The organism is Limosilactobacillus fastidiosus, from assembly GCF_014145505.1.
Classification (GTDB): Bacteria; Bacillota; Bacilli; order Lactobacillales; family Lactobacillaceae; genus Limosilactobacillus; species Limosilactobacillus fastidiosus.
In genome coordinates this window covers 57,672-173,014 of sequence record NZ_JACIUZ010000019.1, presented here as the reverse complement: position 1 = coordinate 173,014, position 115,343 = coordinate 57,672, and the positions used below count along the sequence as shown (strand labels likewise).

Below are 115,343 nucleotides of genomic sequence, written 5' to 3'. Positions count from 1 at the left end.
CTTGGTGACAACATTACTATATCCCCAGACGAAATTTTCGACCTAGTTAAAACTACGGTTCGTAATTCACCAAGTGCCTTTAATAGTCAAACTGTTCGTGCAGTCGTCCTCTTCGGTAAGAATTCCGATAAGGTCTGGGACATCGTTGAAGAGACTCTCCAGAATATTGTTAAGGATCCCACTGCTTTTCAGAAGACCAAGGACAAGATCGCAACGTTCCGCGCTGGTTACGGGACAATTCTTTTTCTTACTGACACCAAAATTGTTCACCAATTAGAGGAACAATTCCCAAGTTATGCTGATAACTTTAAGGATTGGTCAGAACAGGCCCTTGGGGGTGCTCAACAAGCCGTTTGGACCGCCCTTGCAGAATATAATATTGGTGCTAGTCTGCAACACTATAATCCACTGATTGACGAAGCTATTCACCAAGCATTCGATCTTCCCGAAACATGGAAACTTCGTGCTGAAATGCCATTTGGTTCAATCGAGGCCCCTGCCGGTGAAAAAGACTACCTTGATGACGAAGCCGTTTTCAAACTAATTAAATAGTTCACCAACCCCTCTTCTCTCTTTCATAATATAATGAAAGTACTGAAGAGAGGTCTTTTTTTGACCAAAATGTTTAATACTGGCGCCGATTACGCGTTTTCCATCATTGGCGGTAAATGGAAGCCGGTGATCCTTTGCCTACTAGCTAACCTCCCCCGACGGACCGAAGAACTAGTCAGGCAGCTTGGAACATCTCACAAGGTTCTTAGCGATCAACTTTGCGAACCTAGTGATGCGGAAATTGTGGCCCGAAAAAGCTTTAACACCATTCCACCACACGTTGAGTACCGATTAACCCCCGAAGGAGAGGACCTCTACGCTGCCATCCGTTACCTTAACAATTGGGGTGATCAACAGGTTGCGCCCAATCCGAATATTAAAATTATGTGTATCAATAAGATGAAAAAAGTTCGGTAAAAAATGTTTCTGTGTTGTTGGCAAAAAGTACCTCCATCATTTAAAACAAGAAAGCAGCAGAAATAGTCTCCGTATTCATAATGCCTGAATAAATTTATCAACGATTGGCTTTACTGGCTGGTCCTTTCGCCACACCACCATTGTTTGAGTATTCCATTGCGAATAATTGACCAACCGTAACTGCTGATCCGAAAAAACTTGGCCGATCGATTGTGGAACAAGAGCAACCCCCATCCCTTGATCAGCCCAGTGAATTGCTGTCCGAGCATCATCACACTTGACCGCATAAAATGGTCGTAACCCATTTTGGGCAAAGCTTTCGTTAAACATCGATTCAAACCGCCGATAAAGGATCAACGGTTGCTGGCTAATTTCCTTTAAATTTAATTCGCCTTTTGGTAAGGCAAAGTACTGCGGGTTAGCGACCGCAACCATCCTGTCTTTGCCAATCTGTTTAGTGGCTAATCCCTGCATATTAAACGGTGCCCGAACAATTGCTAGATCAAGCAGGTTGTTATTAAGCTTATTGATTAAGGAGAACGTATTTGCATCCGTAATTTGAATATTGACCTCTGGATAGTACTGGGTAAACTGTCGAACCTTAGGATTAGGAATAATATTTCCTGCTGATGAAATAATTCCTAGACGAATACTCCCCATCGTCCCTTTATCTTCACGTTTTAGTTCCTCTTCTGCGTTCGTTGCTAAGCTAACAATCTGTTGGGCATAGCGGTAAAAACTTTTGCCTGCATTGGTTAACTCCAAGCCATACGGTTTACGTGTAAACAGATTAGTACCGACTTCCTTTTCTAGTTGTTTAATTTGATATGATAATGGTGGTTGGGTGGTATACAATAACTTAGCTGCAGCTGTTATCTGATGTTCTTGGGCGACTACGAGGAAACTACGAAGCTGCTTAATATTCATAATTATTCTTCTCCCATATACAATTTTTATATATTCAATATTTTAAATTAGTATTTTATTTGTCACAAGATCACCGTTAGAATTTTAAACTAGATATTTTAAAAACTACAGAGAGGGATGAGAACTAATTATGAAAGAGTATAAGCCGAAGCATGGGGTACCGAAGCCTAAAAGCCATTTACTTCGGTGGCTCGCAGTTATTATTTGCTTAGGAATTATCGTGACAGCTTTTCACGAGTTTCGAATCTGGAAAACATCAACGGATCAAGCTGTTGTCGGTAATAAAAAGGCCCTTCCTCAAAAACTAAAAGATAAACACCCATTCAGTATCCTAGTAATGGGGACCGACGTTGGTTCGCTTGGCCGGGGAACTTCCTATGCCGGGAATACTGATACGATGGAGTTAATCACCGTTAACCCCCAACAGAAGAAAATTTTAATGGTCGCCATTCCACGGGATATCCTGGTTAAGATTAATGCTAAGCAGGGTACCAAATATGCTAAGATCAATGCCGCTTATGCAATTGGTGGGGCAAAACTAGCCAAAAAGCAAGTATCAGAATTACTCGACGTCCCGGTTGACTACTATGCTTTGTTAAATATGGGAACCTTAAAGAAGGTTGTTAATGCCGTTGGTGGGGTTGATGTTAATAACCCATTTGCCTTTACTTATGAAGGTCACCACTTCAAGAAGGGAAAGCAACACCTTAACGGAAATGAAGCATTAAAGTATTCCCGGATGCGCTATGATGATCCAAATAATGATTACGGTCGGCAAAAGCGAGGTCAACAAATCCTTAGTTCAGCAATTGACTCGTTTAAGCAACACGGCTCAATTTCCGCTGCTAACAAAATTATCCTTGCGACTAAGGATGGGATCCGGACTGACATGCCAATTAATAACATTGTTTCTTTATACCTTAACTACCACAAGGCAATGGATAATACTGAACGGACCCATCTACAAGGAAAGGATGCAATCATCGAAGGGACCAGTTTCCAGATTGCAACCCCAAAGGAAATGAACAAAACTTCTAAAGTTATTCGCTCGTCCCTTGACCTCGATTCCACCACGGTTGATAATAACGAAACCGCAATGTACCACCAGCAAACACACTGGAATGGTTATAATAAACTTGGATTTAGACTTCCAAATAATGCTCGGTATAACGTTTTTGAATAAAAGTAAAAGACTATAAATAGAAAGAAGCTGAAAAAAGTGATTTTCCAGCCTCTTTCTGTTTTTTTATTTTGGATACTCTTTAATCCCGATCGAACATCAGGTGCATTCCCCCGTCACCTAATTTCTTCATTTGAATAATGTGAAATCGTTGATCAACGAAGGAACCAAGTGTATCAAACGTCCCCTTCTTTTCTCGATCGCCAGAAATATATGGAGCCACAACTAGTGAAATTTGGTCTACCAGGCCTGCTTTAAGGAAGGCTCCATTAATCAGTGCCCCACCACCGAGGACCATTGTTTTAATGCCAAAGTACTTTCGTAATTTGACGAGTGATTCTGCAAAATCAATTTCTTGCTCACCACACACTAAGTACGGGATTTCCATTGATTGGAGAAAAGCAAGGTAACTCTTTGGTGCCTGCTTTGTAACAACTTCAATCGCCCGATTCTTTCTTCCGGCATACGGGAAATAATTTCTTTCCCAGCCAGCTCGTCCACGCTGGTCGTAACTAACATCCCAGGTTTCTGACTGAATCCCATCTGGCACCCAATCTTGATATTCAATTTGCTGCCCATCGTATTTACTCAAATCTGGGTGGCCCTTGGCTGCATACATCACAATGGTATTACTGCCGTTTGCGTTCGCACTCCCTAACTTAAATAATTGATCATCATAGTAATCACCCGAAATTTTATCTCCCGGACGACCATCCCACTCACCATCAATTTTGCCGTCAATTGACGTATACATATGAATAATTACTTTTGCCCGTTCCACTTCAATCACTCCTTTACCACCAGTCTACCCCTTTTGGTGGAAAAATGATTTTAACGCCACTTTTTGGTGTGCAAGTGTTTAATAAATAATACCTGGCGAGCAATTGGTTGAGCAAGTAAACCTTCAATTGCTAAAGCAATACCAAAATTACGAGGCCAATTGTTAAAATAGGTATAAAAAGGTGCTAGCGATACTTGACGTTGACCGATCCAAGTCCCAACAATCGTCATTAATGCTGAAACGATAACCACATGGCATAAAATATCAACAGTAATTTGGGCTCTAAAACTGTCATTTTGATTAACTAAATGATCTTTTAAAACTGTAGCAGGCTTTTGTGCAAGAAAAACGATAATGACTACGGCTACCCACATTAAAGGAATAATAGTAAGAGTCATTAAATAGTTATGAACGCTGAAACCAGTTTCTAACATTGAAATTAGAGGCGCAATAATATTAACAGAAATAATAGAAACGATCCCCATAAAAAGAATAGTCTCATAACCATCACGTGGTAATCGCATATAGAATTCTTTCATAAATTTCTCTCCTTAAATAAAAAAAGTTCAGCAAGACTCTTGAATGAGTTTTGCTGAACCGTTATACGCTAAAACTTTACGTTGGTATAATAACAAATACATTTTTTTAGTGTCAAGAAAATTTCTACTTTATCTCCACAACCCAAGGTTGAAAATAACAAAGACTTTTATACGAACTCTTCGTTTTGCTTTCAGATCACTTGGTCAAACTTCCTTTACTAACACTCGTTAACGAATTGCCACAAGTTAAAAGTACCAACTAACGGTGACAAATGATGCAAATAGTGAATTTAAATCGAGTTTTAATACTACTAAAGAACTAACGACGGATTTTATCCTCACTCAAACTAATTATTTACCGTGCAACATCAATCTCCTGTACCAATTATAGATAGTATATTTAAGAAAAAAATTACTGGGTCTTTACAGAGGCCAAGTAATTTTTAATGATTACCAACCGCACTATTTAATTTTTGCCGATTAAAGAGGTAAATTATGATAATTAGCGGGATGATTATCAGCATTACGGGATAGAACCACTTTACGGGCATTGTACTATCAATGATTCCACCAAGGATTGGTCCTAAAGTCATCCCAATATCAAGTCCCAAGAAGAAAGTTGAACTAGCTAACCCTCGTTCACTTTCCGGCGCCAACATCATTGCGGTAGATTGACAAACCGAGTAAATCAGGCCATAACCAAATGCCATCCCCGCAGCAGCGAGCGCCATTTCAATATTCGTCCTCATAACGGCAAGCATAATCAGGTAAAAGACGGTCGCAACTGTACTCGTGATTAACCATGGCCCAAAGCGAACAGTATCAAACTGGTTCCGTAAAAATAGCCGAATAGCTAAAAGGACAATCGCATAAATCAGAAAATATGAACCCACAGCAATTGGTAAATGCCGCTGTTCCGTATAAGCAACAATATCCGCCTGCGTGACAAAATACGGGATGGCGAATAATGCAGTTAATGCAGCAACCGGTAATGAATCACGTTGGATAATTTTCAAGTGAAATTTCTTTTTCTTTTCACTTTGCGGTTGAACTTTTGGCTGTGCACGATTACCCACAAATTGAACCGTCACGACAACCATTAACGCTGCTAATGCGGAAATAATGATCGCTGCCCGATAACCAATTATCCGGTACAAGTTAATGGAGACAGCCGGGGCAAACGCCATCGCTAACGCATTCATTAGACCGTAAAAACTCATCGCTTCACCAACGTGGTTCAACGGAACTAAGTAAGAAAGCCAGGTTGTCATACAAACGGTACACAGCACATAACCAAGACCGTTAATTAACCGAAAAAAAAGGAGAAGGCCACTATTGGGTGTGATCACATAGCCCATGACTCCCACAAAACATAGCAAACCACCAATGAATGCCAAACGGTACTTTGAATAGTGGTCCGTCATATTTCCGGCAATTGGACGAAGGAACATTGCGACAATGCTCATCATCCCCACAATAATCCCAGCAAACGCACTTGAAGCCCCTAATTCTTGGGCGTAACCATTAATTAACGGGTTACAGTACATATTGCTAAAAATAAAGAAGAACGACGCTGCCATTACAAGGACAACATCTTTAGTGAAAATTGATTCTTTTTTCGCCATTCAGCTTCGGCCTCTTTCTGATGATTTAGTATTCATTATAGACTAATCATAAAGATTTGAAACCAAGGTATGTTCATTATAGGGTAATAATTCCCGGTTTCACTTCCGGGTCGTGGTTGGCAAGCGTTGCAATATTATTGCTTTCTTGAGATTTTCTCTTAACCCAGTTAAGTGAGTTAGCTGCTTCCTGGCGATTAATTACTACTCCTGGCGTTAAGCCTTCCTTCCACGACTTAGCAGCATAACCAACATCTGCAGCTAATAGCATGTATTGACTGGTATTATAACTTTGAATAATGGTTGCCGATAAACCTACACTATGTCCTGGTACCCATACCTCTCTGATCGAACCGTCACCGAAGAGGTCAAATGATCGTTGATGGGGACCTTCACCCGTTTCCTGATAAGCAAATGTTCCCATTTTCACTCCCTTCCATTCATGCGGAAGATAATGAAAATGATCAGTCCTGCCGGCGTGCCATTCCTCCTCACTTACTAATATTTGTTTAGCATCTTTTACTAATCGCAACCCATCAGCATGGTCGCAATGAAGGTGACTCATCAAGACATAATCAATATCTGAAGTCTGATATCCTAACTTAGCTAATTGACAATCAATCGTTTCACTAGCTCGAAGATCGGCCTTATTAACTGGATATTGAAATGAAAGATTTCTAATCTGACCCCACTTTGTTTGGTTTACTTTATTCCACCCCGTATCAATAAGAATTAGTCCCTTGGGATGCTCTATTAAGTAAGCAGATACAGGGACACTGATCAAGTCGCTTTTGGGCCGAAGAAATCCCGTCCACGCTAATGGGCGATCCGTTGAATGATGAAAAGGGAGGGCCTTATCCACAATTACTTTTCCGGTATGAATGACATGAACCTTAATTTGATTACTCATTATTATCTCTCCCCTGTTAATCTTTATTGTCATTCTATCCACTGATATAATAGTATCAAATTATCATTTTTACTCATTATGTGTAATAAGATCGATTAATCAGGGAGGTACTAATGAAACAAGATTTTCGAGTAGTAAAGACTACAAGACGAATTCAAATGGCTTTAATCAAAATGCTTCTTCATAAACCATTTGAAAAAGTTACAGTCACTGATTTAATTAAAATTGCTAAAATTAGTCGTCGGAGCTTCTATGTTCACTACACTGATAAATATGATTTACTAACAAAAATGGAACAACAGATTATTCAAGAGATCCATTCGTCATTGGCAGAAGATCATCAACAACTCAAACCCGTAACTAGCTTTAAGGATCCCCAATTATTTAAGAATACGGAAGCAACTTTTCAGCGAATCCTTAGCGTGATTAATCAGCACCGTCAAAGTCTTGCCGTTCTTTTATCTAAAAATGGCGACTACCAATTTAAAAGCAAGATCTACAAATTAATCACAAACGAAATTAGCCACCGTTTATCCGACTATGGCGCCGAAATTAATACAGGAATCCCATCTGACTATGCTCAAGCAATTTTCGTTGGAAGTCTTATGGACCTAATGACTATCTGGATTCAAAAGAAAAACCCTGAACCTATTTCTCAATTTTCAGCACTTCTCACTAAGAGTCGGATGATTGCACCCTTAGAATTACTCAAATTCAATTAGTCTTTTTACTAAAAACAGCCGAGCAAAACTAAAATTTGCTCAGCTGTTTTTTCAATTTAATACTTTTCTTCTGGTTTTCCCTTATTACTGCAATGAATCCCATGCTGGTAACGTTACTGGTTCACTATCAGCAAGCTTCTTTAAGTCGTCACTTAAATACTTCTTATTGATCACTGCTTCATAGGTGTATTGTTCGAACCAGTCTTGGGTCATAACAAAGTACCCATTATCACCATTATCCTTGCCCCAACTGTTTTCAATCTTCCACCGAGTAGGTTCACCATTTTGAAGATCAAAACCAGTGAGCGTCATTGCGTGAGAAACCATGGCTTGCTTTGATTCAAGCCGATCCTTCTTGTCCATGACAAAATCAACGTCTAACAATTGGGCCCGTTGGAACAACTTGGCGTCCATTAAGCCACGCTTCCGGTCCATTTGTTGGAGAACATCGTTTCCAACCCAAACAGTTTCCCCGGCCTTCAATTGCTTCATTGCGGTTTCTTGGAGGTACTTGAATGGAACGTTAACGAACTTAATTGGAATTCCACCAGCAACGCTATCTTGAGTTGGCATTGCGTAAACCCTATTATATTCATGATCTGGCGCATTCGTAATGACAACATAATCATTCAGGTTTGTGTCAAAGTATTCCCGATAGAACTTCAATGGTGTTAGGCCGAGAACCTGGTGAAATTTCTTATCGTCGTCACGGAATTCAAGGTCAAATTTTGTTGGTGGTTCACCAAATGAGTAGGCCGCAACCTTGTAAACATCAGCCATCATCCGTTGTTGGGCTTCGGCTAATTCTTTTTCGTCCGCGCCATCATTAACCATGTGCCGTAATTCCAATGCGTCCTTGCGCATAAGGTAGTTCATGACTTCAGCTACGTCACTGGTATCACGAGTGTTATGAGTGTCTGGCATTACATATTCCGGAACAACACCATACTTTTCAATGATTGAAGCTGCGTTTGCCCATTGACCACCGTCATTCAAAGCAAAGCTCAAATAAAAGTCAACCGTCCGGTCATGGAGCGGCTTCTTAGCGGTTGCAATGATTTTTTGGAAGTACATGTTTGCCCGTTCGATCCGGTCCCAGAAGAATAAGTAGTTTTGGGAAAGTTCGAAGTCCTTAAAATTATACTTTTTTGCAAACTTATGCCGCATCGTATTCAAGGTTGCAAATGACCAGCAACGACCACTGTGCCGTTGGTTACTTGGTTTTCCAGTTTTAATTTCATAGGAAAATGCCCGATGAAGACGTTGACTAGCTGTTGGATCTTCACTGGCATTCTTAATCCCGTTTTTTTGAACCGCCCGCGCAATTACTTCCGCATCTTTCCGGTCATGAAAGATCTTTTGATACTTTTTAACCATTTTTGTGGTTAAATATTTTTCTTCTGTCACAATAATCCCTTCTTCTATTAATTCTACGGTAACTATCACCTCTTAATCATAACTCACTTCTTCGTTGGTCGTCTATTAATTACCTTAGGAAGTGTTATCGCTTTCTTGAATTTAATTTAACGGTTAAAATTATACTAATGATAAAAAAGGAGGAATTATAATGAGTAAAGTATTTGTTGTCGGTGGCTCTGGCCGAGTCGCAACAGACCTAATTAAGGACCTCATTGAAAATGGTAACGAAGTAGTTGCGGGCTCACGCAACCCAGAAAAAATTATCAAACTAGATGGTGTTTCAGCAGTCAAGCTTGATCTTCACGCTGAAATGGAAGAAATTGCTAGGATCATGGATGGTTGCGATGTGGTTTATTTCGTTGCTGGTTCTCGAGGCAAAGATCTCCTCCAAACAGATGCATTTGGTGCCGTTAAAACAATGATGGCTGCCGAACGTGATGGCATTAAACGTTACATTATGTTGAGCTCAATGTACGCTCTTCAGCCACAAATGTGGTCAAAGTATAAGGCCCTCGCCGATATCACCGACTACAACATTGCTAAGTTCTTTGCAGATAACTACCTTATCCATAATACAAAGTTAGCCTACACCATTGTTCAACCAGCATCCCTTACGGAAGAACCAGGTACTGGAATGGTTACATTTGGTGACGGTAAGGATACCACTAACCCAATTTCTGACGTTGCAAAGGTTCTTGCTGATACCCTCAAGTACAAGGAGACTATTGGTCACATCATTATGATGCGTTCCGGTAAGACCCCAATCGACGACGCATTAAGTAACGTCGGCGATCCAGTTGCCTATAATAATGCTGGTTTAACGGACTAAAAATAATAAAGTCAAATTTAACTTCTCAAGAGACTGAGAATTTTATCAATTTCTCAGCCTCTTTGATTTTTAAATCATTTAGATAGATAATTCTTGAAAAACGTCAAGAAGAAGTATAAGGATAAAGTCAAAACTAAAAGCTTGCGAGTTTACCTTTTCCCCGCTAAACTAGTACAGTAATTTTATTTTGGGGAGAAATGATTGATGGAAAAAGTATTTATTGTTGCGGCCCAACGGACACCAATCGGTAAGTTCTTTGGGACCCTTTCATCAAAGTCTGCAATTGAACTTGGTGCGGCGGTAATCAAAGACGCGATTGAAAAAGCTACTATTCCAACAGATAAGGTTGATCAAGTATTAATGGGAAACGTCCTTCAGGCTGGTGCTGGGCAAAACCCTGCTCGCCAATCTGCAATGGCTGCCGGATTAGATCAATCAATCCCAGCCATTACAATCAATGACGTCTGCGGATCAGGTCTATCCAGTATTACCCTTGGAGTTTCATTAATCCAGTCCCAACAGGCACAAGTCATTGTTGCTGGGGGAATGGAAAGTATGTCCAGGGCTCCATACGTCCTCTTAAACGCTCGTCAAGGATACAAATTCGGTAACGGTGAATTAGTTGATACGATGCAAAACGATGCCCTCAAGGATGCTTGGGGTGGTTATGCAATGGGGATTACAGCCGAAAATGTTAATGAACGTTACCAAATCGCTCGTTACCAGCAGGATAAATTTGCCCTTCGGAGTCACCAAAAAGCAATTCAAGCTCAACAGGACCATGCTTTTGATGACGAAATAACTCCAGTTAACGTCACAGTCCACCACCAAGACACCGAAATTGATACCGACGAAGCCCCACGAGCAAATACGTCACTCACAGCCCTTCAAGGATTAAAACCAGCCTTTAAAAAGGATGGTTCCGTTACCGCCGGAAATGCTTCTGGACTCAACGATGGTGCAGCAGCTGTGGTTCTTGCTAGCGAATCGGCTGTTAAAAAATACCATCTTACCCCACTCGTCGAATGGCAGGCTTCCTCCACTGTAGGTCTTGATCCGGCAGTTATGGGATTAGGACCGTATTATGCAATTAGCAAATTATTTAACCAAACTGGCCTTGATAAGGATGCAATTGACGTTTACGAGCTAAACGAAGCATTTGCTGGTCAGTCAATTGCCTGTGAACAATTACTGAAGCTCGATGACAATAAGGTCAATCCTCGCGGTGGTGCAATCGCCCTTGGTCATCCAGTCGGCTGCTCAGGAGCACGGATCGTTGTGACCCTCGTTCATGAAATGCAAGATCTAGGAAAGCAACGGGGTGTTGCCTCCCTCTGCGTCGGTGGTGGAATGGGTGTTGCCGCATTGATGCACCTTCCTGAATAACAGATACTTTAGCTCAAAGATTCTATGAAATAAACTTTGAGGACTTTCACATATAACAAAATAGGCTTTCAAGATCGACATCAAGTCGATCCTGAAAGCCTATTTACGATCTTTATTATATTGCCGCACTAGTCGCCGGACACAGCGGCGCATTTCTTTAATATCAAGAACACCCTGAGCAAATCCCTTTCTGATCAATTCGTCCGGAATATACTGATCATACTTATCGAATACAGGAACCTCATTTTCAAATACAAGATCGACCGGATCGAAGTCCTTTGCCGCTTCTTCTTTTATGATTTGGTAGAACTCTTCCTCGCTGGCATCCATGGAAAATTCCATGTAATAAGGACGAACTGAATTAAAGCCACGAAGTCCCAATCGTTGGGCACACTTTAACCGAAGAAGTCGTTCAAGAGCAAGGAACGAATACGTTCCAGTCCAAGGGAAGAAGCACCACATTTTACCGCCAAGATTAATCAGTGACTTCTTTAGCATTCCAGCAGCACGAGCTGTTTCTCGTGCTTCTCGCAACCGAGCCGAAGCGTTCACCATTAGGTAAGGGTACTTTTTATCTTCAACAAGGACCTGCTGCATTCGTTCAAGGATCCGCGGGTGAATATCTCCTGCAACATCCCCAAAGTATGCGGGAATCCGGCCCTTCACCTCATGACAATATACCTGGTGGCGTTGACGATCAATATCTTCAACTACCCAGACACGACCCGCAATTGCAATTTTATCACCAACCGGTGGTGGCTTAACAATGGTACCTAACTCTTCGGATCCCGAATGCACACTAAACTCTTCGTTTTCTTGGAAAACCGCATAAAACTTAAAGTTATTAACAACCCGTTCTCCAGATAAGCCAATGATCAAACCGCCATTTTCAGTTTGTTGAATATGATCAATTTCGATAAGGTGGCGGAGTAGGATCCGGTAATCATCCTGGTTAATATTATGGAAATATGACAACGTGAGGATCCGGGAGGCCAATTCAGCTGGAGTCATTTCACCACTTGAGGCAAGGGTACTCATCGTCTGGTGATATAACAAGCTATAAGGCAGACGACCCGTCCGTGGCGGCTCCACAAACCGTTCTTCAAGGTACAATTGCACCAAGGCAATTCCTTGAATTAATGGCCACGGGATTAATTCCGGTAGCATTGCACGGGACTCGGGGTGTTCTTCACGCATGACAAACCACATCTCTGGCGGATCACCGCGCCGACCCGTTCGTCCCATCCGCTGCAAGAATCCAGAAACTGTAAATGGCGCATCAATTTGAAATGCTCGCTCTAAGCGCCCAATATCAATTCCTAATTCCAAAGTTGCGGTTGCGCAAGTCGTCATTAATGAATTATCGTCTCTCATCGCTTCTTCAGCAGTCTGCCGAAATGCCGTTGAAAGATTTCCGTGGTGGATCATGAAGCGATCTGGTTCGTGGTTGGCCTCGCAGTAGGCCCGTAAAGACTGACAAACTGCCTCACACTCTTCACGACTATTAGTAAAAACTAGGCACTTCTTCCCCCGGGTGTGTTCAAAAACATATGCTAATCCTGGATCAGCCATGGTTGGCGCTTTATCCGTTGCCTTATCCAGGACTGGCTGGGCATCTCGTTCTTGGGCATCATCTCCGGCCTGAATAGGATCCTTATAAAAGTGCTCCATCGAGAGCCGCCAAACTTCATGGGTATCAGCAATTTTCGGGATTACCGTTCCTTTACCTGTCCCAGCAGCGAGTAACTGACCCGCCGCTTTGGGATCACCAATTGTCGCTGAAAGACCGATTCGTCGCGGGTGGCACCCGGCTAATTTGGCTAACCGCTCAATCAAACAGAAAGTCTGGCCACCACGATCACCACGAAGCATTGAGTGAATTTCATCAATTACGATGAAGCGCAGATCACCAAAAAGACGGGGAATATCCATATGTTTATTGATCATCAAGGATTCTAGTGATTCTGGAGTAATCTGGAGGACTCCAGACGGATGGCGAAGTAATTTACGCTTTTGTGACTGGGCAACATCCCCATGCCAGCGCCAAACCGGTATTCCTGGTTCACGACAAAGTTCGTTTAACCGCTGGTATTGATCATTGATTAATGCCTTTAGCGGTGCAATATATAGGCAGCCAACAGAAGCTGGTGGTTCTTCGCTCATCATGGTTAGGATCGGAAAAAAGGCAGCCTCTGTTTTCCCAGAAGCAGTCGGTGCGGAGAGTAAGACATTTTGGTCACCATTAAAAATCACTTCACCAGCAGCCTGTTGAATTGCCCGTAAGCTCCGCCAACCTTGATTATAGATATAATCCTGGATAAACGGTGCGTAGCGTGAAAAGACATCCATTAAAGTTCACCTCCCCTTTATAAACTATCTAGTCCTATATTCTAAATTCCGCGAAATTTTCGTCAGTATCGTTAGAAACAGCTGTAGATTGGTTATAGTTAAATTTATCGGATTCGAGCAACGATTTGACGTTAGTTTGTGGGTTTTGCCAAAGGATATCAAGCAACTCAATAAAATCCCGAATTACTTCCCGGGGAGTAATATTGGTACTTGCTCCAATCCGGCCATACTCAATTTTGATGAAAGTTGCCAGATCATCTTCAGTAATCGTCCGCTCATACCCATATAAGTTAGCGTGCATGTCAGCCAATTTTTCGGTCAACACCAGCATTTCTTCAGCCGTTAATGCTTCAAGCCTAATCACTGGGGCATACATATCACGCGCACCATCCTGGGCAAACTTTCCTTCGGCTAATCGTGAGCGTAAAGCCTCATAGCTGTATACACCCCGACGACGATCTTCGATTGCTTGCGGTGTCCCACACATAATGATGCCAAGGTACTTGGCTTTCCCTTGAAGAGTATCGTTATACATTGTCAGGATTTTTTCATAGTTATATTGCCGACTAATACTGTTAGGAATTTTATAAATGTTAACCAGCTCGTCAATCATGATCATCATCCCCTGGTAACCAGCCTGACGGAAGAATGACGCAAACAGCTTCAAGTACTCGTACCAGTCATCATCGGTAATAATGATGTTAACCCCTAGTTCCTTTTTGGCATCAGTTTTCCGGTCATACTCACCCCGAAACCACTTCGTTACCTTTGCTTTAGTCTCTTGATCATCATTTACGTAGGCTTGGTAATACATGTTTAAAAGCTTGGCAAAGTCAAAGCCGTGAACTAACTCGTTTAGTGACGTTATTACCTTGTAAATCTCCCGATCAACAGCAGCGGAAAACTTAGGATCATCTGGAGAAATTTCTTGTTCACTGGCCACCTTAGCCTGAACTGAGCTGATCCACCGATCTAACACTAAATTCAACGCACCACCTTCAGGACGAGTTTTCGTTGAAAGGTTTTGGATTAATTCACGGTATGTTGCAAGTCCTTGACCGTTGTTACCGTGAAGGCGCCTTTCGGGAGAAAGATCACCATCGACCACGATAAATCTCTTGTCCATCACATAGTTACGCATGGTTTGAAGTAAAAAACTCTTTCCGGAACCGTACCGACCAACAATAAAGCGGAAAGAAGCACCCCCTTCTGAAATAATATCGACATCGTGAAGGAGGGCCATAATTTCTTCTTTTCGCCCTACCGTAATATAGGGAAGCCCGATTCTGGGAACAACCCCACCCTTAAGTGAATTTAAAATCGTTTGTGCAATTCGTTTAGGTACTCGTTTGCGTTTTTCTGGCATTCCTAATCCTCCTTGATTATTTCTTCAACCTCGTCACGGTAATCGTCAATGATTTGCGGCTGATCCTGATCATTAAATTCAATTGCTGTATCACCAAGCTCATCAAATAGTTTGTCGTTAATTTCATCAACAACAATGTTAACCATTAAGTGGTGTTCTTTAAAGTACGGTTGCCAGTCTTCATTCGCCAATAACTTTGTCAGAAGGTACATCGCATTTTTCGACAAACCAAGCTCATTCTTTAAGGCTTGTTGCTCCTCTTTTATTGGTACCGGTTGTAGTTTAATCTTACTAGCTTCCTCTTCTTGTTCAGCCTGTCGTTCTTCATTGGTTAAGAGACTTTCTCGAGTTACCGAAGCATCTTTTCGAATCTTTTCTAGATCTCCCAGGTTAATTTTTATTTTTGGTCGCCGCTCCTCGGCAATTTGCTGGCGAGCTTCAATAATCGCTGGTTTTATCTCTGCAAGAATCTTTTCACTAATTGGCCGTGGCTTTAGTTGGCGACCAATATGAAAGGTCTGGCGAATGAGGCGGTCAATTTCATGTAGCAGGCTACCGATTTTCTGCTTCCGCCGTTTTGCGGGAAGGTAATACTGATAACTCCATTTGCCGTTTCGGTAAGAGTAACTACATTGATCGTCTACCTGACACGTAAATGTCTGGCTAACTTTTTGATCATAAAAAACCGCGTTGGCAAATGGTCGCTGGGTCATTTCTCCCTGCCAACCAAGATAGTTTTTTACAATATCTTCATCGGTTAGTGAACAGAGTCGTTGCCAAACAATTTTAATGATTCGGGCAAGTAACTCAGGATCACGCTTAACCAGTGGACAATTAGCTAATTGATAAGATGAGATTGTGCTTAGGCAAGTCATTACCTTTTCTGCTGGTATTTCTTCAGGATCAATTAAGTTATTGTAAATAGAATCTTCCTTTAGCTGTTCCGTAAACTGCTCTGCAATCTTCCCCGATCCTAATTGGTAATAAACAACATAATCACGGAGCCACTGAGCTAAGTATTCGACCATCTTCTTGTCCATTAGCTTAGCGTAACCTTTTTTAAACGCTATTAATTTTTTGTAACCTTCTAGCGATGATGAAACCCCAATTTGATTAATTAATTCATAAAGGTAGACGTAAACAAAGGAGGTTGGGGCTTTCGGATAATTACCAGAACGAAGCTTGGTTCGCCAGGTGAAGTAACCACGAAGTTGAGCAGTTGTCATGTCATGATAAACGGGAAAATAATGTTGAAATTCACCCTGGTAGTCGTAGTCATCTTGGTAATCCGCAACGCTCATTCCCTGAACATAAAAGTTCTTTGCCCTCCCGATGAGTGGTGGCAGAGTATAGTCATAGAGGGAATTCATTTTCAAAATTTCTTTCGGGATCCGACGTGGCTTAGCGAACGGGATAGGCCGCCGAGAAAAGGAAAGTGGTTGATCATGGTAGGCAGCTTCTCGGTCAACCGGCGGAACGTAAATTAACTTTTCAGGACGTGTCGGTGCTTCCGCTTCCTTTAAGGATTTTTGGAAAGCCTGCTCAAGTGCCCGATTTACTTTTTCTTTAGGCGTGTTCTCATCAATCGTTACTCCGACCCAACCTGGTTTCTTCATCCGCTTTGCTGGTGAAAAAATTGGCATTAAATCGTGATCGTCCACGAAGTCTTCTCCATAATGAATCTCTAAATAAGCACAATCAGAATTACCTTGTGGTTGAATTAGGAGGGCAAACCACCTTCCAGAAACTGGCGACGAAAAAACACAGGCATTCCACCGACTTGCCAGTCGGTAGTTTGGCTGGATCCCGAATTGTTGTTGGATATAACGAATAATATCGTTCTGATTCATGGTTCTCCTCCTTTCATGAACGTTTGTTCGGCTAGTTTCTATTATATTACGATCCTGACAATAAGCTCAATTGCTTTTTTCCATGACTTAAACTATTACTTTGTGTTACAGTCAAACCCATGTTTTTTTATTTTAGAGATTATTGTTAATTTAATAAAATTCACAAAAAACTTTTTAAAAAGTGGTTGCAATTTTTAAAAATTCAATTAGAATACAGTTATAATTTCAAATGCGATGAAAAAGACGAGTAAATAATTTTCAGTCTAACAGTGAGTCGGTGATAGTGTGAGACCGATAGCACCTGGATTATTGAAAAACCCTTTTTCCATGCTGCTAACCCAAATAACCTCGTTTAAAGTAGGCTTAGTCGTCACCGGTACGTTATCTCGCCGGAAGAGTATTCTTGTACTCGATAAGATGGTCTAAAATTATTTTAGACAATTTGGGTGGTACCGCGGAACAAAAGCCTTTCGTCCCTTAGATGTTGGGGATGAAAGGCTTTTTTATTTATCTCCGATTCTAAACATATTAAGGAGTTGCTAATTATGAACTTAATTATTCCAAAGGACTACGATCCAAAATTGTCTATTCGCGAAACCGAAGCTGCCATCCGCTACATTCGGGAAACCTTCCAAGACGAATTTGGTAAGCAACTAAACCTGCAACGAATGTCAGCACCAATGTTCGTTGAAAAGAGTACCGGGTTAAACGATAACTTGAACGGGATTGAAAAGCCAGTTTCATTTGAATTGAAGGACATGCCTAATGAAACAACTGAAATTGTCCATTCCCTTGCTAAGTGGAAACGAATGGCATTAAAGAAGTACGGATTTGGTTTCCATGAAGGTCTTTATACCAATATGAACGCCATTCGAAAAGACGAAGATTTGGATAACTTCCACTCAATCTACGTTGACCAATGGGATTGGGAAAAAGTGATTAGCAAAGAAGAACGGACTGAAGAAACCCTTAGGGATACGGTTCGCCAAATCTTTAAGGTAATCAAACACATGGAAGATGAAGTTTGGTATAAGTACCCTCAAGCGGTTTACCACTTACCAGACGATATTCACTTCGTTACAACCCAAGAGCTTGAAGATCGTTGGCCAGACCTTACACCAATGGAACGTGAGGACAAGATCGCTAAGGAAATGGGCGCAGTCTTTGTAATGAAAATTGGTGATAAACTAAAGCGGTCCGGTAAACCGCACGACGGTCGGGCCCCTGACTATGATGACTGGAGTCTTAACGGTGACATTATTTTCTGGTACGAACCCCTTCAAAAGAAGCTCGAAATTTCTAGTATGGGGATCCGTGTTAGCCCAGAATCAATGAAGTATCAACTGGAACAAGCCGGTGCAACTGATCGGGAAAAATTACCATTCCATAAGATGTTGCTCAACGGTGAATTACCATATACAATTGGTGGAGGAATTGGTCAATCTCGGCTATGCATGCTTCTCCTTGGTAAGGCCCATGTTGGGGAAGTCCAAGCAAGTATCTGGCCAGACGAGATGTTGGAAAAGTGTCAAGCAGCACACATTCAAATTCTATAAAAATAACTGATTAAGGGAGAGTTAAACACAGTGGAAACAATTAAGATTAGTGAAGCTCCTCAACATGTTGGGGAAACCGTTAAGATTGGTGTTTGGTTAACTGACAAGCGGTCCAGCGGGAAGATCGCTTTCTTACAATTACGTGACGGAACTGGTTTTTTCCAAGGAATTATCCGCAAAAATGATGTTCCCGAAGAAAAGTTTGATATGGCAAAGCACGATTTGCACCAAGAAACTAGTTTTGTAGTAACTGGTGAAATCGCTGAAGATAAGCGGTCCAAGTTTGGCTACGAAATCCATATTAAAGACTTTGAAATCGTTGGCGAAAGTGAAGATTACCCAATCGGTAACAAGGAACACGGGATTGACTTCTTACTTGATCACCGCCACTTATGGTTGCGTTCCCGTAAGCCTTGGGCATTAATGCGGATCCGGAGTCGGGTAAAGTTAGCGACAATGGAATTCTTTGATAAGCATGGTTTTGTTCAATTTGATGCTCCAGAATTAACTGCCAGTGCTCCAGAAGGTACTACCGAATTATTCGATGTTAAGTACTTTGATGAAGATGCTTACCTATCTCAATCAGGTCAGCTTTATGGTGAAGCTGGTGCCATGGCATTAAATCGGATTTACACAATGGGGCCAACTTTCCGGGCTGAAAAGTCAAAGACCCGTCGTCACATGACTGAATTCTGGATGATCGAACCAGAAATGGCTTGGATGCACCAAGATGAAAGTTTGAAGATTCAAGAACAATACGTTGCTTACCTTGTGCAAGACTTAATTGACCACTGTGCAACCGAACTTGAAATGGTTGGTCGATCCGTTGAAAGCTTAAAGCCATTTACTGAATTACCATATCCACGAATTACCTACAAAAAGGCTATCGAAATGCTGCAAGAAGGCGGCTTCGATTCCAAGTACGGTGATGACTTTGGTTCACCAGAAGAAACTTACCTAGCTGATCAATTTAACAAGCCTGTCTTCATCATGAACTACCCACGGGCAATCAAGGCCTTCTACATGCCTACTGATCCTGAAGATGATCGTCAAGTTATCTGTGCTGACTTGTTAGCTCCAGAAGGTTATGGTGAAATCATTGGTGGTTCTGAACGTTCATACGACTACGAATACATCACTAACAAACTGGAAGAGAATGGTTTAAGCAAAAAGGACTACGGTTGGTACGATGATCTCCGAAAGTACGGTTCTGTTCCTCACTCTGGATTTGGGATGGGACTTGAACGATTCCTTTCATGGATTACTCTTCAAGATCACATTCGCCAAAACATTCCGTTCCCACGGATGCTTAATCGTTTGCGTCCATAAAATATCTAAAAAGAGAGTGAAGTACATAACAGAAGTTGTTAAAGACCTATGTTTGTACTCCACTCTTTTTTGAATTAATTGATTTAGGTAATCGTTACAGATATTACGTTACAGATATTAAAGGTATCTTTCTTGATAGGACATGGGACCAATAACTTTTCAAAAGATTTATATATTAGTGAAAGCCACGAGAGATCCGGTTCACCCATGGCGATGACTAATTAAAACTAATACGATTAATAAATTAACCTCTAATTTTCAAAAATGAAAATTAGAGGTTTTTACATTGAATATATGTAACTTTTAAAGTTACAATATTATTCAGATAAGGAAAGGATGATGGAAATGAAATACTTAATTACTGGTGCTACTGGTCATCTTGGTCGTTACGTCACCAAGGAGCTCAGCAAACTAACTTTAACTCATAACATCCGTTTAGGGGTGCACACTCCTGCTAAGGCAATAGATTTGAAAGTTGCTGGCTACGAGATAGCCTCAATTAACTACGCAAATATCACAATGATGACTCAGGCTTTTAAGGGTGTTGATGCTTTAATTTACATTCCAAGTCTCACTTACAAGGTCCAAGAACGAATCAACGAATTTGAAAACACCCTTACTGCAGTTAAAAAAGCCGGTGTCTCAACGATTATTGACGTCAGTTTCATCGCTGACCAAGCTAATAATCCCTTTCAGATGGCTAGTTACTATGCATATCTTCCTGCGCGACTTGCCAGCTCTGGTCTTCAATATGCAGTAATTAAAAATGCCCTCTATGCCGATCCGTTAGTTCCCTATCTTCCAGAACTAATTAAACGACAAAATATCATCTATCCAGTTGGTGATCAGGCAATGAGCTTTATTAGCCGTAAAGACAGTGCAGAAGCGATCGCTAATGTTGCTGTAAGACCATATTTTCATGATCATGGACAGAATTATCTCTTAACCATGAAGCAAAATTATAATATGGTTGAACTCAGCAGGATTATGTCCGCTATTACTGGTAATCACATTGGTTACAGCCCTGTAACGTTAAAGGAATTTGCAGACATATACCGGACAGAAGGTGATGGTGACGAATTAGCCTCAATGTACCATGCAGCTGCAATGGGATTAATGGATGAAGTCACTAATGATTTTCAACATCTTACTGGTCACGAACCACAGAATATGAAAGACTTTCTTATTGCTAATTACCAATGTTAAATCTGATCTATGATCCTAAAAACCGGTGTAAAAAAGTCACCACCGGTTCTGCTACTCTTTCAACGCTGTCCTAACTTCATCAGCAAGGGGAATTGATGGCATTGCACCCATTCCCTGAACTGTCAAGCTCGAAGCCCGTTGTGCATATGTTAATGCAACTTCGAGGTTCCTAAGATCTGTATCCAATTGTGAAACCAACGCACCTATAAAGGTATCACCAGCTGCTGTAGTATCAACCGCTTTAACTTTAAATGCAGGAATTAACCCCTGCTCATTTTCTGTAGTATAAAAAGCACCCCGTTCACCCAATGTAATAATTATGTTTTCTACACCGTTTCTCTTAAAAAATTCCGCATTTTGTAGCAGTGACTCTTCATCATTCACTGCGATCCCACTTAGCAGCTCACTTTCAGTTTCGTTTGGAACAATAACGTCAGTATAGTCTAACAGTTCTGGAATTAATTCGTTAGCTGGAGCTGGATTAAGGATTGTTATAACGCCCTGTTGCTTTGCTAATTTAAAAGCAGCTAACGTTACTTCTTGTGGCGTTTCTAATTGAGCAACAATAAACTTAGCTTTACTTAGTCGTTGTGGTAAATCATCTAAGTTATCTTTCGTCATGGCTTGGTTAGCCCCACCATATACCATGATATCGTTTTGACCATTTTCATCGACCGTAATCACTGCACTTCCCGTTCCATTATCCGGATCAACAGCAATTCCACTTGTATCAATATCATTTTCTGCCAACGTTTTAATCATTTCTTGACCGTCATTATCCGCACCAACTGCACCGATAAAAGATACCCTAGCACCGGAGCGGGCTGCCGCAACTGCTTGATTTGCTCCCTTACCCCCTGGAGCATAACTCTTCTGTTTTACAGAAATTGTTTCTCCCGGTTGCGGAAAACGAGCAACTTGATAAATCGAATCAACGTTGATACTTCCAAGGACTATTACCTGATTCACTATTCTTCCACTTCTTTCCCGATTAATGTTTTCTTTATTATATTAGTTAACCTTAATCAATTTCAAATCACTTTAAGTTCAGTGGATTTTCACCTACCTATTTTATTAGTAAGTGTAACTTTATTAGGAATGTTTCCCGTGAAACAAAACAAGAAGATTACTCAGTTCTCACATAAGATCAACCCTGTCATCACTATCAATAGCTCAAATTCTAGAAAAAATTCCATTTAATAAGTCACTAATCCATGATCAAAAAAGCGAAAAAGAAGTCATTACGACCTCTTTTTCGCTTTATTTTTATAGAAATGTATTCTTAGCGAGAAGAATTTTGTCCTTAATTATTAGCAATAAAATCTAGTAATTGAGCCATTACCCGCTTATTCTCACTCGGGACTCTATGGTGAATAATTTCTTCTCCTGTTTGATGAAGATCATTATTCTGTAATGGATATTGAGTATCGTTAGCTGCAATTTCACGAACATTATCAGCTGCTGGCTCAAAGTGGAATTGAAGTCCAATCACATTATCATTCATGATAAAGCCTTGGTTTTTAACCAAATCACTACTAAACAACAGTTCCGCTTGGTCGGGCACCTCAAACATTTCTTCGTGCCAGTGAAGTGCAGTTAACTTCTTCGGAATCCCCGAGATAATACTGCTTTTTAAATACACCGATGCCCAACCCACTTCCTTGTGTGGAGCCTTTTTAACGGCACACCCAAGGGTTTTGGCAATCTGCTGAGCACCATAGCAAACCCCAAAAATTGGTTTATGTTCATCAAGTAACTGATGGATTAGGACCCGTTCTTTCTTAATCCATCCCAAATTATCATTAGGACTCATTGGTCCACCAAGAACGATCAACATATCTGTCTTGTTTGCCGTGGGAAGGTTACCAAATTGATATGGATGATATATGTACATCTCATGACCGCGTTCCTGTGACCATTGCTGAATTATTCCTGGGCCTTCATTTGGCGTATGTTGCAAAACATTGATTCTCATCGAATATCCTTTCTATCGACGGCAATGTTGTACTAGGTATCGCCTGCAAGTACCTAAGATATAATTATTATGACATCAAATTATCAGTTTGACAACGTCAATTCCTTGAGCATCCAAAAACAACCAAGTACTTATTTACTAAGACTATAGAATATATAATTAAACTCTCGACCGCACATTTCAACTTAACACAAATAAAACTTCAACTATTTATGAATAATTAATTTGTGTTGATTAAGCAAAGTCTTCAAAATTAAGCATTGGTTGTTTCTTTCGGAAGGTAACAATAATTAGATTTACAATGATATACCCAACTATTAATAATAATGCTGACCAAATTAAATTATTAGAAGCTCCGTTAGCATAAAGTAAATCAAAGTTGGCCATAATACTGTAATACATTGGAGCCAGGCCATGAATTGCTTTAAAGAAACTACCCATAATTTGTACTGGAATCATTCCAGCACCAGCAATAACTTGAAACATAGTTAAGAAAATATTTAAAGTTGTCCCAGCTTGACCAAGTAGAAGAAGGAAAATTAGGTTTAGATTGTAAGTTCCCATAATCTCTAGTGCATGGGCAAGCCAAATGCTTAACCAATTGCTTGCGCCATTCTTGGTCATGCAGATTAAGATTGTAGCAACAATTGCCCCGCCAATAACTGCCAGGCCAACAAACACACCTTCTAACATCGCAAATGATTTAAAGCGTCCTACTTTCTTAGCAAATTTAGCATAAGTTCCGTAAAGTATTACGGTCCCAATCATTGCTCCTAGGTAAGCCGCTAAACTAATAAAGAAAGGGGCCATTGAGTTATTAAAGCCTGTTTCTACTTTATTAACACGATGAATATCAGTTGATACCGAATTACCTATTTTACCGTAAAGATCATTAACTTTCGTTTGAGCAACAGGTGCTTGTTGTGCTTGAACTATAGCAGGTGCTGACTTAATTTGTTGCATCATTGTTTGAGTTAATACAGCTTTGCCTTTTTCTAACTGGACCTTATTATTAACAGCATTCCCAATTTTAGTAGCAACATTTTTCATTCCACTAACAACTGAAGATTGATTAGCTTCATTAACATAAAAGTTTAACTTCGCATTTTCGTTGTTTTTAACATTCTTATTAAAGTTTTCTGGAATATCAATTACCAGATAAGTTTTGCGACTCTTTAGATCACTAACTGCTTCTCCTAGATTGTCAGTTTCGTGTACAGTCTTAAAAGAACTTAATGATTGCTTTAGTTGAGAATTTAACTGACTACTATTTTTATCTTGATTTACTAATGTAATTGGTAAATCTGTTACATGACTAGGTAGTGGCTTATATCCAGTAAAGTAAATTGTAAATACTAAAAAACTATATGTTAACAATATTAAGAATGCATAAAACACACCTTTACTTTTTATAAATTTACCAAACATACTTTTCTCACTCCTTACTTTCTAATTACTGTTTACTATAATTTATTGATATAATAGAAACAATCAGCATTTTTTAAAAAAGTGTTGCTTTAAATTTAAGGAGAAAGTATGAACACTAATCTTAAATATCTTAGGACAGAAAATTCCATTCGTGATGCAGTAGTTACATTAATTAATGACGAAGGACTAAATAAAATAACAGTAAGACAAATTAGTACTTTGGCTCATATTAATAGAACTACATTTTATAGGCACTATCTTGATAAGCCTGATCTAATTAGTAAATATCGGGATAACTTTCTAGAACAAGTTAGTAAGATAGTCAGAGAAGAACTTCCCAATGTTACTAATTACTATAATCTAGATTCTATAGGTACACCCTATTCTTTATTTAAAAGAATTATTGATTTCATTGTCGATAATTGGGCATTCTGTCAATCATGGTTAGGACCCAAAGGAGATTTAGAAACTCGTAATCAATTTATGGACTTAATAAGTGAAAAATTAAAAGAAAAGTTTAATCAGGTGCAAAAGTATCATAATTTGCACCCAAAAATTCCACTAGAATTTGCCCAAGAATTAATAGTAAGTCAGTTATGGTCCATTCTTAAAATCTGGTTTCAACAACCCAAACCATTATCAAAAGAAAAAATTATTGATATTGTATTGAAAACACGCTACTTAAGTCCTTTCGAGCTTACCGGATTATCTGAATTAACAATTAAATCAAAGTAATTAGGTCAAATGATAGACAGCATACTGATGAATAACCATAATTTTTTATCACGGTTACTTTAATGCGTTAATTTCCCATAATTATTCTAATCAAGTTATACGTTACTATACGAAGATATAGGTTATTTTTAACGATAAGTGTTTCACTAATAATTGTCTTAAAATTAATCATAAACGGTTGAATTGGTAACACAGACGGTAAATTTGAGAATATAAAAAAGGCCAGGATTTCTCCGGCCTCATAGTGTTACTTTTTCGAGTATAAAAAAAGAGCACCTTTTCAGGTACCCCGCCGACTCGGAATAAGTAACCAACTGATTCCAATTTGCACGCCAGCATCTTAATCATCGTGGCTATATTATAGCATGGATAGATTATTTTCAACTATTATCATCGAATCTTTGATTACTTATTCAAACTCTCACTATACTTTTGCTTAATAAAGTTAGCAGAGTTTTGAAGCTTTTCCAGTTCTTCATCAGTTAAGTTAAGCTGACTTTGCTTGATAACCCCTTGTCGTCCCACAATGGCAGGATAGGAAAGATAAACACCGTATTCTTCACGAAAATTAGATACTGGAAGCTCAGTTCGAGAATCACTTAAGATCACGTTAACTAAGCGCACAGCTGCAGTTGCCACGCCATAACTAGTATATTTCTTCCCTTTGAAGACATACCAACCACCAAGTTTAGCATCCTTATCTAATTTTTGGAGATCAATATTTTGTTCTGCAGCAAGCTTCGTAATTGGTTGATCAAGGACCTTAACCGTTGACCAGGCAGTAAATTGTGAATTACCGTGTTCACCAAGGTTATACCCACTAACGGAACGTGGATCAACATCAAACTTCTCCGCAACTACCCGCTTCATTCGAGCAGAATCAAGTAATGTTCCTGTCCCGATTACCTGGTTCTTTGGTAGACCCGTCAGTTTTTGGTATAAGGAAGTAATCACATCAACTGGGTTAGTAATAACCACAATTTTCCCGGAAAAGCCACTTTCCTTAATCTTTGGTGCAACATCATTAACTGCCTTCCAAGTATATGGAAGTTCAACAAATCGGTCTGCTTGTGGTTGATCTTCCAACTTAATATTACCGATAGCAGAGACAATTACTTCAGCATCCTTCAATGCCGAATAATCATTAACAATGATATTTGTATGGTATAGCAGGTTCGGCATTGCATCCCTAAAATCAAGGGCATCAGCATTAACCTTATCCGCATTTGAATCGATTAATACCAAGTCATCAGCAAAGCCATTCGCAACAATATAATGGGCAACCGTTGAACCAACGTGCCCCATTCCAATAACGGCAACTTTTCGTGACATTTGAATACCTCCTATTATTAAAATAAGATTAGAATTAAATTATAGTTAATAATACCACTTTTAATTCTACAAACAATCACTATTGTTCTTTTTGAATAATTTTTACCTTATTTTGATCAATCTTCGGATCATTCATGATAATCTCATCAACGTGATCAACCTTAATTTGACCACTGATCGGATTTTTTATGCTCATGATCGAGCCCTTAATTTCAGCATTAATATTTCGGCATAATTCAAATGCTAAATCAGTTCGTAGTGTCCGACAGTTCTTCATCGTTAAATGATCGATATAGCATAGTCCTTGATCGCTTTCGATAGTTCAGTTAACAAAGGTAATATTCTTCGTGTTCCATGCCAAATATTCACCACTAATCTTAGAATCGTAAATGGTGACATTTTCACAGTTCCAAAAGGCGTCTTTCGATACTAACCGTGAATTATGGACTTCTACGTTTTTGGCACCATCAAAGACATAGTTTCCAACTAAATCAAGGTGATCAACATAGATATTTTCACTATTCATCCCTAGATAATCACCATTGGCATAAACTTTGTGTATCTTGATATTCTTGCAGTTCCACATCGTTTCTTCAGCGTCAGAAAAATGAACATTATCCAGAGTGATTCCATCACACCGTCGAAATTCCTTGGGAGCCTGAATAGTGCTGTTAGTAATTTCAATATCATTGGTGTACCAAATTCCCGAACGTGACATCTCTTCAAAAATAGTATCCGTAACCTTGATATGATCGGAATACCATAATGGGTACTTCCACGTGAAAAGAACCCCGTTTAAGTCTAAATTAGCCGTTTCTTTTAACGGTGACTCACCCTTACCAAATGTTGTATTAATTAATTTTGTATCATGAATACCATAAAGTGGACGTTCACCATCGTAATAGTCATCCTTTATTTCCTGCATTTTTATTATTCCCCTTTACTGGATCTTTTGCTCTTCCAAATACCTATTAATTTAAGAATAATCCTAATCAATCACATTGTGCAATTAATATACTTACTACACTGAAATTAACATAACACCAAGAGATTAAAAGTGAAAATACCTATCATTAATCATCTAATATTCAATTCCTGTATACTTACCCTGCTTATCTTAAACAGCATCTTTTGATTGAAAATGATGTACAATCGAATATGAATAGAAAAAATTAAGCCACCCAAAGGATGATAAAAATGAAATACGATTTTGATACGATTCTTGATCGTCGCCATACTAATTCAGAAAAATGGGACGTTAAATCTAACGAATTACCAATGACAACTGCTGATATGGACTTCAAGACCGCACCGGAGATTATGCAAGCAATGAAAGATAAAATCAATTCTGGTGCTTTTGGTTATGAATATCCTAATCAAGAATACTTTAATGCTGTTGCACACTGGTATAAAACCGAACATAATGCGGAAGCACAAACTTCTTGGATGCGGTTTGCAACGGGGGTAATTCCTTCAATTACTGCTAGTGTTAACCACCTCAGTCATGCTGGAGACAATGTTCTCTTAATGGAACCAGTCTATAATACTTTCTACAATTCCATTTTGAATAGTGGTCGCCATGCTTTGGCAAGCCAAATGAGGTATGACCAAAATTCTTATACCTACTCTGTTGATTGGGAAGATCTTGAGGAAAAGATGCGTAATCCACTAACGACCTTGATGATCCTCTGTAATCCTCATAACCCAACCGGCTACGTTTGGACACGAGATGAATTGATCCGAATTATTAAGTTAGCCCAAAAATATGGAGTGATCGTTATTAGTGACGAAATCCACGGGGATCTAGTACTTAAAGGTCCTGATTACACTCCAACCTTCTCCTTGCCAGAAGATTGCCGCCAAAACTTGGTTACTTTAGTTTCAACTAGTAAAACCTTTAACGTCGCTGCACTTCATGCTGCCACTGGGATTGTTTCTAACTCAATCTTACGAGAACGCTTCACCAGAGCAATCAATAAGTATGAAGTTGCTGAACCTAACCTACTAGCAATTCCAGGTACAATTGCTGCTTATACTCATGGTGCTGACTGGCTTTACCAACTTAAGCAATACTTATTAAGCAATCGCGAATACTTAGAAGCCTTTATTAAGAAGAACTTACCCCAACTTCATGTCGTTCCAGGAACCGCTACCTACCTTGTATGGATTGATGTTAGTGAAGTTACGGATGATAGCATAGTCCTCGCACAAAAGATTCGTCAAAAAACTGGCTTAATTATTAACCCTGGAACTTATTACCACGGTAACGGAAACGACTTTATTCGGATCAATATTGCCTACCCCCTTGCTCAAGTTAAAGATGGTTTACATCGCTTGGCTAAAGCAATTAAAAACTAGTTAATAACGAGGAAATAGATCTTACCCTATATTCCTCGTTTTTGTTTAAATTTCTTTAGTAAATATGAATAAGCGTTATGATAGGAGTTAATTGCGTTTAGGGAGTATTTAAATTGAATAAACTAAAAAAGCATATTAATCATGAAATGAACCTGTGGGAACATAATCAGGCGAACGAGTTAGCTAAAATTCGGTCGTCGCAACGACACTTAATTTTTAATTTGGTTGCCTACATTTCCATTTCTATAATTGAATATTGGTTAGCCGAAATTAGTAAGTCGCAGACTTTACGGGCTGACGCATTTAATAATTTATCAGGGATTATTTCAACCTTTCTTCTGATGATGGGGCTCCACATTGCTCAAGATGTTGATGACGATGATATCGCTGGAGTAGAAATGCCAGATGAAAACGAAAATATTCTCGGTGGTGACCAACGAATGCAGTTTATCCGGTGGCGGTACGAGACAGTCTTTTCGTTGGTAACTGCAGTTATTATGGTAGTAATTGCCATTGACGTTATAATCGACGGTATTAAGGCTCTCATAAATCCTGCAAGTCGGGTTGTTCCTCAACCAGTAGCAATTATTGGGGCGGGAATTGCTTCTGTAATTATGTTAATTGTTTGGTCCATGAACAGAAAAGCTGGCCGGCGACTTCAAAATGCTGCCCTCCTCGCATCAGCACAGGATAGCTTAGCTGACGCATTTACTAGTATTGGAACAATGATTGCCATCGCAGGCGCACTTCTATTTAACCTTTCCTGGCTTGATGGCGTTACAAGTATCATCGTTGGTTTTTTTATCCTCTATTCCGGATTAAAAATCTTCTTCCAAACAAGTTTGAACCTTGTTGATTACTTTGATCCTAAGGCTGAAAAAGAATATCGAAGAACAATCCTTAAGGTTAAAAAAGTTAAACATGTTGCTGAACTAAAGGCCCATTATAACGGCAATGTTGTTTCCCTTGATGCAACCGTTTTGGTCGATGCCAAAATGACAATTCTTGAAAGTTACCAATTATCCGAAAAGATTGAACGAATACTCCGGAAAAAGTTTGGAATTGTTGATACTGATATTTCATTCATCCCGGATCCGAGTTCATTCTCTGATAAGGATGTTAAAGGACATTTCTAATCGATGTTTCATATGAAACAATTACGTAAAACAAAAGCCTGCTAAGTCTTGACGACTTAGCAGGCTCCTTTATTATATTGGGCTAGCTGGATTCGAACCAGCGCATGACGGTACCAAAAACCGTTGCCTTACCGCTTGGCTATAGCCCAATAAAGTGACCCGTGCGGGATTTGAACCCACGATACCAGCGTGAAAGGCTGGTGTCTTAACCACTTGACTAACGGGTCATAATGTAACACAGCACAAATAATAATATCAATTCTTTCTCAAAATTACAAGTATTTTCAAATTATTTTTCTTGATTAAAACTAAATTTTAACTTTCTTTCAACTAATTTAGTAGATAAATAACTATTATTATATGTTCATTACTATTACATTATAATATAATAACTATAGCACACAAATTAATATTAATTAGGAGGTTACTATGACAAAAAAATCATTCAAGAAACAGGCAATCCATTTATTTGCGGTTACGGTCTTAACCACTAGTTCTTTAGGTGGAGTAGTCCTTGCAACCACCCCTATTGCTTCTGCCGCTACCGTTTCACAAAGTAAGATTAAAATCGATGAAAAGACTGCCGTACAGAAATTTAATAAGCAGTTTAAGAACGTCAAGATTGATGAAATCCAATTAGAAACTAAAGGCAATAAATTTGTTTATGAAATTTCCGGAAGCGATAACCAGAAAGAATATAGTGCCGATGTAAATGCTAAGTCAGGTAAAGTAACGAATGCTCATTCTGAACCCGCTAATAATGGTGAGCAAAAAAACCACCTAAACTTAGATAAACTCATTAGTCGCAAAAAAGCCAACCAAATTGCTGAGAAAGCTGCCAAAAAAGGTCAGGGGCAATCCTGGACTCTTGAAAATGAAAATGGTACCCCAGTTTGGGAAGTTGAAGTTGTAAATGGTAAGAAGTCCACTGAGGTTAAAATTAATGCCCAAAGTAAAAAGGTTCTTAATGTAGAACAAGACAATTAATAAATTAAACTCTCCAAAGCTTACAAAAAGGTCAGAATTTTTCTGGCCTTATTTTATTACTACACTAAAAACTATCTACCTCTTATAGTATGATAGAGCAGGTTTAATCATTCATTGAAAGGACTTTTGTTTATGGATATTCCTAATCATCGGCAACAATTTGCTGCACTTGTTCAAGCTCAAACAACAGTTATTTCTGCTTTACCCTACTTGCTAGGTTGCGCATTTACCTACTTTTACTATCGCCACTTTAATTTAGGTGACACAATTCTTCTTTTTATTGCTGTTATTAGTTTTCACCTTGCCGTTAATGGTCATAACCAATACACCGACTACCAACGATTCACTTCCAGTGGTTCTGTTTCTGAAAATAATATAATCGCTAAGTTCAAAATTGCCTTACCTTGGGCCCGGCTGATTATCGGCAGTTTAGTTCTAATCTCAGCAATCATCGGAATTTATCTTACAATTAAGGCTGGTTGGCCCCTTCTTTTAATTGGAATTTTAAGTTTCATAATCGGCTATGCTTATTCTGGTGGCCATCATCCAATCCTTAAAACACCTTTAGGGGAACCCGCTTCTGGAATCACAATGGGATACAATATTACACTATTGGCTATTTATATTAATATTTACAATTCACCCCATTTTGATCCTTTCTTTTGGTTAACGGGCCTCCTTGTTTCTCTGCCAGCGATCCTGGTGATCAGTAACGTTATGCTTGGAAATAATATTTGTGATCGCAAAGAGGACGTTCAGATTGGCAAGCGAACTCTCGTCTATTATATTGGTCGTCCTGCTGCCATGAAGGTGCTGGTTAGTTGCTACGCTCTTAGCTACATTGCAATTATTGCAGCGGTAATTCTTCGGCTTTTGCCTGTATTTACTCTTCTTAGCTTACTTACCATTCCCCTTGTTTACCGCCGAATTAAAGTATTCGTTAATCGTCCAGATAAAATGACTACTTTTTTTAACATCCTGATCAGTTTACAGCTAATTTTAATTAGTGAAATCATCTTTACCGTTATCGGGATTTTCTTCAATATTTGATAAACTAATTTAATTACCGCTAACATTGATAAAGACCTCAAGTTCAATTCTATCGAACTTGAGGTCTTTATACTTTATTTAATAATCAGTATTAGATTAACTTCTTCAATTCTGCCAATGCCTGATCGTAATCAGGTTCATCTGTTAATTCTTCAACAATTTGGCGGTAAACAACTTTTCCTTCCTTATCAAGGATCCAAACTGACCGCGCAAGGATTCCTTCGTCTGGAATTAGTAACTTGGAGGCGTAACCAAAGGATTCTTCCTTGTCAGATACCAACTGCATGTTCTTAACACCTTCAGCTGCACACCATTTTTGTTGATCTTCAATCGTATTGGTTGAGATCGTTAAGAAGTTAACGTCCGGGAACTGATCCATCGTTGAGTTAAACTTCTTTGTTTGAATACTACATACTGGAGTATTAATATCTGGAACAACACTTAATAACGTTACCTTTCCAAGTAACTGACGAGTTTTTATTTTATCGTCATTCTTATCAAATACCTTAAAGTGCGGGAATTCGTCACCAACTACTGGCGGATTACCAACTAATTGCCGTTTTTCACCATTGATCGTGATCTCCATTATTAATCGCCCCTTTACTAATTTTAGTTGAACCAAGTATAACCAAAATCAGCATAAAAATCACTCATTTAATTTCTTAATTTTGTTTAACCCTCTTGTTTTTATTTCGTAACAATCGAACGCAATTACCAACGATAAATCCAACAGTAGCAAAGGGAATCCACGAAAATCCTAAGGAAAATAGCGGAAAATAGTGGTGGGCAATCCCAACCATCGCCTGAGCAACCACTGTCTTTTGCAATACTGCTGGCAAATGATTTACCAAGTCAAAAATTGCTGGGATAAGGGTTAAACCTGTCGTCACCTGATAAACAATCGGGTCGGTCTTAAAAAGCGGTGATGTAATTCCCAAAAGCGTTAAAGTAATTGCCAATGGGTAAAGAAACATTAAGACCGGAGTTGACCAAGTAATAATTTTATCTAGGCCTAGGTTAGCGACCAAGAGTGAAAAAAAGCAGTTGATCAATAAAAATACTTTATAAGAAATCCGGGGAAACAAGTGGTGTAGATCCTCCGAAAAGGCAGCCGCCAGCCCCATCGCAGTTGTTAAACACGTAACGGAGGTCAAGGTCGCTAATAATGCATTTCCCGCAACTCCCATGTAGTGGTCAGCAATCTGGGATAATGTTATTCCCCCATTATCCGCAATCTTAAACTGGTGAAGACTAGTTGCCCCCATCCAAATCAGAAACATATAAATAACGGCGATTCCCAAGATCCCCACTGTCCCACTTTTAGCAGTGGTCCATGAAATCTTTCTTGTGTCTTGAATACCTAAATCCTTAATCGCACTAATTACTGCGACACCAAAGGCTAAACATCCCAGAATATCCATGGTGTTATATCCTTGGAGAAAGCCACTCGTAAATGCGTGGTGAGTATATTCCACCGTAACTGGTGTTGTTTGTGTATTCCCCATTGGCTTAATAAACGCCAAGAAAAAAATAATGAACAGCATGACAAGGAAAATTGGATTAAGAATTTTTCCAATAAGATCCGTAATTTTTGCTTCAGTAACGGTTAAACCATACACAATTGCAAAGAAGATTCCGGTGTAAATTAATAAGCCAAATGAATTAGCACTTACTGAAACATGCGGGGCAAAACCAATAGTGTATGGAACTGTTGCTGTCCGCGGCATCGCAAATAGTGGACCTAGTGTTGCTTGAACAAGGACTAAAAAGATCAGTGCATAGTAGTGCCCTATCGGCCGTGCCAGATCATAAATACCGTCTGAACGCGTAATACTAATTGCTAGTAATGCCAGTAACGGTAAAAGGACCCCGGAAATCAAAAAGCCACTACTTGCGCTCAACCAGTGAGCTCCTGCCAATTGTCCTAAGTGGACCGGAAAAATAAGGTTTCCTGCACCAAATAACACACCAAAAATTAAGGATGCAATTACCAAAGTTTGCCGCCCCGTAACTTTTGTCACTTTCATTTTTTATTTCCCCCAAATAAATCTCTCTTAACCGTCAACAATTAAAAACGTCCTTTAAGCTAGTTGCTTAAAGGACGCCAGAACGTGTTACCACCTTTTTTACACCATTATCCCTAACAATGCCTTAGCTCGTACATTGGAATTAAATCAAAATACGATGATGCAATAACGGTCGCTCACGGTTAGGACTTCTCTCCGTCACCCTAACTACTCATAGGTTACTTTCTTTTCAAACCGATTTCCCTGACTTTCACCTACTCAGGGTCAATATTGACTCCTAATCACTGTATTTAATCGTTAACTGTTGTTTATTAATATATAAAAAGTTACTCTATTCGTCAAATTAACTTTAATTGAAGAATCTCTGAATCCAGTTCACAAAGCGATTCCACCAAGACTGAGCCTGTTGCTGGGCAGCTTTACCGTCCTCTGAATTTAAGAACTGCTTAGCCTTATTCATCATATCACCAGTCGAATTTTTAACATTATTAATTGTGTCGCTAACATGAGAACTATAGTCCTTACTTGAACTAATCGGGGCGTTATTGAACTGAACTAGTGCATTTACAATCGTGGTTGTGTGGTTCTTTGTTTCATTGTAAATATTCTGTCTCTTCAGGTTTTGGTTCAAGGTATTTTCGATTTGAACTTGCGTTGGCTGTTCTCCACTACGTTTTTGCTTGTTGATCTCTTTAGTCGTATCACCAACAGCTGCCATTAATTTACCAGGATAACTACTATCATCCTTATTGGCATCAATTGCATCATTTGTCGCACTCAACATTTGGTTAGCTGATTGAGTGTTCTGGCTATTTAAATCAATACCATCCGCATTTAACGCCTTATAAACCCCTGTAAGTGCTGATTCACCTGATACTGGGCGGTTAGCAGAAACCGTAATTGTCACGTCCGTCACCCCCGCCATTTGGGCCACCATTGCATATTGCTGAGCAGTTACCTTAGTAATATTACTCTGGCCATTAAACTTCTTCACGTTTACCTTAACCCCAGAACCTGGATCAGTAGGAACAATGGAAACTGAGCTGACCATAGCTGCATTGGTAGTTGAATCATTTGGATTAATGTACTTTTGATAATCACTAGCAGTTGCCGTAAGCGTCGTAAATTCGCCATTAACCCCCAAAATATTACTCAATTCATTTTTATCTGTTGCCCCAGCACCATAAACAACGTATGACTTATTCAATGTGTGTGTCTGAGTAGTTGAAGTTGAGTTCGAACTCGTCGTCACCTGATCATCCGCATGAACAATAACCTGTGAAACTGGGGGTGTAACTAACGTTATTGCTAAAGTGGCTGTTAATAAGATTACTGATAATTTTTTTGAACGCATTATTTATTCTCCTATCAAAAATGGATCTCTATCCATCGTATTATCTAATAATGATAAAAAAACTGCCCTAAGAATACTAGTTTTTTGCTAGAATCTTTAGAACAGTTTATAAAATTTAAAATACGGTATTTATTTGAGCTTACACTTTAGTTTGCCCAATAGTGCTTCCATTCTTGATTAACATTGTATCGTGTCGTGGCTGTCCCAGTCCAAGAAGGAACCTTAACAACGCCATCGATCTTGCTCTTTGGTACAAATCCCCAGTAACGGCCATCATTAGAAACGCTCCGGTGATCCCCAAGGACAAAGTATTCACCCTTCGGAACCCTTGTTGCGCCACTGTTTCGTAACCAGTTATTTTGAACTGAAACACTTCTTAATGTCCAATCACCGGTTCCAGAAGTTCGTTGGGTCTTGTTAATGTAGTTCTGATTAATTTTCCGCCCATTAACGTAGATATTACCATTATCTGAACGGACAGTATCACCCGGAACACCAATGACCCGCTTTACATAATCAGTCTTAGTAGCAACCTGAGGATCAACCCCATTGGCATCAAAGACAATTACACTCCCGCGGTGAATCTTTGCAGTCTTCAAACAAAATACCCGTTCATTATTTTGCAAGTTAGGTAACATTGACGGACCATCAACCCGCACAATTTGGAATAAGAACTGCTTGATTAACAGGGCAATCAATAATCCAATTACAATTGGGATTACCCAACTCATCGTTTGACGAAATGCTTTCATTACCTTTTATCCCTCGATTTCAAATCATTAAAACTAAGAAAAGTTTACCATAAAAACGGTAAATAGCGTAATCTGACCCCATCATTATTTATCATACTCTTCCATTAGCTTCTGTGACAATTGGTAATCACCAATATACGGGATATCTTGGCCCTTTTCGTGCATGAATTGTTCACGGCCCTTTGCAGCCATAAACATTGCATCGCCAGGTTTAGCCATTTCAAATGCCTGCTTAATTGCGGCTACCCGATCAACGTTAATAATTACTTTAACATTTGGGTTAGTAATGTGTTTCTTAATAGCTTCGTCAATGTGGTGAGGGTCTTCAAAGAAGTTATCTTCACTCGTTAAGATTGCAACATCGGCATATTCAGAAAGCGCCCGACCAACATCTTTCCGCCGGGATTCAGCCTTCCCACCAGCAGCTCCGATGACCACAATTAACCGACCATCAGGATATTCGTGCTTCATAAATTTAAAGCTTTCAGATAAGCTCAAGTAGTTATGAGCATAGTCAACACAGGCAACTAGGCCAGCATTATTTTTAAGAAATTCCATCCGGCCAGGAACCCGTGTTTCCTTCAATCCTTGAGCAAAATCGGCTGAATCATCCTTGAGTTGGGCACTAACCGTGATTGCGGCTAAGGCATTACTATAGTTAAAGTGTCCTGGAATCATTACTCGGAATTCACCATTAACTGCTGGCAAGGTGTCGTTATGTGACGAAACATCAAAGTAACCGTGATCCTTACCATGATAACGGTAATCAGCATCGCTTTCGTCACTACCAAATGTAATTAACTTCTTGCCTAATTCATGAGCCTTTTGTGCAAGTAACTCATAATACTTCATATCCCGATTAAGAATAACAGTATCACTATTTACGATAATCTGACTCTTACACCAAAGATAATCATCAAAGGTAGGGTGTTCAACTGGACTAATATGATCCGGTGAAATGTTCAAGAAAACGCCAATGTTAAAGTGAAGACCATAAACTCGTGACTTCTTATAAGCTTGGCTAGAAACTTCCATTGCCAAGTACTTCATTCCGTTATCGACAGCCTCTCTCATCATCCGGAAAAGATCTAAGGATTCTGGAGTTGTCAGGTGAGCTTCAATAAAGTTCTTCCCATCAACACATTCATCAATTGATGAAAATTGACCAACTACTGGACCAAATTCATGTGCCAAGATATGGCGCGTAAAGTAAACAGAAGTGGTCTTTCCCTTCGTTCCCGTAAAGCCAATTAATTCAAGCTTTTCATCGGGACAGTCATAAAAGTGACGAGCAATTACTGCCATTGCCTTTTGCACATCAGTAACAATGATTTGTGGCGTTGATTGAGCTTGCTGATCCAACTCGTCAGTATAGACAAGTTCAGAGATCGCAGCCGTTGCTCCTTTTTCAATGGCACTTGCCAAATATTCAGGATTGAATTTCAAACCCTTACAGAAAAACAGGGTGCCATCACTGATCTTACGGGAGTCATAGGATAGATCGGTAATCTCGGTATTTTTCACATTTTCTGGAACGGTATAGTACCAGTTACCGTTAACAATAATTTCCTTATAAAGATTATTTTCTTTTAGTAAATCAGTGATTTCTTTTAGTGTGAGCATTTATTCAGCCACCTCATCAAGTTTCTTAACTTCTTCAGGAATGAAGTCATCAATAAAGTATTGCTTATACCATACCAAGAAGGTGTAAATTGTCCAGATCTTCCGTCGACCGTCAATCTTATCGTTGAAGTTGTCATCAAGTAACTTCAAAATCTTATCTTGGTCAAAGAATTCCTTAACAAAATCTTGTTCAAAGAGGTCTCGAACTTCTTCATAGTACTTCTTTTCGCGCAGCCATGCCCGAACTGGAACTGGGAAGCCCATCTTTGGCCGTGTTGCCCATTCTTCAGGAAGGTGACGGTTAGCTGCCATCCGAAAAGCCCACTTAGTCCCGTGACGGTTAAAGAGGTACTTTGTTGGTGTATGACCAGCAACCCGCATCACTTCACGATCCAATAACGGTACCCGCAATTCTAGTGAGTTAGCCATACTCATCTTATCGGCCTTCAAACAGATATCACCAGGCATGAACTTGTGAATGTCAAGGTATTGCTTCTTGGCAACTTCATCAATGTCCTTATCTTCAACATTCTTCAAAATTGGGTCAATAATATCATCAATTGTTGGGCCACAATTGTACTTCTCTTGAAGAATATCAGCGGCTTCATCTGGGGAGAAGATGTACGCTTGTCCAATAAATTTCGATTCGCGAACTGGTGCCAATGCACGGAACATGTGTAATTGACCATGGAAGTGCTTGCCCTCTAACCACTTAGCAATCTTGTACCGCTTTTCTTGTGGTAATTCACGTAACCTATCAGTAAACCAACGGATTATCATTGAGTTGGAGTTAAAACCGTAGTCAATGTAACCAGCAAATAATTCGTCCGCTCCTTCACCAGAAAGCATAGCCTTATAGCCATTTTCCTTAGCAAGACGGGTCAAGAAGTATAGTGGAATAACTGATGGGTTTGAGTCAGGTTCATCCAAGTAGTATTGAATCAATGGGAAAGTATGGAATGCTTCCTCATTTGTTAATTTTGCATCAGTATTCTTCAGATTGAGCTTAGCAGCAAGTTCACGTGCCTGCTTAGTTTCATCATAAGTACTATCAAAACCAATTGAAAAAGTATTATCTGGTCGCATCATTGCTGTAACGTAACTTGAGTCAACCCCAGCTGAAAGAAAGGACCCAACCTTAATCCCTTTATCAGCAAAAGAGTGTGCTTTAACGGAATTAGTCACGATATCTTCAATGTTATCAACGGCCTTATCAAACCCTTCGTCTTGAGGATCAAAGTCTGCATCCCAGTATTCCTTCATGTCAAATTGACCATCTTTATAGTGGAAGTAGTGGCCTTCTGGCAACTTGTAAATATCCTTAAAGAATGTTTCTTGAGTTGCTGAATATTGAAAAGTCATGTAAGGCTTTAACGCATTCTTATTTAATTTCTTATTAAAGTTTGGGTGATCAAGAAAGGCCTTAATTTCAGAACCAACAAAGAAAGTGCCGTTCATTTTCCCGTAGTAAAGTGGCTTAATCCCAAAGTGATCCCGAGCACCAAACATATCCTTATTTTTGAAGTCCCAGATAATAAAGGCAAACATTCCCCGGAGACGTTTTAAGACATCGTCACCCCATTGCTCATACCCGTGAAGAATTACCTCAGTATCAGCATGAGTCTTAAAGGTGTGTCCTAGATCAATTAATTCTTCCCGTAATTCTTTAAAGTTGTAAATCTCACCGTTAAATTCAATAGCCATGCTGTTATCTTCGTTAAAGATTGGTTGGTTACCACTCTTAACGTCGATGAAACTTAACCGTCGGAAACCAAGCGCAACATTTTCGTCTACGTATTGACCTTCTGAGTCTGGTCCACGGTGGATGATCCGGTTCTTCATTTTCCGAATCAAGCTATCTTTAAGTTTTGGATCTTCGTTATCAACGAAGGCTACAATTCCACACATCTTTAGTTCTCCTTTTCTTAACGTTGTACAAAGTACTTTTGGTAGTTTTTATTAATCAACCAGAATGAATAATGCATTAATAGCCGTTGCTTAAAGCTATCGTTCTTATCAAAGGCAGTCGTGCCCCACTGCCCTGCTTCCAAAAGCTTCTTAGCCTTTTCCTTATATTCATTTTCTTTAGCATACTTATAGAAAACCTTCTTGGGAGCATTAAGCCAGAGCATATTTCCTTCAGCATAATCAGTTCCCTTAAATGGCTTATGATCAATTACGTCGTCAACCACATACTTAGCTAAGTTATAGCCGTTAAGGGTACAGTAAAAGCTACTCCGACCCTGACGAAGGTTAATTTCAAAAATCTTGAATTTCTTATCACGCCGATCATACTTCATGTCAAAATCCGCAAAGCCAACATACTTTACTTCTTCCAAGAACTTTTGAATTGTCTTATAAATCACCATGTCCTTTTCTGGCAAAATTACCATATAGTTACCAACCGCTACTGGTGACGGATCCTCTAGCAATGGGTGCGCTAGGCTAATCATCCGCACATTGTGTTCAGAATCTACATAAGCGTTAACAGTCCGCATATTGGAATCATCACCTGGAATAAAGTCCTGAGCGATCATTTTCCCGGTATAACCAGCCTCATAGATCTTTGGCATTAATTCATCAAATTGTTCACGCTTATCTAAAACATAGGCCTTCTTTCGACCTTCAAAGTGAATATCAAGCCATTCGACACTATCAGAAGGTTTTAACGCAATTGGAAAATTAAACGGTAATTCAATTGATTCACCAGATTCAACTTCTTCCTTAGTGATGATCTTTGTTTTTGGGTAAGGAAGCCCATATTTTTCTGCTGCGTCATAGAACGTTTCTTTCGTTCCCAATTTATTGAAGAGATCTGCATTTACGTATGGACAAATAAAGTGCTCTTTTAGTTCATCCAAGTGGTTAGCGATCAATTCTGTATAACCATCTCCACAAGAAAGTAGTAAATACTTCTTCTTTGGATCAAGATTTGCAGCAATCTTACGCATTGTTTCAATAAATACTGGATCCTCATTGAATCCTTCAACAACATGGACATCAACTAGCTTAGTATAACGAGTTGGTGCCATGTGCATTACTCCATAAGCAATACTCTTAATACCAAATTCTTGATAAAAAGACCGTGCCATTCCGTAACAATTAAAGTCTGTCCCTAACAGGATCGGTTGAAAATCCTTGCGGGGTTGACTAATCTTTTCACTCATCTCTACTTGCCTCGTTTGCTTTTTAAATCAATCTTCAGTATAGCGATTCTCAAAATATTTGTAAATAGAATAAAATGAGGCGTAAATCAAACTTAACCTCAAACTACACCTCATTTTAAATTACCGAAATTTACTTTCGAATATAGACACTCAAAATTGCTAAGTCAGCAGGATTTACCCCACTAATCCGAGAAGCTTGTGCAAGAGTTTCAGGACGGATTTTTTCAAGTTTTTGCCGACCCTCTGTTGCCAAACCATCAACTTTTTCGTAATCAATGTTAGCAGGAATACGCTTCGCTTCCATCCGCTTCAATCGAGCAACCTTTTCTTCTTCCTTCTTAATGTAACCAGCGTACTTTAATTGAATTTCTACTTGTTCAACTACGTGACGATCTAACTCTTCAGCTGGTGCTGGAATGAATTTCATTAGCGTCGCATAATTAATGTACGGACGCTTAATAAAGTCAGCTGCAGTAATCGCATCCTTCAAGCGATTATCCCCATGGGCCTCGATGAATTGGTTAACTTTCTCGTTGTTTGGCTTAAGCTTTTCACTCTTTAATCGGGCAATTTCGTTTTGAACTTGCTTTTCCTTCTTTTCCATCTTGGCATAACGTTCATCGCTGACAAGGCCAATCTCATGGCCCTTCTCCATTAAACGGAAGTCAGCATTATCGTGGCGAAGGATTAATCGATATTCGGCCCGACTAGTTAATAGACGATATGGTTCCTTAGTTCCCTTCGTTACTAAGTCATCAATCATTACCCCAATGTAAGCGTCTGACCGCTTAAGAACAAACGGCTTCTTTCCAAGAGCACGCAATCCTGCGTTAATCCCTGCGATCAATCCTTGACCGGCAGCTTCTTCATAACCTGAAGTTCCGTTAGTTTGACCAGCAGTATAAAGGTTTTTAACTAATTTAGTTTCAAGGGTCGGGTGAAGTTGGTAGGGTGCAACCACATCATATTCAATCGCATATCCTGGACGCATCAATTGAGCATCTTCTAGTCCCTTAACAGAATGCAAAATCTTTTGTTGGATTTCTTCTGGCATTGAAGTAGATAATCCATCGACATACCATTCGTCAGTGTCTCGCCCTTCAGGTTCCAAGAAGATTTGGTGACGACTTTTATCCGCAAACCGGACAATCTTATCTTCGATTGATGGGCAGTAACGTGGCCCAACTCCCTTAATTACCCCAGAGAACATTGGGGCCCGATCAAGGTTCTCACGGATTAATTCATGAGTTCCCGGATTAGTATAAGTTAACCAGCATGAAATTTGTTCACTTAATGGTAAGTAATGATCATCAGGAGTATCGAAACTAAAGTGGTGAACTTCCTTGTCACCAGGTTGCTCTTCAGTTTCGTTATAGTGAATTGTATTCCCATTAATTCGCGGTGGGGTCCCGGTCTTGAATCGTTCAAGATCAAAGCCAAGTTCTTCAAGGTTCTCCGAAAGTTTTACAGCAGATTTGGAGTTGTTTGGACCTGACTCATACTGTAATTCACCAATTATAATCTTTCCCCGAGCGGCAGTTCCAACAGTTAAAACAACTGTTTTAGCCCGGTAACGGGCACCAGTATTTGTAATAACCCCTTTACAAACGCCATCTTCAACAATTAATTGGTCGACGGTTGCCTGACGAAGGTCCAAGTTCGGTTGCTTTTCAATTGTTTCCTTCATCGAGCGGTGGTATGCATGCTTATCAGCTTGAGCACGCAATGCCCGGACAGCAGGTCCCTTACCGGTATTGAGCATTCGCATTTGAACATAAGTCTTGTCAATATTGTGGCCCATCTCCCCACCGAGGGCGTCAATTTCTCGAACTACAATCCCCTTAGCAGGACCACCAACAGACGGATTACATGGCATGAAAGCAACCATGTCGAGGTTAATGGTTACTAACAGAGTCTTGTTTCCCATACGGGCAGCAGCAAGAGCCGCCTCGCTTCCTGCATGGCCAGCCCCAACGACAATTACATCATAATTATCGCTATCGTATTGTACTGCTTCACTTATTTGCATTTTCTTCCTCCTATTTTCCTAGACAGAATTGACTAAAAAGTTGATCTAACAATTCGTCTTGGTAACTGTCACCCGTAATTTCACCCAGAAGTTCCCAGCTACGGGTCATATCAATTTGTACGAGGTCAACTGGCATCCCTGCAGCAATCCCTTTAAGGACATCACCTAAAGAATCGTCTGCTTGGTGTAACAGCCCAATATGTCGCGCATTCGTTACCATTACACTACTCTGATTATTTTCAATTCCCTCTTCAAAGAACATCTTACTAATAGTTTCACCAAGCTGGTTCATCCCCTCGTTCTTCACGATTGAAGTTTCGATCAGCTTATCGTCGCCCACTAGTTTCTTTAATTCATCTCGGTCAACCTTATTTGGTAAATCGGTCTTGTTTAAAATTACAATTCGTTGCTTGTCCTTAGTTACTTCAAGGAGTTCCCGATCTTCGGCAGTTAATTCTTCTGAATTATCAATTAACAATAAGATAAGGTCGGCAGCATCTAGGGCCTTCCGACTCCGCTCAACCCCAATTTTTTCAACCCGATCTTTTGTATCGTGAATTCCGGCAGTATCAATTAACTTCAATGGTACCCCATTAACGTTAACATACTCTTCAATCACGTCCCGAGTTGTACCAGCTACGTTAGTAACAATCGCTTTATCTTCATGCAATAAAGAGTTAAGCAAGCTGGACTTACCAACGTTAGGTCGCCCGATAATGGCAGTTGCTAATCCTTCCCGAAGGACCTTTCCCTGCTTTGCTGTCTTCAATAACGCTTCAATCCGTTGACGAATTTCAGTAGCTTTTTCCTTAAGCATCTTGGTCGTCATTTCTTCAACCGCATCATATTCTGGATAATCAATATTAACCTCTACTTGGGCCAAAACATCCAAAATATCCTTCCGGAGCTTACGGATTAAGTGGGATAAGTTCCCATCAAGCTGATTTAAGGCAACTTTCATTGACTTATCTGTCTTTGCCCAGATTAAGTCCATTACAGCTTCTGATTGAGATAGGTCAAGGCGCCCATTTAAGAAGGCCCGTTTGGTAAATTCACCTGGTTCTGCCATTCGAGCACCATAGCTTAGTACTAGTTGAAGGATCCGGTTAGTCGCGAGTAATCCACCATGACAATTAATTTCCACAACATCTTCACACGTATATGTATGGGGGGCACGCATTACCGAAGTCATCACTTCATCAACTTCTTCATTATTATCAGGGTCAATTATATGACCATAGTTGATCGTGTTTGTGGGAACTTTGGCGAGGTCTTTTCCCCGATAAATTTTTTGTGCCACCGGAATTGCGTTATCCCCGCTAATCCGGATAATCGAAATTCCCCCTTCCCCAACTGGGGTCGAAATCGCTGCAATTGTATCATTATCAGTATTGGCCACCGTCCAGACTCCTTTCTAATAAAAAAAGCGCCCTCCACGTCATTCGCCAATGGTTTGGCAATCACATGGTCAAAGCACTTTCACTACTTTAACAAGTATTTTAAATTTTATAACCGCAATTATTTTAGTTTCATCATCTTAAAATGTCAACTATTAAGCCCAGTTGTTTCATGAGACTTAGTTTTTAGGTGCAATTACAACACTGCGATATGGTTCGCGACCATGAGAATAGGTTTTCACGTGAGGGTTATCCTGGAGTTCCTGGTGGAGTTGTTTCCGTTCACGAGCTGGCATTGGGTCAAGGAACACAGCCTGTCCAGTAGAAACAACCTCCATTACAGAACGTTCTGCTAATTGCTGTAAGGATTCTTCGCGACGTTGACGGTAGTCTGCCGTATCTAAAATTACCGTCGTCTTTTCTGCACCGAGGTAATTCATAAAGGCATTACTAATTTGCTCTATTGCATTAATTCGCCGCCCATGGTGACCGATTATCCGACCGGATTGCTCACTTTGTAAGTCAATCTTTACCTCATGAGAACGAACATCTTTAATAATGGGATTAACTTCAATCCCCAAGTTTTTAAACACGTCTTTCAGGTATTTAGCGAGATCTTGGCTTACTTTCTTTACCCGTTTGACATTTTGTTCGTGACGTCGCTTCATTTCAGCTGGATCAACCTCATTTTCTTTCACCGGCTCATAACGAGGTTTGAGATCCCGTTGACGCTTACTTTGCCGTTTTGTGTTGTGGGATTTCTGAATTTGCTCATGCTTTTCAGCCTTTTTTTGGGTTTTGTTTACTGATACTTCAATAATTGCGTTTCGGCGGCCGATTCCCAAGAACCCGTGACGTGCCTGCTGAACAATTGTAATTTCTAATTGTTCTTTTGCTACCCCAATTCTCTTACTAGCAGAGGCAACTGCTTGTTCAACAGTTTCTCCTGTATAACGTCCCATTAGATTTCATCTCCATCCTAATTACTTAACCAGGCTATTTTACAACGGAACCCTTATTTACGCCAACCAAGACCTAGTTACAGTAAACTTTTGTAACCTCACCACTAGTGAGTGACAGTTTCTTACCATGTTTATCTTCAATTACCAGTCTTGCCTCCCTATCAATCCCACATACCCGACCAATGATTTCATTTTTTTCTTGTACTACTTTAACTATTTGTTGGTCAAGGTAATTATACTGCCGATACTGATCTAAGAACTCGCCGGATTGGTAATTTGCATTTATCTCAATTAGCTGCTTTACCATCTCTGCAATCAACCTATTCCTGTCCACGCCTCGATCTGTAATTGTCTCTGCAATATTTTTTAACGAAGGAGGGAATTGTCTCACGTTAATATTAAGGCCGATCCCTGTAACGTAACAATAAGAATGTTTCTCAATTTGATATACTGATTCACAAAGGATTCCACCAATTTTCCTTCCAAAAAGGTAGATATCATTTACCCACTTTAATTGAAACGGAAAGGCTGGATAAAATTCATGAAGTGCGTTCAAGACGGCCACACCGACACCAGTAGTAAACAAACCACTCTGTTGAATTTCTCGTGGTGTCTTATGAGGCAAAACAATTGTCATATAAATTCCTGCATTGGCTGGTGAATAAAATTTTCGACCAAGTTTCCCGTAGCCCGCGCTTTGTTGGTTAGCGACCACTAGCAATTCTCTTTCTAACGAATCTTTTTCTAAAACATGCTTAGCATACTCTTGAGTTGATGTGACTTGCGACTTTACAATTATTTTTCCAGAAAAATTAGAATAAAAATGACTTATCTTCTCTTCAGATAAGTCATTTTTCATTATTTGTTTCATTAAATTAAATGCACACCCTTATCAACATAAATCACATCACCAACGACACCAGTTGATAGGTCACTCATCAAGAATGCGCAAGTTCCTCCAATTTCTTTCAAACTTACACTTTGACCATCAACAGTCCGTTCTTGTGACATTTTTAATAGATCCGCGTGACCGTTAATTCCCGTAACCGCTAGCGTCTTCACAGCCCCAGCAGAAATGGCATTGACCCTAACATTAGCATCGCCCATATCACGTGCCAAGTAACGAACGCTTGCCTCTAAGGCTGCCTTAGCAATTCCCATCACGTTATAGTTTGGAATTGCCCGTTCAGAACCAAAGTAAGTCAGGGTGACAATGCTACTTGGATCGTTAAGGAGTTTTAGGGTTTGAGCATACTTTGCAACTGCAATTAATGAATATGCTGAAATGTTTTGGGCAAGAGCATAACCATCCCTGCTAACACCTAGGATTGAACCACCTAATTCTTCTTTTTTTGCATAGGCAATTGCGTGAACGATTCCGTCTACAGAGCCAACAACTTCTTTGATATCAGTAAAAGCTCTTTCGATACTCTCATCATTTGCAACGTCACATTCAAATAGTTGAGCATCATCGCTTACTAACCGTTGAAGACTACGCTTCATCCGATCGTTTTGATATGTATAGATAATGGTTGCTCCTTGACGCTCCATTTCTTGTGCACATCCCCAAGCAATTGAACGCCTATTAGCTACTCCCATTACAATAATCTTCTTATCTGCTAAAATTCCTGACACTCTCATCAAACCTCCACTAAAATTTACGATACCGTTCATACCGCTTTTTCACCAAATCTTCTACTGGCATTTTTTGCAGTTGACTAAGCTGCTGCTGGAGAACTCGATCAATATTCTGGACAACCTGCCGATGATCGTTTGGTTCTTCGAGAATCCCATCGATAATATGTTTTTGTTGCAAATCACGAGGGGTCAATTGCATAATCTGAGCCGCTTCATCCGCCCGACTACTGTCTTTCCACAATATTGAAGCAAACCCTTCCGGTGACAAAATAGAATAGGTACTATTTTCTAACATCCAAACTTGATCACCACTAGCGAGAGCTAGGGCACCTCCACTGCCTCCTTCACCAAAAATTACGGTAATGATTGGTGTTGGTAACTGACTCATTTCTATAATATTTTGGGCAATTGCTTTTCCCTGACCATTTTCTTCCGCCTCTTGTCCTGGGTATGCTCCGGGAGTATTAACAAAACAAAGAACTGGCCGGTGAAACTTTGCGGCTTGTTTCATCAAATGCAGTGATTTTCGGTAACCATCTGGTGTAGGGCAACCAAAGTGCTTGTTCACCTTATTGTCTATCGTGTCACCCTTATCAATTGCGATTACTGTTACTGGTTGTTCATGAAAAAGTCCAATTCCACCAATAACAGCTGGATCATCGCTACCAATTCCACCAGCATGTAACTCCATAAAATCACTTAACAGCGAATGAACAATCTGCTCACCAGTTATTTTTTGCTCAGCTCGTGATGCTGCAACGATTTGACCTGCTGACTTAGTCAAGTTATCACCCTCCATATTTTAATAGCCATTGTAGAGTTTGTTTCTCATCTTGACGACGAACAATTCGGTCAATGAATCCGTGACTAAGTAAGGTTTCTGCATCCTGCAAATCATGAGGGATCTTTTGATGCATCGTTTGTTCAATGACTCGTCGTCCTGCAAAGCCAATTAAAGCATGTGGCTCAGCAAGAGTAATATCGCCCTGCATCGCAAAACTTGCCGTTACGCCACCAGTGGTCGGATCAGTTAATACGACAACGTACAGAAGCCCTTCCTGTGAATGACGTTTAACCGCTGCACTAACCTTTGCCATCTGCATTAACGACATAATTCCTTCTTGCATCCGGGCACCCCCTGAAGCAGTGAATAATACTACAGGTAATTTTTGTTCAGTTGATCGTTCAAATAACCGCGTAATCTTTTCACCAGTTATAGTTCCAAGCGACCCCATAATAAACGTTGGGTCCATAATCCCTAACCCAAACCTTTCCTGATCAATTATGGCGGTTCCTGTTAACACGGAATCGTTTAATTTCGTTCGTTGTTGGGCCTTCGCAAGTTTTTGAGCATATCCTGGAAATTTAAGGGGATCAGTTGTCTGCAAGTCAGTATCAAATTCAGTAAATTGATCAACCAACCATTTTAGACGTTGCCTAGCACTTATTCGAAAACCGTAGAAGCAATTTGGACACGTCTGATACTGATCTAAATCATCAGTAAGAACCGTCGTTTCACATTTTGGACATTTTGTCCATAAATTATCCGGTACTTTAGCATCGGCTTCCTGATCGGCTTTAATATGATGGGCTGTAAGAGTGTTGTCATGATCGTATAAGTTCATTGCGACTATGGTTCTCCTTCCACCGATTTAAAAATACTTTTTCTAAGTAACTAGTTGTAAAATTGCCCTTAATAAAAGTAGGATCCTGAAGAATTGCCAATTGAATTTCTTGATTAGTCTTTATTCCTTCAATAACCATCTCGTTAAGTAACCGTTTAATTTTCTCGATTGCTTCTACTCGGTCATGACCAAGGGCAATTACTTTAGCAAGCATTGAATCGTAAAATGGTGTCACCCTTGAACCCTGGTAAAGATCTGTGTCGATTCTCATTCCCAAGTTACCAACCGGTAAATACAAGTACTTAATATTCCCGATAGATGGCATGAAGTTATTATTAGGATCCTCTGCATTTATTCGACATTCAATTGCCGCACCATTAATTTGGATATCTGACTGGGTAAATGGTAAATTTTCGCCAGCCGCCACTTTTAACTGTGCTTTTACAAGGTCGATCCCAGTTACCATTTCCGTTACAGTATGTTCAACTTGAATCCGCGTATTCATTTCCATGAAATAGAAATGATGATCCTGATCCATTAAGAATTCGATTGTTCCTGTATTTAAGTAATCAATCCCATTAATGGCCCTTAAAGCAATCTGGCCTAGTTGCTTTCGTTCCTCTTCAGTTACTAACTGACACGGACTTTCTTCTAAGACCTTCTGCTTATTAATTTGAAGTGAACAGTCTCTTTCTGGGAAGTAAACCGCATGGCCTGCTTGATCACGAAATACCTGAACTTCAATGTGCTTGACGTTCTCCATGATCTTTTCGATATACATGTGATCGTCACCAAAGGCTAATTTGGCTTCGCTTTGGGCTTCATTAAATGAATCAGTCATCGCTGCTTCATTATTAATCCGCCGAATTCCCTTACCGCCACCACCAGCAGCAGCCTTGATTAATACCGGGTAACCAATTTTTGCTGCTACCCGTTTTGCCTCATTTACATCCTGAATATAGTCATCACTACCTGGAATAACCGGAACACCAAGCAGCTTCATTTGCTGCCGAGCATGCTCTTTATTTCCCATCAAATCAATAATCTTTGCATCCGGGCCAATAAAGGTAATTCCACAAGCCTGACACATTTCAGCAAACTTACTATTTTCCGAAAGAAAACCAAATCCAGGGTGAATTGCCTGGGCGCCCGTACCGATAGCAGCAGATAAAATATTCTTCATATTTAGATATGATTCCTGAGGTCTTGCTCCACCGACACAAACTGCTTCATCAGCTAATTGAACGTGGAGACTTTCCCGGTCAGCCTCAGAATAAACGGCAACTGACTTGATTCCCAATTCATGAAGGGAACGAATAATCCGAACAGCAATTTCGCCCCGATTTGCTACTAATACTTTCGAAAACATCTCACCACTCACCTTATCCAATAAAAAATGTTAATTCTGCTGAACAAGTTCGTTGACCATTAACCGTTGCTTCTGCCTTCCCCTCACCGATATTGCGGTGGATCTTGGTTAGGCGAACCTCTAACCGCATCACATCTCCAGGACGAACGACTTTACGAAACTCAGCGGTCTTAATTCCGCCAAAGTAAGCTGTCTTTCCCTTAAATTCAGGAGACGATAACAATGCTACCGCTCCAGTCTGTGCTAGGGATTCAACAATTAGTGCTCCTGGTAATACAGGATTATTAGGAAAATGTCCGTTAAAGACCTCCTCATTAATTGTCACATTACGACGTGCAACCGCCATTTCACCAGGAACCAATTCATCAACGTGATCAATCAACAACATTGGGTATCGGTGAGGAAGGATCTTTTGGATCGCCGTGACGTCTAAATCAACTTTAGCCATTGCTATTCTCCTTCTCTAATTTCAAAAAGTGGTTGTTGATATTCCACCAGCTCGCCATTATCAACGTTAATAGCAGAAACTGTTCCAGCAACTTCACTTTTTACTTCCGTCATCATCTTCATTGCTTCAATCACACAAACAACGTCACCCTTATTAACGTGGCTTCCTATCTTAACGTATGGGGGTTGATCTGGTTTTGATTGAAGGTAAACCGTTCCTACGAGGGGAGCTTTAATTTGAACTCCACTTGGTTCTTTTTTTGAGTGCTTTACTGGCTGATCGGCAACCTCAGGAGTATTAGTTACCGGCTCTTGAGAAGTCGGTCGATCGTTTTTACTCAGATAGAGATGAAAGTTACCGTCCTCAATTTTCAATTCCCGGACAGATGACTTTTCAAACTCTGCCATAATTTTTTGAACATTTTCAACATCCACTTAATCATCCACCCACTTTCGGAAAGCTAATACTGCATTATGACCACCAAAGCCAAAGGAATTACTTAATGCATATTCTGCATCAGCATCGTCTTGGTTATCAGCATTTACTAGGTTAATGTTGCACTCTGGATCCTGATTAAAGCATCCAACATTTTGTGGTAACTTTCCCTTTTCTAGGGCAGCTATAGTAACGACTGCTTCAATCGCTCCGGCAGCTCCTAGGAGGTGCCCAGTCATCCCCTTAGTAGAACTAACACGAACCTGACTATTCTCACCAAAGACCTTATTAATCGCTAGAGATTCACCACTGTCATTGGCATGGGTTGCGGTTCCGTGGGCATTAATGTAATCAATGTCACTAGCTTGAATTCCAGCTTCATCGATTGCCTTTTGCATTGCCCGTGCTGCACCTTTACCTTCCGGATCAGGAGCGGTGATATGGTATGCATCAGAAGTGGCACCGTAACCGACAATTTCACCAAGGATCTTGGCATTTCGCTTCTTAGCATGTTCCAAACTTTCGAGGACAAGCGTTCCGCCACCCTCACCAAGGACAAAACCATTTCGGTCTTTATCAAATGGTAAAGAAGCCTTCTCTGGATCCTCGCTTGTTGAAAGGGCATTTAAGGACGCAAAGCCCGCAATTCCGATTTCGTTAACAGATGCTTCTGCACCACCGGCAATCATCACTTGGGCCCGGCCTTCCTTCACTTGACGGTAAGCTTCACCGATTGAATTCGTACCAGTAGCACAAGCAGTAGTAATTGATGTACAAATGTTTTGGGCGTTAAAACGAATTGCGATGTTTCCTGCAGCCATATTTGAGATTGCCATTGGAACAAACATTGGTGAAACCCGCCGCGGTCCCTTATCATGCATCTTAATTACTTGTTCTTGAATTGTGGTTAATCCACCAATTCCTGAACCATAAATAACTCCCAAATCCTCTGGATCTGTATTTTCTTCAGTGATCCCGGCTTGTTCAATTGCTTCAACCGCTGTTTGGATCGCATATTGAGAATATAAATCCATCCGGCGAGCAGCCTTTTTACCAACAACTTCCTTTGGATCAAAGTCATCAATTTCACCAGCAACTGTAATTCCAGTTTTGCTTGCATCAAACTTAGTAATTGGTTTAATCCCAACTTTTCCAGCTAAGCTATTGTTAACAAATTCATCTAATCCGTTACCATTTGGCGCAATTGCACCCATTCCAGTAACTACTACCCTTGTCATTTTATCCACTCCTAAATGGTCATTCCGCCGTCAATTACGATAGTTTGTCCCGTCATATAGTCATTTTGGGCCAAAAAAAGTACCGATTGGGCAACTTCTTCTGGTTTCCCTAATCGTTTTAGCGGAATTTGATCAACTATTCTTTTTTGATTACGTTCTGATAGAGCAGCCGTCATGTCACTAGCAATCATCCCCGGAGCAACTGCATTACTCCGGATACCACGTAACGCTCCTTCTTGGGCAACAGTCTTTGTCAAACCAATTATCCCCGCCTTACTAGCAGCGTAATTAGCCTGACCAACGTTCCCGTGAATTCCAACTACACTTGCAATGTTTACAAAGCAGCCACTCTTTTGCTTATACATCTTTTTTAAGATCGCCTTCGTTAATAGGAAAGTTCCCCTTAAATTGACGTTAATGACATCGTCAAAATCACTCTGCTTCATTGCAATCATTAGCTTATCTTTATTCATTCCAGCATTGTTCACAACAACGTCTATATGACCATATATTTGCCAAGCAGAATCAGCTAATTGCTGAACTTCATCAGGGTTAGACAGATCCGCAGAGATAGAAGTGTATTTACCCTGAAAATCTTTTAGCTTTTCCTCTTCTTCTGCACTCAATGAATGGCGGCCGTGGAGAATTACCTTACTTCCCGCTTGCAGAAAGGCTAATGCAGTCGCATTTCCAATCCCACGGGTACTTCCAGTAACCAGAACCACCTTATCTTTTAAATCCATTCCTGATGCTCCTTTATAAATGCCTGGTAGTCCTCAAGTGAGGCGATATGTTCACTACTTAAGTTTCTGTTTACTTGGCGAGCAAACCGACTAAGGGTCTTTCCTGGACCGATTTCAAGCACCCCATCAATTTGTTCATGTTCAACTAATTCTTGAAGATCCTCCCCAAAATGGGTTGGCTGTGCCAATTGGCGTTCAAGAATTTCTGCAATATTATCAGCAGTAAAAGGCTGAATAGTGGTATTACTCATTACCTGAACTTCTGGCTCATTGAATACCACACTCTTTAATCGCTGATGCATTTTTTGTCGTGCTGGATTAAACAATGGGGTATGAAAAGCCCCACTGACATTTAATACAACTACTCGCTTAGCTGCTTCATGTTGCTTTAATAATTCAGCAACTAATTGAACTTCCTTTTCTGGGCCACCAATTACTAACTGACGTGGCGAATTATAGTTAGCAATTGCCACCTTAGGATGCTCTGCTAAAACTTGGTTAACGATATCCAGATCAGGATTGATCAGTGCAGCCAAACTACTTGCCACAGCATCAGCATCAACTTGCATATACCGTCCTCGATCGGCTAATAAACTCAAACCAGGCTCAAGCGACAATGCTCCTGCACTAATCAATGCAGCATACTCCCCAAGCGATAAGCCAACCATCCCCGCAACCGGTAATTTGGGCAAATCACGTTGGAGCATTTTATAAATTCCGCAACTAACAGCAACTAATGCTGGTTGAACATTTTTGGTCTCATCCAATTCACCATGTTCACTCTTTAAGATCTGAATAATATCTAGTTCCGTTGCTTCGCTTGCTTCTTGAATTGTCTGCTTAAATAGGCTATCGGTTAATAAATCAAGTCCCATGCCAGGCTTCTGTGATCCCTGACCACTAAAAAGAATTCCGAGCTTCATTATTACTTATCAGCAGGTAATTTCTTTGCAACGTAGTCTACAACGTCACCAATAGTTTCAACTTTGGCATCATCGTCATCTAATTCAATGTCAAACTTATCTTCTAATTCGTTCATAATTTCAAAAACATCTAAACTATCAGCATTTAAATCATTTTGAATATGGGTTTCCAAAGTAATCTTTTCTGCAGAAACGTCCAATTCATCAGCAGTAATGTCCTTAACAGTGTTAAAAATTTCTTCTTTAGTCATTTTTCTTTTCCTCTTTCTGTTTATTAATATTTAATTACCATTGCTCCAGTAGTGAGACCACCACCAAAGCCAGCTAATACAACTAACGAGCCACGATGAATCTGTCCACTACGAACGCATTCATCCAGTAAAATTGGCTCGCTAGCTGCAGATGTATTTCCATACCGATCAATATTGATCGGAAACTTAGTCAGTGGTTGATTCAACCGCTTAGCCACTTGTGCGATTATTCTGGCATTTGCCTGATGGAGTAAAAATAAATCTACTTGTTCTGCTGTAACTTGAGCACTATCCAAGGCTTCCTGAATAGATCGCGGTACCTCATGAGTTGCAAACCGGTATACTTCTCGACCATTCATTCGAAATGGGGTTATTGAAGTAACCGACTTGGGAAAACTCGAGCCAACTGTCGTTTGACCCGCAACTAATTTGTTACCTAGATTACCAAATGTTGCCAATTCCATTCCCATCAAATGACGTTCAGAACTTTTTTCAATTGCTACTCCACCAGCACCATCACCAAACAGTACTGCTGTCGTTCGATCGTGCCAATCAATAATTTTCGAAAGCACTTCGCTTCCGATCACAATTGCCCGCAATTTATTAGTGCTAGCTAATAATCCATTAGCGACGCTTAACGCATAAATAAATCCCGAACAAGCAGCTGAAATGTCAAATGCCAGCGCTTTAGTCATCCCTAATTTTCCTTGGACAATTGCAGCAGTTGAAGGAGTATATGAATCAGGGGACATCGTTGCCACAATAACTAAGTCAACCGATTCTGGTTCCCAGTTAGTCTGTTTAAGCAACCTTTGTCCAACCTTAACGGCTAGGTCAGAAGTATTTTCCTTCAGACTTATGTGCCGGTTAGATATTCCAGTCCGTGTTTTGATCCATTCATCGCTTGTATCCATCAGTTCGCTTAACTGATCATTAGTTTTGACTAATGGCGGCACGTAACTTGCGGTTGATACAATTTTCCAATTATCCATTGCTTCTTTTTCCCCTGCTCACTAAGAATGATCATCCACAAAGTCTTCAAGATTCCGAAGGGCCTTATGAATTATCTTTTGTTCACTTTCACTCATATCTTTCAAGAAACTTTTTACCATCATGTTATGGTAAGCTCGATGTGCACGATAAAGGACCCGTCCCTTATGGGTCAAACCTAACCTAATTATCCGCCGATCCTCTTCATCATGGAACCGTTTAGCATATCCTTTTGCGATTAATCGGTTAGCCGTTGCAGTCATTGTTCCTGGTGAAAGATGAAGTTTCTTAGCTACTTGAGAACTAGTTTGATGATCATACATTGAAATCGCATCAATTGCATGCATTTCCTTAATTGTTAAATCATTAAAAGTACTTTCTCGTAACTTTTTTTCTTCAATCCATAAAATCCCGTTATAGATTCTGATTAAAGACTCATTAATTTTTTGGTATTCGTCAGCCATAATGTTTTGACTCCTTATTGTTTTAGTTGCTAAAAATAATTAATTTTACTCATCAAAATACATTATAGTCGAAAATTACCTTTAAATTTTTTCATTCCGATCAGCAACAATAAATACTAATTCTGCACTACATGCTTTTTTTCCATCTACTGTTGCGACCGCATCGACAATTCCCATTCGACTGCGCTTCTTAGTGATGGTAATGTGCAATTTAAGAACGTCACCAGGACGAACTACCTGCCGGAATTTTCCCTTATGAATTGCTCCTAGATAAGCTGTTTTTTTATAAAACTCAGGAGACTTAAGAATTAAGATTGAAGCAGCTTGTGCCAACGTTTCAATAATCAACACTCCGGGCATTACCGGATTTCCAGGAAAATGTCCCCGGAAAAATGATTCATTAATCGTGACATTTTTAGTTGCCGTAATCTCTTTTCCGGGATCCAATTCATCAACATAGTCGATATAGCAAATTGGGTACCGGTTAGGAATTAAATCCATAATTTCCTGAGCGGTCATTATAGCCAAAGAAATTACCCTCCTCAAAGAAAGTATTTCGAACATCAAAATATTCGATGTTCAAATTATATTTACATTTATTTTGATTGTCAAACTAAATGTAAATTATCAGTCAATTTATATCTAATAAATTTCCAATTACCAACACTGCTGTGCAGCTCTCAATCGTTGTTATATCAACATTAATCATTTATCAATTTACTTAATTTTCTTTTGAAGTAACACTCTAAAATTATTTTGAATATCAAACTAATTTTAAAAAATAAAAAGAACAGGAAAATTACTTTTCCTGTTCTTTTTATTTTTTAAATTATTTTCTCCGGCTACTATATGCTCGCCGTTTAGCTTTTTCAAGTTTCCGCTTTCTTGCTTTTGCTTGTTTTTCCTTTGCTTCCCGTTCACGACGAATCTTAAATGGATTTTGTAATAAGAGCGTCTGAACTACCTGGAATGCATTAGAAACAACCCAATACAAGGTAATTGCTGAGGAAAAACCTAACGCCATAAAGAATACCATGATCGGCATAAACCACGTCATTGCAGAAGTCATCGCATTTCGTTCAGGCATTGAAGCCATTGAGAGCCATGAACTCAAGAAAGTAAAAAGGGCTGCCAGAACCGGCAAAATGTAGTAAGGATCAGAATGGCCTAATTGAAGCCATAAGAATGTCCCGTGCCGTAATTGTGGAGTCCGCCAAATAGCTTGGTAAAGCGCCCACATAATTGGTAACTGAATAATCAATGGCAACATCGAAGTCCAAGGATTAACTCCTGCTTCCTTGTAAAGTTTGCTGGTTTCTTCCTGCATCTTCAACATGGACTGGCGATCCCTTGATGAGTATTTCTTTTGAATTGCCTTTAACTTAGGAGCTAACTCCTGAGTCTTTAACATTGACTTTGTCTGGTAGAACATCAATGGCAACAAGAGGACACGGATAATAATCGTGAAGATAATAATCCCCATACCATAGCCACCGCAATTGTTTGATAGCCAAATGATGAACCGCGAGAAATTATAAACTATGTAGTGATCCCATAGACCAGTACTATGACTCGTAACTGGCTTATTTGAACAGGCTGCAAGGAAGAACGTTAGACTCCCTATCGCAGCAAGACTTAGGACCCTCTTTGTCTTTTTCATTGATTAACGATCCTCACTTTTTTCTTCTAGTAAGTGTGCCCGTTTAAGAACATGCACAAGATTCTTTTTTGTTTCCGCCATTTCCAGGCCATCCGCAGCTGGACGAGCAATTACTAAGAAATCCACGTCTTGCCGTAGGTAAGGCTTTACTTCAAGGAGAGTTTGCCGAATACGGCGTTTAACCCAGTTTCGGTGAACAGCATTTCCAACCTTCTTTCCCACGGAAATACCAACTCGAAAATGCTTTTGACCCGGTTTTGCCATCTGGTAAATGACAAATTTATGGTTGGCGACGGAATTATGAGTTTCAAAGACTCTTTGAAACTCATTTTCCTTTTTTACTCGGTATGATTTTCTCATGATAATGTAAATCTCCAGCCTTAATAATATAAAAAAGGGCCGGACATCGCAACTTCAACGAAACGATAGCTCGTCAAGCTGACTGCCCTGCCCTAACAATAAAAAAAGCCACTCTAAAAGTGGCCGTAATTATGCAGATAATACTTTTCTGCCCTTTTGACGCCGACGTGCTAATACCTTACGGCCGTTACTGGTGCTCATACGCTTACGGAAGCCATGGACACGTGCACGGTGACGCTTCTTTGGTTGAAACGTGCGCTTCATACGATTGCACCTCCTATTCATTCTGAATGGTTTGGTTTTTATAGTCTAAAAAGACGATCTCTTCAAACATACTCTGGAAGTATACCATACTTTTTCAAATTATTAAACGTGAAATTTTTTTAGAATTTATTATTTATCCACAGAGTGATAAAAACAATCCACAGTGTTGTGTATTCTCCGTATCTGTGGATAAGTTATCAACCGTGATTTCACCAGGTTTTTCAACAATTCACAACTTGTTAGTAAAGTTATCCACAGCCCTGTTAAAAACTGTTCATAACTCATATAAAAGCTACTATGTCAATGTTTAGTTATCCACAATCATAGTGGAAATCTCTTTTTTTTTTTATTTATCCCCATTTTCCTCCATTCTGTTTTTTATTTACACACAGTGTTGTGTATTTTTTCTTGAATTATCCACTTATGATTATTTACCTGTGGAAAACTTTTTTTCATAATGATAAAATGTCGTTTGTAATTTAATAAATTTAGGAGGGGAACTATTTTGACTGAGCTCGATTCTCTATGGGAAGCGATCCAAAATTCATTTCGTCAAAGTAAAAGTCAAGTCACCTTTGACACACTAATTGCTCCGGCAAAACCACTCTCTCTTTCTCAAAACCAGTTAGAAGTAGAAGTACCAACAAAAGTACATCGCGATTTCTGGGAAAAAAATTTAAAGGATGAACTGAAAAAATACGCCCAAGCAGCTACTAATCAAAACATTGAGCCGCATTTTGTCCTTGAGGGAGAATTCGATCCTTATCAAAATGATCAACCAGCTGACACATCTAACTTCGAAATGGATACACCACTTAATCCACATTATAATTTCAAAACATTCGTCGTTGGTGAAGGAAATAAGATGGCTCATGCTGCAGCATTTGCCGTTGCTGAAAGTCCAGGTGGACTTTATAACCCACTTTTCATTTATGGTGGTGTTGGTTTAGGAAAAACCCACCTAATGGAAGCAATTGGTAACCACATGCTACAACTTACTCCTGCTGCAAAGGTCAAATATGTAACTAGTGAAGAATTTACAAATGACTTTATCCATTCTATTCAGAGTAATTCTACAGAAAAGTTTCGGGAAGAATACCGCAACCTTGACCTATTGTTAATTGACGATATTCAATTTCTTGCTAATAAGGAAGGTACCCAACTAGAATTCTTTAATACTTTTAACGCTCTTCACGATAATAAAAAACAAATCGTTATGACTTCAGACCGAATTCCAAACGAAATTCCTGAACTTCAAGATCGTCTTGTTTCACGATTCAGATGGGGGTTAACGGTTGAAATTACGCCACCTGATCTAGAAACCCGAATTGCTATTTTACGAAGTAAAGTTGAAGAAGATCATATTAATATTGGGAACGATACTTTAAACTACATTGCTGGTCAAATTGATACTAATATTCGGGAACTTGAAGGAGCATTAACGAAAGTTCAAGCGTTCTCTAACCTAAGTAAAGAACCAATTACTCCACACCTTGCATCTCAAGCGCTTCGTGGTCTACAAAGTAATACTAAAGCCACAATTACTATTGCAGAAATTCAGAAAAACGTTGCTGATTTCTACAATATTACTCAAAGTGACATTATTGGAAAAAAACGGGTTAAACAAATCGTTGTTCCGCGTCAAATTGCAATGTACCTTTCCCGCGAATTAACGGATTTTTCTTTGCCAAAAATCGGTAAGGAATTTGGCGGGAAAGACCACACTACAGTTCTTCATGCAATTGATAAAATCGAAGAAGAGCTACAAACGGATAGTAATTTACAAAATCAACTAAATACATTAAAGACCAAATTAAAAGCATAGTTGTGGAAAAGTAAAAAGTTATTCGCAAACTTATCCACAACTTATCCACAAGTGAATAAGTTGACTTATCTTTATTGATCTAAGTTATCCACAGTATTAACAGTACCTACTACTTCGACTATTTTAAATTATTAATATAAGTATATATACTAAAAGGGGCTTTCAGAATGAAATTTACCATCAACCGTTCAGCATTTATCAGTCAATTAAATAATGTTCTTCGTGCTATTTCATCTAAAACTACTATTCCAATTTTAACTGGATTAAAAATGGTAGTTGCCAATGACAGTATCACGCTAACTGGTAGTAATTCTGATATTACTATTGAAAGCATAATGTCAGCTAATGATGAAAACTATGAATTAACAATTAGCGAACCTGGATCAATCGTATTACCAGCTCGGTTCTTTAGTGAAATTGTTAAAAAATTACCAGATAAGAATGTAACTATTGAAGTTACTAGTGGATTCCAAGCTGATATTACTTCTGGAAATGCCAAATTCCAAATTAATGGACAAAATGCAGAAAACTTTCCTCACTTACCAGAAGTTGAAGCAGATAATCCAGTTATCCTTGCTAATGACATTCTTAAAGAAGTTATCCGACAAACAGTTATCGCTGTTTCAAAACAGGAAAGTCGACCAATTCTCGCTGGAATCCACGTAACGTTACATAATGGATTACTAACCGCAGTTGCCACTGATAGTCACAGGCTGGCACAACGGAAAGTGAACTTAGAAGGAATTGGTGATGTTAATTATGATGTGATTATTCCAGGAAAAAGCCTAGATGAACTTTCAGGAATGATTAGTGATGTTAAAGATGACGTAAAGATGCAGGTCACTGATAATCAAGTACTATTTGTTTTCGGGAACACCCATTTTTATTCCAGATTGTTAGAAGGAAATTATCCAGAAACGAGTCAATTAATTCCTGATAGTGCTGATACAACAATTGAGTTGGATGCGGGGGCATTCTTATCATCAATTGATCGTGCCTCATTACTTTCACATGAAAGCCGTAATGACGTTGTTAAACTAACAATCAAACCTGGCGAAAACCTGGTTCGAATTAGTGGAGATTCACCAGATATTGGGATGGTAGAAGAAGATGTGACTACTTCTTCGGTTGAAGGAAACGATTTGGAAATTTCCTTTAATCCAAACTACATGAAGGATGCATTACGATCATTTGGTCAATCAACTGTTAGAGTTTCGTTTACATCGCCGCTTCGCCCATTTACGTTGGTACCAACGGAAGATACAGAAAACTTTGTCCACTTGATTACACCAGTTCGTACTTTTTAATGAAATATAAGATGACTATGATAGCTGTTTGTCATAGTCTTTTTTATTTTTAAAAATTTGCTGAAATCGCTTTTTAAGCAAGTTAAGCGTTTTTTACTTGATTTTGACAAAAAAGGCTAATCACCTCTAAAAAGCCCAAAAAAGGCTATCAATGCGTTTTATCTCTTGAAATGTGGTATAATAGTATTTGTGAAAAGTAGGTGATTAAGTGTGGAAACCAAGACTATAAAAATTGATCGGCCTTTTATTACCTTGGGACAATTACTTAAGGAAGAAGGAATTATCCCGACTGGTGGTGCGGCCAAGTGGTTTTTAAAGGAACATGATGTCCGGATTAATGATGAACTTGAGGATCGACGTGGTCGGAAATTGTATCCAGAAGATGTTGTTATCATTCCTGAACATGAGCCAATTATGATTAAGAGTAAGTAGGAAATTACATGATTCTTTCAGAATTGCACTTACGTAATTTTCGTAATTATGAGGATTTAACAGTTCATTTTGCACCGGGAGTTAACGTCCTAATCGGTCATAATGCCCAAGGAAAAACGAACATGTTAGAAGCAATTTATGCCTTGTCACTAACGAGAAGTCACCGGACTAATAACAACCGGGAACTAATTAACTGGAAGCATAAATCTGCAGCAATTAGTGGGATTGTTCAAAAAACAAGTGGTCGAGTACCGTTAGAACTGGAATTTACTTCTAAGGGAAAGCGGGCAAAGGTCAATCATCTTGAACAGGCCCGCTTATCAACATATGTTGGCCAACTAAATGCCATTCTATTTGCGCCGGAGGACTTATCCCTCGTTAAGGGGGCACCAGCACTGCGGCGCCATTTTATGGATATGGAATTTAGCCAGATGAGTAGTAAGTATCTCTATAATGCTGGTCAATATCGAAACTTATTACGTCAGAGAAATAAGTATTTAAAGCAATTGAAATATGGTCAACAGCATGACAAGGTATTGCTGGGGGTGCTTTCAGATCAACTGGCTGCTTATGGTGCTGAAGTAGTTATTGCCCGTTACCAATTTCTGAAGCATTTGGAAAAATGGGCCTCACAGCTTCATAAAAAGATTTCACTAAATGCTGAAGAATTAAAGTTATATTACGCTACTCAATTAAAATTAAACGAAAAAACGACTGTTGAACAGGCTTACCGGGAATTGCTTGGCCTTTATCAGTCCCATATAGAGTGGGAGATTGATAAGGGGACGACAATGTATGGACCACAACGTGATGATATCCATTTTATGGTCAACGGGAAGAATGTTCAGTCATTTGGCTCGCAGGGGCAGCAGCGAACAACGGCATTGTCTGTTAAATTAGCAGAAATTGATCTGATGAAAGAACAGACTGGGGAATATCCGTTACTGCTCCTGGATGATGTCTTATCTGAATTAGATACAATTCGTCAGACACACTTATTAACTGCCTTTCAGGATAAGGTTCAAACTTTTCTGACGACAACAAGTCTTAATGATGTTGCTCGACAGTTAATTCATCAACCGAAAATCTTTGAAATTGAACATGGTACTTTGAGCAAGGGGGAAACACAGTGAGCGACGAGCAAAAAGAAAGAAAAGCTGAGTTAGCGAGCGAGTATGATGCCAGTCAAATTCAGGTCCTTAAAGGGCTTGATGCGGTACGTAAGCGGCCGGGAATGTATATTGGTTCGACTTCGGCTCAAGGACTACACCATCTAGTTTGGGAAATTGTTGATAACGGAATTGATGAAGCTTTAGCTGGATTCTGTGATGAAATTAATGTGGTTGTTGAACCGGATAATAGTATTTCAGTTACTGACAACGGCCGGGGAATTCCGGTTGATACACAAAAAGAAACTGGTAAGCCAGCCCTTGAAACTGTCTTTACGGTTCTCCATGCCGGTGGTAAGTTTGGTGGCGGTGGATATAAAGTTTCTGGTGGGTTACACGGTGTTGGTGCATCTGTTGTAAATGCCCTTTCAACAGAACTTGATGTTAAAGTTGCCCGTCAAGGTAAACGTTACTACATGGACTTTGATCACGGCCATGTTAAGACCTCAATGAAGGTGATTGACGATAATGTTCCAGAAGATGTTCATGGGACAACAGTTCACTTTAAGCCAGATCCGGAAATTTTCCGCGAAACAACTACGTATAACATTAAAACGTTGACTAACCGTCTTCGTGAATTGGCATTTCTGAATAAAGGACTAAAGATCTCGATTGAGGATAAGCGGGACGAGAATCCAGAAAAGCAAGAATTTCATTATGAGGGTGGACTTCGTCACTATGTTGACTTTTTGAATGAGGGGAAGACAACCCTGTTTGAACCACCAATCTACGTTGAAGGAAAAGAAAACGAGATTACGGTAGAAGTTTCTCTTCAATACACGGATTCTTACAGAAGCGATCTATTAACTTTTACAAATAACATTCATACCTATGAAGGTGGGACTCACGAAACTGGATTTAAGATGGCTCTAACCCGGGTAATAAATGACTATGGGCATAAGTCAGGGGCTTTGAAGAGTAATGAGACCCTTTCTGGGGATGACGTGCGTGAAGGTTTGACCGCCGTTGTTTCAATTAAGCACCCTGATCCACAATTTGAAGGGCAGACGAAGACTAAACTTGGAAATTCTGATGCACGGACTGCAACTGATCACGTATTTGCGGCAACCTTTAACAGGTTCTTACTTGAACATCCTGATGAAGCACGACAGATTATCGAAAAAGGACAATTGGCTTCTAAGGCGCGGGTAGCTGCTAAGCGAGCACGTGAAGTTACGCGGAAGAAGAGTGGCCTGGAAATTAGTAATTTACCAGGGAAGTTGGCTGATAATACCAGTAAAGATCCCAATATTTCTGAACTATTCATTGTCGAAGGTGACTCAGCTGGTGGATCTGCAAAGCAGGGACGTTCACGGCTGACACAAGCAATTCTGCCAATTCGGGGAAAGATTTTAAACGTTGAAAAGGCTACCCTTGACCGGATCCTAGCAAACGATGAAATCCGTTCATTATTTACCGCATTAGGAACTGGCTTTGGTGAGGACTTTGACATTACTAAGGCTAATTACCATAAATTAATCATTATGACTGATGCGGATGTTGATGGGGCTCACATTCGGACACTATTATTGACCCTCTTCTATCGTTTCATGAAGCCAATGATTACTCATGGTTATGTTTACATTGCCCAGCCACCTCTATATCAGGTTCGGCAAGGGAAATTTGTAAAATATATTGAATCAGATGAAGAACTCGACAGGGTCGTTAACTCCCTGCAACCAAGTCCTAAGCCTGTTATTCAACGGTACAAGGGGCTGGGTGAAATGGATGCCGAACAACTTTGGGAAACAACAATGGATCCTGAAAAGCGGCATTTGCTACGGGTTAACCTTGATGATGCTAAGGCGGCAGAAGAGATTTTCCCAATGCTTATGGGAAATAAGGTTACTCCACGCCGAGAATTTATCGAGAAAAATGCTAAATTTGTAGAAAATCTTGATTTGTAGAGTGAACGGCTTGAAGTATATAGTTAAACGAAAAGTAGCTCTGGCTCACATTCAAAGATAAAAGGAGGAACAACAATAGTGGCTGAGAACGATCTATCAAACAATCGGATTACTGACGTTAACCTAACTAGCCAGATGAAAAATTCATTTTTGGACTACGCCATGAGTGTTATCGTCTCTCGGGCATTGCCTGATGTGCGGGACGGATTAAAACCGGTACAGCGACGAATCCTATATGGAATGAACGAATTAGGTGTCACCCCGGACAAGCCATACAAGAAGTCAGCCCGGATTGTTGGGGATGTTATGGGGAAGTTCCACCCTCACGGTGATTCTTCAATTTACGAAGGTTTAGTACGAATGGCACAGGACTTTAGTTACCGGTACATGCTGGTTGATGGTCACGGTAACTTTGGTTCAATTGATGGTGATAGTGCTGCTGCCATGCGGTATACCGAAGCTAAGATGAGTAAGATTGCCGTTGAAATGTTACGAGATATCAACAAGAATACTGTTGATTTCCAAGATAATTACGATGGAACTGAAAAGGAACCAACTGTTTTACCAGCTCGTTTCCCCAACTTATTGGTTAACGGTGCTTCAGGGATTGCTGTTGGGATGGCTACTAATATTCCAACCCATAACTTAGGAGAAGTCATTAGTGCAATTCATGTACTAATGGACAATCCTGATGCAACGACAGAAGACTTGATGAAGGTTCTCCCAGGTCCAGATTTCCCAACCGGTGGAGTTGTTATGGGAAAATCTGGTATTCGCAAAGCCTATGGGACTGGCCGAGGTACTATTATTGTCCGGGCTAAAGTTGATATTGAAGAGCGAAAGAATGGTCGGCAACAAATTGTTGTCCATGAAATTCCGTACATGGTTAACAAGGCTAAGTTAATTGAACGAATTGCAGATTTAGCACGGAATAAGGAAATCGAAGGGATTACCGACGTTAATGACGAAACTGACCGTGAAGGGATGCGGATTGTGATTGACGTTCGGCGTGATGCTAGTGCTGAAGTCATCTTGAACAACCTTTACAAGATGACTTTGATGCAGACCACATTTAACTTTAATATGTTGGCGATTGTAAAGGGTGCTCCAAAGATTCTTAGTTTGAAGGAAATCCTTCAGTACTACTTGGAACACCAAGAAGATGTTGTTCGTCGGCGGACAGAATTTGATTTGAAGAAAGCCGAAAACCGAGCTCATATCGTTGCCGGGTTGCGGATTGCTTTGGATCACATTGACGAAATTATTAACATCATTCGTAATTCACAAACGAGTGAAGTCGCTAAAAACCAGTTAATGGGGAATTATGGGTTATCTGATCGTCAAGCTCAAGCGATCCTTGATATGCGATTAGTACGGTTAACTGGTTTGGAACGCGAAAAGATTGAAGCCGAATATAAGAAGTTGATGGCCGCCATCGCAGATTATAAGGATATTCTTGCTCACCAAGAACGGATTAATCAAATCATTTATGATGAATTATTGGAAATCCAAAAGAAGTTTGGTGATAAGCGGCGAACTGAACTTCAAGTTGGTGATATTACTAACATTGAAGATGAAGATTTAATTGAGGAAGAATCAATTATTGTTACCTTGACTCATAACGGCTATATCAAGCGATTGCCAGTTGATGAATTTAAGTCTCAACACCGTGGTGGTCGTGGTGTTAAGGGGATGGGAGTCCATAAGGATGATTTCATTGAACAATTGATTTCCAGTGATACTCACGATCTGCTCCTCTTCTTTACTAATTCTGGAAAAGTTTACTCGATGAAGGGGTACGAAATTCCAGAATATGGTCGTTCCGCACAGGGAATTCCGATCATTAACTTACTGGGAATCGATAACGAAGAAAAAATTAGTGCAGTGATTAACGTTTCCCACAAAACCAACGATGACGATAAGTTCCTCTTCTTCACTACTAAGTATGGGACTGTAAAGCGAACAGCAGTTACTGAATTTAAAAATATCCGGAGTAATGGATTGAAGGCGATTAACCTTCACGATAATGATGAACTAATTCATGTTGATATTGTTAAGGATCAGCAAAATATGATTATTGGTACTCATCGTGGATATGCACTTAGTTTTAATTCTTCTGTTGTTCGGTCAATGGGTCGTTCTGCAGCTGGGGTTCGAGGAATTCGTCTCCGGGATGAAGATTACGTTATTGGGACTGCCCCGCTTGATGACGATAGTAACGTCTTGGTTATTAGTGAGTTAGGTTATGGTAAGCAAACACCGGCCAGTGAATACCCAATTAAGGGGCGTGGTGGCTTAGGTGTTAAGACCGTTAACATAACAGAAAAGAACGGATCATTGGTAGGTTTGACGACTGTTAAAGGCGATGAAGATATCATGCTCGTTACGGATCATGGTGTTATCATTCGTTTTGGTGTTGAATCTGTTTCACAAACTGGCCGTTCTGCACTAGGTGTTCACCTGATCAAAATGGATAAGGGAACCCATGTCGCTACAATTGCTAAGGTTGAAAAGGAAAACGATGAAGATGACGAAGCTGATTCTTCATTTCCTGAAAATTCAACTGCAGAGAAATCAAGTGGTGTGGAAGTAACCACCGAAGAAAAAAATGAATAAATAAAATAGAAATCCTGGTTTATTCCGTCTTTATTTATTAGACCGTAAATTCAGGATTTTCTTGTTACCTGTTCCTTGTTTTAAAGCAATGTCTGTGGTATATTTTATTCTTGTGAGTATACGTAACAGACGTCTACTCTCCTTGTTCTTCTTAATCTTTACGGGAAGAGCCAGAGTCCATAAGGAGGTGTAACATTCATGGAAACACGTAAATATGAAATTACTTACATCATTCGTCCTGACATGGAAGAATCTGCAAAGAGTGACCTTGTAGCTCGTTTTGACAAGATTCTCGAAGGCAATGGTGCAACTATCGCTGATTCCAAGGATTGGTCAACACGCCGGTTTGCTTACCCAATTGACAAGTACACTGAAGGTACTTACCACGTGGTAAATCTTACTACCGACACTGACGAAGCCTTAAACGAATTCGATCGTTTAGCTAAGTTCAGCGATGATATCCTACGTCACATGATCATCAAGCGTGAAGCTTAATTTGATCTTCAATTAATAGAGAGGAGACGAGATCTAATGATTAACCGTGCAGTACTTACTGGACGCTTAACAAGAGATCCTGAGTTGCGGTACACAACCAGTGGAACAGCGGTTGTATCCTTTACATTAGCTGTTGATCGTCAATTCCGAAACCAAAACGGTGATCGGGATGCTGACTTTATCAATTGCGTCATTTGGCGTAAATCTGCTGAAAACTTTAGTAACTTTACTCATAAAGGTTCACTAGTTGGAATCGAAGGTCGGATTCAAACCCGAAATTACGAAAATCAACAAGGAAACCGAGTTTACGTAACTGAAGTTGTTGTCGATAATTTTGCGTTACTTGAACCACGACAAAATGGTGGCAACCAACAACAATACGGTAACCAGCAACCATTTGGTGGTCAAACACAGTATAATAATAATCAGCCACAACCTGGAAATAATGCTCCTCAAGCTAATTCGTCAAACAATGGCTTTGGTGGTAACAATAATCAACCAAGTCAACCAGATAACCAATTCCCAAGTAGTGGGGATGATGGCCAGTCCATTGACTTATCTGATGACGAATTACCATTCTAAAAAAATTCTTTAACCAGATAGGAGGGTAATTTCATGGCACAACAACGTCGTGGCGGCCGTCGTCGTCGTAAAGTCGACTTTATCGCCGCAAATCACATTGACTACATCGATTACAAAGACACTGATTTATTACGTCGGTTTATTTCTGAACGAGGTAAGATTTTACCACGTCGGGTTACTGGAACTAGCGCCAAGAACCAACGTAAGTTAACTATCGCTATCAAGCGAGCACGGATTATGGGTCTTTTGCCATTCGTTGCTGAAGACTAATCCAATACTATTAAGAGGCTGGGAAGAAGTAAAACTTTTTCCCAGCCTCTTACCATCTTAAAAACTAAGTGCGGGAAATAACCATGACTATTGAAGTTAATAAAGGGTTATTTCCCACTTGTTTTAAATTATTTTCTGTTTGCCAGGTATCAAGATGTAGTCAAATAGGTCAATGTGATATGATAGATACTGATTTATTTGAAAATTTATAACTTAACGAAAGTGTTAAAATCGGGAGGACCAGTATGAAAGATTTTTTAAGTCGTGAATACTGGCGGGAGCTGTTTAAACAGCCAGCAGTTCGATGGAATTTTATTTACATTTTAATTTTGACGATTCTTAGTTTAGGATTAGGTTTTTATATTAATTGGCTTCTAGGAGTTATGATTTTGCTTGTTACACTCCTGGGAAGTCGACTTAGTATAAGTCGTCTACGGACAATTGTGGTAGATGCTCATGAATACTTAGCAGATCTTACTTACCAGATCGAGCAGGGGCAACAAGAAGCGTTGTTAGAAATGCCACTAGGAATGATCTTAATGAATAAGCAGGGCGAAATTCAGTGGATTAATCCTTATATGGCAAAATACTTTGATCTTAAAATCGTCGTTGGAAAAAAACTCAAGGATGTCGATAGCGAACTCGCTAAGTTAGAAAGTGAACATCGGAATAGGAAAACCCCAGAGATCGTCACCTGGGAGGATCACCAATTTGAATTTCTTGTTCAAAAGGATAATCACGTTATTTATATGATGGACGTGACAAATTATGAGAAAATCAGTAGGCGTTATAAACAGCAACAAATTTTCTTGGGAAATATTTATTTGGATAATTATGTTGAATTGACCCAGGGGATGAGTGATTCAGATGTTTCTAACCTTCATAATTACGTAACGTCAGAAATTAGTAAATGGGCTATAGAAAACCACTTACTGATGAAAGTGATTGATGATGACAACTATTTAATTATCGGTCACCAAATTTCGTTGAAACGACTAGAAGAAAAGAAGTTTAAGATTCTTGATATTATTCGGGAAAATACGTCGAAGCAAAACTCGCCAGTAACATTAAGTGTTGGGATTGCCTATGGTGAAAATGATCTAATAAAACTAGCGAATACTGCCCAAAATAACCTCGACCTTGCATTAGGACGGGGTGGTGATCAAGTTGTTGTGCGTGGTCATGATTCAGAAACACGATTCTATGGCGGGAAAACTAACCCAATGGAGAAGCGGACCCGTGTTCGGGCACGAATGATTAGTCAGGCCCTGCAAGAATTGATGGCGCAAGCAGATCAACTTTTTGTAATGGGACACGAGAATCCTGATATGGACTCGTTGGGGGCTTGTTTAGGCATTCGCCGGATTGCGGCAATGAATAACCGTGAATGTTGGATTGTCGTTGATGAGGAGCAGACTCATTCAGATATTCAGCGTTTGTTAAAACAGATGGATAATTACCAGGAAATCAAGGAGCACGTTATTACGCCTGAAGAAGCACTTGAGAAGGTGACACCAAATAGTCTCTTAGTAATGGTTGATCATGCAAAGAAAGGGATTACAATTGCACCGGAGCTTTATGAGCGCTTGCAGAACCGACTTGTGATTATTGATCATCACCGTCGTGGTGAAGAATTCCCTGAAAATCCCTTATTAGTTTATATTGAGCCATATGCTTCTTCGACATGTGAGCTGATTACGGAAATGTTTGAATACCAGCCACGAGAAGAGAAGGGCTTGAATAAACTGGAAGCAACTGCCATGTTGACGGGAATCCAGATTGATACTAAGTCCTTTACCAAGAGTGCCGGAACACGGACATTTGACGCAGCGAGTTATTTGCGGTCTGCAGGTGCTGACGGGATGATGATTCAAATGTTTATGAAGGAAAATGCTGATAGCTTCATGAAACGAAATCACCTGATCTCGCGGGCAGCTTTAAATAATTCAATTGCGATCTGTGCTGGAGAGGATGATCAGACTTATGATCCAGTTACGGCAGCACAAGCAGCTGATATGCTTTTACAGGTTAACGGAATAGAAGCCTCATTTGTCATTACAAAGCGAGCTGATGGGATGGTATGCATCTCGGCACGATCGATGGGGGATGTCAATGTTCAATTAATTATGGAAAAAATGGGTGGTGGTGGCCATCTTGCCAATGCTGCAACCCAAATTAAGGGAAAGACGATTTCTGAAGTTAAGAAAATATTAATTGATCAATTGAACAAAACAGAGGATGATAGTAGTGAAGAAATAACGGAGGAGTGACTAGGATGAAAGTTATTTTTGTTCAAGATGTTCGCGGACGTGGAAAGCGTGGACAAGTAAAAGAAGTTCCCGATGGTTATGCACAGAACTACCTAATTAAACGGGGCTTAGCTAAACAAGCAACTAATGCCGCTATGAGTCAATTAGCTGGTCAACAGCGTGCTGAAAAGAAGCACGCTGCTGAAGAGTTATCTGAAGCTAAAGAACTAAAAAAGGTTTTGGAAAATGATAAGACTGTTGTTGAATTAACCGGAAAAGCCGGAACTGATGGCCGAATGTTTGGTTCGGTTTCAACTAAGCAAATTGCAACTGCACTTCAAAAGCAGTTTAACGTTAGGATTGATAAGCGAAAGATTGAACTTGCAGCACCGATCAAGGCGTTAGGTTATGTTAATGTGCCAATTAAATTGCACCCACAAGTTACGGCTGAAATTCGGATTCACATTGCTGAAAAGAAGGCTCACTAATTAAAGGAGCGTATTGTCATGGATAATGCACCAGTGCAAGAAGAGCCACGTGACATCGATGCGGAAAAGGCAGTTCTTGGAGCTGTCTTTTTAAGTAAGGATGCCCTGGCTGATGCAATGGAATATTTGGAACCACGCGATTTTTATCGGAAGGCCCATCAAGTAATCTTTCAGAAGATGGTCGATCTTAATGAAGAGGATCAGCCAATTGATGTGGTAACGATGCGAAGTGCGTTGGACAAGGACAATCAAACTGAAAACATTGGCGGGGTTGCCTACATTGCGGAACTTGCAACAGCGGTCCCAACAGCAGCTAATGTTGCTTACTATGCAAAGATTGTCCATGATAAGGCGACACGGCGACGGTTAATTAATACCGCAACGAAGATTATTAACAATAGTTATGCTGACAATGATAGTATTTCTGCCTTGCTAGATAATGCTGAGCAGCAGATTATGCAAGTTTCACAAGATAATACTCAAAATGGCTTTCAGAACATTAAGGATGTTCTTGAAGAGTCGTTAAAGCACGTTAATGATTTATCCAAAAATGAAAGTGAAGTTACAGGATTATCTACCGGTTATCAGCAATTGGATGAGATGACGACAGGGTTGCATAAGGATGAATTAGTAATTATTGCTGCGCGTCCTGCTGTCGGGAAAACGGCTTTTGCGTTAAATATCGCGCAAAACGTTGCAACAAGCTCAGACACTGCAGTGGCAATCTTTAGTCTAGAAATGGGGGCGGAATCTCTCGTTAACCGGATGATTTGTGCTGAAGGAAATATTAATGCTAACCACTTACGAACTGGACAATTAACTCAGGATGAGTGGAATAGTCTTTTTATTGCTACTGGTTCTCTTTCTAAGGCTAATATTTATATTGATGATACGGCCGGAATTAAGGTTGCAGAAATTCGTGCACGGTGTCGTCGTTTAGCAAAAGAAAAGGGTAATCTTGGATTAATTGTAATTGACTACCTTCAATTAATTGAAGGGACCAATCCTGATAACCGACAGCAAGAAGTTTCCGAAATTTCTCGTCAATTAAAAAAGCTGGCAAAAGAGTTAGAAGTACCGGTTATTGCTTTATCACAGCTTTCTCGTGGTGTTGAACAGCGACAAGATAAACGACCAGTTCTTTCTGATATTCGTGAATCTGGTTCAATTGAGCAAGATGCTGATATTGTTAGTTTCTTGTATCGTGATGATTACTATGATCACGAAGAAGACGGTGAAGGTGAGGATAATCAAAATGGTGGTCAGCAAAATAATGATGATGGTTCAAATGTAAGTGAAGTTGAAGTCATTATCGAAAAGAACCGTAGTGGTCCGCGGGGAACGGTTAAGTTATTATTTGCTAAGTCTTATAATAAATTTGCTTCCGTTTCCTATATTCCAGAAGATAATAATTAATCGAATAACAAGGGCAACTAAGAGGAATCGTAGTGGCCCTTTTGTGTGTCTATAAACTATTTAACTGAAAAAGGTTATAGTTGAAGAGATAGGCTTAGTAAACAGATGACAAAAAGAGGAGGCGTAAGATGAACCGTCAGGGAATTGAATTAAAGTGGCTGCTGTTAGGGATGTTTTTAGGAAGTATCGGTAACAGTTTTGTATGGCCGTTAACCACTATCTATATGCACCAGCAACTTCACGAATCATTAACTGTTTCGGGGATTGTCCTGTTGCTGTATTCTGGTGCTAATGTTGTAGGGAGCTATATTGCCGGGACACTCTTTGATAAGAAGAATCCACGACAATTGATGCTTGGCGGAACGATTACGGCTACCGTAATTATGACCTTGTTGATTGCGTTTAATGGTTGGCCAATTTATGGGATTTTACTAACCGGAGTTGGATTTATGAACGGGTGGATTATTACCATGGTTAACTCTTATGGAACACAATCTGGACATGATGGTCGGTATGTATTTAACATGTTATATTTTGCGAATAATCTTGGAATGGTGATTGGAACAACGATTGTTGGTCCCCTTTATCAATATGCGCATGGTAATATTTCGCCAATGTTTTCGATTACCACGATCCTTTACGTTCTTTTTAGCACAGTTGTTTTCTTCTTCTTTAAGGACGAAAAGAATACTGGAAATAGTAATCGTGAAGTTGATGTTGGAACGCCTGATGATAGACAAAGGGTTAAGATGCCAATTAATAACTTATTAATTAGTTGGACATTCTTTGCAGCATTGATGATCATTTGGACGATGTATGAACAATGGGCAAGTAACCTCTCAGTTTTCATGACTGATCAGGGAATTTCAATGACCAAGTACAGTCTGCTGTGGACACTTAATGGAGTATTAATTGTTATTATTCAGTTAATGATTACCTGGTTCAACCGCTATCACTCGAATCTTTACCTACAAGTGTTCCTTGGGATTTTTACTGTTGGTTTTTCCTTTGTTTTGCTCCTATTTGCCAAGTCTTATATTTGGTTTGTTTTGGCGATGACTGTGTTAACGATCGGGGAAGCAACTGCCTTTCCAACCATGCCAGCAATTGTTAATGAACTGTCACCGGTTAATATTAAGGGAAAGTACCAGGGGATCCTTAATGCCTTTTCATCACTTGGGAAAGCAATTGGACCATTATTCGGTGGGATTTTGATTGAGCTTTCTAGTTACCGAATTTTGTTTGTTGTCTGTGCGGTATCTGTCTTTGTTACGTTGGTAGTAGTCTTTATTATAGTTAAGACTAACCAATCACGAACGATTCATTATTAAATTATTACCTGGGAAATACGTAGATGGGGAATGCGTGCAGAAATCATAATTGATTTCTGCTGTATTCCTCATTTGTTTTAAGGATATTCTATTTGTTGTATAATCATGATTAACAATTATGGGAGTAATCGCAAATGAAGAAATTATTACTACTTTCAACTGGTGGAACAATCGCCTCAGTTGCTTCAGATTCAGGATTAATACCTCGGGAGTCAGGAGAGGGATTAATTAAAATGCTTGGTCAGCTTCCGTACGAAATAGAAGTTCGTGATATTCTCCAGTTGGATTCATCAAATATTCAACCAGAAGAGTGGAAGTTTATCGCTAAACAGATCTATGATTTGCGAAAGAATTATGACGGGATTGTTGTTTCACATGGGACTGATACAATGGCGTATACAGCTTCGATGCTGTCTTTTATGCTCCAAGGAATTGATTTACCCGTGGTTCTTACAGGAAGTCAGGTACCAATTAATGTGGTCCTTAGTGACGCGCCCGATAATTTACGTCTAGCGTTTGCCGCCGCTGCCACTTGTCATCCGGGAATCTATTTGGCATTTAGTGAAAAGGTTATGTTAGGTTGTCGGAGCGTTAAGGTGCGGACAACAAACTTTGATGCATTTGAAAGCGTTAATGTTCCACCTGTAGCGACAGTCACTTCAGATGGTCTAGTATTTGAATCGCAACAGCTTAATTTCCCCCATGCTAATCAGTGTACCTTAAATACAGAAATCGATCCCCATGTGTCTTTAGTTAAGCTGTTTCCGGGATTTGATCCGAAGTTGCTTTTCGCAATGGTTGAAATGGGCTGTAAAGGGATTGTAATTGAGGGATATGGACTTGGTGGGATGAACTACATTCGTCGAAATATGGTTGGCGCAATTGGTGAACTGATAAAAAATGGCATTCCAGTGATTGCGACAAGTCAATGCCTATACGAACGGAGTGATTTAACTAAGTATGAGGTTGGTCGTGAAGCCTTGCTAAAAGGCGCGATTAGTGCTCATGATATGACATCAGAAAGCACAATTACTAAACTTATGTGGGCTTTAGGACAGAAAATGAACGTCCACCAAGTTGCGGACTTCTTTAAGCATAATATTGTTGGTGAGGTTAGCCTATAATTAGCAGCTTTGCTAATGCAAGAAGAGAAAATTATGACCTAACTTCTTGCATTTTTAATTTTTAAAAATAAAAAAAGTCACCTGAAAAGGTGACTTTATAAACAATGGGCAGTCAGGGGATCGAACCCTGGACCCACGGATTAAGAGTCCGTTGCTCTGCCAGCTGAGCTAACTGCCCATATCATTGACAACAGGTATTATATTATCAATCTTTAATTGATTTTGCAAGCTCTTTTTTAAATAAAATAAAATTAGTTGGTTAAAAGTGGTGAATAAGTAATTGAATATCATTACTAGAATCTGTAAAGTAAGGATAAAGAATTAGAGTAAAGGAATGACAGTAATGAAAGGTGCAATTCTCAGTTTAAACCATATTATTTTAGATACTGATGGTCTTCAATTTCAGGCTTGGTGTGATTTAGCAATGTACGAATTTGGGATGGGATTACCAGGAAAAATGGCAAATCAATTGGCAGGAGTACAGCGACACCAAGCATTAGACCTTATTTTAAAGCATTTTAATGTGACAAATATAGATAATAAGGTTGAACTATTAAATGAGCAATACGAGATGTACAGTAAAGTAATAGCAGGAATTGGTGAGGATAGGCTCTATCCACGGGCTAAACAATTACTAAATAACTTTTATGACCATTACGTAAATATTGCTATTAATGATATTGACGAGCATGCAAAGGAGATCTTACAGAAACTAAAAATAGATGATTTTGTGGATGCCTTTGTTTCACCTTTGGATGAAGAAAATCCCTATTTAGAAGCGAGTCAAGAATTAGACGTTCAACCAGCTGCTTGTGTTGGAATAGGCTCCCAGACTAATGAAATAAAATTAATGAATGAAACCGGTGTGATTTCAATTGGTGTTGGAGATGCTGAAGAACTTAAAAAAGCAAAATATCAAGTTAGCCAGATTGGGGATCTTAAGTATCCAATGATTCGAAAAGTATGGGAAGATAATGAACTGGAAGGGGCATAAATGAGTGACTGGGAAGAGATTATTCCCAGTTTTTTAATAAGAAGAACAAAAAAAGACCACCAAAATGGTGATCTTGTAAACCTCTGATGGGCAGTCAGGGGATCGAACCCTGGACCCACGGATTAAGAGTCCGTTGCTCTGCCAGCTGAGCTAACTGCCCATAAAAACCTGTTCAATCAGAACATGTATAAAGATATCATTATTTATTTACATTGTCAATAAAGATTTGAAATTAAATTGCTCTATTACTGATGTGGTATAATGTTGAAAGAATAAAAAGGCGATTTTATAGCTAATTTCCGTCTTTGATATCGTATTAATTTGAATCGTAACCAATGGTTAAAGAATCAATTATACCTATGTGGAGGTAAGTATTGATATGGCAAAGAAAGTTTTAGTTGTTGATGATGAAAAGCCAATTTCTGATATCATCAAATTTAATCTTGAAAAAGAAGGCTATGAGGTTGTTGTTGCTTTTGATGGTGAAGAAGCCTTAGAAAAAATTGAAAGTGAAAATCCTGATTTAATTATTTTGGATTTAATGCTCCCTAAAATCGATGGCCTTGAAGTGGCTAAACGAGTACGAGCAAAACATACCACACCAATTATTATGGTTACTGCTAAGGATTCTGAATTGGATAAGGTTCTTGGATTAGAACTTGGTGCAGACGACTATGTTACGAAGCCTTTTTCTAATAGAGAATTAGTGGCACGGGTAAAGGCTAATCTTCGTCGTCAAGCAGCGGTTAAAGCGCCTGCGGAAGAGGATAATACAGACATTCAAGTTGGCGATTTAATAATTCATCCAGAAGCATATACAGTTTCTAAGCGCGGTGAGAATATTAATTTAACTCATCGGGAATTTGAACTTCTTCATTACTTAGCTGAACATATTGGACAAGTAATTAATCGTGAACACTTATTGCAAACGGTCTGGGGTTATGATTATTTCGGTGATGTTCGAACTGTTGACGTTACTGTTCGACGATTACGGGAAAAGATTGAAGATAATCCAAGTCATCCCCAGTGGTTAATTACTCGCCGTGGTGTGGGTTACTACTTAGCAAATCCTGATCAAAATTAGAGGCTAGTCAGTTGTGAACAGTAAATTAAAATTTTACCAATCGATTCGTTTTAAAATCGCTCTCGTTTTCGTGTTAATGCTCATATTAACACTGGAATGCGTTGGGGCGGTTTTTGTGCGTCAATTAGAGCATCAAAACCTAAATACATTTAAACAGACAATTGAATTACCTTCCTATGTTGATAATTCATTGAGTGAACAGTTAGTAAGTTCTAATCATAAAAAGGCTAACCGGAAGATTAAACAAATTCTAGCTGAGGTTAACAATAATAATATTTCAGAGATTCGGGTAATTGATAGTCAAGGTGTTGTGCGGGGAACCAGTAATTTTGATAACCGGAATATGATCGGACAAAAGACAACTGACCAGATGGTAAAAACAACCTTAGTTAATAATCGTTCACATGCAGAAAATGTTTACGATAACGGTAACCATACTCGGTATTACGTTAACATTATTCCATTAGTGGATAATAGTAATAATAACGTAGTTGGTGTTGTCTATCTTCGTGCAAGTTTAGAGAGTGTCTATTCTAATATTAATAGCATTACGTTAATCTACCTTTCGGCTGCTTTGATTACAATTGTGATTGGGTTGCTTCTGGCAATTATTATTTCCCAAGAAATAACTCGACCAATTGAAGAAATGCGTAAGCAAACACTTAGGATTGCTCGTGGTGATTTTTCTGGACAAGTTCGGGTAATGGGGAATGATGAACTAGGTCAGCTTGCTGGTGCCGTTAATAACTTGTCTATTCGGGTTGAAGAAGCACAAGAGTCGAGTGATTCCGAACGACGACGACTAGACAGCGTTCTTTCACATATGTCGGATGGTGTTTTAGCGACAGATCGTCGAGGAAATGTAACAATCGTAAATAATATGGCTCTCCAATTGCTAGGAGTCGAACATGAAGATGAGTTAATCGGTAAATCAATTATTGATGTCCTTGATATTCGTCATGACTATACAGTTCGTCAGCTTGTTAATAGCGAACAAAAAGAAATGATTCTCGATATGTCAAATTCAGGAAGTAACTTAATCCTAAATGCATATTTTTCGCCAATTCAACGAGAATCAGGCTTTGTTAGTGGACTTGTTTGTGTTCTTCATGACGTTACTAGTCAGCAAAAGGAGGAACAGGAACGGAAAGAATTCGTTTCTAATGTCTCCCATGAATTGAGGACACCATTAACTAGTGTAAAGAGTTATGTGGAAGCCTTAAACGATGGTGCATGGCAAGATAGGGAAATTGCGCCGCAGTTCTTGAAAGTTGTTCAGGATGAAACTGAACGAATGATCCGGATGATCAATGACTTATTAAGCCTGTCGCGGATGGATGCTGGGACAACAAAGTTAAATCTAGAATACGTTAATATCAATGAGCTCTTTAACTATATTCTTGATCGATTTGATATGATTATAAAAAAAGAAGAAGACCCTAAAAAGAAGAAGTACACAATTGAACGGTTCTTTACGAAGAAAGACTTATGGGTTGAAATTGATACGGATAAGTTTACTCAAGTTATCGATAATATCATGAATAATGCGATCAAGTATTCTCCTGATGGTGGGGTAATTACTGCACGATTACTAGAAACCCATAATCACGTCATTATGAGTATTTCTGATCAGGGACTAGGAATACCGCGTAAAGATTTAGGTCATATTTTTGATCGTTTCTTCCGTGTTGATAAAGCACGCAGCAGGAAGCAAGGAGGAACCGGTCTTGGACTTGCAATCTCCAAGGAAGTTATTAATATGCTAGGTGGTCAAATTTGGGTTGATAGTGTTGAAGGAAAGGGTTCGACTTTTTATATTTCCTTACCATACGTACCATATGAAGAGGGGGACGAGTGGGATGATCAAGAAGATCAAAACTAATTGGTTAGCTATTGCGTTAACTATTGTAGTTATTATTAGTTTATTTTTAACCGCTGCTATTTGGTCCAACCCTGTTCAGTATGAACGAACAAAGGATAGTTCGAATTCTCGAAATCTCAATACAACTCAATCTATGGGTGACCTGTATCTGCCAACTCAGGTAGTTCATGTCAATGCAGATCAGCAGCAGTTTTTGCTATATAGTTCAAAGAAGAATTTGATTGCTACCGTTCAGCGGCAATTACGTAGTTGTCAGCTTGGCCGAGTAAGCCTGGTAAAGAGTGATAATAGTGATGTGTATCTTGGTTATCTTCATCAACCAAAATCATTAATGATAAGTTATTCTGACAGCGTTACGGGAACAATCTTTAACGAAACATTCTCGCAATCAATTGATACGAGTCGTGTTAAGCAAATTGATCACATCTTAATCCCATTAAATAATCCGCGGAATATTTACTTGTTAGCTGACCATGGATATAAAATTTACCGAGTACGAGTTAATCGGGCAAAAAAGAATAGTAGTTTAAATTCACTGGTTAAAGGAACAAGCAAAGTAGAAGTTGATCATAAAATAATCCATGGACAGACAATGCTACTTTATCCTAGGAGTTTTACGTTACCAGTCTTTGGGTATCAAGTTACTGTTCAGAATATTGATACTTTAAGTCAAAATCTTATTAGTACAAATAAACAGTCTTCAATTTCCACCGAATATAAGGGTAAGACGACTGTTTACCGTGATGGTGAAAATAAACGGGTAATTTATAATCACCAAAATGGAACGGTTCGTTATGAAAATTATGTAGGTCGAGATGACGTTCCTAAATCAAGTCAATTGGCAAGTTATTTCTTTAGTCGGATTGCGAAAATGGGAATTCCAATGGATAACTTACGCTATGATGAAATTAGTGATCATCAACGAACTATTAATTACCGGAGTTATGTTGAAGGATTCCCAATCTTTAACTCTGCCGGTTATGGCGATATTCGAATGTCCTCGAAAACTAATGGTATGAACAAAACCTGGCTAAGTCTTTACAGTATCCAAGTTCCATTGCCAATTAACCAGAAGCCAGTTCGCCTCCCATCTACCACGACGGTTTTTAACGAGTTGCGGACAAATAACAGGCTTAAGGATGTTAAGGGGATTCGGATTGGTTATCTTTGGAAGGAAAACACAAACAATAATACTACCGTTAGGCTAATACCAACCTACTTTGTTGATTATCGTGGACAGTGGGTTGATTACACTGAGTTACAAAAGTGAGGAGGCATTGAAAAGTGAACTTTAAACGAATTCAATGGATCTTTTTCTTTGCTTTCCTGTTATTTGATGTAATTATTGCTAGTTCATTACTAGTTGAAAATCGCTTTATCGTAACAAATAACCAGACTGGCCGTTCATCTATTATTTTGAAGGAAATGAAAGACGATTCAATTAGTTATGGGAAATTAGAAAGTGGTCATCAAAATGGGTACTATCTTTCCGGTTACCGTTCGGCAGAAGATGGACAACTAGATAATGCTGCTGTTCGACTACATGGTCAAGAGACCCATTTCTCTAATAATACTTTGACGAGTGAATTTAGTGAGCCGCTTAATATAAATATTGAAACACCTAATGTTCGACTAAATGAATTAATTCATAATACTCACCAAGTTGCATTGGGAAAGCATTATCGATATAATCCTTACCTTTCAACTAAGCGGGTGATTGTATATACACAAATAGTTGAAGGCTGGCCGGTAATGAACGGGGATGGACAAATTCGCTTTCGGGTAAATTCGAATCATGAAGTTACTGGATACACCCAGACGTTTTTGGAAGGGGTAAAGATTCTTCGGCCAGAATCATCTACCATTAGCCAAAAGAGAGCTGTCGTTTGGTTATATAAGCATAATCAAATTCCTAATAATTCACGAATTCGGTGGGTTCAGCTAGGATATTCCCGTTTATTAAGTACTAATACTGATAACCGAAACGTTTATATTCCAACCTGGGTTGCAGAAATAAAAACGAAGAATTCAGGTGCGGTTGATCGAATTTCCATCAATGCATTCAATAGTACCATTATGAAGGACATTACAACTAGCGTTAATACGGAAGCACTAAATCGGAAGTAAAGGAGTAATTTGTGGTGACAGAACAAGATCCATTACGTTACAGTATTTTGGCAAGTGGGAGTGCGGGAAATGTAACCTACTTGGAAACGAATAATCACCGAATCTTAATTGATGCTGGATTGAGTGGGAAGCGAATTGAGAATCTGATGGCGAAGATTAACCGTTCACTAGTAGACGTCGATTCAATTTTTGTGACTCATGAGCATACTGATCACTGTCATGGTGTTGGAGTTCTTGCGCGCCGTTATGGAATGGATATTTACGCAAATAAGGAAACTTGGGATGCAATGACAAGTAAGATTGGGAAAGTTCCACTAGAGCAAAAACATATTATTGCCCCAAATAGTGTTAAAGATCTGGGAGATATTGATGTTGAGAGCTTTGCTGTATCGCACGACGCAGCGGAACCACAATTTTACCAAGTTCATCATAATAACAAAACTTTTTGTATTATTACGGATACTGGTTATGTCTCTGATCGAGTTGAGGGTACGATTCGTAATGCGGATGCCTACTTAATGGAATGTAACCACGATACGGAAATGTTAAGGATGGGACCTTATTCCTGGCCATTAAAGCAGCGGATCTTGAGTGATACTGGACACCTTTCTAATGAAGAGGGAGCAGATGCTTTAATGGATGTTCTGGGTTCGCGAACCAAGCGGATTTTTTTGGGTCACAGGAGTCAGCACAATAACATGCGTTCACTGGCCCATTTAACCGTTGCAACGATGATGGAAAAACATGATTTTGGCGTTAACCATGATTTTCAACTTGAGGATGCCGAACCAGATAAACCAAGTAAGCTTTTAAGCCTATAATAGGAATTACTGAATAGCAAATAAAACTTCAAGAAAATTTCAAAGATTAGCGATATATTTAAAATGATGATTAAAAGATTGGAGGAGTTACCAAATGAGGGAACAAAACCAAAACCCACGGAATATGAAAAATAAGTTTTGGTTGAAAGTCGCTGGAGTCGGGCTTCTGGCCGGATTGGTTGGTGGAGGTCTGTCTCTAGGGATCGGCAACGTAATTGAAAATCATGTTCAAACTACAAGTACTAATGTTCCAGCAGGCTCTAATAAGTCTGGTGGAACTGAAGTAAATAAGAATAAGGCAGATTTGAATAGTCAAGCTACAAAGGCCTATAATTTGACTAAAGATGCCGTTGTCAGTGTTATTAACAAGCAGGAAGTTCAATCTTCTGATCAAGGGATTATGGGGTTATTCGGTGGTCAGATTAGCGGTGACTCTTCTAATTCTGATAGTTCCCAGAATTCCGGAAAACTACAGACAGCAAGTGAGGGTTCTGGAGTAATTTACAAAAAGAGTGGTAACTCCGCCTATATTGTTACTAATAACCATGTTGTTAAGGGGTCAAATGCACTACAGGTAATTTTAAGTAATGGTCGGAAGGTGAATGCCAGTCTTGTTGGTTCTGATGCCGCTACCGACTTAGCAGTATTAAAGATTAATTCAGCAAATGTTAAAACCGTTGCTGAATTTGGTAATTCAAACTCAATTGCAGCTGGTCAAGATGTTTTGGCGATTGGTTCACCAATGGGAAGCGAATATGCCAATACCGTTACGAAAGGGATTATTTCTGCAAAGAGTCGGACATTAAAGAGTGGAACGGATGGGACGCTAACTTCCGTAATTCAGACTGATGCTGCAATTAACTCAGGTAACTCTGGTGGTCCGTTGATTAATATGGCTGGACAAGTAATTGGGATTAACTCAATGAAACTAGCAGGCAGTAGTGATGGTTCTTCTGTTGAGGGGATGGGATTTGCAATCCCTAGTAATGAAGTGGTTAAGATTATTAATCAATTGATCAAGAATGGAAAGGTTTCGCGACCATCACTTGGAATTAGTATGATTGACTTAAGCCGAGTAACAACTGATCAGCAAAAGTCAGTCTTGAAACTTCCGTCAAGTGTGGATAAGGGAGTTGTGATTATGGATGTTGAGAGTGGTTCGACAGCACAAAAAGCAGGGTTAGAACAGTATGATGTTATTACTAAGTTTGGTAATGATAAAATTACAAATACCAGTTCATTAAAGACTGCTCTGTACAAATACAAAATTGGCGACACCGCTAAAGTAACGTACTATCGTGATGGACAACCGCATACAGCAACACTAGAGTTATCAAAGTAAGAAATAGGATATAGAGGAAACTGCATTACTTTATTCATTTAGGATAAGGTAATGCAATTTTTGCTTTATAATAAAAATACTATCAAGAATGAGGAGAACTTAATTATGAATAATCCTAAGTTTAAATATCCAGACACGAAGGCCTATGATTTTGTGGTAGATCGATTAAAAAAACGTGGAGTGACGCAGAATGATTTAGCACAGATTGTTTATGAAACACAACACCAGTACGAACCCCAAGTTACACTAAAGGAATGTGAAGATGCTGTTGTTGACGTTATGCACAAACGTGAATTGATGAATAACGCAATGGTGATGCTCGAATTGGATCGACTGACTGAAGAAGGACAGGTAGATGAACCTCTAGCCTCAATCATCAAAAATGATGCGGGAGTATTCGGTGTTGATGAAACAATTGCGTTACAGATTGCGACGATTTACGGGACGATCGGGACGACTAACTTCGGTTATTTCGATCGGGTAAAGTCGGGAATCATGAAGAAATTTGATACGTCTGATCTACATGTTAATACCTTTATAGATGATCTCCTGTCAGCGATTGTTGCCGCAGTTTGTGGAAAAATTGCTCATAAGTATGCCTGATTCATGAAAAAAACGAATAATTTAACGTTTAGTTATTTGATTATTCAGTTAACCACAGATTGTGATTAATGAACCACGATCCGTGTTATTTTTAGCTTCAAATTACTGATTAATTTTCCTGTGGAAAAGTCAGTGGAAAAATGAGTTAAAATATTCCCCTATATATAGATATGCTATAGTAACAGTAATTAAAGATGTGCAAAACTTATCCACAAGTTAATGCTAGGTATGTGGATAAGTGGAAGAAATTAAATTATATTAACTAAAATCGTTGATATATCAATGCTTCAAACGAAAATTAACGAACGTTTGTTTCTGTTAATAATTGTGGATAAGTCAATTTTAGGAAAACGATTTCATGCAGGGCTTACTGCCGAACATTCGGGATATTAAGAACATATATAAGCTTCTTGTGGATAACTCTGTGGATAAGATGTTGAAAGTGGTGGATAAATTGAATATTAAAATTATTGGTGTTGGAAAATTAAAGGAAAAGTATTTTAAAGCTGGAATTGCGGAATATTCAAAACGGCTTGGTCGGTTTTGTAAATTTCAAATTGTAGAAGTATCAGACGAAAAAGCCCCAGAATCATTAAGTCAGGCTGAGATGGACGAAGTAATGGCAAAAGAGGGACAACGGATTATTGAAAAGATTAAGGATAAAGAATATGTATATGCCCTTGTTATCCAGGGAAAGGAACGGACTTCTGAAGAGTTTGCAAAGGAAATTAACCAATTAGCGACATATGGCCATAGTGATATTACTTTTGTAATCGGGGGGTCACTTGGTCTTAGTCCAGAAGTCTTAAAAAGAGCAGATACTCAAATTTCATTTGGTCGCTTTACTTTACCTCACCAATTGATGCGACTAGTATTAACAGAACAAATCTACCGGGCATTTACGATTATTAATGGTCTGCCATATCATAAGTAATAAAGAGGTTCATAAATGTTTCGCTTTTCATTTGTGGACTTATTTGTTTAAATATTTAAGAAAAATATGATGGGATGATTATTGAAAATATTATTTATCTTGGTAATACTTCCATTGCTAATATTTGGTTCAGTGAAAAGAAAAACTGAATAGCTAAGAAAAACAACTCTAAGTAGACTGCTTCATTAGTAATGAGAGATGTTTTTGTTGTTTTCATTGTAAAATCTGGTTATGATTAAGTCGAAGTAATTTAAGATTAGGAGTGATCTTCAATGAAAAAAGTCGGAATAGTTATCGGCAGTACTCGTCCTGGACGTCGAAGCAAGCAAGTAGCTGACTGGTTACAAAAACAGTTATCTGAAAGTACCAAGATTGAATTTAATGAAATTGATCTGAAGGCGCTAGATTTACCGTTCCTTGATGAAAGTCGAATTCCCGCTCTTGGTCAGTATGAACATAGTTATACTCGTGAGTGGAGTAAGTTGATTTCAAGTTATGATGGACTAATTTTCGTTTTCCCCCAATATAATTGGGGTTATCCAGCAGTTCTTAAGAATGCCTTGGATTATCTTGCAAATGAGTGGAAGGATAAATTAGTAAGTTTAGTAACGTTCGGTACTCATGGTGGAGCACAGGCACAGATTGCGATGCATTTAGTAATTACTGGGTTTCACATGAAACAAATGGCAATCAATCCTCAATTAAAGATCAGTCCAACTGACTCAGTAGCAGAGGTTGACCGAATCCTTCATACCTATGATCCAATTGCTCAACTTTTACGGGCTGAATTTGAAAAAGATTTAACAAAGAAGGACTGACTAAGTAGTTAAAAAGATTGTGACCGTACTAAGGCACTTGTTGTTGCCAAGCTAACTTAACGGCCATTGCGAATGATCCAGTTAGGTATTACTAGAAAAGACTGGTGTTGACTATGTTGTCTTCACTGTAAAAAAGTTAAACAACTCCTAATGAAAAGGACCCGTGAAGAAATTTTCACGGGTCCTTTTCGAATTTAAGTAGTCTAGCTATTTAATTGTGTTATTTCCACTAATGCTCTTTAAGAAAATAACGTTTGGTGAATCAAGCATTTGTTTAAGTGAGCCACCATCGCTAACTCGCCGTTTTAGTTTATTTGAACCGCTTGTAGTTGTGAGCTTGGCACCATCAATTTTTGACTTAATAATCGTATTATCGCCACTTTGGTTGGTAACGGTGTAATGACCAGTGATGGTTAACCGGTGGCCACTAAAATTACCAGAAGAAAGGGTAGAATTTCCCTTAATAAGGGATGTTTGGCTTAAATCAATATCACCACTCTGTGTTATTAATTTAGTATTGAAAAGTGAGGAACGTCGGATAGAAATGTTACCACTGGCTGTTGCGATCTTTCCACCGTTGAATGCACTATTAAGGATGTTAATATCACCGCTATTACTATTAAGGGTTACTTCTTTTACTGGAACACGGTTAATAACTAGATCATTATTAACGTGTCCCTTAATTTTAGAAAGCGTGAGCCCTTTAGGAACAGTAATTATGAATCGTTCATCATCAGAGTTATTCCCAATATGAAAATTATTGAACTTGGAATATGTAACGGGCATTTGGGTAATTTTGAGGACCCCGTCCTTAACCCGAGCATGAACGGGGTGGGTCTTCTTGCCGTAATAAGAAACGGTATAGTGTTGACCTTGCTTAATTACTACATCAGCAGAACTAGCAGTAGCATTAATCTTTGAGAATTGTTTACGAGTAATGATCTCTTTATTGGCTTGGGATTCTTCAATTGGCGTCATTGGATCAAATGGTTGCTTATGTCCTAGGTAAGCAATTCCAGAAATAATTAGTCCACAAACGAAAAGAATGCTTCCCAATTTAATTGCTTGTTTCATTGTTACTTACCTCCCCAGCGTTGCTTAATCACACTAATTATCCACTTTATTGCTTTAGTCAACCATTTAATAGCCCAAATAATAAGAGGGATAATGATAACCAAAAGTCCAATTTCAGCAATTAGTAATCCGAGATAAAAGAAACTAGTCCAGATATTAACTGACCAGTATTTCGTCATTTCGACGATTACAATATAAGCAAATGAAAAGCCAGTAACCAGTCCAGAAAAGACCATCATAATTAAAGTGAGGAGTGATGGAAGGACAGCGAGAACTCCAATAATAACAAGAATTCCAATTAAAACATTTTTAATTCGTCTAGCATTTTCTCCAGTCATTTTTCTTCCTTCCGTAATTTAGAAAATCGGTGCTAAGAGGTGGGAAAACTGTTGCTTGAACTTTAACCACCGTGATTGTTTAGCAAAGTATTCCTCTGTCATTGGAGTACAGTTTATTAGATCGTCTTCAAAGATCTTCTTGAGCTTACTGGAAAGTTCGGAACTATAGGTAAAGGCGTTGACTTCAAAGTTAAGTTTGTAGCTTCGGTAGTCTTGATTAGCTGAACCAACAGATGCGATATTTGAGCCACTAACCATTGTTTTAGAGTGGATAAAACCATTATCGTAGCGGTAAACCTTAACCCCATTTTGTACGAGATATTTAGCATAATATTCGGTCATCCGGTAAACAAAAGGGTGATCAGGCATGCAAGGAACCATGATTCGGACATCTACCCCGCTCTTTGCTGCAATAATCAGGGATTCAAGGATCGAATCTTCGGGGATGAGGTAAGGAGATTGAATATAAACGTATTTTCTAGCAGTTGCAATAATTCCTTCGTAGCCTCGTCGAATTGCAAAATCTTGGTTATCAGGACCTGAAGAAACGATTTGCATTGGCACTTCTTCCGGATCATCTGACTTGGGGTACTGAATAGTGAAGTTTTTTAGTTCATTCTCAATTGAGATCTGAGGTTGATGGGTTTTTCGACAAGTAGTGTTCCAATCCATTGCAAAACGAACTTCCATCATTACTGAAGCCTGACCAATAACTCGTAAGTGGGTATCTCGCCAGTAACCAAACTTGGGACTATCTCCCAGATATTGATCTCCAATGTTAAAACCACCAATGTAACCAATATTATGATCGATAATTACTAACTTTCGGTGAAGGTGGTAGTTTAACCGTGGTGAGGTATACCACTTATCTGAACTAGAGATGAATGCCTGGGCTTCTCCTCCTAATTTTTCTAATGGTTCAAAGAAGGATGGTTTTGTTCCGTGAGAACCACTCGCATCGTAAAGGACACGAACCTTAACGCCACGCTTTGCTGCACCAACTAGTGCATCGAGAATTCGGTTTCCAAGATGATCAGCATAAAAAGTATAGTATTCAACATCAATAATTTCTTTCGCATGATCAATATCGTCAACCAGTTGTTCAAATTTAGCGTGTCCATCGGTAAAGACTTCAACGTGGTTGTTAAAAGTTAAGGGAGCATCATCATTATTAAGATTTAGGTTAGCGAGCATTCGTGCCCGAGGTCTTTGATTACTTTTAGGAAGCAGTTCATGTTTTTTTAATAATTCATGCTGCTTCTTCATGAAAGTATCGCGATATTTCGCTTGTTCTTCTTGAATAGTGAAGATATCATCTTGTGATAGTTGTCGTCCAACAAACATATAAAGGATAAAACCGAAGACCGGAAAAACTGATAAAACGAGTAACCAAGCCCAGGTTGCTGCAATATCTCGTCTACTCCTAAAAACTGTCCAAATTGCGAAACCAATGTTAATTAGCCAAAGTACTTCAATGATGCGCCGAATGACATCCCATGTCCAAATCATAATCTCTCTCCTTATCACGACTAGTAATATATCAATTCTAGCATAGTTGGAGTTTGGTGAGAGGGGAAGTAACTAAAAAAGTCGCCTTGAAAAAACGTCAAGACGATTTTTTAGTTAGTATATACTTTAATTAATTGCCACATCTCTGCGTGTTGGTCATTAAAGAAATGTGGTGGTTCCTGATTGAGATCAAAGTATTGGACCCTTACTGTTTCACCAGGTTTAGTAGCAAAATGTTCATGATTGGCTAATCTTACGAGGTAGAAGGCATTAATTGGTTGAACTTTATCCCCGTTTGGATAGGTATAAAAATTTTGATCTTGAATTTTAAGTAGTTTAACTGGAGTAACCTCAAAGCCAGCATCTTCTTTAAACTCTCGCTTTATAGTATCAGCAAAAGATTCGCCATATTCCATATAACCACCAGGAAATCCCCAGTCCCCAGTGTCGGCTCGCGCTTGTAGAAGTACTTGCTGATTAGAGTTTAATAGAGCACCTGAAGCACTAGTCATGATTAGTGCCTCATGGCCAACCTTATCACGAACTCTTTTAATATAAGACATTTATATTCTCCTAGTCTTCTACAACGAAGCCATCCTCAACAAGCTTTGTTCCGTAAGCTAAGGTATTTTCTACCGGACACTTACGGGCGACTTCAGCGAGAAATTTTTTGATGTCTTCTTCAGATTCATCACTACGTAAATGAGGTGTGTAACGGATTTCGGTAAATTTGTACCGTTTGTCATCGTCACTCACGTTTTCCCGACCAAGATCACCGGAAATGTTAACCCAGAAAGCTTGAAGATCGAAATTCCGTTTTCGGGCTAATTCAGTAGCAGTAATTGCTTGACAAGCACCAAATGAGGTTAAGAGAATCTCAACAGGATTCATCCCCGTATTAGTGCTTCCAGGTTCATCAAAAGTAATTTCAAAACCTCGCGTTCCTGCAGCAACTTGCATCCCGGTAGTAGTTTTCGTGGCCTTTACTTTATACGTACTCATACTTGCTTCTCCTCCTTACAAATACATAAATATGACTTTTCAATCAACTCTAAGTATGCCTGAAGTGATAGAGGGACGCAATAAAAATGCCTAGATAATTCTTATCAAATTTTCATAAAAATAAAAGGACAGTGACAGAAATTGCCATCGTCCTTTTACTAAATTGGAATGAGTAAAGTAGTAATTCCCAGATACTTGGGGAATATCTGGGAATGGAATGTTAGCACACAAAAGAAAAGGGATTACAAGGATACTAAATTAGTCATTCCTCAATTGATTAAGAGATTACTAATATTCTAATTCATTTTTAATTAAAGTCAATAAGCTTTTTAAATTTTTTTTGTAAAATTCACTATACCACACTTGTGTTACTTTATAGATGTGGTATAATTATTAATGTAAGGGAAGTGAGAAATATGCGGATTAATATTAAACAATACTTGGAAGTCCATAATTTAACGATTTATCAAGTATCAAAGCGTTCCGGATACGGTTACACCACTTTACACAAATCCTTTAACAAACCACAGTCGAGTGCAACTCCGCTGAATTTAAGGGATTTAGATGCTTTAGCTCGGGCACAGCATAAACATATGTGGGAGGTCCTGAAAGAATTAGAAGAGCATTATTTAAACTAAAGCATGATGCATTATATTAGCTTCAAGCTAATAAAACATCTATAATAAATGTAACAATAAATTTTTTATTAATTTGATTAAAGAAGATTAAGGGAGGAATGTACCTATGGCACAAAATCCAATGAATCCATTTGACGGAGACATGAATGACATTTTTAACCAACTAATGGGTGGAATGAATGGTTTTAATTCTGACAACCGCCGTTACCTCATTAATGGGAGAGAAGTTACTCCTGAAGAATTTGCTCAATATCGGCAAACGGGCAAGTTACCAGGTGGCGCTGCTCCACAACAACCAGGTCCACAACCTAACGAAGGTAAGCAAAGTATCTTATACAAGTTAGGACGTAACTTGACTGAAGAAGCTCGCCGTCACGAACTCGATCCTGTTATTGGCCGGAACAAGGAAATTCAAGAAACTGCTGAAATTTTGAGTCGGCGGACAAAGAATAACCCAGTTTTAGTTGGAGACGCTGGTGTTGGTAAGACTGCTGTTGTTGAAGGTCTTGCTCAAGCAATCGTTTCTGGCGATGTTCCAGCAGCCATTAAGGATAAGGAAATTATTAGTATTGATGTTTCCAGTCTTGAAGCTGGTACTCAATATCGTGGTAGTTTCGAAGAAAATATGCAAAAGCTAATTGATGAAGTTAAGAAGGCTGGAAATATTATCCTCTTCTTCGATGAAATTCATCAAATTATTGGTGCTGGTTCTGCTGGTGATGCAGATGGTTCCAAGGGAATGTCTGATATTATGAAGCCAGCATTGTCACGGGGAGAAATTACCGTTATTGGTGCTACTACCCAAGACGAATACCGGAATACTATTATGAAGGATGCTGCTTTGGCTCGGCGGTTCAACCCAGTAACAGTTAATGCTCCAAGTAAGGCTGATACTATTGCAATTCTTAAGGGGATCCGTGACTTGTACGAACGTCACCACAACGTTAAGTTACCAGATGATGTTCTCCAAGCTGCAGTTGATTACTCAGTTCAATACATGCCACAACGAGCATTGCCAGACAAGGCTATTGACTTGGTAGATATGACTGCCGCTCACTTAGCAGCTAAGCACCCAGCACACGATGCAAAGCAAATTGAAAAGGACATCGAAGGCGAAAAGAAGAAGCAAAAGGAAGCAGCTAAGAAGGAAGACTATAAGGCTGCCCAAGCCGCTAAGGAAAAGATTGCTGATCTTGAAAAGCAATTGAAGGAAGGCTCAGAAAGCGACAAGGTTACTGCAACTCCAGAAGATGTTGCTAATGCCGTAGAGCAAATGACTGGTATTCCGGTTTCTAAGATTGGTGCTAGTGATGTTGAACGGTTGAAAGATATGGATAAGCGTCTTGAAGGTAAGGTTATTGGTCAGGATAAGGCTGTTGAAGCTGTTGCTCGTGCTATTCGTCGTAACCGTGCTGGATTCGATGAAGGGGACTCACCAATTGGTAGCTTCCTCTTCGTAGGACCTACTGGTGTTGGTAAGACTGAACTTGCAAAGCAATTGGCACTTGATATGTTCGGTAGCAAGAACGACATTATTCGTTTGGATATGTCAGAATACTCAGATCGGACAGCTGTTTCTAAGTTGATCGGTGCTACTGCAGGATATGTTGGTTACAATGACAATGGTAATACCTTAACTGAAAAGGTTCGTCGTCACCCATACTCAATCATTTTGCTTGATGAAATTGAAAAGGCCAACCCACAAGTTATTACTCTCTTGCTTCAAGTTCTGGATGATGGTCGCTTAACTGATGGTCAAGGTAACACTATTGATTTCAAGAACACAATTATTATCGCTACATCTAACGCTGGTTATTCTAACGATGCACCAGTTAAGTTAGGTAACGACAACGATGAAGAAGACCTGATCAAGAAGTTAACTAATTACTTCCGTCCTGAATTCTTGAATCGGTTTAATGCCATTGTTGAATTCCACAGTTTGAGTAAGGAAGATTTGAAGCAGATTGTTGACTTAATGTTAGCTGAAGTTAATAAGACATTGGCTAAGAAGGGCATGGACGTTAAAGTTACCCCAACCGCAAAGCAATACTTGATTGATGAAGGTTATGATGAAGCGATGGGCGCTCGTCCACTTCGTCGGGTAATTGAACGTGAAATTCGTGATAAGGTTACTGACTACTACCTTGACCACCTTGATGCAAAGCACTTAGTTGCTGAAATGAAGGATGGTAAGTTGGTAATTGTTGATGCTAAGGACGCTGCTAAGGATGACAGTGACCAATACAAGTCAGCTGATGAAAAGAAAGAAGAAAAAGCTGACAACGACAAGAAGAAAACTGATAACCAAAAAGAAGATAAGTAATCAGTAGACCCTGAGGAGGATGGAAACTTGTTTTTCATCCTCTTTTTTCTATATTGATATAATGATGTACCATTTAATCTGAAGGGATACTAGCGAATGAAGGAAAAGGAAGTAAAACGGGGCGATATCTTTTATGCTGATCTGTCGCCTGTAGTAGGTTCTGAACAAGGCGGTCAGCGACCAGTCGTAATTATTCAAAATAATGTAGGAAACCACTTTAGTACAACTGTAATTGTGGCGCCAATCACAACTCATTCGGAGAAAAAATTAATGCCGACCCACGTTCCGTTAACCACAGAAATAACCGGAATTCCGCGAAATTCTGTTGTTTTATTAGAACAGGTGCGAACGATTGATAAGCAACGGTTAATGGACCGGATTGATCACCTTGGACCTTCAGTAATGAAGAAAGTTAATCGAGGATTACAAATAAGCCTCGCATTATGATTGAAAGCTTAAGTACAGTGATCAAAAGGAGCTGTAACATGAGTCTCAAATATAGCTGGAAATGCTATAGCGGAGTACATAAAGAGGACTCTAGCATTCGGAAATACCGAACGTTAGAGTCCTCTTTACGTTTCTAAAGGCTAGCTTCGTGTCGATAGGGATGCCTAGAGGTTAACCTCACATTGAAAAATGAGAGATCCTGTCTTACTCCTCTATCAAACTAGGCAGCATTTTCTTTAAGGTGTTTAATTTTAATCTCAATCAAACCGACTTCTTCCCCAAGTGTAAAGAAGTTAGTTTGAAGTCGAGAGAATCGGCTTTGAATTGATGTACTGGTTGGTAAACATTGTTGGTTTAAGTACATCTTCCAAAATTCATCATCTAATTTTAATCCAACTCGATTACTGAGTTGTTCAATTTTCGGATTAATCTTTTGGATCTTAGTTAATTAATTCGTTTTGTTTGCGAACAAAATGACCAAGATCGTTTTTTATACCGCATGAAACTACTCCAATAGAATATATTTATTACACACCATCTATTTTAGCAGTCCTTTCATAAAGGTGTTAGTGACTTTATGAATTTTATAATTACGATGAAGGTTTAATTCAAAGGCGACTCGCTTGGGATCATTATTATCAACAACGTTAATTTCACCGCGACGAATAAAACCAAATTTTTTTACTATTTTTTGCATTCGTTGATTTTTTTCATGAGTATCAAAACGGAAATTAGATCGTTTTTGTAGTTGACCAACGGTAATAAGGTTACTAAAAAGAATACTAGAAAGACCTTGGCCGCGGCACCGGCTTGAAATTGCAACTCGGTGAATTGTTGCATAAGGTTCATTCGGTTGTTTCCATTGACCATTCTGGATATTTTTGTATGTTGGATCAGGCGTAAGCTGGAGGGCAGCAGTTCCAACAATTTGATTGCCAACAACCAAGACTCAGCTTATTTCCTGGGAAATATCTGTAGTAATAGCTTTGCGGTTGGGATGACCGTCTTGCCATTGGGGACTGCCATCTTGCTTTAATAATGCTCGTGCGTCTTCGATAATCTCCATTATTTTATCTAGATCTACTGGCTTTGCTCGACGGAGATAAGTCGTTGTCATATTTTGGCCTCATTTCTTAAAATTATTACTTTTAATTATAAGACAGATAAATTTTTTAGGGACTGCCGTTGGTTATCTTGAATTGTTGAGTTAAAATTTAAAAAATAAGGGGGTGTCGTGATGATACTAACATGGAGCATTATAAAATGGGGATTATTGATAATTATTGTTATTAACGAGATCGCGGCACTGTTTACTGTGTTTAGGGAGAAACGTGATATTGCAGCAACGTGGGCATGGCTCCTTGTACTTCTTTTACTTCCTGTTGTGGGATTTGTTTTTTATGCGTTCCTTGGCCGTAAACTTCCCCAACGGAGCTTGGAACGAATTAAGTCTCAGACACAGCTAAAGCTTAAACAGGCAGTTGAACGGCAAAAACTTCAATTTCAAAATATGCCGAAGCCAAGGCACTCTACTGTCCAAATGTATCGGCGGACAGTGATGCTCTTCCAAAGCTTGGACAACGCATTTTTAACTCGCCACAATAACGTAAAGATTTATACTAAGGGTGATAAACTCTTTCGGCAGCTTTTCGATGATATTGAAGCTGCAAAAGAGAGCATCAATATTGAATTTTATACTATTTATAACGATCAAATTGGAAACGAATTACGAACTTTGTTGGAACAAAAAGCAGCAGAAGGTGTCGAAATTCGGGTCCTTTATGACTCGTGGGGTTCAATGGGGGTTCGTGCTGATTTCTATAATGGTCTTCGCAAACGAGGTGGCTATGCAACACCATTCTTGATGACCCACAGTAACTTTATTGATTTCCGGATGAACTATCGTGATCACCGAAAAATCGTTGTAATTGATGGTGAAATTGGCTACGTTGGGGGCTTTAATGTCGGTGACCAATATCTTGGTCGAGTAAAGAAGTTTGGTCCCTGGCGTGATACTCACTTACGGATTATTGGTGGCGGAGTTTACAGCCTTCAACAGCGCTTTATTCGTGACTGGAATGCTTCTGTTAAGCATAAGGATAATCGAATTAACCACTTTAGTCGGTTCTTCCCCGAGATTAAACTTAATAAGAGTCGACTCGAAAATGAAACATCGCTGCAAATAGTTTCTAGTGGCCCTGAATCACCCCAAGAGAATATTAAATTGGGATATTTACGGTTAATTAATGCAGCAACTGATCATATTTGGATTCAAACTCCATATTTAATTCCGGATGATAGTGTAATTGATGCTCTGCAGGTAGCAGCTCATTCGGGTGTCGATGTACGGATTATGCTTCCTTGTAAACCGGACCACCCGTTTGTTTATCGAGCTACTCAGTATTATGCACGGGTACTAGCAAACCATGACATTACGATCTACTTTTATGAAAAAGGGTTCTTGCACGCTAAAACAATTATGATCGATGGTCGGATGGCAAGTGTAGGTTCTGCTAATCTTGATTTTCGGAGCTTTAAGCTAAACTTTGAAATTAATTCCTTTATTTATGATCGTGATATGACAGATAAGTTGGAGCGGATCTTTATAAATGATATTCGTAATTCACGGGTGATTACGCCAGAGATGTTTGCTAACCAGTCACGGTGGTTGCGGTTTAAACAAACTTTTTCCCGGTTACTATCACCGATTTTGTAAGAATAAAAAATGAGTAATTCTTGTTAGGTAAGGAGAGAAAAATGGCAAGTATCCCGTCAGTTGGAACGTTAATTTACTTATTACTTGGTGGAGTGGTTGCGGGGATCCTCTCTTCTGCAGCTTCATTTGCTTCTTTAGCGTCCTATCCACTACTCCTAAGCGTTGGGGTAGCACCGGTTTATGCTAACGTTACGAATGATGCGGCTTTGATTTGGAATAGCCTTGGTTCAGTATTCGCATCTGGTCGGGAACTCCATGGACATTGGCGACAAGTATGGACTTACGGCTTTTTCACCGTAATCGGTTCTGTGATGGGATGCATTCTGCTACTCGCCTTTCCTGGTAAAGTTTTTGAAAAGGTTGTTCCTTTCTTTATCTTGATTGCTGGGGCAATGATTCTTATTTCGGGAAAACACCAGCCAGACTTAACTCACCAAAAACCGCAGTGGTTAAAGGTCATGTATATATTCCTCCTGGTAATTGTTGGAGGATATGCCGGATATTTTGGTGCTGCAAGTGGGATTGTGATCCTAGTCTTATTAACGTACTTAACGGATGAAGACTTTTTAGTAGCGAATGCGATCAAAAATGCGGTCTGTGGTTTTACGAATCTGGTTGCCTTAATTATTTACTCATTTACATCAAAAATTTATTGGTGGGATGCATTTCCAATGGCAATCGGAATGTTTATCGGTGGTTACTTAGGCCCAATTATTTTGCGTTACATTCCTGCCAAGTTAATGCGCTGGGTAATCGCCCTCCTTACACTCATCCAAGCAGTTATATTCTTTAGGGAGGCATATTTGTAGAGGGCGAGCAGAGTTTAGCTATGTTACGGTATATTTATGCCAAAATTTCATAGTACATAAAAAGCTTCAAAGTTGGTTTTCAATACTTTGAAGCCTTTTTATGCACTTGTTATAAATTTAGTGCAAACTAAACATTTGTTCGATCTATTATGGTAAAATTAAAACAAAATTTACGTGAAAAGGATGGATTACCGTGGGAACTTTAGGCTTTGTTTTAGGCACGCGAACAATGGATCATGAACAAGTAATGGTTGACCAGCTAGCTGATCAAATGAAAAATGCAGCTGCAGAAGATCGTTTCTTCTACTTAGTTCCTAACCACATTAAGTTTGAAACGGAAATAAATGTTTTAGCAGGATTACGGAAACGGGCTGGCTTTGGTGATGATCAACGATTTGCGTCTGAGAGACTTCAGGTTTTGTCATTTAGCCGGTTAGCCTGGTTCCTTTTACGGGATACGCCAGCATTTCAAACACCGCGAATTTCTAAAATTGGGATGACAATGCTGACATCGCAAGTTACCCAAGACCATGCAGGCGACTTACACCTTTATGCAAGTGAAATTAAACGTCCCGGCTTTATTCAAAAGTTAACTGATCAACTAGAAGAATTAAAGAGTGCGAATATTTCTGCGGATGATTTTTCAACGATTTTAGACCAGATTGAACAAGATCAATCTGCAGGAGCAAACCGTGTGTGGTTAACGAAGATGCGTGATGTTGAAACAATTTATCATGCTTACGAAGAGCAACTGCGAAAGAATTTCCTGGGAAATAATGAGTTATATTTGCAACTTGTCCAATATTTGCAAAGCAGTGATGAAGTTAGTCACATGCATTTCTTTATTGATCGTTTTGCACAGTTTACAGCAAGTGAGCAACGAATAGTTGATGCTCTAGTAGAAAATGGAGCAGCAACCATGATTTCGTTAGTACTTGATCGAGGATATCCTGACCAAAATCACCCGAATCCAAGTGAAATTCCTGGTGAAAATGACTTGTTTTATTCATCAGCAATGGTGTATCGCCGTCTTTGGAAACTAGCTCAAGCAAATCCACAACGGGTTAAGTTACAACCGAATGTCTGGTTTGCTAATCAACCACGCGTAAATAGTGATCTCCAGAAGGTTGATCGTTATTTTAAACGCTATGCAGAAGGACCAATTGCAGCGGTGGAGAAGACACAATTGGTTGACCCTTCTACAGTGCAATTCTATATAATGGCTAACCGCCGTGAAGAATTAGAACTAATTGCCACAAAAATTCGACAGCTAGTTGCAAGCGGGAAGTACCGTTATCGTGATTTCTTAATCTTAACGCGACACCTTGATGGGTACCAGAATATGATTACCCCAATTTTTGCTAAGAACCAAGTGCCGGTTTTCGATGATCATGAACGGAAAATGGATCAACATCCGTTAGTAATCCTGTTGAGTACCCTCTTTACTATTGATCAGCGAGGGTACCAACTAGCAGATATAATGCAGCTGCTGAAAACTTGGCTGCTGGTTCCCCGTACAACAACGGGTGATTTAATGTCGATTCGGGACTTTCAAGAGGCAGTTTTTGTTACTGAAAATTGGTGCTTGAAACAAGCAATCAGAGGAAAGCAAGCTTGGGTAAGTGAGAAAAGAGCATCAGAACTTTGGAATGCTAAGGATAGTGAGTCATTAGATACGGAAGATCATTCGTCACGAGTGGCTAAGTTAAACCAACAATTAATTATTGTTCGTAACTATGTCGCTAAGACGCTTGTTCCATTCTTAGATCAGTTAAAAAAGGCTACTTCAGGGCGAGAATTAGCAACACTGCTTTTTAACTTCTTGCAGCAAAATGGGGTTACAGAACGGCTTTATCAATGGCAGCAATACCAGAGTACCCGGGACCTTGATCTTGCCCGCCAGCCCCAACAGGTTTGGGAAAAGTTCTGCCAGATATTACAGGAATATGTTGAAATCCTTGGGGAAGATCGGCTGAATAAAGATGATATTGATAATTATCTCGAAAAATTTAACGAGATTATCCAGGCTGGCTTTTCAGCAGCTCAGTATTCTCAGATTCCAGCAACCTTGGATCAAGTTGTTGTCTCTGAAACTGGAATTGTTCAAAGTCAAAATAAAAAAGTTGTCTTCATGCTCGGATCAACTGATGACGTAATGCCCGAAGTTCGAGAGAATGAAGGCTTATTGACGGATCAGGATAAGCAAATTTTGGCCCCGTACCTTGATGCTGATTACCAATACTTACCCGCTGATACGGTAACTGAATTGAACAATGAGCCTTTTATCCACTATTTAGGGATGCTTTCTGCTAAGCAAAAACTAATTTTTACGGCACCCCAGGCAACAAATGACGATAAGGAGTTAACTATTTCGCCGTATATGCGTGATTTAGCAGTTTATCTCCAACAGCCAATTGTTAATTCACCACTAGTAACTAGTAAAGTTGGTTTGGCGAATCCGCAACAGTTTATTAGTAGTCCAGAGGCTAGTTTAAGTCAGTTAGTCCGTGTTGGACGTCAAGTTCGCGACGAACAAAGGGCGCGTAAGGCTCCTGCTAAATTACCAGCATCTTGGAGAAGAGTTGAACGTGATCTGATTTTATTATCCAGGCAGTGGCAAGCAAGCTCAGACTTAGTTGAACGAGCATTAGGAGAAAAGCTACAGCAACGTCTTGAGTTAGTAGCTCAAGGGTTTAATTACCATAATGTTGTCGATGATATTGGAGCAACCTTGGCCCAGGCATTATATCTTCATGTAACTCCAGGTAAGGGTAAGCAGCAAGCTCTGTATGCTTCAATTTCACAATTACAAAACTTCTATGTTAACCAATACGAGTACTTCCTAAAATATGGTCTTCGTCTAAAAAAACGGGATCGGCTTGAGATGTCCCCTGATCGAATTGGGACGTTCTTCCATAAGGCAATGGAAACTTTTATTAATAGCACTCATCAACAACAAGCTGATTTGAAAGAACTAGCAGCTGACCCAGAACAATTAAAGAATTTTATTAACGAAGCACTACAAGAAGCTGAGAAAAATCAACCTGATTTGGTTCGCTTAGCAGAGTCATCACCCCAGGCAGAATTTCAGTATCGCCAACTAAGAACGATCGTTACAACGATGCTTGAAACAATGTGTCAACAGTCACAGTATACTAAGGCTCAGCCATTTAAGACCGAAGCGCAATTTGGGCGAATTGGAGCCTTAAACCAGGCAAACCTTAAAGCTCTCGATTATCCATTAGCTTCTGGGAACCGTATCTACCTTCGTGGACGGATTGACCGGATTGATCGTCTACCTAAAGATCAACTAATGGATCTGTCAAATCCAAGCGACTTTCTCACTGTGGTTGACTATAAGTCGAGCAACCGAACATTTGACCTTACCTCAGCTTATTACGGAATATCGCTCCAATTATTGACCTACCTAAATGGTCTTCAAAGCAACCTTCAAGAACTAGATGAACCAACTGCGCAACTTGCTGGTGCATTGTACTTACACTTGAGTAATCCAAAGTTTGACTGGAAACGAAATCAGCATAAAGATTTGGAAGAACTTCAGTTAAGTTCTCACGAATATAAGGGAATCCTCTTAAATGAACCAGCAGTTTTGGATTCCCTTGACCAGAAACTCCAAGATAACCAGTCGGTTTTATATCCGTTAAAGGTTACTAAAAAGAGTGGCATTTCCGCTAAGAAGGATGCATTATTAGTAACTCCCGATCAGTTGCAATGGCTTCAGAACTGGAATAAACAGTTAATTGTTGAAGCTGGAAACAAGATCCTTGAAGGACAAGTTAAGCTGAACCCTTACAGGTTAATTGAGGGAAGCAAACGTTCAACAGGATTAGATTATAGTGACTTTAAGGATATCTACCAATTTGATAACATGCTTGATCAACAGCGTTATCGCCAACTTGATCCCAAAAAGGCCAAAGAAGAATTTGATAATGCAAATAAAGAGGGAGGTAGTAAGAATTAATGGCAGATTTTAATCCAACGCCAAGTCAATACCAAGCGATTAATGACCGTGGAGAAAACATTCTTGTTTCAGCTTCCGCTGGGTCAGGAAAAACTGCGGTCTTGGTTCAGCGAGCTATTAAATTAATCAAAGAGGGAGTTCATGTTGATCGGATGTTAATGGTAACCTTCACGGATGCCGCAGCGAAGAGTATGCGAGATAAGATTCGTGAAGCACTTCAGGAAGCCATTTATCAACCCGTACATAACGCGGAAGAGCAGCGACAACAGCGCCAAATGGCGAATGAAATTAATCGTTTAGCGACTGCAGATATCAGTACGATCCATGCATTCTGTTTAAAATTAATTAAGCGCTACTATTATTTAATTCACCTTGATCCGCAATTTAGGTTATTAACGGATGATACTGAGCGGCGCCTTCTCCAGGAGGAAGTTTGGCAACAGGTTAGTGAAAAACTTTATAGTACGTCACTTGACCATGAAACTGAACTAAAGGCAAATTTTAGTGAACTAGTTACTAACTTTTCTGGTGACCGTGATGCACAGGGATTAGATGAACTTGTACTCAAGTTATATGAAACAGCAAACGCTCAACCAGAACCAGAAAAATGGTTACAAGAACTAGCTAGTAATTATTTCCTGGGAAATGATCCCATTACAAACACCAAATTTTATCAAGAACAATTAAAGCCAGTTGTTAAGGATAATCTGGAACAATTAGTAAATGATTATGGTGAGTTAGCAATCCGGATGGCTGATCTTGGTTATAACAAACCGGCAGAAATTATTAAGGGTGATCAGGAAAAGATTAGGAACTTGATCGCTAGTTTAGATCAAGAAAAGTGGGGAGACATTCGAGCAGCCTTTCAAGAAATTAAATATGTCCGAATGAGTGGCGGAGCAAAGAAAAAGGATCCAGAATACCAAACATACCAATCATTAATTAAAAACCGAAATGGCTTAAAAGACCGTTTGAAGTCCCTAACAGCAGATTATTTTGAATATGATGAACCGCGCTTACGGCATATTACTGATCAATCAGCCAAGATTATCAATGAATTATCTGCAGTTACAATTAAGTTTTCACAGGCATATCAACAGGCTAAGCTAAATCGCCATGTCCTTGAATTTAGTGACTTGGAACATTATGCCTACCAGATCTTAACCCCACCTGCTGATCAACATGATTGGGTAACACTAGTTAAGGAGTTACGCGAACATTATCAAGAAATCATGATTGATGAATATCAGGATACGAACCCGCTTCAGGAAAAAATATTGATGCAGTTAACCAGTCCCAAACGGCAAAACCTCTTTATGGTGGGGGATGTAAAACAGTCGATCTACCGTTTTCGTGAAGCCGACCCAACACTCTTTTTGAGTAAATATAAGAATTATCGTCAGGAAAAGGGGGGTGAATCAATAGTTCTTGCTGAAAACTTCCGCTCAATGAAAAATGTCACTAATTTCACAAATCTCTTGTTTGAGCAGTTAATGGATCACCAAGTTGGGGAAATTGATTATGATCAGGACGCGCATTTAAAGTATGCGGCAACCTATTATGATGAAAATCCGGATAATGAGGTTAAACCTGCTGAAGTACTACTTTATGACGCCAATGTTGATCCGTCGATGCCCCAAGAGGACGATAAGTTAACTGGTGAATTGCGGATGGTTGCCATGAGAATTAAGCAAATGGTGACGAACCAAGAATTAATTTACGATAAGCAATCAAAACAAATGCGTCCTGTTCAATATGGAGATATTGTCCTCCTGGAACGAACAAAAAATATTAATAATACCTTGATGGAACAATTCAATGAATTAGAAGTTCCGCTGACCGTTCATGATGTAGAGAGTTATTTCCAGGCAACTGAAGTTCGCGTGATGATGTCGTTATTGAAGGTAATTGATAATCCAAAACAAGATATTCCTCTAGTAGCGGTTCTCCGTTCACCAATCGTTGGCCTTAATAACAAGGAATTAGCGTTTATCCGTCTTCAAGATCGTCGGGCAGATTTCTATACAGCATTGATGGTGTGTCAAAATAATTTTGAAAATCATCGCCTTCAACATTCATCAGCATTGAATGCGGAACAATTGACACGCCTTCAGAACAAACTTACAAGGTTCATTGAACAACTGACCGAATTTCGTCAGGTAGCCCAGCAACAAACCCTTGTTGATTTGATTTGGCGAATTTATCAGGAGACAGGTTACTTAGATTATGTTGGCGCGATGCCGGGGGGACAACAGCGACAGGCTAACCTCCATGCCTTATACGAACGGGCACATACTTATGAGCAGAGTAGTTTCAAGGGCCTTTACCAGTTTACCCGTTTTATTGAAAAAATGCAGGAGCATGATCAGGATCTAGGGGTGGCCCCGACACAGTTAGATGCTGATGCAGTCAATGTGATGACGATTCATGGGAGTAAGGGACTTCAATTCCCAGTTGTTTTTTTGATTAATACGAATCATCACTTTAATAATGCAGCGGTCCGGGAAAATGCAGTTGTTGATCCAACTTCTGGGATTGGAATTAAGGTGATGGACAAGCAACGGTTTGTTTACGATACACCACAGCGACAGGCGATTTTGAATAATATCCAGCAAGGTGAGCGAGCAGAAGATTTACGGGTCCTCTATGTTGCGTTAACTCGTGCTGAACAACGATTAATTGTTACGGCGTCGTTTAATGAGAGCCATAAGGGGCAAAAATTAGTTGAAGCATGGAATAGTTGGCAAAGGGCCTTCCAAAGTGATCAACAGTTGATCGGAGCTCAATTACGGATTGCTGCTAAGTCCTTTATTGATTGGATCGGATTAGCACTTGCGCGGTATCCAAAACAGTTTGATGCTTCACGATTAAGTATTCCGGGTAAATCCATAGAAGATAAGGGAGTAGTCCTTGAGCCAAGTCCCCTCGATATAGGGAAAGGCTTTGCTAAGATGTCCGCATCACCGTCTTTTATTGCACGAACTTATACTGCTGCTGATGTTGAGCGAGAACTAGAAACTATTACCAAGTCAGTTGATTTGTCTGCTGAGGATCCCCAATCAATTAAATCCTTGTCGGTAGATGATATCAATCAAGTCCTTGCTTTCCGTTATCCGCACGAGGTAGCAACAAAGACAACAGCCTACCAATCAGTTACGGATGTTAAACGAGTTTTTGAGGATCCTGATAATCGTGAAATGGGACAATGGGACTATGAACAACAGCAGAAAGTAAAAAATCGTGGCCTTTATTTAAAAAACGACTTTACGACTCCCCAATTTATCCAGCAAGATGATCAGTTACCGGCCGCAACAGAAATTGGGACAGCTACTCACTTAGTATTTCAAAAGTTACCACTGGATGGTGAACCAATAACGGTTGAACGAGTCCATAATGAGATTCAACAGTTAGTGAACGAGCACCTGATTAATCTTGCGGTTGCTACCCGAATAAATGAAGAGGGGATTGCGGCTTTCTTCCAGACAGATCCTGGCCAGCAAGTATTGTCAAATGGTCAAAATTACCATCGTGAGGAACCATTTGCGATGATAATGAATGGTCACGAACTCTTTAAAGAAGTTCAGGCAAAAGATGACGAACGAATTTTAATTCACGGGATTATTGACGGTTATTTAGAAACACCTGAGGGGATAATCCTGATTGATTACAAGACCGATCATGTTGATCCGCAATATCGTGAATTTGAATTAACTAAGATTACTAGTCGTTATCGTGGACAACTAGAATTATATCGGCAAGCTTTAAATATTATGAAGCCGGTTCCAGTTGTCCAGATGGGGCTTTACTTGGTAGAATTAGGGAAGTTTATTTCATTTAAAATCGAGGGACGACCCTAATGGTAACAATTAAAGACATTGCAAAGCAGGCGGGAGTATCCGTTTCGACAACATCGCGGGCGTTGAATGATAACCCACGGATTAGTAAAGGAACTCGGGAAAAGATCAAAAAAATTGCTGTTGCAGCGGGATACCAACCTAATTACACGGCACGGAATCTTACCCGTGGTGTATCAAATATGGTTGGGTTAATCTTTCCTGTAACGAAGGATACTGCACCGGCTAACCCGTTTCATATTGATCTGATGCGGGGAGTTAGTTCCGCTCTTCAACCGTTACACTATGAGATGGTAGTAGCGATAGCGCCAACTCAGGAGGAGTTACTTGAAGAGGTTCGTTCAATGGTTGATCAGTCTAAAGTTCATAATTTTTTAGTTTTTTATGCCATGAAAAACGATCCGATAACTGCCTACTTGCGGGAAAATAACCTTAATTTCGTAATCATTGGGCACCCAACTGATCACCATCCCGATCGTTTTGTGGATAATGACAATGTTGCAGCGGGAAAGATTGCGACCGAACAATTGCTTAAAACTCATCAACTCACTCATCCTGCCTTTCTTGAATCCACTAACCCCTGGATGTTTGAGCGGGAACGAAGTAAGGGCTATGAAGAATGTATGCAGGAGCGAGGATTAAAAGGAATTGTCTGGCAGTTAGAAACTAATGCAGATTCTTTAGATAACTTTCTTGAGGACCATCCCGAGACTGATGGCTTATTGTTTTCGGATGATTTATTATTTGTACGTTTTTCTAACGAACTCCAAAAACGGTCACTTCCAGTATTCTGTTTTAACAACAGCCGGTTAATGGGGATGTTAACAAATAGTGATGGTCGGATTGACCTCCAACCTCGTGAACTGGGTCGTGAAGCGGTCAGACTACTTTTTAACCCTAAAAAGCAGCACAGTTATGTTGCATTTAAAATTAATTAATAAATAGAGGAAGCTGAAATCATTGGTATTTCGGCTTTTTTGTTTGTTATAAAGGAAAACCCTTTCAAAATTTTATGCAAACGGTTGCGCAAATCTTCAGAATCTGTTATATTATTACTTGTAAAAGTATGAAGCGCTTTCATAAAAAACATTACTTTAAGATATTTAGGGGTGTAATAAATGAGTCAAGAAAAGCCAGCGGGCGCAGGCTTGCCAACACTCTCCAGAAGCACGATTTGGATGATCAACTTCGGTTTCTTGGGTGTACAGACTGCCTTCACCTTACAAAGTTCACAAATGAGTCGGATTTTCCAAACTATTGGTGCGGATCCAAATAATTTAGGATGGTTCTTTATTTTGCCACCATTGATGGGATTGGTTGTTCAACCAATTGTCGGTTACTATTCAGACCGTACTTGGGCACCAAAGCTTGGTGGTCGGCGTCTTCCATACCTTCTGTTAGGGATGATTGTCGCTGTTATTGTTATGTTGCTATTGCCAAACTCTGGTAGTTTTGGTTTTGGTTATGGGTCACTAGCCGCTTTGTGGTTTGGTGCAATTACTGTTGCCTTCCTTGATTTGTCATCCAACGTTGCCATGCAACCATTTAAGATGATGGTTGGGGACATGGTTAACGATGACCAAAAGAGTTATGCATACGGTATTCAAAGTTTCTTATCAAACACCGGTGCCGTTTTGGCTGCTATTTTCCCATTCCTTTTTACTTGGTTTGGTGTTAAGAACATTGCTCCTAAGGGTGTTGTTCCTGATTCTGTTAAGGTTGCCTTCTATGTTGGTGCTGCCTTATTAATTGTTACTAGTTTATTCACTGTTTTCCGGGTTCATGAATACGACCCTGCAACTTATGCTAAGTACCACGGTATTACCGAAGAAGATAACAAGGAAGGTGGGAACTGGCTCACCTTACTTAAGAATGCTCCTAAGGCATTCTGGACTGTAACACTTGTTCAATTCTTCTGCTGGTTTGCATTCCAATACCTCTGGACATACTCAGCTGGTGCGATTGCTAAGAACGTTTGGGATACTACTAATGCTACTTCCGCTGGTTACCAAGCTGCTGGTAACTGGTACGGTGTTTTAGCTGCTGTCCAATCAATTGCCGCTGTTGTTTGGTCATACGTTTTGGCCAAGGTTCCTAACAAGTACCACAAGTTCGGCTATGCTGGTAGTTTACTTCTTGGTGCATTTGGATTTATCTCTGTCTTCTTTATTCACGATCAATGGACATTGATTATTTCATACATTCTTGTCGGAATCGCATGGGCTGGTATGAACACTTATCCATTAACCATTGTTACTAACGCATTGTCTGGTAAGCACATGGGGACCTACCTTGGACTCTTTAATGGTTCAATTTGTTTACCACAGATTGTTGCCTCATTGCTTAGTTTCGCATTGTTCCCGCTCTTTGGTCACTCACAAGTTAACATGTTTATCCTTGGAGGAATTGTGTTAGCTCTTGGTGCCCTTTCAGTTGGTACGATTAAGGAAACTTACGCTGAATAAGGCGGATAAGCTGAATAATAAAGTAAATTAAACTAGAATAGGACTGTGACGAATATTGGCCGCAGCCCTATTGTATAAAGAAGGAAGGAATTGAAATCATGAAACAAACATTTGAAATTGCTCCATGGCACGTTGCCACTCATAAGTGGGATCCTGAAGATAAGCGTCTTCAAGAATCAATGACTAGTTTAGCTAACGAAAATCTGGGTATGCGTGGCTTCTTTGAAGAAGGATACTCAGGCGATCATATGCAAGGTGTATACCTTGGTGGTGTTTGGTTCCCAGACAAGACGCGTGTTGGTTGGTGGAAGAACGGTTATCCAAAGTACTTTGGTAAGATGATTAACGCGGTTAACTTCATGAAGTTAATTATCAAAGTTAACGGTGAACAACTAGACCTTGCCAAGCAAACACCAAAGGACTTCAAGCTTGATCTTGATATGAAGCGCGGTGTCCTCGAACGTGAATTTACTGTTGAAATTGGTGGTACTGAAATGTACTTCAACTTCGAACGGTTCGTAAGTGCAACCCAAAAGGAGTTAGTTGGTCAACGTCTCCACATTAAGAACCGTGGTACTGGTGATGCTAAGGTTGAAATTACTAGTATGATCGATGCTGATGTTTACAATGAAGATGCCAACTATGATGAACAATTCTGGAATGTTCTTGGCAAGTCTGCTAATGGTGAACATGCCGAATTGACTTCAATGACCAAGAAGAATGACTTCGGTACACCACAATTTACTGTTGGTATGAAGACCACTACTAAGACTAACCTTGACCACGTTGGTGACGGTACTGACGAAAAGGATGCCTACAACACCTTTGCCGGAACTGTTGCAGCTGGTAAGGAAGTTAACTTTGAAAAGCGGAGTGTCATCGTAACTTCACGTGATTTCGATTCTCAAGAAGCAATTGAAAAGCACCTTGATGAATTAACTGAAAAACTTGATGCTCAAAGCTTCGACGACCTTCTTGAACCACATATCCAAGAATGGGCAGATCGTTGGGTTAAGTCAGATGTTGAAATTGATGGTGATGACGGTGCTCAACAAGGTATTCGTTTTAACCTCTTCCAACTCTTCTCTACTTACTACGGCAAGGATTACCGGCTTAACATTAGTCCAAAAGGATTCACTGGTGAAAAGTACGGTGGTGCTACTTATTGGGATACTGAAGCTTACTGTATTCCGGTTTACCTTGGGGTTGCTAACCCAGAAGTTGCCCGTAACTTGTTAATGTACCGTTACAAGCAATTAGATGGTGCCTTTGTTAACGCTAAGCAACAAGGCCTTGATGGTGCATTATTCCCAATGGTTACCTTTAACGGGATTGAATGCCACAACGAATGGGAAATTACCTTCGAAGAAATTCACCGTAACGGTGACATTGCTTATGCTATTTACCTTTACACTAAGTACACTGGCGACAAGTCATACGTTCTTAATGAAGGTGCAGAAGTCTTAACTGAAATTTCCCGTTTCTGGGCAGATCGTGTCCACTATTCACAAAACAAGAACAAGTACATGCTTCATGCCGTAACTGGTCCTGATGAATATGACAACAACGTTAACAACGACTGGTACACTAACTTACTTTGTCGTTGGACTCTTAAGTACACTCTTGAAATCTTGGATGAAGTTGACGACAAGGTTGCCAAGAAGCTTAACGTTTCTGAAGACGAAAAGCGTCGTTGGAAGGGAATTGTTGATAACATGTACCTTCCATACGATAAGGAACGTGATATCTTCCCAGAAAACGATGGCTTCATGGACAAGGACTTAACCCCAGTTTCTGAAATTCCAAGTGACCAATTACCACTTAACCAACACTGGTCATGGGACCGGATTTTACGTTCTCCATACGTAAAGCAAGGTGACGTTATTCAAGGCCTCTGGGACTTCATCGATGACTTTACTAAGGAACAAAAGAAGAACAACTTTGACTTCTATGAACAATACACTGTTCACGAATCAAGTCTTTCCGCTTCTGTTTACTCAATTATCGCTGCTGATATTGGTTACGAAGACAAGGCTGTTGAATTATACGAACGTTCAGCACGGCTTGACCTTGATAACTACAACAATGATACTTCTGATGGGCTCCACATCACTTCAATGACTGGTTCATGGCTTGATATTGTTCAAGGATTTGCTGGAATGCGGGTTCGTAATAACCAATTACACTATGCACCATTCCTTCCTAAGAAGTGGAACTCATACCAATTCCGTCAAATGTTCCGTGGTCGGATCTTGAAGGTTAAGGTTGATAAGCACGGTACTAAGATTGATTTAGTATCAGGTGAACCAATCACCATTGATCTTGACGGTAAGAAACTTGAATTAAAGTAATTACTGGAGGAATTTCAAGAATGAAGTTTGAAGATTTGAAAGGTTTTGCTTTTGATCTTGATGGTGTGATTGCTGATACGGCTCGTTTTCATGGCCAAGCTTGGCACCAACTTGCTGATAAAGTTGGTACTAAGTGGACTCCTGAACTTGCTGATAGTTTGAAGGGTGTTAGCCGGATGGATTCATTAGAACTGATCCTTAAGGCTGGTGGCCACGAAAATGACTATACCCAAGAAGAAAAGGAAGCATTGGCAACCGAAAAGAACGATAACTACATTAAGTTGGTTGAAACTTTAACGCCTGCTGATATTCTTCCGGGAATGAAGGACTTCTTGGATGAATTGAAGGCAAATAATTACCACATTGTTTTAGCCTCAGCTTCCAAGAATGCTCCAAAAGTATTAAAATACTTACAAATTACTGACTACTTTGAGGGAATTGTGGATCCCGCTAAATTGACTCATGGTAAGCCAGATCCAGAAATCTATAGTGAAGCGGCCAAGTTGATGAACCTTCCTGCTGACCAAGTTGCTGGACTAGAAGATGCCCAAGCGGGAATTGAATCAATTAATCGGGCGGGCGAACTTTCCATTGGCTTCGGCGCAGAATTAAAGGACGCCAACGTTAAGTTCGCTAATACTGCTGATGTTTCACTAGCAGCTATTAAGACACAATTAGACTAGTTCTTAACTTTCTCTATCAATGAATAATGTGAAATATTAGTTTGATTGTGTATAACATAAGGGAAATACAACGGGGAAGAATAATGCGAGGCTTCTTCGTTGTATTTCCTTTTTCTTTTAGTTGGGATGATAAAAAATCCCGATTGTGACGAAAAAACTATATAATAGTAAGTAAGGAAGGAAGAAGTGAATAATTTGATCGAATTAACAAGTATTAACTCAAAACTAAATTTAAATAACGGTACCCAAATTCCATGTGTGGGTTACGGAACTTTCCGAACACCCGCTGATGTAGCCGAGAAGGCAGTTGCAGATGCAATCAAGGTTGGGTATCGGCATATTGATACTGCAGCCGTATATGGGAACGAAGAAGCGGTTGGTAAAGGAATTAAAGATTCAGGAATCGACCGGAAAGACCTCTTTGTCACCAGTAAATTGTGGAATGATAATCGCGGCTATGACTCAACCAAGAAGGCCTTCCAGGAAACGTTGGATCATCTCCAAATGGATTATTTAGACCTCTACCTAATTCACTGGCCAGCAAACCAAAAGCAATTTGGAACAAAAGCAAGTGAAATCAACGCTGAAACTTGGCGGGCCATGGAAGATTTATACAATGAGGGGAAGATTAAGGCAATCGGGTTAAGTAACTTTATGCCTCACCACATTGTTGAACTTATGAAGACGGCTAAAGTTGCTCCTGCAGTTGATCAAATTGAGGTTCACCCAGGTTGGCCGCATACTGAACAGGTAAAGTACCTTCAAGCTCATAACATTCTTGTGGAAGCTTGGGCTCCGCTTGGTGGTCAAGGAGCACATGTAATGACAAACCAAACAATTCTGCAAATTGCTGATAAGTATGGTAAAACTGCTGCCCAGGTTTGTTTACGGTGGATTATTCAACAGGGAATTGTCCCACTACCAAAGTCAGTTCATGAAAACCGGATGATCCAAAATAAGGAAATTTTTGATTTTGTATTAACTGATGATGAAATGAAGCAGATTAGCTTATTGACTAACCTCGGTGGTCAATGTGCTGATCCAGATGAAGCAGATTTCTAAAGGGCCATAATTGAAAGGATCCCAGAGTTCGAGTATTTCGAGCTTTGGGGTCTTTTTAAACTTCGCTATCGACCGTTTGTTCGACAAAATGTTATAATAAATAAAAATAGTAAGGGAGCGTCGTTGATGGCAGGTCAGCAAAGAATCTATATTGCAATTGATTTGAAGTCTTTTTATGCTTCCGTTGAGTGTATCACTCGCCACTTGAATCCATTAAATGCTAATTTAGTGGTTGCGGATAGCTCACGGACGAATAAAACAATTTGTCTAGCTGTTTCACCAGCATTGAAGCAGTTTGGCGTTCCTGGACGTCCCCGACTTTACGAAGTTCAACAAATCGTTGATCGAATTAATAGGGAGCGGGCGAAGAAGGCTACCTGTCATCACTTATCCAAACATAGTTCAATTTACCGGGGAAAGTTATTAAAGTCACCTAACTTACGGGTAGGCTTTCGAATTGTTCCACCACGGATGCAATTTTACATGGAGCGCAGTGCAGAAGTTTACGGGATCTATTTGCGCTTTATTAAACCTGAAAATATCCACGTTTATTCGATTGATGAAGTGATGATGGACGTTACAGATTATCTTGTTGAACATCAAGTTTCACCACATACGTTAGCCAAACGGATTATCCAACAGATCCAGCTTGAAACGGGCCTTACTGCAACGGCAGGGATTGGAACTAATCTTTACCTCGCAAAAGTGGCAATGGATATCGTGGCAAAACGGATTCCAGCTGATCAAGATGGTGTCCGGATTGCACAAATGAATGAATATCAATACCGACGATATCTCTGGGCTCACCAACCACTAACGGATTTTTGGCGAGTTGGCCGCGGCTATGCTAAGCGGTTCGAGAAGTTAGGCTTATACACAATGGGAGACATTGCCCGTTGTTCAATGGGTAAGTTATCGGATCAATTAAATGAAGAGGTTCTATACCGCGAGTTCGGAAAAAATGCCGAACTATTAATTGATCACGCCTGGGGACACGAGACAGCGACGATTGCCGATATAAAGAATTATCATTCAGAAGAACACGGCATCTATTCTAGCCAGGTCCTGATGAAACCATATAAGTACCGTGAAGGATTGGCTGCTGCTCAGGGAATGGTTGATTCAGTTGCTTTAACCATGGTAAAACGTCATGTTGTGAGTGCTGATTTTGGGATTGTTATCCATTATGATCCACAAAGCCTTCAGTATGCACCAAACTATCAGGGACCAGTAGTAGAGGACTTTTATGGACGGAGAACCGCTAAACCAAGTCACGCGCATCAGAAACTAGAATTGCCGACAGCTTCAAGCTCAGAATTGCGCCAAATTTATAAACAACTATACGAGAAGTGTGTTAACCCGCACCTCCTGATAAGGAAAATAACATTAATTTCGACTCATATGGTAGACGAAGAGGTTGCAGCTAAAACGGCTCGCTTTAAACAGACTAATCTTTTTGAAGATCCCCAAAAAGAAATTAAGCAAGAACGGGCCGCAGCAATCAAACGGCAACGGGATCAAAAACTCCAAGCAACAATCCTTAAACTGCAACAAAAACTTGGCGATAAGAATGTTATTCTTCACCTGGGAGATTTGCGGAAAGGATCAACAACGAAGGAACGAAATGACCAAATTGGGGGACACCAGGCATAATGATAGATGAAAAGAAAATAATTGAACAGAAATTATTTAGCGACACCTCTCTGTATAATGACATTATTAATCGTCCTTACCAACCATCAAAGGGGCATTTACCAATGCCTCGCTCTGATCGTGCTGGGCAGTTTGCACCCTTTGCTGCCTTAACGGGATTTGGCAATTTGATCCAAAAAAAGGCTGAAATATACACTCATAAAAAATACCTTTCGGCAAGCGCAGAACGTCGGATCATAAAAAAACTTCAAATGTTAGCCGGGACAAAAATCACGGTTACTATTAATTACTTTAATGATGAAGTCGGGTTTTACGAAGAATTCTGTGATCAGGTGTCAACTGTTAAAGTTGAACGGGGAAAAGTTTTTTTTAATCAGCGGTCAGCAATTGCGATTGCTAATATTAAGGAAGTTCGTTAATTATAGGTGCTGTATAATAGTGGAGATGCATGTAATAGGGGTTTATTAAAGAGGGAGTAACTTTGAGAGCAATTTGGCGTAATCTCTGTCAATATTCAAGAAATTTTTGGCAGCATTGGGTATCATTTATTATTTTGTTTGTAGGGATGGATCTAGCTAACCAACTGATCTTCATCCCACTTTTTAGGTTGACGACAACCTACGTTTTACAGGCGGGAGGGATCCCGTTTATTTCTTATCAGAATATCGGGATATTAATAACTCAACATACCCTGGTTGTAATTGGTTTGTTAATCGAATTAATTCTCTTACTGTTAGTAATTTATTGGCAGTTTGCATTTCTTTTATTAGGACTACGCTTAATTTTAGGTGGTCAGATTAGCTTTAAGCGGTTACTGAAGGAATCTTGGTTAGCAATACAGAATATCCGACCAGGATCCTTTCCGTTACTGCTTCTTTACTTTATGCTAGTTCTTCCGTTTGTGGATCTTGTGTTCCGCACACCATTATTATCAAAGGTTCAAATTCCTGAATTTATCCTTGACTTCATGACACGAAATAGTGTGTTATTGACGATTTTAATTATTTTTTATATTATCATTACGATTCTAGGGATTCGTTTGATTTTAACTTTACCATTGATGATTTATCGTCAGTACCGAACACGACAAGCACTAAGAGAAAGTTGGAAATTAACAAGTAAACTTAAGTGGTGGCAGTATATAAAACAACTAATCGTCCTTGGATTAATTACGGTTATTATTTTGGCCCTCTTTTACTTATTAATTTACGGCTTGCAATCACTTGTGGATCTATTTCCCGGGAAATTAGCGTTCATGGCGGCAATCTTTAATCTAACCTTGGTCCAAGTAGTGAGTGAACTATTAACAATTTGGACAGGAATGATCGCCTTACAAATCGTGATTGGCCTGGTTGATGATTTTCCAGCAAGCAAAGGGCGACTAAGAAGAGTTGGTTGGTTAGGGTGGTCAACGCTTGGTGTAATGGTTGTTGTCCTTGGTGGCCTAGCCATTGCTAATAATTATTACTACCTTAAAGGAACCGGTATGACACGACCTGTTACGATTTCTCACCGTGGTGTGGCAGAGAAAAATGGGGTTCAAAATACAATTCCAGCAATGGAAAAGACGCATCGACTAAAACCAACTTATGTTGAGATGGATGTTCATGAGACTAAGGATCACAAGTTTGTTGTTCTCCATGATGAAAACCTTAAAAAATTAACGGGAGTCGACAAAACGCCACATGAATTGACGTTGACTCAATTAACAAAATTGACAGCTCGCGAGAATGGTCATCAGGCTAAAATTGCCAGTCTTGATCAATACCTGAATGCTGCAGAAAAGCTTCACCAAAAATTATTGATTGAGGTAAAAACTACCCCACAAGATTCAAAGGGAATGCTCAAACGCTTTAACCAGCAATATGGTAAGAGGATTATTAAAGATCATGATTTGGTACATTCGCTTGATTATCGCGCCGTAGCTGGTTTAAAACAACTGAATCCAAAATTGAAAGTCCTTTATATTCAGCCTTATAACTTTTCATACCCAAAGAGTATTGCGGATGGATATTCAATGGAATATTCAACATTAAACTTTGAATTTATTAGGCAAGCTCAACGCCAGAAAAATGATGTTTACTCCTGGACGGTTAATGATCCAAGGGTGATGAAACAAATGATGTATGATCACGTTAATGGGATCATTACTGATAACTTAGGGGGACTAAACTCAGCGATTGCCGACTTCATGAATTCAAAAAGTTATGCTAACCGGATTTTGAATTTTTATTTTAGTAGTTCCTAATGCCGGAGGATTAGAACCATAGAAATTTAGTGTTCCTGAGAGTCAAAAAAGAGGTTAAGTACAAATGGTATATGATTTTAAACGGGAAGAATGACATTTTTATTTACCTGGCAAACGAGTTAAGTTAGTTGATATACCGAAAATGAACTATTTAGCAGTGAGTGGTCACGGAGATCCAAACGTTGAAGATAGTGAATATAAACAGGTAATTACAGCACTGTATGCCATTGCCTATACGATTAAGATGAGTAAAAATGGCGATCATAAGATTAAGGATTATTTTAACTTCGTAGTCCCACCATTAGAGGGTCTTTGATGGCAGGATGGTATTGCTAACGGGATTGACTATGGATATAAGGAAAAGTTTCAATTTGTTGCCCTAATTCGGATGCCAGATTTTGTTGATTAAGCAGTTTTGAAATGGGCAATTCAGGAAGCATCACGTAAAAAGAAACAGGATTTTACCAACGTTAAGCTTCTCCAATTAAATGAAGGAAAGTGTGTTCAAGTAATGTATGTTGGTTCGTATGATGATGAACCACAGACGATTGCCAAAATGCATCAATTTATTACGAAAAATAAACTTGAAACTGACTTTAATTCTAAACGTCGTCACCACGAAATCTATTTGTCTGATCCAAGAAGGACGAAGATGGAGAACCTTAAGACTGTTATTCACATTCCGGTGAAAGAATAAGTAAGTCCCTAATATA

Annotated in this window: 100 protein-coding genes, 4 tRNA genes, 3 pseudogenes and 1 other annotated feature (1 of these 108 only partly in view); of the genes and pseudogenes, 54 read left to right on the top strand and 53 right to left on the bottom strand. The window is 39.5% G+C overall.

Annotated elements, in window-relative coordinates:
- Positions 1-552: the 3' portion of a nitroreductase family protein gene (locus H5R64_RS01890; protein ID WP_182580384.1), read on the top strand. It extends 51 nt beyond the left edge of the window; 552 of the gene's 603 nt are visible here — the last part of the coding sequence; its start codon lies beyond the left edge, outside the window; the stop codon is at positions 550-552.
- A gap of 33 nt (positions 553-585) precedes the next feature.
- Positions 586-1,057: pseudogene (locus H5R64_RS01885) on the top strand (winged helix-turn-helix transcriptional regulator).
- Here the strand turns inward: H5R64_RS01885 and H5R64_RS01880 are convergent.
- Positions 1,045-1,896 carry a LysR family transcriptional regulator gene (locus H5R64_RS01880; protein WP_182582627.1) on the bottom strand — a complete coding sequence of 284 codons (852 nt, stop codon included), beginning with the start codon at positions 1,894-1,896 and terminating at the stop codon, positions 1,045-1,047. The pseudogene H5R64_RS01885 and the gene H5R64_RS01880 sit on opposite strands and share 13 nt — an antisense overlap.
- Before the next feature lie 130 nt (positions 1,897-2,026).
- Here H5R64_RS01880 and H5R64_RS01875 point away from each other — a divergent pair, with 130 nt between their 5' ends.
- Entirely contained in the window at positions 2,027-3,079 is a 1,053-nt protein-coding gene (locus H5R64_RS01875; RefSeq protein WP_182580388.1) for an LCP family protein, read from the top strand.
- A 79-nt stretch (positions 3,080-3,158) separates the two neighbouring features.
- Here H5R64_RS01875 and H5R64_RS01870 read toward each other — a convergent pair whose 3' ends face one another.
- The 4 genes from H5R64_RS01870 to H5R64_RS01855 all read right to left on the bottom strand — a co-directional run bounded on the left by H5R64_RS01870 (position 3,159) and on the right by H5R64_RS01855 (position 6,928).
- Positions 3,159-3,857, bottom strand: coding sequence for a dihydrofolate reductase family protein (locus tag H5R64_RS01870; RefSeq protein ID WP_182580389.1), 699 nt, complete (start codon positions 3,855-3,857; stop codon positions 3,159-3,161).
- A 50-nt stretch (positions 3,858-3,907) separates the two neighbouring features.
- A complete protein-coding gene (locus tag H5R64_RS01865) occupies positions 3,908-4,396 on the bottom strand; it encodes a hypothetical protein (protein WP_182580391.1) in 489 nt (162 codons plus the stop codon).
- A 443-nt stretch (positions 4,397-4,839) separates the two neighbouring features.
- Positions 4,840-6,021: an MFS transporter gene (locus H5R64_RS01860; RefSeq protein ID WP_182580393.1), complete on the bottom strand. Its 1,182-nt coding sequence runs from the start codon at positions 6,019-6,021 to the stop codon at positions 4,840-4,842.
- 76 nt (positions 6,022-6,097) lie between these two features.
- Positions 6,098-6,928: an N-acyl homoserine lactonase family protein gene (locus tag H5R64_RS01855; protein ID WP_182580395.1), complete on the bottom strand. Its 831-nt coding sequence runs from the start codon at positions 6,926-6,928 to the stop codon at positions 6,098-6,100.
- 113 nt (positions 6,929-7,041) lie between these two features.
- Here H5R64_RS01855 and H5R64_RS01850 point away from each other — a divergent pair, with 113 nt between their 5' ends.
- Positions 7,042-7,650 (top strand): TetR/AcrR family transcriptional regulator, encoded by a 609-nt coding sequence (locus tag H5R64_RS01850; protein ID WP_182580397.1) that lies wholly within the window; start codon positions 7,042-7,044, stop codon positions 7,648-7,650.
- An 84-nt stretch (positions 7,651-7,734) separates the two neighbouring features.
- Here H5R64_RS01850 and H5R64_RS01845 read toward each other — a convergent pair whose 3' ends face one another.
- On the bottom strand, positions 7,735-9,057 hold the full coding sequence (locus H5R64_RS01845) for a C1 family peptidase (protein ID WP_182580399.1): 1,323 nt from the start codon (positions 9,055-9,057) through the stop codon (positions 7,735-7,737).
- A 160-nt stretch (positions 9,058-9,217) separates the two neighbouring features.
- Between H5R64_RS01845 and H5R64_RS01840 the strand changes: the two genes are divergently transcribed.
- Positions 9,218-9,898, top strand: a complete 681-nt coding sequence (locus tag H5R64_RS01840) for an NAD(P)H-binding protein (RefSeq protein WP_182580401.1) — start codon at positions 9,218-9,220, stop codon at positions 9,896-9,898.
- 204 nt (positions 9,899-10,102) lie between these two features.
- Positions 10,103-11,284: an acetyl-CoA C-acetyltransferase gene (locus H5R64_RS01835; protein WP_182580403.1), complete on the top strand. Its 1,182-nt coding sequence runs from the start codon at positions 10,103-10,105 to the stop codon at positions 11,282-11,284.
- A gap of 99 nt (positions 11,285-11,383) precedes the next feature.
- Here H5R64_RS01835 and H5R64_RS01830 read toward each other — a convergent pair whose 3' ends face one another.
- From H5R64_RS01830 to H5R64_RS01820, 3 genes are read right to left on the bottom strand one after another with little or no spacing between them, the layout of a single operon-like run.
- Positions 11,384-13,633: a DEAD/DEAH box helicase gene (locus H5R64_RS01830; RefSeq protein ID WP_182582624.1), complete on the bottom strand. Its 2,250-nt coding sequence runs from the start codon at positions 13,631-13,633 to the stop codon at positions 11,384-11,386.
- Between the two features lie 34 nt (positions 13,634-13,667).
- Complete coding sequence (locus H5R64_RS01825; RefSeq protein ID WP_182580406.1) at positions 13,668-14,999, bottom strand: ATP-binding protein; 1,332 nt, start codon at positions 14,997-14,999, stop codon at positions 13,668-13,670.
- Positions 15,000-15,001: 2 nt separating this feature from the next.
- Positions 15,002-16,849 (bottom strand): TerB N-terminal domain-containing protein, encoded by a 1,848-nt coding sequence (locus H5R64_RS01820; RefSeq protein WP_182582622.1) that lies wholly within the window; start codon positions 16,847-16,849, stop codon positions 15,002-15,004.
- A 225-nt stretch (positions 16,850-17,074) separates the two neighbouring features.
- Positions 17,075-17,330 (top strand) — a binding site (T-box leader).
- Between the two features lie 64 nt (positions 17,331-17,394).
- Here H5R64_RS01820 and asnA point away from each other — a divergent pair.
- The 3 genes from asnA to H5R64_RS01805 all read left to right on the top strand — a co-directional run bounded on the left by asnA (position 17,395) and on the right by H5R64_RS01805 (position 20,940).
- Positions 17,395-18,405, top strand: a complete 1,011-nt coding sequence (gene asnA, locus H5R64_RS01815; protein ID WP_182580410.1) for an aspartate--ammonia ligase — start codon at positions 17,395-17,397, stop codon at positions 18,403-18,405.
- 30 nt (positions 18,406-18,435) lie between these two features.
- Positions 18,436-19,734, top strand: a complete 1,299-nt coding sequence (gene asnS, locus H5R64_RS01810; RefSeq protein WP_182580412.1) for an asparagine--tRNA ligase — start codon at positions 18,436-18,438, stop codon at positions 19,732-19,734.
- 345 nt (positions 19,735-20,079) lie between these two features.
- Positions 20,080-20,940 (top strand): NAD(P)H-binding protein, encoded by an 861-nt coding sequence (locus H5R64_RS01805; protein WP_182582620.1) that lies wholly within the window; start codon positions 20,080-20,082, stop codon positions 20,938-20,940.
- A gap of 51 nt (positions 20,941-20,991) precedes the next feature.
- On the opposite strand, the gene rbsK is transcribed toward H5R64_RS01805, so the two are convergent.
- From rbsK to H5R64_RS01790, 3 genes are all read right to left on the bottom strand, one after another.
- Positions 20,992-21,912: a ribokinase gene (gene rbsK / locus H5R64_RS01800; RefSeq protein ID WP_182580556.1), complete on the bottom strand. Its 921-nt coding sequence runs from the start codon at positions 21,910-21,912 to the stop codon at positions 20,992-20,994.
- Between the two features lie 331 nt (positions 21,913-22,243).
- On the bottom strand, positions 22,244-22,915 hold the full coding sequence (locus H5R64_RS01795; RefSeq protein ID WP_182582619.1) for a type 1 glutamine amidotransferase: 672 nt from the start codon (positions 22,913-22,915) through the stop codon (positions 22,244-22,246).
- Between the two features lie 234 nt (positions 22,916-23,149).
- The gene (locus H5R64_RS01790; RefSeq protein WP_182580417.1) at positions 23,150-24,343 is read right to left on the bottom strand and encodes a YhgE/Pip domain-containing protein; all 1,194 of its coding nucleotides are present in this window, start codon (positions 24,341-24,343) and stop codon (positions 23,150-23,152) included.
- A gap of 108 nt (positions 24,344-24,451) precedes the next feature.
- Between H5R64_RS01790 and H5R64_RS01785 the strand changes: the two genes are divergently transcribed.
- Complete coding sequence (locus H5R64_RS01785) at positions 24,452-25,078, top strand: TetR/AcrR family transcriptional regulator (protein WP_182580419.1); 627 nt, start codon at positions 24,452-24,454, stop codon at positions 25,076-25,078.
- A gap of 405 nt (positions 25,079-25,483) precedes the next feature.
- Here the strand turns inward: H5R64_RS01785 and H5R64_RS01780 are convergent, their stop codons facing one another.
- Entirely contained in the window at positions 25,484-26,410 is a 927-nt protein-coding gene (locus H5R64_RS01780; protein WP_182580420.1) for an L-lactate dehydrogenase, read from the bottom strand.
- A 79-nt stretch (positions 26,411-26,489) separates the two neighbouring features.
- A pseudogene (locus H5R64_RS01775) lies at positions 26,490-27,335 on the bottom strand (DUF3737 family protein).
- A gap of 272 nt (positions 27,336-27,607) precedes the next feature.
- Between H5R64_RS01775 and H5R64_RS01770 the strand changes: the two are divergent.
- Both H5R64_RS01770 and H5R64_RS01765 read left to right on the top strand, forming a co-directional pair.
- Positions 27,608-28,768 (top strand): MalY/PatB family protein, encoded by a 1,161-nt coding sequence (locus H5R64_RS01770; RefSeq protein WP_182580424.1) that lies wholly within the window; start codon positions 27,608-27,610, stop codon positions 28,766-28,768.
- Positions 28,769-28,881: 113 nt separating this feature from the next.
- On the top strand, positions 28,882-29,904 hold the full coding sequence (locus H5R64_RS01765) for a cation diffusion facilitator family transporter (RefSeq protein WP_182580425.1): 1,023 nt from the start codon (positions 28,882-28,884) through the stop codon (positions 29,902-29,904).
- A gap of 77 nt (positions 29,905-29,981) precedes the next feature.
- Here the strand turns inward: H5R64_RS01765 and H5R64_RS01760 are convergent.
- Positions 29,982-30,053: transfer RNA gene (locus tag H5R64_RS01760), tRNA-Gln, on the bottom strand.
- 6 nt (positions 30,054-30,059) lie between these two features.
- Positions 30,060-30,131: transfer RNA gene (locus H5R64_RS01755), tRNA-Glu, on the bottom strand.
- A 202-nt stretch (positions 30,132-30,333) separates the two neighbouring features.
- On the opposite strand from H5R64_RS01755, the gene H5R64_RS01750 reads away from it, so the two are divergent.
- Together H5R64_RS01750 and H5R64_RS01745 are read left to right on the top strand one after the other, a co-directional pair.
- Complete coding sequence (locus H5R64_RS01750) at positions 30,334-30,891, top strand: PepSY domain-containing protein (protein WP_182580427.1); 558 nt, start codon at positions 30,334-30,336, stop codon at positions 30,889-30,891.
- Between the two features lie 132 nt (positions 30,892-31,023).
- Positions 31,024-31,941 carry a prenyltransferase gene (locus H5R64_RS01745; protein ID WP_182580429.1) on the top strand — a complete coding sequence of 306 codons (918 nt, stop codon included), beginning with the start codon at positions 31,024-31,026 and terminating at the stop codon, positions 31,939-31,941.
- Between the two features lie 91 nt (positions 31,942-32,032).
- Here the strand turns inward: H5R64_RS01745 and tpx are convergent, their stop codons facing one another.
- From tpx to rpmH, 27 genes are all read right to left on the bottom strand, one after another.
- Complete coding sequence (gene tpx / locus H5R64_RS01740; RefSeq protein WP_182580431.1) at positions 32,033-32,527, bottom strand: thiol peroxidase; 495 nt, start codon at positions 32,525-32,527, stop codon at positions 32,033-32,035.
- A gap of 76 nt (positions 32,528-32,603) precedes the next feature.
- Positions 32,604-33,968, bottom strand: coding sequence for a branched-chain amino acid transport system II carrier protein (gene brnQ / locus H5R64_RS01735; RefSeq protein WP_182580433.1), 1,365 nt, complete (start codon positions 33,966-33,968; stop codon positions 32,604-32,606).
- A gap of 349 nt (positions 33,969-34,317) precedes the next feature.
- On the bottom strand, positions 34,318-35,322 hold the full coding sequence (locus H5R64_RS01730; RefSeq protein ID WP_182582617.1) for a DUF1002 domain-containing protein: 1,005 nt from the start codon (positions 35,320-35,322) through the stop codon (positions 34,318-34,320).
- A gap of 146 nt (positions 35,323-35,468) precedes the next feature.
- A complete protein-coding gene (gene lepB, locus H5R64_RS01725) occupies positions 35,469-36,074 on the bottom strand; it encodes a signal peptidase I (RefSeq protein ID WP_182580437.1) in 606 nt (201 codons plus the stop codon).
- Positions 36,075-36,158: 84 nt separating this feature from the next.
- On the bottom strand, positions 36,159-37,697 hold the full coding sequence (murE, locus tag H5R64_RS01720; protein WP_182580438.1) for a UDP-N-acetylmuramyl-tripeptide synthetase: 1,539 nt from the start codon (positions 37,695-37,697) through the stop codon (positions 36,159-36,161).
- A complete protein-coding gene (gene asnB / locus H5R64_RS01715; RefSeq protein WP_182580441.1) occupies positions 37,698-39,605 on the bottom strand; it encodes an asparagine synthase (glutamine-hydrolyzing) in 1,908 nt (635 codons plus the stop codon). It lies immediately after the preceding gene.
- A gap of 17 nt (positions 39,606-39,622) precedes the next feature.
- On the bottom strand, positions 39,623-40,864 hold the full coding sequence (locus H5R64_RS01710) for a carboxylate--amine ligase (RefSeq protein WP_182580443.1): 1,242 nt from the start codon (positions 40,862-40,864) through the stop codon (positions 39,623-39,625).
- 130 nt (positions 40,865-40,994) lie between these two features.
- Entirely contained in the window at positions 40,995-42,893 is a 1,899-nt protein-coding gene (gene mnmG / locus H5R64_RS01705) for a tRNA uridine-5-carboxymethylaminomethyl(34) synthesis enzyme MnmG (RefSeq protein WP_182580445.1), read from the bottom strand.
- A 10-nt stretch (positions 42,894-42,903) separates the two neighbouring features.
- Positions 42,904-44,292, bottom strand: coding sequence for a tRNA uridine-5-carboxymethylaminomethyl(34) synthesis GTPase MnmE (mnmE, locus tag H5R64_RS01700; RefSeq protein ID WP_182582615.1), 1,389 nt, complete (start codon positions 44,290-44,292; stop codon positions 42,904-42,906).
- A 177-nt stretch (positions 44,293-44,469) separates the two neighbouring features.
- A complete protein-coding gene (jag, locus tag H5R64_RS01695; protein ID WP_182580447.1) occupies positions 44,470-45,252 on the bottom strand; it encodes an RNA-binding cell elongation regulator Jag/EloR in 783 nt (260 codons plus the stop codon).
- A gap of 73 nt (positions 45,253-45,325) precedes the next feature.
- Complete coding sequence (locus H5R64_RS01690; protein WP_182580448.1) at positions 45,326-46,123, bottom strand: biotin--[acetyl-CoA-carboxylase] ligase; 798 nt, start codon at positions 46,121-46,123, stop codon at positions 45,326-45,328.
- A complete protein-coding gene (fabI, locus tag H5R64_RS01685; protein WP_220476660.1) occupies positions 46,123-46,893 on the bottom strand; it encodes an enoyl-ACP reductase FabI in 771 nt (256 codons plus the stop codon). Before fabI ends, H5R64_RS01690 begins: the two co-directional genes overlap by 1 nt.
- 10 nt (positions 46,894-46,903) lie before the next feature.
- Complete coding sequence (accA, locus tag H5R64_RS01680; protein ID WP_182582613.1) at positions 46,904-47,689, bottom strand: acetyl-CoA carboxylase carboxyltransferase subunit alpha; 786 nt, start codon at positions 47,687-47,689, stop codon at positions 46,904-46,906.
- The gene (accD, locus tag H5R64_RS01675; protein WP_182580451.1) at positions 47,679-48,515 is read right to left on the bottom strand and encodes an acetyl-CoA carboxylase, carboxyltransferase subunit beta; all 837 of its coding nucleotides are present in this window, start codon (positions 48,513-48,515) and stop codon (positions 47,679-47,681) included. Before accD ends, accA begins: the two co-directional genes overlap by 11 nt.
- The gene (gene accC, locus H5R64_RS01670; protein ID WP_182580452.1) at positions 48,496-49,884 is read right to left on the bottom strand and encodes an acetyl-CoA carboxylase biotin carboxylase subunit; all 1,389 of its coding nucleotides are present in this window, start codon (positions 49,882-49,884) and stop codon (positions 48,496-48,498) included. The genes accD and accC overlap by 20 nt, the downstream gene beginning before the upstream one ends.
- Before the next feature lie 13 nt (positions 49,885-49,897).
- On the bottom strand, positions 49,898-50,332 hold the full coding sequence (fabZ, locus tag H5R64_RS01665; RefSeq protein WP_182580453.1) for a 3-hydroxyacyl-ACP dehydratase FabZ: 435 nt from the start codon (positions 50,330-50,332) through the stop codon (positions 49,898-49,900).
- Between the two features lie 2 nt (positions 50,333-50,334).
- Positions 50,335-50,766, bottom strand: coding sequence for an acetyl-CoA carboxylase biotin carboxyl carrier protein (locus H5R64_RS01660; RefSeq protein WP_182580454.1), 432 nt, complete (start codon positions 50,764-50,766; stop codon positions 50,335-50,337).
- Positions 50,767-52,005: a beta-ketoacyl-ACP synthase II gene (gene fabF / locus H5R64_RS01655; RefSeq protein WP_182580455.1), complete on the bottom strand. Its 1,239-nt coding sequence runs from the start codon at positions 52,003-52,005 to the stop codon at positions 50,767-50,769.
- 11 nt (positions 52,006-52,016) lie between these two features.
- Entirely contained in the window at positions 52,017-52,748 is a 732-nt protein-coding gene (locus tag H5R64_RS01650; protein ID WP_182580456.1) for a beta-ketoacyl-ACP reductase, read from the bottom strand.
- On the bottom strand, positions 52,739-53,671 hold the full coding sequence (locus tag H5R64_RS01645) for an ACP S-malonyltransferase (RefSeq protein WP_182580457.1): 933 nt from the start codon (positions 53,669-53,671) through the stop codon (positions 52,739-52,741). Before H5R64_RS01645 ends, H5R64_RS01650 begins: the two co-directional genes overlap by 10 nt.
- A 2-nt stretch (positions 53,672-53,673) precedes the next feature.
- On the bottom strand, positions 53,674-53,922 hold the full coding sequence (gene acpP, locus H5R64_RS01640) for an acyl carrier protein (protein ID WP_003716316.1): 249 nt from the start codon (positions 53,920-53,922) through the stop codon (positions 53,674-53,676).
- Positions 53,923-53,945: 23 nt separating this feature from the next.
- A complete protein-coding gene (locus tag H5R64_RS01635; protein WP_182580458.1) occupies positions 53,946-54,914 on the bottom strand; it encodes a beta-ketoacyl-ACP synthase III in 969 nt (322 codons plus the stop codon).
- A 21-nt stretch (positions 54,915-54,935) separates the two neighbouring features.
- Positions 54,936-55,376: a MarR family winged helix-turn-helix transcriptional regulator gene (locus tag H5R64_RS01630; protein ID WP_182580459.1), complete on the bottom strand. Its 441-nt coding sequence runs from the start codon at positions 55,374-55,376 to the stop codon at positions 54,936-54,938.
- An 81-nt stretch (positions 55,377-55,457) separates the two neighbouring features.
- On the bottom strand, positions 55,458-55,904 hold the full coding sequence (gene fabZ / locus H5R64_RS01625; protein ID WP_182580460.1) for a 3-hydroxyacyl-ACP dehydratase FabZ: 447 nt from the start codon (positions 55,902-55,904) through the stop codon (positions 55,458-55,460).
- Between the two features lie 301 nt (positions 55,905-56,205).
- Positions 56,206-57,036 carry a membrane protein insertase YidC gene (gene yidC / locus H5R64_RS01620; RefSeq protein ID WP_182582611.1) on the bottom strand — a complete coding sequence of 277 codons (831 nt, stop codon included), beginning with the start codon at positions 57,034-57,036 and terminating at the stop codon, positions 56,206-56,208.
- A gap of 3 nt (positions 57,037-57,039) precedes the next feature.
- Positions 57,040-57,396: a ribonuclease P protein component gene (gene rnpA / locus H5R64_RS01615; RefSeq protein ID WP_182580462.1), complete on the bottom strand. Its 357-nt coding sequence runs from the start codon at positions 57,394-57,396 to the stop codon at positions 57,040-57,042.
- A 129-nt stretch (positions 57,397-57,525) separates the two neighbouring features.
- Entirely contained in the window at positions 57,526-57,660 is a 135-nt protein-coding gene (gene rpmH / locus H5R64_RS01610; protein ID WP_003665227.1) for a 50S ribosomal protein L34, read from the bottom strand.
- Between the two features lie 505 nt (positions 57,661-58,165).
- Here rpmH and dnaA point away from each other — a divergent pair.
- From dnaA to H5R64_RS01540, 14 genes are all read left to right on the top strand, one after another.
- Positions 58,166-59,485: a chromosomal replication initiator protein DnaA gene (dnaA, locus tag H5R64_RS01605; protein WP_182580463.1), complete on the top strand. Its 1,320-nt coding sequence runs from the start codon at positions 58,166-58,168 to the stop codon at positions 59,483-59,485.
- Between the two features lie 167 nt (positions 59,486-59,652).
- Positions 59,653-60,792 (top strand): DNA polymerase III subunit beta, encoded by a 1,140-nt coding sequence (dnaN, locus tag H5R64_RS01600; RefSeq protein ID WP_182580464.1) that lies wholly within the window; start codon positions 59,653-59,655, stop codon positions 60,790-60,792.
- Between the two features lie 210 nt (positions 60,793-61,002).
- Positions 61,003-61,224: a S4 domain-containing protein YaaA gene (yaaA, locus tag H5R64_RS01595; protein WP_182580465.1), complete on the top strand. Its 222-nt coding sequence runs from the start codon at positions 61,003-61,005 to the stop codon at positions 61,222-61,224.
- An 8-nt stretch (positions 61,225-61,232) separates the two neighbouring features.
- Positions 61,233-62,357: a DNA replication/repair protein RecF gene (gene recF, locus H5R64_RS01590; protein ID WP_182580466.1), complete on the top strand. Its 1,125-nt coding sequence runs from the start codon at positions 61,233-61,235 to the stop codon at positions 62,355-62,357.
- Complete coding sequence (gene gyrB, locus H5R64_RS01585; RefSeq protein ID WP_182580467.1) at positions 62,354-64,300, top strand: DNA topoisomerase (ATP-hydrolyzing) subunit B; 1,947 nt, start codon at positions 62,354-62,356, stop codon at positions 64,298-64,300. Before recF ends, gyrB begins: the two co-directional genes overlap by 4 nt.
- A gap of 78 nt (positions 64,301-64,378) precedes the next feature.
- Positions 64,379-66,916, top strand: coding sequence for a DNA gyrase subunit A (gene gyrA / locus H5R64_RS01580; protein ID WP_182580468.1), 2,538 nt, complete (start codon positions 64,379-64,381; stop codon positions 66,914-66,916).
- 198 nt (positions 66,917-67,114) lie between these two features.
- Complete coding sequence (gene rpsF / locus H5R64_RS01575; protein ID WP_182582609.1) at positions 67,115-67,411, top strand: 30S ribosomal protein S6; 297 nt, start codon at positions 67,115-67,117, stop codon at positions 67,409-67,411.
- Positions 67,412-67,447: 36 nt separating this feature from the next.
- The gene (gene ssb, locus H5R64_RS01570; RefSeq protein ID WP_182580470.1) at positions 67,448-67,993 is read left to right on the top strand and encodes a single-stranded DNA-binding protein; all 546 of its coding nucleotides are present in this window, start codon (positions 67,448-67,450) and stop codon (positions 67,991-67,993) included.
- A gap of 33 nt (positions 67,994-68,026) precedes the next feature.
- On the top strand, positions 68,027-68,263 hold the full coding sequence (rpsR, locus tag H5R64_RS01565; protein WP_003716302.1) for a 30S ribosomal protein S18: 237 nt from the start codon (positions 68,027-68,029) through the stop codon (positions 68,261-68,263).
- A 245-nt stretch (positions 68,264-68,508) separates the two neighbouring features.
- Positions 68,509-70,533 (top strand): DHH family phosphoesterase, encoded by a 2,025-nt coding sequence (locus H5R64_RS01560; protein WP_182580471.1) that lies wholly within the window; start codon positions 68,509-68,511, stop codon positions 70,531-70,533.
- A gap of 5 nt (positions 70,534-70,538) precedes the next feature.
- Complete coding sequence (gene rplI, locus H5R64_RS01555; protein WP_182580472.1) at positions 70,539-71,000, top strand: 50S ribosomal protein L9; 462 nt, start codon at positions 70,539-70,541, stop codon at positions 70,998-71,000.
- An 18-nt stretch (positions 71,001-71,018) separates the two neighbouring features.
- On the top strand, positions 71,019-72,416 hold the full coding sequence (gene dnaB / locus H5R64_RS01550) for a replicative DNA helicase (RefSeq protein WP_182580473.1): 1,398 nt from the start codon (positions 71,019-71,021) through the stop codon (positions 72,414-72,416).
- A 128-nt stretch (positions 72,417-72,544) separates the two neighbouring features.
- Positions 72,545-73,747: an MDR family MFS transporter gene (locus H5R64_RS01545; protein ID WP_182582607.1), complete on the top strand. Its 1,203-nt coding sequence runs from the start codon at positions 72,545-72,547 to the stop codon at positions 73,745-73,747.
- A gap of 134 nt (positions 73,748-73,881) precedes the next feature.
- The gene (locus H5R64_RS01540) at positions 73,882-74,871 is read left to right on the top strand and encodes an asparaginase (RefSeq protein WP_182580475.1); all 990 of its coding nucleotides are present in this window, start codon (positions 73,882-73,884) and stop codon (positions 74,869-74,871) included.
- 105 nt (positions 74,872-74,976) lie between these two features.
- Here H5R64_RS01540 and H5R64_RS01535 read toward each other — a convergent pair.
- Positions 74,977-75,049: transfer RNA gene (locus H5R64_RS01535), tRNA-Lys, on the bottom strand.
- A 156-nt stretch (positions 75,050-75,205) separates the two neighbouring features.
- Between H5R64_RS01535 and H5R64_RS01530 the strand changes: the two genes are divergently transcribed.
- Entirely contained in the window at positions 75,206-75,865 is a 660-nt protein-coding gene (locus H5R64_RS01530) for an HAD hydrolase-like protein (RefSeq protein WP_182582605.1), read from the top strand.
- Positions 75,866-75,952: 87 nt separating this feature from the next.
- Here H5R64_RS01530 and H5R64_RS01525 read toward each other — a convergent pair.
- A tRNA-Lys gene (locus tag H5R64_RS01525) sits at positions 75,953-76,025 on the bottom strand.
- A gap of 219 nt (positions 76,026-76,244) precedes the next feature.
- Here H5R64_RS01525 and yycF point away from each other — a divergent pair.
- The 9 genes from yycF to H5R64_RS01480 all read left to right on the top strand — a co-directional run bounded on the left by yycF (position 76,245) and on the right by H5R64_RS01480 (position 85,476).
- Positions 76,245-76,949: a response regulator YycF gene (gene yycF / locus H5R64_RS01520; RefSeq protein WP_182580477.1), complete on the top strand. Its 705-nt coding sequence runs from the start codon at positions 76,245-76,247 to the stop codon at positions 76,947-76,949.
- A 13-nt stretch (positions 76,950-76,962) separates the two neighbouring features.
- Positions 76,963-78,831 (top strand): cell wall metabolism sensor histidine kinase WalK, encoded by a 1,869-nt coding sequence (walK, locus tag H5R64_RS01515; protein WP_182580478.1) that lies wholly within the window; start codon positions 76,963-76,965, stop codon positions 78,829-78,831.
- Positions 78,809-80,101 (top strand): YycH family regulatory protein, encoded by a 1,293-nt coding sequence (locus tag H5R64_RS01510; RefSeq protein ID WP_182580479.1) that lies wholly within the window; start codon positions 78,809-78,811, stop codon positions 80,099-80,101. Before walK ends, H5R64_RS01510 begins: the two co-directional genes overlap by 23 nt.
- Before the next feature lie 14 nt (positions 80,102-80,115).
- Entirely contained in the window at positions 80,116-80,958 is an 843-nt protein-coding gene (locus H5R64_RS01505; protein ID WP_182580480.1) for a two-component system regulatory protein YycI, read from the top strand.
- A 14-nt stretch (positions 80,959-80,972) separates the two neighbouring features.
- Positions 80,973-81,779, top strand: a complete 807-nt coding sequence (locus H5R64_RS01500; RefSeq protein WP_182580481.1) for an MBL fold metallo-hydrolase — start codon at positions 80,973-80,975, stop codon at positions 81,777-81,779.
- Between the two features lie 94 nt (positions 81,780-81,873).
- Positions 81,874-83,121 (top strand): S1C family serine protease, encoded by a 1,248-nt coding sequence (locus H5R64_RS01495; protein ID WP_182580482.1) that lies wholly within the window; start codon positions 81,874-81,876, stop codon positions 83,119-83,121.
- Between the two features lie 105 nt (positions 83,122-83,226).
- A complete protein-coding gene (locus H5R64_RS01490; RefSeq protein ID WP_182580483.1) occupies positions 83,227-83,724 on the top strand; it encodes a phosphatidylglycerophosphatase A family protein in 498 nt (165 codons plus the stop codon).
- A gap of 454 nt (positions 83,725-84,178) precedes the next feature.
- Positions 84,179-84,658: a 23S rRNA (pseudouridine(1915)-N(3))-methyltransferase RlmH gene (rlmH, locus tag H5R64_RS01485; RefSeq protein WP_182580557.1), complete on the top strand. Its 480-nt coding sequence runs from the start codon at positions 84,179-84,181 to the stop codon at positions 84,656-84,658.
- Between the two features lie 272 nt (positions 84,659-84,930).
- Positions 84,931-85,476, top strand: a complete 546-nt coding sequence (locus H5R64_RS01480) for an NADPH-dependent FMN reductase (protein WP_182580484.1) — start codon at positions 84,931-84,933, stop codon at positions 85,474-85,476.
- Between the two features lie 207 nt (positions 85,477-85,683).
- On the opposite strand, the gene H5R64_RS01475 is transcribed toward H5R64_RS01480, so the two are convergent.
- The 5 genes from H5R64_RS01475 to H5R64_RS01455 form a co-directional block, all read right to left on the bottom strand.
- Positions 85,684-86,550: a DUF4097 family beta strand repeat-containing protein gene (locus tag H5R64_RS01475; RefSeq protein ID WP_182582603.1), complete on the bottom strand. Its 867-nt coding sequence runs from the start codon at positions 86,548-86,550 to the stop codon at positions 85,684-85,686.
- A gap of 2 nt (positions 86,551-86,552) precedes the next feature.
- A complete protein-coding gene (locus tag H5R64_RS01470) occupies positions 86,553-86,888 on the bottom strand; it encodes a hypothetical protein (RefSeq protein ID WP_182580486.1) in 336 nt (111 codons plus the stop codon).
- 18 nt (positions 86,889-86,906) lie between these two features.
- Complete coding sequence (gene cls, locus H5R64_RS01465) at positions 86,907-88,397, bottom strand: cardiolipin synthase (protein WP_182580487.1); 1,491 nt, start codon at positions 88,395-88,397, stop codon at positions 86,907-86,909.
- Positions 88,398-88,507: 110 nt separating this feature from the next.
- Complete coding sequence (locus tag H5R64_RS01460) at positions 88,508-88,960, bottom strand: NUDIX hydrolase (protein WP_182580488.1); 453 nt, start codon at positions 88,958-88,960, stop codon at positions 88,508-88,510.
- Positions 88,961-88,970: 10 nt separating this feature from the next.
- A complete protein-coding gene (locus H5R64_RS01455; protein ID WP_182580489.1) occupies positions 88,971-89,399 on the bottom strand; it encodes an OsmC family protein in 429 nt (142 codons plus the stop codon).
- Positions 89,400-89,815: 416 nt separating this feature from the next.
- On the opposite strand from H5R64_RS01455, the gene H5R64_RS01450 reads away from it, so the two are divergent.
- From H5R64_RS01450 to H5R64_RS01440, 3 genes are all read left to right on the top strand, one after another.
- Entirely contained in the window at positions 89,816-90,037 is a 222-nt protein-coding gene (locus tag H5R64_RS01450) for a transcriptional regulator (protein WP_182580490.1), read from the top strand.
- A 106-nt stretch (positions 90,038-90,143) separates the two neighbouring features.
- Positions 90,144-92,360, top strand: a complete 2,217-nt coding sequence (locus H5R64_RS01445) for an ATP-dependent Clp protease ATP-binding subunit (protein ID WP_182580491.1) — start codon at positions 90,144-90,146, stop codon at positions 92,358-92,360.
- Positions 92,361-92,456: 96 nt separating this feature from the next.
- Positions 92,457-92,807: a type II toxin-antitoxin system PemK/MazF family toxin gene (locus H5R64_RS01440; RefSeq protein ID WP_182580492.1), complete on the top strand. Its 351-nt coding sequence runs from the start codon at positions 92,457-92,459 to the stop codon at positions 92,805-92,807.
- 220 nt (positions 92,808-93,027) lie between these two features.
- Here the strand turns inward: H5R64_RS01440 and H5R64_RS01435 are convergent, their stop codons facing one another.
- From H5R64_RS01435 to H5R64_RS08695, 3 genes are all read right to left on the bottom strand, one after another.
- On the bottom strand, positions 93,028-93,171 hold the full coding sequence (locus tag H5R64_RS01435; RefSeq protein WP_182580493.1) for a hypothetical protein: 144 nt from the start codon (positions 93,169-93,171) through the stop codon (positions 93,028-93,030).
- A gap of 174 nt (positions 93,172-93,345) precedes the next feature.
- A complete protein-coding gene (locus tag H5R64_RS01430) occupies positions 93,346-93,753 on the bottom strand; it encodes a GNAT family N-acetyltransferase (protein WP_372456608.1) in 408 nt (135 codons plus the stop codon).
- A gap of 3 nt (positions 93,754-93,756) precedes the next feature.
- Positions 93,757-93,924, bottom strand: coding sequence for a hypothetical protein (locus tag H5R64_RS08695; protein ID WP_372456607.1), 168 nt, complete (start codon positions 93,922-93,924; stop codon positions 93,757-93,759).
- A gap of 120 nt (positions 93,925-94,044) precedes the next feature.
- Between H5R64_RS08695 and cls (H5R64_RS01425) the strand changes: the two genes are divergently transcribed.
- From cls (H5R64_RS01425) to H5R64_RS01365, 13 genes and pseudogenes are all read left to right on the top strand, one after another.
- Positions 94,045-95,523 carry a cardiolipin synthase gene (gene cls / locus H5R64_RS01425; protein ID WP_182580494.1) on the top strand — a complete coding sequence of 493 codons (1,479 nt, stop codon included), beginning with the start codon at positions 94,045-94,047 and terminating at the stop codon, positions 95,521-95,523.
- Positions 95,524-95,564: 41 nt separating this feature from the next.
- Entirely contained in the window at positions 95,565-96,332 is a 768-nt protein-coding gene (locus H5R64_RS01420) for a sulfite exporter TauE/SafE family protein (RefSeq protein WP_182580495.1), read from the top strand.
- A 193-nt stretch (positions 96,333-96,525) separates the two neighbouring features.
- Positions 96,526-100,314, top strand: coding sequence for a PD-(D/E)XK nuclease family protein (locus tag H5R64_RS01415; RefSeq protein WP_182580496.1), 3,789 nt, complete (start codon positions 96,526-96,528; stop codon positions 100,312-100,314).
- Positions 100,314-104,171: a helicase-exonuclease AddAB subunit AddA gene (gene addA / locus H5R64_RS01410; RefSeq protein WP_182580497.1), complete on the top strand. Its 3,858-nt coding sequence runs from the start codon at positions 100,314-100,316 to the stop codon at positions 104,169-104,171. Before H5R64_RS01415 ends, addA begins: the two co-directional genes overlap by 1 nt.
- Positions 104,171-105,106, top strand: coding sequence for a LacI family DNA-binding transcriptional regulator (locus H5R64_RS01405; protein ID WP_182580498.1), 936 nt, complete (start codon positions 104,171-104,173; stop codon positions 105,104-105,106). Before addA ends, H5R64_RS01405 begins: the two co-directional genes overlap by 1 nt.
- A 180-nt stretch (positions 105,107-105,286) precedes the next feature.
- Positions 105,287-106,633, top strand: a complete 1,347-nt coding sequence (locus H5R64_RS01400; protein ID WP_182580499.1) for an SLC45 family MFS transporter — start codon at positions 105,287-105,289, stop codon at positions 106,631-106,633.
- Positions 106,634-106,731: 98 nt separating this feature from the next.
- On the top strand, positions 106,732-108,984 hold the full coding sequence (locus tag H5R64_RS01395; RefSeq protein ID WP_182582601.1) for a glycoside hydrolase family 65 protein: 2,253 nt from the start codon (positions 106,732-106,734) through the stop codon (positions 108,982-108,984).
- A 20-nt stretch (positions 108,985-109,004) separates the two neighbouring features.
- Positions 109,005-109,667: a beta-phosphoglucomutase gene (gene pgmB / locus H5R64_RS01390; RefSeq protein ID WP_182580501.1), complete on the top strand. Its 663-nt coding sequence runs from the start codon at positions 109,005-109,007 to the stop codon at positions 109,665-109,667.
- A 195-nt stretch (positions 109,668-109,862) separates the two neighbouring features.
- Positions 109,863-110,729: an aldo/keto reductase gene (locus tag H5R64_RS01385; RefSeq protein ID WP_182580558.1), complete on the top strand. Its 867-nt coding sequence runs from the start codon at positions 109,863-109,865 to the stop codon at positions 110,727-110,729.
- A gap of 126 nt (positions 110,730-110,855) precedes the next feature.
- On the top strand, positions 110,856-112,382 hold the full coding sequence (locus tag H5R64_RS01380; RefSeq protein ID WP_182580502.1) for a Y-family DNA polymerase: 1,527 nt from the start codon (positions 110,856-110,858) through the stop codon (positions 112,380-112,382).
- Positions 112,382-112,801 carry a hypothetical protein gene (locus H5R64_RS01375; protein WP_182580503.1) on the top strand — a complete coding sequence of 140 codons (420 nt, stop codon included), beginning with the start codon at positions 112,382-112,384 and terminating at the stop codon, positions 112,799-112,801. The genes H5R64_RS01380 and H5R64_RS01375 overlap by 1 nt, the downstream gene beginning before the upstream one ends.
- Before the next feature lie 62 nt (positions 112,802-112,863).
- Complete coding sequence (locus tag H5R64_RS01370; RefSeq protein ID WP_182582599.1) at positions 112,864-114,630, top strand: glycerophosphoryl diester phosphodiesterase membrane domain-containing protein; 1,767 nt, start codon at positions 112,864-112,866, stop codon at positions 114,628-114,630.
- Positions 114,631-114,694: 64 nt separating this feature from the next.
- Positions 114,695-115,327: pseudogene (locus tag H5R64_RS01365) on the top strand (GyrI-like domain-containing protein).
- The last annotated feature ends 16 nt before the right edge of the window (positions 115,328-115,343 follow it).

Coding starts and splice junctions, on each gene's coding strand:
- H5R64_RS01630 (WP_182580459.1), bottom strand. CDS start 55,376: ATGGCTGACGAATACCAAAAAATTAATGAGTCTTTAATCAGAATCTAT.
- accD (WP_182580451.1), bottom strand. CDS start 48,515: ATGAACTTATACGATCATGACAACACTCTTACAGCCCATCATATTAAA.
- tpx (WP_182580431.1), bottom strand. CDS start 32,527: ATGGAGATCACGATCAATGGTGAAAAACGGCAATTAGTTGGTAATCCG.
- H5R64_RS01860 (WP_182580393.1), bottom strand. CDS start 6,021: ATGGCGAAAAAAGAATCAATTTTCACTAAAGATGTTGTCCTTGTAATG.
- H5R64_RS01510 (WP_182580479.1), top strand. CDS start 78,809: ATGATCAAGAAGATCAAAACTAATTGGTTAGCTATTGCGTTAACTATT.
- rplI (WP_182580472.1), top strand. CDS start 70,539: ATGAAAGTTATTTTTGTTCAAGATGTTCGCGGACGTGGAAAGCGTGGA.
- H5R64_RS01780 (WP_182580420.1), bottom strand. CDS start 26,410: ATGTCACGAAAAGTTGCCGTTATTGGAATGGGGCACGTTGGTTCAACG.
- rpmH (WP_003665227.1), bottom strand. CDS start 57,660: ATGAAGCGCACGTTTCAACCAAAGAAGCGTCACCGTGCACGTGTCCAT.
- H5R64_RS01635 (WP_182580458.1), bottom strand. CDS start 54,914: ATGGATAATTGGAAAATTGTATCAACCGCAAGTTACGTGCCGCCATTA.
- asnB (WP_182580441.1), bottom strand. CDS start 39,605: ATGTGTGGAATTGTAGCCTTCGTTGATAACGAAGATCCAAAACTTAAA.
- acpP (WP_003716316.1), bottom strand. CDS start 53,922: ATGACTAAAGAAGAAATTTTTAACACTGTTAAGGACATTACTGCTGAT.
- H5R64_RS01530 (WP_182582605.1), top strand. CDS start 75,206: ATGACAGTAATGAAAGGTGCAATTCTCAGTTTAAACCATATTATTTTA.
- cls (WP_182580494.1), top strand. CDS start 94,045: ATGATACTAACATGGAGCATTATAAAATGGGGATTATTGATAATTATT.
- H5R64_RS01475 (WP_182582603.1), bottom strand. CDS start 86,550: ATGAAACAAGCAATTAAATTGGGAAGCATTCTTTTCGTTTGTGGACTA.
- H5R64_RS01645 (WP_182580457.1), bottom strand. CDS start 53,671: ATGAAGCTCGGAATTCTTTTTAGTGGTCAGGGATCACAGAAGCCTGGC.
- brnQ (WP_182580433.1), bottom strand. CDS start 33,968: ATGAAAGTGACAAAAGTTACGGGGCGGCAAACTTTGGTAATTGCATCC.
- H5R64_RS01690 (WP_182580448.1), bottom strand. CDS start 46,123: ATGAAACAAATAATGAAAAATGACTTATCTGAAGAGAAGATAAGTCAT.
- H5R64_RS01440 (WP_182580492.1), top strand. CDS start 92,457: ATGAAGGAAAAGGAAGTAAAACGGGGCGATATCTTTTATGCTGATCTG.
- lepB (WP_182580437.1), bottom strand. CDS start 36,074: ATGAAAGCATTTCGTCAAACGATGAGTTGGGTAATCCCAATTGTAATT.
- dnaN (WP_182580464.1), top strand. CDS start 59,653: ATGAAATTTACCATCAACCGTTCAGCATTTATCAGTCAATTAAATAAT.
- murE (WP_182580438.1), bottom strand. CDS start 37,697: ATGCTCACACTAAAAGAAATCACTGATTTACTAAAAGAAAATAATCTT.
- H5R64_RS01805 (WP_182582620.1), top strand. CDS start 20,080: ATGAAATACTTAATTACTGGTGCTACTGGTCATCTTGGTCGTTACGTC.
- H5R64_RS01745 (WP_182580429.1), top strand. CDS start 31,024: ATGGATATTCCTAATCATCGGCAACAATTTGCTGCACTTGTTCAAGCT.
- H5R64_RS01405 (WP_182580498.1), top strand. CDS start 104,171: ATGGTAACAATTAAAGACATTGCAAAGCAGGCGGGAGTATCCGTTTCG.
- H5R64_RS01450 (WP_182580490.1), top strand. CDS start 89,816: ATGCGGATTAATATTAAACAATACTTGGAAGTCCATAATTTAACGATT.
- H5R64_RS01770 (WP_182580424.1), top strand. CDS start 27,608: ATGAAATACGATTTTGATACGATTCTTGATCGTCGCCATACTAATTCA.
- ssb (WP_182580470.1), top strand. CDS start 67,448: ATGATTAACCGTGCAGTACTTACTGGACGCTTAACAAGAGATCCTGAG.
- mnmG (WP_182580445.1), bottom strand. CDS start 42,893: ATGCAAATAAGTGAAGCAGTACAATACGATAGCGATAATTATGATGTA.
- H5R64_RS01395 (WP_182582601.1), top strand. CDS start 106,732: ATGAAACAAACATTTGAAATTGCTCCATGGCACGTTGCCACTCATAAG.
- H5R64_RS01850 (WP_182580397.1), top strand. CDS start 7,042: ATGAAACAAGATTTTCGAGTAGTAAAGACTACAAGACGAATTCAAATG.
- H5R64_RS01470 (WP_182580486.1), bottom strand. CDS start 86,888: ATGACTGGAGAAAATGCTAGACGAATTAAAAATGTTTTAATTGGAATT.
- H5R64_RS01495 (WP_182580482.1), top strand. CDS start 81,874: ATGAGGGAACAAAACCAAAACCCACGGAATATGAAAAATAAGTTTTGG.
- yycF (WP_182580477.1), top strand. CDS start 76,245: ATGGCAAAGAAAGTTTTAGTTGTTGATGATGAAAAGCCAATTTCTGAT.
- H5R64_RS01560 (WP_182580471.1), top strand. CDS start 68,509: ATGAAAGATTTTTTAAGTCGTGAATACTGGCGGGAGCTGTTTAAACAG.
- rpsF (WP_182582609.1), top strand. CDS start 67,115: ATGGAAACACGTAAATATGAAATTACTTACATCATTCGTCCTGACATG.
- H5R64_RS01420 (WP_182580495.1), top strand. CDS start 95,565: ATGGCAAGTATCCCGTCAGTTGGAACGTTAATTTACTTATTACTTGGT.
- addA (WP_182580497.1), top strand. CDS start 100,314: ATGGCAGATTTTAATCCAACGCCAAGTCAATACCAAGCGATTAATGAC.
- pgmB (WP_182580501.1), top strand. CDS start 109,005: ATGAAGTTTGAAGATTTGAAAGGTTTTGCTTTTGATCTTGATGGTGTG.
- H5R64_RS01540 (WP_182580475.1), top strand. CDS start 73,882: ATGAAGAAATTATTACTACTTTCAACTGGTGGAACAATCGCCTCAGTT.
- H5R64_RS01375 (WP_182580503.1), top strand. CDS start 112,382: ATGATAGATGAAAAGAAAATAATTGAACAGAAATTATTTAGCGACACC.
- H5R64_RS01855 (WP_182580395.1), bottom strand. CDS start 6,928: ATGAGTAATCAAATTAAGGTTCATGTCATTCATACCGGAAAAGTAATT.
- jag (WP_182580447.1), bottom strand. CDS start 45,252: ATGGGACGTTATACAGGAGAAACTGTTGAACAAGCAGTTGCCTCTGCT.
- recF (WP_182580466.1), top strand. CDS start 61,233: ATGATTCTTTCAGAATTGCACTTACGTAATTTTCGTAATTATGAGGAT.
- asnA (WP_182580410.1), top strand. CDS start 17,395: ATGAACTTAATTATTCCAAAGGACTACGATCCAAAATTGTCTATTCGC.
- H5R64_RS01830 (WP_182582624.1), bottom strand. CDS start 13,633: ATGGATGTCTTTTCACGCTACGCACCGTTTATCCAGGATTATATCTAT.
- accA (WP_182582613.1), bottom strand. CDS start 47,689: ATGGAGGGTGATAACTTGACTAAGTCAGCAGGTCAAATCGTTGCAGCA.
- H5R64_RS01545 (WP_182582607.1), top strand. CDS start 72,545: ATGAACCGTCAGGGAATTGAATTAAAGTGGCTGCTGTTAGGGATGTTT.
- fabI (WP_220476660.1), bottom strand. CDS start 46,893: ATGAGAGTGTCAGGAATTTTAGCAGATAAGAAGATTATTGTAATGGGA.
- H5R64_RS08695 (WP_372456607.1), bottom strand. CDS start 93,924: ATGACAACGACTTATCTCCGTCGAGCAAAGCCAGTAGATCTAGATAAA.
- H5R64_RS01460 (WP_182580488.1), bottom strand. CDS start 88,960: ATGTCTTATATTAAAAGAGTTCGTGATAAGGTTGGCCATGAGGCACTA.
- H5R64_RS01865 (WP_182580391.1), bottom strand. CDS start 4,396: ATGAAAGAATTCTATATGCGATTACCACGTGATGGTTATGAGACTATT.
- rpsR (WP_003716302.1), top strand. CDS start 68,027: ATGGCACAACAACGTCGTGGCGGCCGTCGTCGTCGTAAAGTCGACTTT.
- cls (WP_182580487.1), bottom strand. CDS start 88,397: ATGATTTGGACATGGGATGTCATTCGGCGCATCATTGAAGTACTTTGG.
- H5R64_RS01435 (WP_182580493.1), bottom strand. CDS start 93,171: ATGTACTTAAACCAACAATGTTTACCAACCAGTACATCAATTCAAAGC.
- H5R64_RS01785 (WP_182580419.1), top strand. CDS start 24,452: ATGAACACTAATCTTAAATATCTTAGGACAGAAAATTCCATTCGTGAT.
- H5R64_RS01790 (WP_182580417.1), bottom strand. CDS start 24,343: ATGTTTGGTAAATTTATAAAAAGTAAAGGTGTGTTTTATGCATTCTTA.
- H5R64_RS01480 (WP_182580484.1), top strand. CDS start 84,931: ATGAAAAAAGTCGGAATAGTTATCGGCAGTACTCGTCCTGGACGTCGA.
- H5R64_RS01825 (WP_182580406.1), bottom strand. CDS start 14,999: ATGCCAGAAAAACGCAAACGAGTACCTAAACGAATTGCACAAACGATT.
- rnpA (WP_182580462.1), bottom strand. CDS start 57,396: ATGAGAAAATCATACCGAGTAAAAAAGGAAAATGAGTTTCAAAGAGTC.
- H5R64_RS01455 (WP_182580489.1), bottom strand. CDS start 89,399: ATGAGTACGTATAAAGTAAAGGCCACGAAAACTACTACCGGGATGCAA.
- H5R64_RS01710 (WP_182580443.1), bottom strand. CDS start 40,864: ATGAGTGAAAAGATTAGTCAACCCCGCAAGGATTTTCAACCGATCCTG.
- H5R64_RS01445 (WP_182580491.1), top strand. CDS start 90,144: ATGGCACAAAATCCAATGAATCCATTTGACGGAGACATGAATGACATT.
- yidC (WP_182582611.1), bottom strand. CDS start 57,036: ATGAAAAAGACAAAGAGGGTCCTAAGTCTTGCTGCGATAGGGAGTCTA.
- H5R64_RS01875 (WP_182580388.1), top strand. CDS start 2,027: ATGAAAGAGTATAAGCCGAAGCATGGGGTACCGAAGCCTAAAAGCCAT.
- fabZ (WP_182580453.1), bottom strand. CDS start 50,332: ATGGCTAAAGTTGATTTAGACGTCACGGCGATCCAAAAGATCCTTCCT.
- H5R64_RS01840 (WP_182580401.1), top strand. CDS start 9,218: ATGAGTAAAGTATTTGTTGTCGGTGGCTCTGGCCGAGTCGCAACAGAC.
- H5R64_RS01820 (WP_182582622.1), bottom strand. CDS start 16,849: ATGAATCAGAACGATATTATTCGTTATATCCAACAACAATTCGGGATC.
- H5R64_RS01400 (WP_182580499.1), top strand. CDS start 105,287: ATGAGTCAAGAAAAGCCAGCGGGCGCAGGCTTGCCAACACTCTCCAGA.
- fabF (WP_182580455.1), bottom strand. CDS start 52,005: ATGACAAGGGTAGTAGTTACTGGAATGGGTGCAATTGCGCCAAATGGT.
- H5R64_RS01730 (WP_182582617.1), bottom strand. CDS start 35,322: ATGCGTTCAAAAAAATTATCAGTAATCTTATTAACAGCCACTTTAGCA.
- H5R64_RS01490 (WP_182580483.1), top strand. CDS start 83,227: ATGAATAATCCTAAGTTTAAATATCCAGACACGAAGGCCTATGATTTT.
- H5R64_RS01835 (WP_182580403.1), top strand. CDS start 10,103: ATGGAAAAAGTATTTATTGTTGCGGCCCAACGGACACCAATCGGTAAG.
- H5R64_RS01750 (WP_182580427.1), top strand. CDS start 30,334: ATGACAAAAAAATCATTCAAGAAACAGGCAATCCATTTATTTGCGGTT.
- H5R64_RS01650 (WP_182580456.1), bottom strand. CDS start 52,748: ATGGATTTAAAAGATAAGGTGGTTCTGGTTACTGGAAGTACCCGTGGG.
- H5R64_RS01380 (WP_182580502.1), top strand. CDS start 110,856: ATGGCAGGTCAGCAAAGAATCTATATTGCAATTGATTTGAAGTCTTTT.
- dnaB (WP_182580473.1), top strand. CDS start 71,019: ATGGATAATGCACCAGTGCAAGAAGAGCCACGTGACATCGATGCGGAA.
- H5R64_RS01880 (WP_182582627.1), bottom strand. CDS start 1,896: ATGAATATTAAGCAGCTTCGTAGTTTCCTCGTAGTCGCCCAAGAACAT.
- accC (WP_182580452.1), bottom strand. CDS start 49,884: ATGTTTTCGAAAGTATTAGTAGCAAATCGGGGCGAAATTGCTGTTCGG.
- H5R64_RS01795 (WP_182582619.1), bottom strand. CDS start 22,915: ATGAGAATCAATGTTTTGCAACATACGCCAAATGAAGGCCCAGGAATA.